The sequence below is a fragment of the Sporomusa intestinalis genome (assembly GCF_055383785.1).
The window spans coordinates 2,680,636-2,795,978 of record NZ_AP042390.1; the positions used below are offsets into that span (position 1 = coordinate 2,680,636).

Here is a 115,343-nt window from a genome sequence, read left to right on the forward strand (position 1 = left end):
GTGGGAAACGGCGCCGGCCGTCAGGCCTTCGGCGATCTCCGCGTAGGCGGCGAGATTATTTTCGCCGGTTATATACGCGCTATAGGTCAGCTTTTGCGCCAGGCTGTTCAGCACGCTTTTCACCGTCGCGTCATTGGTCAGGTCAATGCCGGAACTGTCTGTCCGCAAGGTAATGGCGGCATCTTTGGCCGCCGACTTGACGGTGACCTTGCCGCCCTGGATGGCAGTGGGAGTGGCGGCGTCATGGGTGTAATACACGGTGGCCATGCCGCTGTACTTAGCGAAGGTTAGATCGGCGGCGCTGGTAATGCTGCCTTTCAGGCCGTCGACATTCGGGCCGGTAAAGCTTTGGACCGTTGTTGCGTTATTAGCGGTATTGAGCCAGTTGGAGCGCCCCATCAGGGTAAGGCTGGCCAGGCCGCTTGCGTCGGTCGCGGCGCCCTGCCAGTTGCTTTTGGCCAACAGCTGCACATTTGCCTGGCCATCGGTAGCATTGCCCTGCCAGGCGCTTTCCGTCATCGATAAGGTCCTGTCGCTGTTAAAGTTGCCGTTCCAGTAGCCACCATCGCTTAGTCTGCTCAGGGAAACATTCACATGACCGACTGCGTTGCCGTCCCATTTGCCTTTGTCAAGATACGAGCCCACGGCGACGCTGATTTCGCTGCCGTCGCCTTCGGCCACAACATCGCCGTTGATCCTGAGGGCTTTGGCAACCGTAATCTTGCCGCCGTCTTTCGCATAGAGCGCTACCTTGCCGTTCGCGTCAAATGTGCTGTAAGCATCCACTTTATTCAGGGAGACAATACCGCCATTTTCCGCCGCTACGGCATAGCCGCCGTCTGTTTTAATATTGACGGCGCCTGCTACCGTGATTGCCCCGTTTTTGGCGGCCTTGACGCCGACAAAGTCGTTACCCGTACCGGCAATGCTCATCGCATTCGTATAATAAAAGTCGCCGATGGTAATGCTGCTTTGGCCGCCGGTCCCGCTATTGCCGGCATACAGGCCGCCACCGTAGGTGCCGTCGGCAGCACCGATAACATTCAACCCGCCATAAGAATACAGCTCAACCGCAGCGTTTTTATCATTATAAATGCCATAAACCTTGCCGCCGCCTGTAGGTGCCAGGCCTGTCAAATCAATTGTCATCACATCATTGCTGCCGCCGTTCCCATTGGCAATAAAAAACTCTTTGCCCGCGGCGGGCATAATCGCCGCATAATTTTTGCCGCTTTCTATGTTTGCCACCGTAGGCTTGAGTGTCGTATAGTCATCAAATTGGTAGGTAACGGCGCGAATCGGTTGCCAAGGGTTTGCCTGCTTCGTAATATAATCCTTGTACTCTGTGTCTTGTGCTTCGTCCCCGGTGATGGCAGTAGAAAATTGATAGAAGGAACTAAATCCATACACTGTCCCCTGACCGGTTTCCCAGTCAAAATAGAGGTCGCCCTGTTTGGTTACGAAAGAACCCTGCGTCAGGCCTTCGGCGATTTCCGCACAACCGCTCAGATTATATTCCCCGGTGGCGGCATAGCTGCTATATGTCAGTTTCTTCGCTAACGCATTCAGCACGGCCTGAACAGTTTCACCGTTAGTCAGCTGTATACCGCTGCTGTCGGTGCGCAGTCTGATAAAAGCGTTTTTGCCGGCTCCATCCTTATCCGCCGCAGCGATGGTAATGTTGCCGCCATAAATCTGAGTGGGATCGGCGGCAGCATGGGTGTAGACATACACGCCGGCATCGCCGCTATATTTATCGATGGTGATGTTGGCGGAATTTTTGTCCATGATGACAAATCCGGGACTGGTGCTGGCGCCTGCCGCAGCCGTCGCCCAAAGGCTCCGGTTGTGGAAATAAGGCAGCACTGTATCGGCCTGCTCGGGGCTGCCGCTGATAGACAATGCAAACTGTCCGGCTGTTGCCGCCTGGTCCGCAGCCAGGGAAGTACCCCAGGGGGCAACGCTGCAGCCAAGCGCGACCGCCACCATTAAGGCCAAATTACGTGTTTTGCGTGTGAGCTTTTTTTTCTTCACCTGTTTACCACCTTTCCTATTGCCCTACCGGGCAGCGCTGACCCTACCCCGCTGAATAGAGTCAGCGAATATAACTGTTAGAACAGCCAGCGCAGACCGGCATTAGCTTTCCAGTTGACATCAATGTCCCCGCCGACTGTTTTCGTGACATCGGCATACAAATAAGTATTGCTGCTCAGCATCCGGCTGCCGCCGACATTGAACTCCCACCAGGTATCGCCAAAGTCCTGAGAGACACTGCTTGTCGGTTCATTTACCGCCGCAAAGACAGTCGTCATGTTGCCGCAGAATTCGTGGGCCAGCGCTGCTTTCGCATATAGCCTGCCGTGGCTGAGCTCTCGGCCGATGCCTATGCCCAGGCGCCCTATCAGGCTGTTCATGCTGCCTTGTTCCACACGCATGTCCTTGCCGCCGCCAAAATCGCTGTGCGCATTGTACCCGGCGGAATTCAGGCGCGCATAGGTTAACTGAGCCTGCGGTTCAACATAGAAGCCGTTATTGCGGTTGATTTTGCGGCCGTATTCCACACTGAGCGAAGTGCCCCAGTTATCATAGTCGCCTTGCAGTTTATGGCCCATATCGTTATAAACGGTATAATCGTTCTTCAGCTTGCTCCCTTTCATAACCAGGTCCAGATATTGCCCGCCGCCGCCCAGCCAGGTTCCGTACAGCGCCAGGCTGTAGGCTTCGTTATCGCCGCGGCCGCCCAGTTCATACTTACTGTCACCATCCATGTAGCTGACAGCGCCGCCTACCTGCCAGCCGCTGTTGCCGGCCGGCCGGTCATAACCGATCTGCACTGTTTTGAAGTTGTTGCTGTAATGGGTATTATCCTTGCCGTATTTATTTTCGCCACCGTATACGCGGGCCCAAATCCCATCATCAGCCGCGGTTTTGCGCAAATCACCGAGGCGTTCGCCCAAATCGCTGTTTTCGGTCCGCCAGGCCAGTATGGAGGAGGTCATGGCCGTTTTCGCGCCGCGCATCATCGCTGTTTCTTTGGCGCCGTAGACGATTTCCGGATCAGTAGACTGCCCCGGCGTGACAATGGATCCCTCCTGCAGGCTGCCGCTGCTGCTGTCGGCAAAGAGGATAGTGCCGCGTTTGGCAACCCCGGCTGCAGTCAGCCCTTCGGCAATTTCCACAGAACCGTTCAGTTTTTGTTCGGTGTAATTTGTGTAGTTCAGCTTGTTTGCCAAAGCAGCCAGTACATTTTCGACTGCTGCACGATCAGTGGTATCAATGCCGCCATTATCGACCCGCAAGGTTATGCCGGCATTATTGCCGTTCGTCTTTTCGGCCGCGCCAATGGTAATTGCGCCGCCAATGATCTTAGCCGGGTCGCCGGCCTCATGGCCGTATACGGCAAGGGTATAGCCGCTGTAGCTGCCAATGGTAAGATTGTTATTATCTTTCTGGATAATGACGCCCCGGTTACCGTCGCTGTCGCCGCCAACCAGTTTGCTGATGCTGCTGCCGGTGAGACTGCTGTTGGCAGTTTGGTTGGTCCAGGTTGCGCCTTTGGCCAGCAGCAGGTTAATTATGCCGTTTTGCTGGTCAGCCGCGCCGGTCCAGGCGGAGGCTGGCCCGGACAGTCCCAGGTTAACCGTGCCGGCGCCGGTGGCAGCGGGGGCTTTGAGCAGCGCATTATTCTGCAGGGAGATATCGCCGTTGATGACAACTGTGTTGCCTGCGGTCTGCAGGTCCTCACCACTGCCGGTAACATTGATGCTGACCAAGCTGCTGCCGGCGGCGCGGATGGCGGTGCCCTGGCCGGACGCTAGCGTACCGCCGCCGATGGCAATAAAACCGGAGTCGGCGCTGATCGCTTCATTAGCAGTAATAGCAACCAGGCCGTTTACGGTGATGCTGCCGCCGTCAGCTGCTTTAATCCCCGCATATTGGTTATCTTTGGCACTGCCGGTAACGGTTAGCGCATTGGCTGCCCCGTTATCGTTATTGATGGTAATGCGGCTGCTGGCGCCGTTGGCGTACAAGCCGGCCGCGCCGCCGTCGCTGTTATGCGCGGTTACTGTGATGGCGCCGGCATTATCGACCACAATGTTGTGGCCCTGATCGGCGGCCATGCCGCTGACCGTCGTATCTGCCGCCGCATAGCTGTTGTTTATAATCAGTTTGTTTTTGCCCATTTCGACGGCAATGGCGTTGTCTTTGGCCACAATGGCCGCTTCACCGGCCGCTTCCAGGGTAATTGCGGTTTGCGGTTTGGTAAACTTGTAAATGCCGCTGGCCTGCAGGACGCCGTTGCGCTGATACTCCTTATCGGTTTGCCCATTGCCGGTAATCGCGCTGGTAAAGGTTTCTTTGGACTGCTCATCCGGATACGTATAGCCGGGCTGCAGTGAATCTTCCTTAAGGCTGCCGGTGCCGTCGGTGTCACTGAAGGCGATATCGCCGGTCTGCCTGGCCGCCGACTGCGCGGTTAGGCCTTCGGCAATCTGTACGTAGCCGGTCAGATTGCGCTCACCCTGGGTATAATTAGTATAGGTCAGCTTGCCGGCCAACGCAGTCAAAACGGCAGTGACGGCGTCTTCGTCCGCTGTATTGATACCTGTATTATCGGTGCGCAGTGTCATAACGGCATTGGCGCCGTTTTGTGTTTCCGCCGCCGTGACAGTGATGCTGCCGCCCAGGATATCGGCAGGATTATCGGCGTTATGGGCATAGAGCGCCAGGGTATTGCCGCTGTAGCTGCCAATGGTAACGTCGCCGGCCGAGCCGGCCGTCATGTCAATGCTGGCGTTGCTGCCGCCGGTACTGCCTGTCAGGCTGCTGATCGTACTTTTGCCGGTATTCCTCCACAACGCTCCGCTTTGCATATTCAGCGCGAAGTTCGTCCCTGTATTGTAGCCGGTCCAGGACGCGCCGTCCTTCATAAATACATTGACCTGGCCGCCGCTGGTCGTATAGTTCCCGGTCCAGGAGGAATCCGCCGTACCAAGGCCGATGTTAATGAGTCCCTTCGTCCCCATGCCGCCGGCCGTACTGAAGTCGCCTTCAATGACTGTCCGGTTGTTGCCGGCGCCTGTTATATTCCCGCCGCTGTCCTTCACCACGTTCACGGCCACGGTTCCCGTGTTCTGGCTCACGAACTCGCCGTAGGCGCGGATGGCCCAGGCTGCGCCGTTGACCGCGCGAATCGTACCGCCGCCGATCTGGATCGTGGAAGCCACGGCGCTCACCGCTTCATTGGCCCCCTGGCCATCACTCATGTCACCGTCCGCCAGTACATCTACCAGCCCGTCAATCGTAATTTTCGATTCTACACCGGCGGCTCCGTTCATGGATTTGACGACCGCCCCGTTGGCTTTGGTGGTCGTATCGGCCCGCAGGGTAAGTATTTTCTGATCGGCGTTGTCCCCGCCGTTATGGATGGCAATCTCCCCGCCGCCGTTGACAAAGAGCGCAGCCGCCTGGCCGCCCTTGGTGCTTTCCGCCCGGACGGTAACCGCGCCGGCATCGTGGAGCTCCACCCGGCCTTCGTTGCCGATTGCCGCAATCCCTGTTGTGGATGTATCGGTGGTGGTGCCGACTGTCAGGGCCTGGCCGTTTAGGTCCATATGAACCGGGCTGCCGGTGCCGGTACTGCCGGCGATGGCCGCACTGAGCTGCCCCAGCCACGGGCCGCCGGCGATCAGGTGCTTGCCGGTGGTAATGGCCGTGCTCTCTTTGGTGAAGACATACCGGCCGTCCTTCAGGACGCCAGCCTCAATATATTCCGTATCTGCTGCCGGCATCCCGGTAATGGCGGTAGTAAATTCTGTTTTGTTCTGCTCGTCCGGGATGTCAACAGCCGGGGTAAACGCATACCGTCCCTGACCGTCCTCGTTGTAGGTGATGGTTTCCGTCCGGCTCGCCGACTGGGCCGTGAGCCCCTCGGCAATCTCCACCTTGCCTGTCAGCTGTCCCTCTGTCAGGTGGCCGGTGTAATAAAGCTTGTTGGCCAGGGCATTCAGGGTGTCGCTGACCTTGTTCTTATCCGCCGCCGCCGTCGAAGCCGTATTCAGGCCGCCGTTATCGGTCCGCAGCGTGATCTGCGCCCCTTCCTCAGCACTGGTGATCCGGATAGCGCCACCCTTGATAGCCAGCGGATTTGCGGCCTCATGGTCGTACCAGATGCTGGTATAGCCGCTGTACTGATCAATAGTAATATCCCGGCTGTCCTGCTGATAGATATACCCCTGCCCGCCGGCAGCAGCACCGCCCGCCAGGCGGGCCAAATGGCTTCCCTGGAACGTGTTCAGCTGATCCGAGGTCCCGGACTGCACTTCATTTGTCCACACGGCGCCGTTCTGCAGATACAGATTGAAGGTTCCCGCATCGCGGGCCGTAAAACCGCCTGTGCCGTAATCACTCCGGTCAGCCACATAGGTGGCCGCACCGGTCCAGAAAGAATCCTGGTCCGTAAGGGCCACATTCAGGACGCCCTTGTTATCAAAGTCAATCAGCTGCCCGCCGCTGTATTCCACCACTTTCTGGCCGTATTCACGGGTTACATAGAGGTCACCGGTCAGCTGGGCCGTCCGCGTCCCGGCCTTGTCCCCGTCCATGTTGATGTTAACAGTACCTTTGTCGGCCCGGACCGCATAGTACTGCTTGGCATGCTCCGTATCCGCGGCCGCCGCAATGATGCCGCCGCCTATGGAAATTTCCGTATCGGCGCCAACGGTATGCAGGCCGCTGCCCTTAATGCCGGTGATGTCCACCGTATCATTGACAATCACTTTGGCGGCGTCGGCCGTCACCCTGATGCCGGCGGCATTGATGCCATTGCCGCGGCCCCGTTCGGCGGTGATATTTTTGATCGTAAGCGGCCCGTTGATGATAACCTCGCTGCCGGCGCCGCCGCCGGCGCTGCCGGCACCCTGAATATTGATCCCCGCGACGCTGTCGCCTTTGGTATATATACCGTCGATCTCAACCGGGCCGGCAATGGACAGATGGGCATTGCCGCTGACATAGATTCCGTTTGCGGCGCGGGTATCATTGTTATGGGCGGCATGGATGATCAGCTTTTTGTCGGCCTGGTCATTTTTGATGTCAATATACTGGTTTGTTCCGGTATAAAGGCTGGCCAGGATAGCCTCGTCGCCCCCGGTGGCTAATGTCAGGTTGTAGCCGTTGAGATCGACCACCATCGGATTGTTTCTCGCGGTATTGGCTTCGCTGTACAGAGCGCTGACAAGCAGGCTACTGGTCGGTCCCTGGACATTTTTTTCCGTTGCTTCGGCCAGACGGTCTTCTGTCAGCACGGTGCTCTTGGTGACAGGTCCTGCTTCCGGTGCGTCCACCGCCGGAGTAAATTCATACTGCCCCTGGCCGCCCTCCTGGTAGGTGATGGTTTCCGTCCGGCTCGCCGACTGGGCCGTGAGCCCTTCGGCAATTTCCACCTTCCCTGTCAGCTGTCCTTCTGTTTGGTGGCTGGTGTAGTAAAGCTTGTTCGCCAGGGCATTCAGGGTGTCGCTGACCTTGTTCTTATCCGCCGCTGCCGTCGAAGCGGTATTCAACCCGCCGTTATCGGTCCGCAGCGTGATCTGTGACCCTGGCGCCGCACTGGTGATCCGGATAGCGCCGCCTTTGATCGCCAGCGGGTTTGCGGCTTCATGGTCGTACCAGATGCTGGTATAGCCGCTGTACTGATCAATGGTGATATCACGGCTGTCCTGCTGATAGATATACCCCTGCCGGGAATCGCTGAAGCTGCCGCCTGTCAGGCGGTTGATGCGGCTGCCGTCAAAAACAGGCAGGTTGGCGGTTGCCTGATTGGTCCAGGTGCCGCCATTCTTAAGGTACAGATTGACCGTGCCGCTGCTGTTGTCGGCCACGCCGGTAAAGGCCGAGCCGGCGCTGCCCAGGCCCAGGTTTACCGCGCCGTTTTCCAGTACATAGATTTCGCCTGTTACGGTCACGTCTTTCCCGTTCGCATCGGTACCGTTGTCATTCATGCCCATGTTGAAGGTGCCGGCGGCAATGCTTAACGCCTTGAAGGTATCTGCGGTGCTCGCCGGTGTGATGATGCTGCCGCCGCCAAGGGTGACCCTGTTGTTCTTGCTGCCCCGCATATCTACGCCGGTGCCTTTGACGGCAATGTCCGTACTGCCGGTAACGAGCAGCTCGGCCCCGGTCGTATCATAGATGCTGATGCCCTTTGCCTGCCAGGAAGGCGTGCCATAGCCCCCCTTCTTGGCGGAGAGAATACCGTAGGCATCATCACCGGTACCGTTTCCTTTCATCGTCAGGTCGCCGTGAATCGTTAATTTGGCACCGTTGTTATACAGATAAATCCCGGTTGCCGACCCGTCACCGGTGTGGCGGGCCTGAATATGGACATTGCCGGTAATATCGGCCTGGCCGCCGTCGTGGAGGAAAATCCCGTTGGCCGTCTGGCCGGCAGAGGTACTGGCAATGCGCAGGTCTTGCGCCGTCAGGTTGAGGTTCCTGTTCGAATAGAGGCCAATCGCCTGGTTGGCGCTGTCCGTATTGGCAGCTGTGATTGCCAGCGTTCTGTCAGCCCCATTGACCGTAATGTCATTGCCGCTGCCCAGGATACCGGCGACTGCTTGGTAATAACCGATGCTGTCGGCCGTGGCGTCACCGTCATCAACAGTAATAGTGCTGTCCTTGGTGAAGGCATAGGCATTGTCCTTGAGCACGCCGCCTGCTGTATATTCACTGTCCTGGCCTGTCACGCCGGTGAGCGTTGCGGTAAATTCAGTTGTCGTCTGCTCGGCCGGCGGCTCCGGTACTGTCCCGCCGCTATAGCTGCCTTGGCCGCTCGCGCCGTCAAAGGCCACCGCGCCGGTGTATTTCGCCGCCGACTGGGCTGTCAACCCTTCGGCAATTTCCACCGTGCCTGTCAGGTTCTGCTCGCCGCCGGTATAGGCCTGGTAGTACAGTTTCTGAGCCAGGGCCTGCAGCACGTTTTTCTGCACGCCGTCCGTATTCATCCGGTCGTCATAGTCTGTGCGCAGTGTGATGGCCGAGCCGGCATCGGCCCTGCCGATCTTTACCGCGCCCCCCAGGATGGTTGCGGGCGAGTCGGCGTCATGATGGTACAGCACCGTCGCATGGCCGCTGTACTGATCAATATGGAGCGACCGGTTGTCTTGCTGATAAATAATACCGCTATGCTCCGCAGCGGTGCCGCCGGCCAGTTTAGTCACATAGCTCCCGGTAAAACCGGTCATAGCGGCGGTTTGGCCGTACTGCTCATTGGTCCATACGGCCCCATTCTGCAGCCACAGGTTCACAGTGCCGTGATCGCGGATGTCTGTTTCCCATTCATCACTGTTATCCGCATACTGATAGGCGCTCAGGCCGCGGAAAAAAGACTGGTCTGTTGTCAGCGCCAGGTCAATAACCGCTGTTTTGCTGCTGTAATCGGATGTTGCCGCGGTAGTGTACATATTGCCTTTTATCTGCACTTCACTAGCGCCGGCCTGCCCGTCCTTCACATTCACCGCAATGCGGCTGTCCCCTTCCGCCAGCAGGCTGCGGCTGTCGGCGGCCTGTTCATCAGTCGTCACATGCGCTCCGGCCAGCTGCACCTCGCCTCTGGTCGCATACACCCCATAGCTGAGGCCGCCGGTACTGGTGCTGATCTCTGTCAGGCCGGAAACGCTGAAGCGGCCCTGGTCGCCGCTCTGCCAGATCCCGTATGTTTTGTCGATAAAGCCTTTGCTGTCATTGCTGACGCGGATAATCAGCTTATCCGCCTCCACGCTGACATTGGCCTGGCTGCCATTCAGATTGATGCCATTTATCGCATTGGTGCCGTTAACTACGGCTGTCAGTGTATGTCCCTTGGCATCAACGGCAAAGTCGGCTTTGTACCCGGCCTGGATGGCGTTATTGCTGACCGTAATAACCGTATCCTTGGCAAAGGTGTAACGGCTGCCGTCTTTTACGCCCGCTTCCGCATATTCCTTATCAGTCCCGCCGGTAATGGCGGAGGTGAATTCCGTTTTCGGCCCCGGCGGCTCCGGTGCTGTGCCGCCGCTGTAGCTGCCCTGGCCGCTTGCGCCGTCAAAAGCGATCGCGCCGGTGTATTGCGCCGCCGACTGGGCCGTCAGCCCTTCGGCGATTTCCACCTTGCCGTCCAGATACCGTTCCCCGTTTTTATAATTGGTATAGGTCAATTTGCCGGCTAACGCGTTGAGGACATTGCTTACCACAGCGGTGTCGGCCGTATTGATGCCGGCATTATCTGTCCGCAGGGTCATAACCGCATTTTGCCCGTTGGTTTGCGCCGCCGCGGTAATTGTTATACCGCCGCCCTTGATTTGTACCGGATCAGACGGGTCATGCTCATAAATAGCCAGCAGGTTGCCGGTATAGTTGTCAATGGTGATGCCTTTGTCATTTTCCGGGAAGATCACGCCTCTGCTGTCACTGCTGCCGCCGCCATATAAGCTGGTAATACGGCTGGCGCCATTAGCACCAATATCCTCATTATCATCGGCATAACGGGTGTTTTGCGCCTTGTCCGTCCAGGTGGCGCCGTTTTGCAGCCACATAGTCACAGCGCCGCCGTTATCCACCAGGCCTTTTAAATAAGAGTTTGCCGTAGTCAGGCCAACATTGACGGCCCCGGTTGTAAGCGTGAAAATATCACCGTCCAGCCGTACATCTTCTGTACCTGGAAGGTTGCCGGCATCGCCTGTATTCATATTAATAGTTCCCAGATAAGCGGCCAGCGTATAATAACCGTAATTTTTACCGGCCGGCACGGCGATATGCCCGCCGTCCACCGTTATTTTACTGTCCTGGGCCACAGTGGCGATACCATTGCCGTAAACGGTAAGGTCTACCTTGCCGTTCACATCAATCTCACTGTTGTTGACAGACGTGTATAAGCCGGCCGAGTTAAAACGGGAATATACATTCTTTGCATGTAAGGGTACGCCCCAGCTGCCGTCCGTGCCGGCGATCGTCACATCGCCATTGATGATAATTTTGGACTTGGCGGTGGCTTCCGCGCTGGCTTCCCCCCAGCGGTCTTTTTTGTCAACGGCAATACCGTTGCCGCCCTGGCCGCCGGCCATGGTAATATGGACCGGGGCATTGACGGTAATCGTGCTGGCCATATCTTTGGCAGCGTCATTCCAGATGGCGTTGGTCACCATTTCGCCGTTAGCGTAAGTGGCGGTATTAATATTGAGCTGCCCCGCATTGAGCGTGACATTTTTGCCGTTGCCGGCATAAATGCCGGTAGGATTGCCGGCATGATTCTCCACATTCAGCGTTAAAGCATGGCGGCCCGCATCTACCGTGATATCCTGGCCATAACGGGCAAAGACCGCTGCCAGGATATTGGTTTTGTAATCGCCGGCGGCGCCGGGACTTAACCCGAGCATGGTATCCTGGCTAAACCTATAGTTTTGGAAATCGGTGGTAATGTCTTTTGTTAGATATTCCGTATCCGTGTATTCCAGGCCGGTACCATTATTGTATTGCTGCAGCCCCATAATCCGGGTCGTATAGTCCGGTGCGCCGCTGATCCCGTTAGTGCCATTGGCCGCGGCATCCGCCGCCGGCAACAGAATGGTTTTGGCGATTGTTGCCGCCGGTGAGGTTAAGCCCTCGCCCACTTGCAGCGTGACGGTCTTGCTGTTGCCTGCGGCCACGGTGTCAGGGGTAATAAAGGCCAAACCCCAGGAATTAAACTGATTAAGGCCTGCTTTTGTCGCAAAATCGGCAGCAGCGAACTCCAAAGGCTTGGTGCTGCCGTCCTGGTAGATTTGCAGCTTGTTGCCGGCCAGGAACCAGAGCCGCCGCGGATTGGACTCCACTTCTATGTCCCAGTTGAACCCGGGCCAATCGTTTATTTCGATCACTTTTTCCCAGGCCACAGGCTTATCTGCCAGCAGATTGGTTACGGTTGTTTTATAAACATTGCCGATAATGCCGCCATAACTCGCATCATAGTAGCCGCCAAAAACGTAGGCCGTACCATCATTAGTAATCGCCATATCCCGGTATTCGCCTTTTACGCCTGGGGGAATACTAAGCTTGCGGGACGCAGCCAGACTGCCGTTATTAATGTTCACCGCATGAATGGCTGTTTCTTCATTGGGAAAGCCCATTTGCTGATAGCCGCCGGAGGAGCAGGTAAATAACGTATCGTTAAAAGCATGAATATTAAAAGTGTTTTTACCGATGCGCTGCGCATCTACGGCAACAAGGCTGCCGTCCTTTTTGATTTCATATTGCAGCAAATAGCCATTGTCATAGTTATCATAGCCACCGTCAAGGTTTACACTGGTGATGGCATAGAGATAGTTATCTTTAATTACCAGCCCTTCGCCATGAAAAGTGGCTTTATCATCATAAGCGATGCCGGTTACTTTGGCCGCATCCTCCTTTAGACTATAATGCTCGCCTTCACTTAAGGTGGCTTTGCCTAAGCCGGCAATGGCTATATTGCCAAGGTCATAGTCCGTAGTATAGAGAAAATCACCATAAGTCGCGGCTGCATGGATATTAGGCACGCTTTTCATTTCGCCGGTACTTACATAATCGGTCCAATTCGCACTGACCGGATTGATGATATTAATTGCCTTCAAATCGGTTGTGCTGTAAGTATACTGACGCAACAGCACCTGGCTTTTGCCATTGTGATTGATGGTGAACACGGAGGGGTCCCGGTTGAGCTCATCAATTTTCATTGTGGCCGAAGCCGGATCAATATAAGCGGTGACTCTGGAACCGCTTAAGGTCCCAACCTGGCTGTTATGAAAGTCTGATGGCACTACGGCGGCCAGCTCCGCCCCCAGGGCCTGGCTGGTGCTGAGCAGGCAGCTTAATACAACTGCCGCCGCTAAATTTTTTTTGGTATAGCGTTTTTTATGACGACGTACCATTGGCTTGACACTCCTTTCAATTTATCCTTGTTATCGATTAGAATTCATAACGTACTGTGGCATAATAAGTCCTGCCCTGAATGGGAAATTCCGGATTAATAAAACCATCAACAGCAGCAAGCAGCGGACTGTAAATCTTCATTTTCGGACCTTTATTAAAAATATCATTACAGCCCAGGGTTACCTGCAGGGTTGTATTTGGTTTCCATTTAATCCCGGCAGCCACTGTAGTCAGTGAAGCCACCGGTTTGCCGGACAGATAGGAAGCTTGGCCGCCGCGCTTGTCTTTCTCATAATCGGTGAAATATTCACCAACATATTTGATTTCGCCGAATATGGCCAGCCGGCCGGTGGGATGGTAGGTCAGACGGGCTGAGCCTTCCCATTCCGGCGCATAAGGCGGCCAGACGTCACGCCAGGGACCGATTTCGCCGTAATCGGCAAATGTGCTGTTGCGCCTTTGCAACTGGACTTTGGTATAGGTAGCCTGCAGGTCGAAAGAAAGCTTTTCCCAGTTCAGGCCGGTCTGCAATTCCACACCGCGGGCTTTGCCGCGATTGTCATTAAAGTAGGACCAGTAATCCAGTCCCCGGCGCGCCAGCTGCAGCATATTATCCGAATCCCGCCAAAAATAGGTCGCTGTCAGGTTGGCATCGGCCTTGAGCATTGTGCCGGTAAACAAGGCGCTGATATCAAACTGTTTGCCCTCTTCCGGCAGGGGGAAAGCGGTTCCGCTCGCGTTGGCCCCCCGCGGCGGCGGCAGGATGCCGGCCCCGTCGCCGGCAATTTCATACAGGTTCAATAACCGGTAATAGGTGCCGCCGGTCATACGCATGGTAAAATTGTCGGCAAACTGCTTTTTCACCGCCAGTTGCCAGGTAGCCTTGCCGTCAGTTTGCTCATCCTCTTTGCCGAACCATTGATGCGCATCTTCTTTCTGCATACGGGTGCTGCGCCCTATAATCCGGGATTGATTGTAGCGGCCGCTTGCCGTCAGCCATAACGTCTCTTGTTTGTCGATGGTAAAGGTGTCCTGGATTTGGGCATTCAGCAGTTCCTGTTTGTAATAATTACGGAATCTGGCCAACAGGGCATCTACTGCCTGGCCTGTGTCATCTTGGGAGTATTCATCCATGCCGGAACCGCGAACCTTCATTTTTTCACTGGAGAAATTTATCTGAAACTCAAGCAGCTGCCGGTCTGTCAATTCATAGCTGCCGTCCACCTGCGCATTGTATTTGTCTGAATTATAGTTGCTCCATAACCGCATTGGCGTTTTCCAGTTGGGCGAGGTGTCCAAATCGTAGGCCTTTTCCGTATTGTATTTCTTATCCTGCTGCAGGTAGTCGAGCATCCAGCCCCATTCCAGCTTCTCGGCCGTATCCCGCCGCTGCACTAATAACTCCCGGGAATCAATCACCTGTCGCCGGCTTTCCGCATAGTAGACATCCTTGGCGTCTACATAACTGCCAATCTGCACCGCAGTACCGGTACCTTCGACCCACAAACTATCCGGCAGGTGCCGGTCGATTTTTTTCCAGCTGCCTTTGATCATCCAGTTGTCATCCTGCCACTTGATCAGCGCATCGGTATTTTTGAAATCATTGTACCGGCGGTGCCGTTCATCATCTTTCAACAGTTGTATTTTCTGTTTCCATTCCGCTAACTCTTTACTCTTATTAGCCATCGCAGGATTCGTATCCGGGTCGGCTTTATTTACCGCGTATTCCGCTTCAGCCCGGGCATAATCATGATAGACCGCATCTTTGGCGGCTGTATCGGCGCTTTCAAAGAATTTTTTAAAATCAGCCGGATTAGAAAACTTTTCCTGCCATTTTTCCATATCCTTGATAGCAGACCAGAGGCTTACCGCATTTTTCCCCGGCGCCACCGCATAGTTTCCCTGGTAGGACCGGCTGTAGAAATTATCCTGTCCAGCCGTATCATCCCGGACAAAGTCCAGCCATTGCCCGGTATTTTCTTTAAAGCTTTCCTTCTCGGCTTCGGTTAGGCCGACATGATACCACTGGCCTGCCTGGTCAATCATCTCAGTGTTAAAATTATTGATGTCCGTCTGCAGGCCGTCCCGCATTGTAACGGCATAGGGGAGATTGCGTTGGGCCGCATAGTTCTTATATTTAAAGTTACCGTCGCTTTGCTCCCGGTTCAACCCCACCATTAAGCTGCCGCTGCCCAAGGGCGCATCGACCTGCAGGGAATAGGCGGCGCCGCCGTAAGCGGCACGTCCCGCCTCGGCCGCCACATTGGCTTTGGCAGGCCGTTTAGTAACAATATTGATGACACCGCCCATGTAAGTACCGCCAAACCGGCTGGGAATATAGCCGCGGTATACCTCAATCCGTTCCACGTTTCTGACCGGTATTGTCGAAATATCCACAGCCGCATCGCCGCCGAGATTGGTAAGCACACCATCGATAAAAACACCGACCTGAGCCGCGGTTGACCCGCGAATACTGACTGTAGTATATTGTCCTTTGCCGTTCACCTCGCGAACGTGAACGCCAGGGACTGTTTTCAGTAAATCAGGCAGGGTTTTCTGCTCGCCTTTATAGTCATCAGGGCGGATAACCGTGACTGAACCCGGCGATAATTTGCTTTCCCAGTCAGGCCTTTTGGCTTCAACCGTAACCCCGGCCAGGGTAAACTCCGGATTATCGGCCACTAGAATTTCCTCGGCTTCTGCCGGCTGAACACTCAGCCCCAGAGATATTGCCACTGCTAAGGCCAGACTCAGCTTTTGACCAGGGTGGAAATGTTTTGTGACCAAAATCTTTTCCGTGTTTTTCATAATTATCTCTCCATTAACAAAGGTTCTTTACTTTCCGCCGCAAGGCAGCAGCCGTGGCGGCGTGGCCGGTTTCGACCGGCTAGGCTGCCGAGCGAGGAGGTTCCTTACGGCAATAAAAAAACTCCCTGTGGGAGTGGGTACGTTGCCGCTGGGTCGCTTTGGGGCTTCGCGTAATCTCCTCCCTGTCGCTCGCAGGTAAAAATGGTGATTGCTGGACAGGCAGTTCTCCTGACTCCGGTTCATTGTTCCCCACGCCTTCCCAAAACAATTGCTCAGTGGCGTCTTGTGGGTTACTCCCCGTTACAGTGGCGGGACCGTGTTGGCTTTGCACCAAACTTCCCTATTAAGCCCTTAAGGGCACCTCTCCCCTGGATTATGCTGTTGTTAACCTGCGCGGCCGCTGCTGCTTACGGCAAAGTATTGACCTGTTTGTCCCCCTTTTTGAAATTATAGTTGCCCTGCACTGATAACAATACATGAGAACTTTTGTAGAATACAGACAGACATATCGATGCAAAAAATAAATAATTTTACCTAAATAACGGTAATTTCTAGAATAAATTGTAAAGAAATGGGTGATAACGAGAACCCTACCTTAGTATAGCGCAGGCTGAAAATCCAGTAAATCCCTCATTCGAGTGATTTTTCTTACTATTTTGACTGGGAATGAGGTACCCCTCAGGCGACAAAACTGTGGTCCTGTCATCGGCTGTTGCCAGCCGTCCGCCTCTATTCGACAGCAGGTAAGCGTTAAACAAAGGCTATGCGGCAAAAAAATACCTGAGGTATTAGGAGCATAATACCTCAGGCGGATGCTGTGCTTGTATCCCGGTTAAGTTTAGTATTGGCTGCTTGCAACCTTGCGGCCTGCTTCTGTTATGGGCTCACGCTCAATGCTTGTGGCCGAAATAACCGCAACCCCACCGGAAGAAGGCAATAAAGGATCTAGACAATAAAAATGCAATCGTTAACGTATACAGTGTGGTAAACCAGTTCCAGTCTATATACCTGATGAGGTTGGTATATAATTCGAGCGGATATTCTATGGCGGTTATGCCTGCGCTGAACAATACGGCATAACCAATAATCGGCCAGAATCCCCGCTCGCGGGTGACTTGATTGTATAATATGCATAGTACCGGGAACACCCATAGTTCAAATAACAGGCTGGTATCGTAATAATGGGACAACAGTCGTATTGGATATTCCACAAGCTTTAATTCAACGACCGGGCTCCCCCAGGCGAAATCAAGCAGACATTTGAACAAAAAAATGACGATCCAGTCCGAAAAATATTGCCATTCAACAGCGAAAAGCAGCAGTAATAAAGTAACCCCTGCTGCTATTATCATAATGATTTGCTCCACACCCAAATTCATTTGCCCTACTCTCCCGCATTATATAATAGGTTCTAATAGGTTCGGTTAAGGATTTCTATTAAACCTTAAACCTAGTTATTCCCATAAGTCTATTACTTAAGCCCAGGGCGGGGTCAGGCCTTACACTTCACACAAATCGTTGCTAATTTTTTCTGCCAGGCGTTTCAGGTCATCGTTGTCAACGACTTTGTTGTACCCTCTGATAATCCCGCTCATGCTTAAGGGGAGCACCTTGGTCAACTCTGTTTTTGTCATTACTGCCATCCGAACGGCTACGTAGATGAGGATATTTCTTGCCGCTACCACGCGGCGGTCATGTCTTTCGTGCATGATCCGCTCTTTATTGATCTCACTGACTGATGCTACTGTTGTCAATAATTCAGCAAAAGTGACGGACAGGGCGGCCGGCACCACGCATGTTTCTGTTGTCTCCGTCCTTGCATATAGATGCTCAAAAGCCTCAGCTTGCTGAATCTCCGGCAGTTCTATTTCCATATACTCCAGATACTTCTCAATCGCCTTCGTTTTGTTATTAGAAAGCATGGATAATATGAATTCCGTATCCACAATACTGCTGTTTCCGGTCCGATATGCAAGATGACTGGTCCAACAGGATTCAGAGGTCCCGGCCTTTATGGGATTCTGGTGAATATACCGCAACAGGCTTATAAGATACGGATCACTATTACACAGCTTTGCCTTATAGCGCTGTTCGAAGACATGTCCCGCTCTGTCATATTTACGGTTATAATATTGGGTATAGCTCTGCTGAATCCCCTGCATGATTTTAGAAAGTGGTTCATCTGCAACTCCTCCCAACAGGTGAACATGGTTATCCATGATGGCGTAGGCGTACAGATGAAACTGGTATTTCTGTTTATACCGTTCAACGAGGGCAAGGTACTTCGATTTATCGCCTCCATCATGAAACACAACTTCTCGGTTGTTGCCGCGAGCTATAATATGATACAGAGCTCCCGCATAATGAATTCGCGGCTGTCTTGCCATCCGGATCACCATCCTGCTTTTCCCTTTTGAGGCCATACTATCATATTTTATTATTAGTGTAAACAGTGAGGCCTGACCCCGAAAGCCTTCGAAAGCCTTTCTGGCAATATCAGTTTTGTAAGAATTGAGGTTTACCTTTAAGTCTGTTTTGCCTTATATTATAATTGTGAACGGTCAAATAACTCCATCACATAATCCCAACGGCGGCTTCCCTTGTGATGATTGGTATTCACCAACGAGTGAAACAGATGATATAATAAAATTAGGAGGTGTGCAGAATGAAAGCTGATCGCGGCAAGAAAAAAAGTATTAAAGGTAAGGCTGTGCCTGGAGCTCGGGTGCCTGACAGCGGGTGTCTTATCGAGCACGCTTTAGCCACTGGTAAGGTCGCAACAAAAACCCATTCCTGCATCCGGGACAGCGTATGAAAGCCGCAAACGAATTGTTTGGTATCTGGTCTGCCAAAGATACATCGTTTTTTGATAAAAAATGAGTGCAAAAGGCGTACTTTTAGATACTAATATTTATTCTTGTTGATTGGCTAAAAGGCCAAAGAAGCTCCCGGCTAAAGTCAGACGAGCAGCGGCAAAATACCGCGGATGCAGAGAGTTTAATTAAGTGTTTAATCAGGACCGATACCATTATTTTCTTGTCCTGTCATACAATCAAAGAATTAATGCAATACCCGCAGCTTTCACCACAAGAAGAAGAACGGATACTTACCCTCCTCCCACGGTTCTGCACTATTTTGGATACATCACTGGAGACCGCCATAGTTGCCGGTAAGCTGTCGCGCCACTCCAATGAATATCGCTCTCACCATATCGAAGATTGTTATATTGCCGCAACTGCTATTGTTCATAAATTACCCCTGTATACAAGAAATATCGGGGATTTCCAATATGTTCGTCATACAGAACTGCAGATAATACCACCATCTGCATATACCTATGCTGCCGCAACATTAGAGCCACTGGATTAAAAAGACACAGCATTTTCCGCTGTGTCTTTCTCATAATCCCCAATAATCTCTCTGCTACATTTTTGCTACACTAGCTCGAAAATGGATCGCAAAAGATCAAAAAATAAAAAGGCCTGCAATCCTGCAGACCCTTAATTTATCTGGGGTTATCAATATTTTTTAACTGGTCGGAGCGACACGACTTGAACGTGCGGCCTCTACCACCCCAAGGTAGCGCTCTACCAAGCTGAGCTACGCCCCGACATTTGTCTGCCAGGATTTACATGTTGGTGTGCCTGACTGACAAAGACTATTTTACTCAATTTACCGGCAGTTGTCAATATGTTTTATTAATTATTTTATGGAAACTGCAGGGCAGCGGGATATTTATAAAAAGGATTAAATAATAACGGCACCTTGTTCGTCGATGCTCAGGACCTGATATCTTGCCGGCACTTTATGGATATTAAATGCTTTGACCATCGCCTTGCCCACCTCGTCGGCGTTATCGGTTGCAAAAGCCAGCAGACACGGGCCGGCACCGCTCAGCGCCGCGCCTAATGCCCCTGTTTGGCGGGCGGCGGCCAGTACCTGGGCCATACCGGGAATCAGCTGTTCGCGGTACGGCTGATGCAGCCTGTCTTCCAGGGCATGAATCAGCAGTTTCAGCTCGCCGGTACAGAGGGCGCCGATTAAGAGCGCAGCGCGGCTGACATTAAATACCGCATCGGCAAATGGCACTGAATCAGGCAGCACCTTGCGGGCCGCCTTGGTAGAAAGATTAAATTCGGGAATTACAGCCACCATCGAAAATGCCTTCGGGGGCAGGAGGCGCAGATATTTTGCATTGCCGCTGTCCATGATGCTGACCGTAATGCCGCCAAAGATGGCCGGCGCCACATTGTCCGGATGGCCTTCAATAGCGGTGGCCATATTGAGGATATCCTCTTTGGTAAGGGTGTTGCCGGTAAGCTCGTTGGCTGCCACCAGCCCGCCGACGATGGCGGCCGCACTGCTGCCCAATCCCCGGGCGAGGGGAATATTATTCACCATTTTTAGATGGATGCCATTCCGTTGGCAGCCGGTGCGGGCGAGGACCATTTGAATGGCCTTTACGGCAACATTAGAGCCATCGGCGGGTATTGCCCCGGCTCCTTCGCCTGTTACAGCCAGCGAGATGCCGCCTTGATCGTTTAAGGTAAGTTCCAAATCATTATATAATGTACATGCTATGCCAACAGCGTCAAATCCCGGACCGCAGTTAGCGGTTGTGCCCGGCACACGGACTTTCACTGTATTTGCCATGGTATCGCCACCTTTTGACCCTATGAAATCTCTGCTGCTTCGACTCTGATTACATTACCTATTTTGCTTACAACGGACATGCCAAGTAAGGTGTTTATTGCCAGACGGATGTTTTCATCAGTTACCCGGTAGGTGATTAAAACAAGCTCGGTGGAGCGTTCTACTTTACGTTTTTGGATAACCGAATGCAGACTGACCTGCTGGGCGCCAAAGGCCCCGGCAATCGCCGCCAGTACACCGGGTTTGTCTTCGACCAGCAGCCTGATATAATAAGGTGATTCGGTCTTACTGACAGGATAAATCGGTTTTTGCTCAAAGCAGGTGCATAATATTCTGCTGCTGACATTATGGCGGATATCACGGGCCACATCAATAATATCGGCGGTAACCGCGCTGGCTGTCGGCATCTCACCGGCCCCGCGCCCATAGAACATTGTCTCGCCGGCCGCATCGCCCTGAACAAATATGGCATTGAAAACGTCGTTGACCGCAGCCAGCGGATGGCTCATCGGCAGGAATGCCGGATGTACCCTGACGTTAATACCGCGCTCGTCCTGTTTGGCAATCGCCAGTAATTTGATGATAAAGCCAAGCTCCCGGGCGTATTCGATGTCTTCGATCGCAATATTTGTTATGCCTTCCACATGGACATCGTCAAGCGCAACCCTGGCCCCAAAGCCAATGGAGGCCAGGATGGCAAGCTTGCGGGCCGCATCAAAACCACCGACATCGGCCGTCGGATCCGACTCGGCATAACCTTTAGCCTGCGCCTCGGCCAGGACATCGGCATAATCCATTTTTTCATTGGTCATTTTTGTCAGCATATAATTGGTGGTGCCGTTAACAATACCCATAATCTCAGTGATCTGGTTCGCCGCCAGGCATTGTTTAAGAGGACGAATGATAGGAATGCCGCCCCCCACGCTGGCTTCAAACAGAAAATCCCGATGGTGAGCCTCGGCTGCTGCAAACAACTCGCGTCCATATTTGGCGACAACATCCTTATTGGCCGTTACTACATGCTTACCTGCTTTTAGCGCTGCCAGCATATAGTCTTTAGACGGTGTTTCACCACCCATGACCTCGGCCACAATCATAATATCCGGGTCGTTTACTATCTCCTCAAAATTTGTGACTAATTCAGCCTCTGTTTTTACGTTTCTCACTTTGCCGGGGTTTTTTACAAGTATTTTTTTAACGACTACCGGCGCGCCCACTTTTTGTTCAATATTATGGGCATTATTCGCCAGTATTTTAACAACCCCGGTACCGACTGTCCCCATTCCCAATAAACCAATATGAATGGCATTCATAGTTTTCCTCCTAAGCCTGCCCCAAAACTTCCAGCCTCTTTACCCCGTCTACCATTCGTAATTTGTCAAGCATCGCTTCCAAATCAATTGCCAGATCAGCGGTTTCAATGGATATGGTGGCATTGGCCACTCCCTGCAGCGGTATACCCTGATTAATTGTCAGTACACTACCGTGTTCATTGGCAATTGTGTTTAAAACACGGGAAAGCACACCTGATTTGTGCTCAAGCAATAAAGCCAGAGTGACGATTTTTTCTTTGCTGGCTTCGTAAAACGGAAAAACATAGTCCTTATATTTATAATAGGCACTACGGCTTAGTTCCATTTTTTCTACTGCTTCATTAATTGTTCTGGCTTCACCACGTTTTAATAATTCTTTTACTTTGATTGTTTTTTTAATAGCTTCGGGTAAAATTTCTTCCCGAACCAGATAAAAAACTGCTTTTTGGCCTGTAACCATGCTTCCCCTCCTCGGTACTGCAGTTGCGGATGGATATCTGTATATGGTAGACATTATAACATCAACCTCACAGGGATTACAAGCAAAAAATGCAAAAAAATTAGTCAGTCCTTTACAGACTGACCATAAATTCACTACAAAACGCACGGTTTCTTAGAAAATGATACATATTAGTCCGCCGCTGCCTTCGTTAACGATTTTCTGGAGCGTATCTTTGAGTTTGGTTTGTGCGTTCTCCGGCATACTTGACAGTTTATTCTGAATGCCTTCACGGACAAGCTCATTTAGAGATTTACCAAACAGATTGGTTCGCCAGATTTTTTCCGGTTCGCCTTCAAATTCACGCATCAGGTATTGAATCAATTCTTCGCTTTGTTTTTCCGTACCGATAATTGGTGAAATCTCGGCTTGCACATCGGTTCTGATGATATGTAATGATGGCGCGGAGGCTTTGAGTTTTACACCGAAACGGTTGCCGGTCCGGATGATCTCAGGCTCTTCCAGAACCATTTCATCCAGTTGGGGGGATACAATTCCGTAACCTGTTTGTTCAACGTCTTCCAGCGCAGCGGCGATTTTATCATAGTGCCGTTTGGCCACCGATAAATCCTTCATCAGGCGCAGGAGGTGATGCTCGCCGGCAATGGTGAAACCCGTAAGTTCTTCCAGGACACTATAAAAGAGGTCGCCCCGGGCTGTCATTTCGATAACGGCAATACCACTGCCCAGGTCCATGTCATGGAGGATAACGTCAGCGACAAAGTCATAGCCTGACAAATCATCAATTGCCCGGTCGATATCCCGCAGCCGGCGGATATATTGAACAATTTCACTAACGGCGCCTTCAAATTTTTGGCGCAGCCAGTGGGTTTTTTCCAGTTCTTCCACCCATTTCGGCAGGGTAATATTAACTTCTTTAACAGGGAATTCGTACAGCACTTCCTGTAAAATTCCGTAAATGTCGTCATGGGAAAGCTGAGCGCAGTCCACCGGAATCACCGGTACATCATATTCACCTTCCAGCCTGGCCACAAGCTCCCGCGTATCCTTGGAATTAGGTTTGGCTGTATTGAGGATTACCAGGAACGGTTTTTGCAATTCTTTCAGCTCATGGATAACCCGTTCCTCAGCCGGAAGATATTTGTCCCGGGGCAAGTCGGTTACTGTGCCGTCAGTTGTGATGACCAGGCCAATTGTCGAATGCTCGGCAATGACTTTGCGGGTGCCGACCTCGGCTGCTTCCTGGAAGGGAATTTCATTTTCGAACCAGGGTGTGAGCACCATGCGGGGACCTGATTCTTCTTCATAGCCCAGTGCGCCCTCAACCGTATACCCCACGCAGTCCACTACCCGTACCCGGACATTAACATTGTCTTTTACATTGATCTCAACCGCTTCATTGGGGATAAACTTAGGCTCGGTCGTCATAATGGTCTTGCCGCCGGCACTTTGCGGCAGCTCATCTTTGGCGCGTTCTTTGTCATAGGGGTCGGTGATGTTGGGCAATACCATGGTTTCCATAAAACGCTTGATAAATGTCGATTTACCAGTACGGACTGGGCCGACTACACCAATATAGATATCTCCACCAGTACGTTCGGCGATATCTCTAAACAGGTCGAATTTTTCCATCTGGCGTCTCCCTCCTGATTACGGTAGTTGTCATTATAATATATGACAGGCCACTCCAAATATTACAAAATAAAAAAAAGTATGGTAACTTAAAGTAACTCATACATTACTTTATTAGCCACCATACTTTTTTATGCCAAGTTTATTTTGCCGGTCAGCCGGAGACCTGCCTTTGCCGGCAGCCTAATTCACGGCTCTGCTTTGACTGTTGTAATTCAGTTATGCTCTTAGTTCCAGTGCAAGTGGTTTAGGGCGACCTCTTCGACTTCATGCGTCCGGCTGCGGGTCATAAGTTCCAGGACCGCGTCTTTGGGCGATTTATTCTGATATAAAACCTGGTGAATCTGTTCTGTTATCGGCATAGCCACCTCATGGCGGGCCGCTAACTGGTAAGCGGCTTTCGCAGCGCGGATGCCTTCCACTACCATCGATGTTTCCGCCTGGAGCTGATCGGCGCTTTTGCCGGCCGCTAGCATAATGCCGGCCCGCCGGTTGCGGCTGTGAACACTGGTGCAGGTGGCTATCAGGTCACCGATGCCGGCTAAACCGGCAAAAGTCAGGGGGTTGGCCCCCATTGCCATTCCCAGCCTGGTAATTTCGGCCAGACCGCGGGTCATAAGGGCCGATTTGGCATTATCGCCAAACCCTAACCCGTCGGCAATGCCGGCACCAAGGGCAATAATATTTTTCAGGGCGCCGGCTAATTCTACGCCGGTACTGTCAGGATTGGTATAAACCCGGAAATAGGGCAGCATAAATGTATCCTGGACGAACTCGGCCACCGTCCGGGACGGAGCGGCGATGACCGTGGCTGTAGGCTGACCCAGGCCCACCTCCTCCGCATGATTCGGACCTGACAGCACTGCCAGGCGGCCGGCCATTGACGGCAGTTCCTCGGCAATCACCTCAGTCATGCGTTTAACAGTGGTTAATTCCAGCCCCTTGGCAGCGCTGACGATAATGCTTTCCGCCCCGACCCAGGGAGCTAGCGTGGCCGCTGTTGCGCGGACGGCGTGAGACGGGGTGGCCAGTACAATTAACTTCGCACCAGCTGCCGCCTTGCTTATATCCCCTGTTACGGCAACCGACTGCGGTAACTTACAGCCAGGCAGGTACTGCGTGTTTTCACGGGTTGACTCCAGGTGGGCAGCCCGCTCAGGCGACCGCACCCACAGGCCCACCGACTGATGTTTTTGCCCTAAAACGGCGGCCAGGGCTGTGCCCCAGCTGCCGGCACCAATGACTGCTATTTTCATTAGAAATGTCACTTCTCTTTCTTGGGACTAGGCTCGGATTGGCCGCCGGCTTTAATCTTTGATTCTGTTCCCTGTAAGAGGCGTTCAATGTTAGGGCGGTGCCTCACAATGACAAACAAGGCAGCCAGGATGCCGAAATAAAAAAACTCCTGCCTGATGTGGAGCAGCCACATCGTGACTGGTACCAAGGCGGCGGCGGTAATCGACGCCAGGGAAACGTACCTGGTAAAGTAAACAATAAGTGCCCAGACAACAAAGACTATGAACGTCACTGTCGGCGCGATCATGGCAATAACCCCGAGCCCTGTGGCTACGCCGCGCCCGCCTTTAAACCTGAGGAATGCGGACCAGTTGTGACCGGCGATAGCGCCAATACCGCCGGCTAGTTCGGCCAGCGCCGTCCCGCCGATATAGTGGCCTAAGAGTACCCCGGCCACGCCTTTAAGGGCATCTGTGACAAACACCCAAAAGGCCGGTGCCGGCCCCAGCGTCCGGTAAGCATTGGTTGCCCCAATATTCTTACTGCCGAATTGCCTTAAATCAATCTTGTAAAACTTCTGGCCAATAATCAATCCATTGGGGACTGAACCGACCAAATAGCTGGTGATTATAACCAGCACATACTCCATTCTCCCACTCCCTCAGTTAGCTATTCATCTTTTTCCTTACGACCGCGAACAACCAGTTTGAGTGGAGTTCCCTCAAAACCAAAAGATTCTCTTAATCTGTTTTCTAAAAAGCGCAGATAGGAAAAATGCATGATCTCCGGATCATTGACAAAGAAAATAAAGGTAGGCGGTTTAACATCAGGCTGGGTGGTAAAATAAATTTTGAGCCGCCGGCCCCGTTCCGAAGGCGGGGGATTAATTGCCGTTGCGTCTTCAATAACCTGATTCAGCACACTTGTTGCCACCCGCATTGCGTGCTGGTCGGCCACATACTTGACCAGCTCGGTTACCCGGTTAATGCGCTGTTTGGTAAGGGCTGAGGTAAATAATACCGGCGAGTATTGCATAAAGCCCAGTTCATCCCGAATGTCCTCGGTAAACTTAAGCGAGGTTTTGCCATCCTTGTCAATCAGATCCCATTTATTAACCACAATAATGCTGGCTTTGCCAGCCTCATGGGCATAACCGGCAATTTTTTTATCCTGCTCGGTAACTCCCTCTTCAGCGTTAATAACCATGAGCACAACATCACAGCGGTCAACCGCCCGGAGGGAACGGATAACGCTATACCGTTCCACCGGCATATCCACCTTGGCTTTACGGCGCATTCCCGCCGTATCAATCAGGACGTAAGTTTGCCCGTCTTTAGTAAAATGCGTGTCGATAGCATCCCGGGTCGTACCGGGAATGTCGCTGACAATGACCCGCTCTTCGCCGATAATGGAATTGACAAGCGAGGATTTGCCCACATTCGGCCGGCCGATCACGGCTACTTTAATCTGATCATTTTCTTCCGGTTCGCTCTGTTCCGCCGGCAGCTGCTCGATCAACCGGTCCAGCATGTCGCCGATATTAAGAGCATTGGTGGCGGAAATGGCAATAGGATCACCTAACCCCAGATTATAGAATTCATAGATGTCAGCTTCGTTTTTCATGTTGTCAACTTTATTTACCACCAGCACCACCGGTTTTCTGGTAATGCGCAGGATTTTGGCCACTTCATTGTCGGCCGACGTCAGGCCGGTTTTACCATCGACAATAAACATGATCATATCGGCTTCGTCAATTGCCAGTTTGGCCTGATTACGCATGGCAGCCAGTATTTTATCATTTGACTCGAACTCAATTCCGCCGGTGTCAATCATAGTGAAATTACGCCCCAGCCATTCCGCATCCATATAGATGCGGTCCCGGGTAACACCGGGCATGTCTTCGACAATGGACAACCTGTTCCTGCCGATATAATTAAAGATAGTTGACTTGCCGACATTAGGCCGGCCGACAATTGCCACAATTGGTTTACTCATCGGATACCACCTTGTTATTTCATAAAATCTAAACGTACAAAAGCAAACTAGCAGTAGTTTTGCCTGAATTAAACCAAGGTTATTCTTTTACCGCTTTCGGCCTGCCGCATTTTTTCGCTTACCGCCACGCCGCCAGCAGTTCTTTTAAATCCTGGGCAAAATAAGCGGTACGTACCGGCACGCCCAGCTCAGCGGCAATTGCCGCTGAGCTGGTATTGTCAAGGAAGACCTGTTCTCCCTTTCTGAGGGCCACGCCGGGAACAATAATACCGGTACGGGGGCCGGGCAGCTGTTTTAGCCTGTCGGTAATGTCGCCACCTGTCAACAGGCCGGTAACGGTCACATTACAGCCGAAGAAACGGTTCTCAACCGCAACCACCCGCACATTGAGATTAGGCAAGGACAACCGGGTTAAGAGCGGCGATAGAATCCTTGCTGCCGACACACCGCAGATAACGTCAATGTATTGCGGCTCTGTGTAACCGGTGCCGGCCACAGGCTGCTCCTCCCACTCGGCGAGAAAAGTCCGGACGATGCCAACACCGTTTTCCAGCTGGGGAAATCCGTCATAATCGTCATAGGCGGGAATTTCCTGATTGGCGGCCAGATAAAACTCATCCGCTAGATAAACAAAATTTTCCTGCGTTTCCTGCCGGCATTTTTGTTGCCATTGCTGAACAAGATCAATTACCTGGCAGGCCTCCTGCCGGGTAAAGGGTGTTAACGGCTGACAGTTGTCGCGGTAACGGGTCAGCCCGACCGGGACAATGGCCAGCGACAGAACGGCCGGGAACATAGCGTATAAATCCGCAATCGTTCTGGCCAGTTCCCGGCCGTCGTTAAAGCCCGGGCACAAGACAACCTGGGTATGCAGCTCGATCCCCTGCTCTGTAAGTTCCTGCAGTTGGGCCATAATCCGGCCGGCCTGTTTCCCGCCCAGCATTTTTTCCCGCAGGCGGCCATTGGTTGTATGGACAGAGACATAGAGCGGCGATAAATGGAGTTTGGCTATACGGCTGAGGTCCCGTGGGCCGAGATTGGTCAGGGTGACAAAATTGCCGTATAAAAAAGACAGCCGGTAGTCATCGTCTTTAATATACAAACTATCACGCATTCCCGCCGGCATTTGATCGACAAAACAGAAAATGCACCTATTGGCACACTGACGCACCTTATCAAAAACAGCGCTTTCAAATTCCAGCCCCAGCTCTTCCTCGTAATCTTTCTCCAGTGCAATCAGTTCCTGCTCACCTGAGCCATGTTCAATCAGCAATTCAATCTCTTCCTCTGCCAGCGCAAAGCTGAGATCAATAATATCTTGAACAGCCTCGCCGTTGACCTCAAGCAGGCGGTCACCGGGCACAAGGCCTATTTCAGCACCGATACTGTCAGGTTTAACATATGAGATGATCCCCTTGTAAGTCAAACTATTCCCCCCTTCTGTTAATATTCCGTCAGCAGCTATATTTTCCCTGCACGCATTTTATTATCAAAGCAAAATAAATAAGAAAAAGGCAGGACATAAAAGCCTGCCGGTAAGCGTTCGTTACTTGTTATCGCCATCTTTTTCAGACTGGCTGGATTCAGGCTGGGTATTACGCCGCCTTTTAGACTTTGAACCCAGGAAATTGGTAAACTCGGTGGAAGCAAACCGTTTTAGTTTGGCGCCGGCTTCTTTAAAACTGCCGGTACTTAGGAATAAGAAGGCGGCAATACCGGCTATTAACAGGCCCAGCATCCAGCCCATGGATTTAGTCGCACCTGACGCCCCGCCGGCCGCCGAGCCAAGGCCGGTATTGCCGGCGGCTCCGGTTGTGCCGGCGGCATTAGGGCCTGTGGGGGCGTTCGATTTGCCTAAAATTGTCGGGACAACATCGGCAAACAGGGCAACCCCCTTCTCGGCTGACGCGCGGTCATTGGTGTGGGCGCCTACCTCAAGCAGCATGGAGCGGGGGTGCAAATCCTGGTTATAGTCACCGCCTTTGGCGAAAAAAATTCCTTTTACCAGGCCCGGGTGCTGCTTATCAGACGCCGCTTTTATCTGCAGGGCATAGTCTTCAATCTGTTTGCCTGTGGGACCGTATTTACCCACAACCAGCTGGATTTTGCTGACATCCTCACCATTGATGCTCGTTTTATACACTTGTGGGGGAACGGCATCGCGGTGAATATCGAAAATAGCATCAGGCTGCTCTTTTTTTACCAGGTTCAGGGCCGTCCGGCGCGAACGCTCATAAGCCATGTCATCGTGCGGATCATGCTTGGCGTCGGAATGAATGACCGTAACGCCCTTCTTTTCCAATGAGGTTGTGAAGGCATTGCCGACTTTATAGATCCCGCCTGCGCCCATGATACTTTCTTTACCGTCTGTAGGCACATAGGATTCGTCGGAGTGGGTGTGATAAACAGCGACCTTGCCGTTGCCCTCGGCCTGGGCAATGGCCGGCTGGAGAAACGTTTGCAGGCGGGCGAGGATGCCCTTCTGCTCCTGGTCATACAGCGATAGGTTGACTTCGCCGACAAATTTGGCATAAGCCGTATTGCCTTCCACCCGGATTACTTCATAGCGGCGGTTAGTCTCAGTCAGTACCTGGTCACCGGCCTGCATTTTCCAGCCGGTCATATACACGGGGGTTCCACTCTCGTCAACAACTGTCGAATACTGACCGCTGCTGCCTTCGTCGGCGTAGCAGGCGGCACCTGCGGTAAACAGCAGCAGTGTCAGCAGCAGTAGGATTTTACTTTTCACTGTTTTCACCCCCGGCATCCGAGGTTTTGTCGCCGGTTCCTGCCGGCTGGGAAGTGGGCGGCTCCTTTTTTTGCTTTTCTTTTGGGTGCAGTTCTTTACTAAACTCATATAAGCCCTCAGGCCGGTTAGGGCCCAATACCGGGCCGCCTTGCAGCTTTTCCCGGGTTTCGCCGACAAGTTCGGCAATCATTACCGCCACTACCCCGGCAATAATGGTGACATCAAAAGCACCGGCCCCGCCAATGGCGGTAGTTCCTGGAATTCCCAGCCCGGAGAGAGTGATGATATGGACAATATCACTAAGGACAATGCCCAGTACCCCGCCGATAAACGCACTCCGGCGGGACCGGCCGGCAAGATAGGCAATCAGGCCGGCAGCCAGCCCGTAGATTAATTTAGGGTCAAGATACATATTTTCCGGTTCATAAGGCAAATAACGCGAGCCAAGCGATACGGCACCGGCCACAAGTACAGCGGCAACGATGGCCCGGACTCTTTCGGCAGTTTCATCGGCTTTGTAAATCAGATACAGGCAGAGCAAAATAGGTAGTACTGCACCGCCGACATTGATGGAAATCTGCATGGGGGCATTCATAATAGGGATGTCGATAAAACTGCCGACAACAATAGCGGCAATAAATAACAGCGCCTGTTTATCAGTCATCCGCATGCGGTCTAAAATCCGGTGGGCTAAACCAAAATACACCAGCACGCTGACGACTAAAAGTAAAATCATGCCAAGGGGCATATTCATCATGTTGTTCACCTCATAGCCTTATAATGTTGACGCATTACTGCTAGTTTGTGCTGATAACACCTTATTAATACAAAAAGAACATGGCCAGTGGCCATGCTCTTGGTCATATTTTTTTTCGTGTGGCAAATCCCTGCGTATTAATACCCCTGGCAGTCAGCCATTCGCGGCTAAAGCCGGTGACAACGAGGGGCACCGACCATAAATCCCGGACCGTGTGGGCTCCTGTCAGCAGCATGTAGCGTTTTATATCGGTAATAAATTTCTCATACCAGTCGATCGCACCGTCAATGCCTTTATTTTTGATCATCTTTAAGACCGGGCCGGCAATACCGGCGGCCGCCCCGCCGATGGCTAAAGCCTTGACGACATCCAGGGGTGTTCTCACCCCGCCGGAAACCACAACATCAACCGCCGGCGCGGTTACGGAAACGGCTTCCACAGCCGCAATGGCAGTGGGAATTCCCCAGGACAGCATCTCTGCCTCCAGCTGTACCTGGCCCCGGGCAGCCTCAATCGCAAGAAAATTAGTACCGCCTGTGCCGCCAACGTCGATGGCCTTTACGCCAATGTCAACGAGGGCCCTGGCTTGCTCGCGGCCGATGCCGCACCCTACCTCTTTGACGATCACCGGCACGTTAACTTTGTTGACGATGGCTTCGATATGCGACAAGTAGGAACGAAAGTCACGGTCCCCTTCCTGCATGATAATCTCCTGCCCGGCATTGAGATGAATTTGAATGGCCTGGGCGCCAATCATCTCAACCGCATAACAGGCGGCGGCCGGGGGCGCATAAGCTCCCAGGTTGGCCAGAATTACACCGTCCGGATTAATCCGGCGGACAATTTTATACGATTCGGCCGCCGCCGGGTTTTCCACGGCGGCGTATTGCGAGCCTACGGCCAGAGCCGCGCCTGTCTGCCGGGAAAACTCGGCCAGCTGGCGGTTAACCTCGGTCACATCGGCAGCACCACCGGTAATCGCATTGATGATAACCGGCTGCGGCAGGTGTAAACCGGCCAGCTCGGTGCAAACATTAATATCCTGCCAGGCCAGGTCAGGCAGACAATTGTGGACTAAATGGAAATCGGTGAAGCCGGCAGCCGCCGGACCATCCTCCAGCAGCAGGGAATACTTTACATGTTCCAGTTTACGTGACTGCCGTATCATGCCGTTTACTAGTCCTCCCGTTTGAATAGATGCCCAAACTTATCACCCAGCGTAACCCCTGATGTTGGTGTCCGGGTTGAGAGGTAGTCGCTGAATTCGGCCCGTTCCTTTTCCTGCTCGGCCTGCACCATGCTAAGGCCGATTCGTTTATTGTCTTTATCAATGCTGAGTATTTTAACCGCTACCTGCTGACCGGCGCTTACGACCTCTTCCGGCTTTGCCACGCGGCGTTCAGCCATTTCCGAGATATGCACCAAACCCTCGATACCCTTCTTGATTTCAACAAAGGCCCCAAATTTAGCCAGTTTGGTAACCGTGCCGCTGACGATGCTGCCGGTCGTCAGGGTATCTGCCGCAGAATACCAGGGATCGCGTTCTACATCCTTTAAACTAAGTGACAGCTTCTTGGCCTCAGCGTCAAGCTTGAGGATCACAACCGTAACCTCATCGCCCACACTGACAACTTCCTGCGGTGTTTTGACGCGCTGCCAGGATAAATCGGAAATATGAATCAACCCGTCAATGCCACCGATATCGACAAACGCGCCAAAAGTGGCAAGCCGGCTGACTTTCCCGGTAATTGTCTGGCCAACAGTCAATTTCGCCAGCAATTCTTTTTCCAGCGCTTGTTTTTCCCGGGCTAATAACTGCCGGCGGGACAGAACCGCCTTCTGCTTTTCCGGGTCCACTTCAATCGGGATAGCCCGGAGCGTCTGGCCCACAAAGGACTCTAAGTTTTCCACAAATTTAAGATCAAGCTGGGAGGCAGGGATAAAACCTCTTACCCCGAATACGGCCACAGTCACACCGCCTTTTACGATCCCCGTAATTGCAGCCTCAACGGGCTCGCCGGCCGCAGAGGCCTGCCCCAGCTTATCCCAGGCCGTCAGTCTGTCAGCCTGCACCTTGGAAAGCTTAACCTGGCCGTCAGCACCGTCGTTATCCACTACCAGCACCTCAATGACCTGCCCTACACTTACCGCATCAATGGCTGTCGGCGGGACCGGATAAGCCAGCTCGGCCAGCGGAATAACCCCCTCGGCCTTATAACCGATATCAACAAACACCTCGTCATGGCGAACACCCACAATAGTTCCTTTTACGATCGTGCCGGTTTCCAGTTTAACAACATCAGTCATATTCATTGCTTCCATTTTTTCATATACCTCCTCAATAACCCAATCAGGGGTTGATGCCCCGGCTGTTATACCCACAGCCTGCAGGCCGGCAAACCATTCCGGCTTAAGCTCACTGGCTGATTCGATATGATAAGCCGGTGTACCGGCCGCCCGGCAGACGCTGGCCAGACGGGTAGTGTTGGCACTGCTTCTACCCCCAACGATAATCATACTATCAACATTCCGGGCCAGATTAACCGCTGCCTGCTGCCTAAGATCAGTTGCCGTGCAGATGGTGCGTTCAATTTTACACTCGTCACACTTTTCCTGCAAAATAGCAACAATGGCATCAAATTCTTCAGCGGCAAATGTAGTCTGGGCCACGATCCCCAGCCGGGAGTGATGGGACAGCGCTTGTGCTTCCTGCTGGGTTTCAACAACATCGGCCTCATTATTTGCCCAGCCCAGGATACTTTGCACTTCCGGATGGTGCCGTTCGCCGACAATAACAACCCGATAGCCGGCCTGTAACAAGGCCTGGGCTGCCTGCTGCGCTTTTTTCACATGCGGGCAGGTGGCATCCACTATGGTCAGCTGCTTGGCTTCGGCCTGGTAGTATATCTCAGGGCCAACACCGTGAGAGCGGATAATGACTTTACCTGCAGCTATGTCTTCCAGCCTGGCGGCGGCCCCGATTCCCATTGTTTGCAATTGCTTGACCATCTGCGGATTATGGATGATTGGCCCCAGTGTATATACCGGGCAGTCGGCAGCGGCAGCATGCACAGCCAGGTCAATAGCCCGTTTTACTCCGTAGCAAAAGCCACGGTTTTCGGCTAAATAGATTTTCATAGTGCCTCCTGCTTGGTAGTCTTTGGTATCCTTGCCTTATTTATTATAACCCCTTTGCGGCTGTGTTTCAAATACAAAACCGCCGCTATTTAGCGAAAGCTGCCATAGCGGCGGTTTTTTGGATACTATTTAACGCAGGTGGGAAATTTTAACTGGGAATATTGGGTTTGGTTGTATCAACAGGACAGGATAAAACCGATATTTCCGTATTCATGCCGACCGGTTTATCTGTTTTCAGCAACGTAAGCCATAGCCGGATGGAGTCCAATAAGGTAATCACTACCAGGACGATTAAAATGATGCTGACCGTGCCGTTGGTATTCCCCAGCGCGTCGCCCCGCTTAAAGAACATTTGCACATTCATGATGCCGGCAGCAATTACTGTGACTGACAAAAAGCAAAGCGGGGCAAAGGTTACCCAGGCATAGGATTTTTTCGGAGCAATTTTTAAGATAATGGTCGTGCCGATCGCCAACGCGATAACCGCTAAAAGCTGGTTCGCCACGCCAAACAGCGGCCAGATGCTGGCAACATCCCCGCTGTACAGCAGGTAGCCCCAGCAATAAGTAACCAGGAAGCTGGTAAAGAGAATCCCCGGCCACCAGTTGGTTTGTTTAAGCGGGCTGTACATATAGGTTCCCAGAATATCCTGCAGGATATAACGGGCAACCCGGGTGCCGGCGTCAATTGTGGTCAGGATGAATAACGCCTCAAACATAATGGCAAATTGGTACCAATAACTCATAAGGTGTTGCATGCCGCCAATACTGGAAAAGATGTGAGCCATACCGACCGCCAGCGAGACAGCCCCGCCGGGACGATGAGCAACATCCATTTGCACCAGCCGTGATAATTCGTTTATTTCCACTGTCGGTATTCCCAGCTTGGCAAATACAGCCGCCGGGCTGTTGATGGCGAAATAATCACCAGGCATGAGCACTACCGCCGAGATCAGAGCCATTACGGCCACAAAGCCTTCGGTGAGCATGCCGCCATAAGCGATAATGCGGGCTTGGGATTCAAGCTCAATCATTTTAGGTGTCGTACCTGATGAGATAAGCGAGTGGAAACCGGAGATCGCACCGCAGGCAATCGTGATAAATACGTACGGCCACCACGGTCCGGGGATAATCGGGCCGCCGCCGGCCGTAAACTGGGTGGTCATCGGCATGTTGATAGCAGGCTGCACGATGAGAATTCCCAGGGCCAGAGCCAGCACCGTACCTATTTTCATATAAGAACTGAGATAGTCACGCGGGGCTAACAGCAGCCATACCGGCAAAACCGCGGCGAAGAAGCCGTATACCGGCAGCGCCACCGACAGTTGCTGCTTGGTCAGGTCAAAGATGCCGGCCAAGCCGGCCCAGGGCTGCCCCGGGCTGAGCCAGTGCCCGGTAAAGACTGCCGCCATTACCAGAATAAAACCGGCGATTGAGCCGGAACGGATTGAGCCGGGAACAATTTTGAACATATATAAACCAACAACAATTGCAATCGGGATCGTCATAAAGAGCGTATATACGCCCCAGGGATTTTTAAACAAAGCATTGACAACAACGATGGCCAGGCCGGCCAGGGCGACAATAATAATGAAAAAAACAGACAGTGAGGTGGTTATCCCGGTTAAGGGACCAACCTCCCGCCGGGCAATTACCGCCAGTGACTGGCCATTGTGACGGACAGAGGCAAACAGAATAATAAAATCATGCACTGCGCCGGCAAAAACTGAGCCCAGTAAAATCCACATGAAGCCGGGGCCCCAGCCATACTGGGCTGCGAGCACCGGGCCTACAAGCGGGCCGGCACCGGCAATAGCAGCAAAATGGTGACCGAATAATACCCATTTATTGGTGGGAACAAATTCGCGTCCGTCATTACAGCGGTAGGCCGGTGTTATATTGGCGTCGTTTAAAGCCAGGACTTTGGCGGCGATGAAAGCGGAATAATAACGGTAGGCTAAAATGTACACGCAAATAGAGATGACCAACAAACTAACTGAATTCATTTAGCAGTCCCCCTTTCAAAAATAAATGAACTGAACATCTAACCTCCTTTCCCTGGATTGCTACCTAAATAATACAATATACATAAAATCCTGAGCAATATGTAGCCTGTGAAATGACAAAAAACCAGGATGAAATACACTGGCATCCTGGTCAATAGCATCGGCGTTTGTACAATGTTACACAACATTATAAGCCAAATATTTTTTTCAATTTGGGAACCTGCTGGCGGCTGACCGGCACATCGCGGCTAAACCCTTCTAAAATCAGATTGTAGGTGCCATTAAACCAGGGAATCATTTCCCGGATTTTTTCAATATTAACAAGATAAGCGCGATGGGTACGGAAGAATAACCGGTCATCAAGCCGGGACTGAAGATCCTGCAGCGACATATTCGAATAGTAGCATTTATCGGCCAGTTGTATGGATAACTGACCGTCTGCACAGTATACGGCAATGATATCCCTGGTATCAATCACATAGGCTTTGCCGTTGTGCTCAATGGCAAGCTTCTGCAGGCAGTGTAACTGTCCCTCACCGGCTTCGCGTTTTTTTAGCGCGGCTGTCTTTGTTTCCGCCAGCAGGCTGCGGACTTTGTTGATACATTTGGCTATCCTTTTTGCCGAAAACGGTTTTAATAAATAATCTACGGCATTAAGCTCAAAGGCTTTTACGGCAAACTCTTCATGGGCCGTGGCGAAAACCACCAGCGGCGCGGCCTGGCCGGCAGCAACCTTTTCCGCGGTTTGGATACCATTTAACCCCGGCATTTCAATATCTACAAAGATTACCTGAGGATTAAGCGTCGCTACGGCCCGGCCGGCTTCTTCACCACTGGCAAACTCGCCGATAATCTCAATATCACCGAATTGTTCCAGCAAATAGCGCAACTCGCTCCGGGACGGCTCTTCATCGTCAATTACCATTACTCTTATTGGACATACGTGGTCAACCATTGCCCATAACCTCCACATCGACCGGAATATGAAGTATGACCGTTGTCCCCTGCCCTTCGGCACTGTTAATAATCAGACAGTGCTTAGAACCGTAAATCGCTTTCAGCCGTTCACTGACATTAGTCAGACCAACCCCGGCCCCTTTGCCGTAGCCATATTCCATTATTTGCTCTTGAATGGCCGGCGGTATGCCAAGCCCGGTGTCGCTTATGGAAATAACAAGCTGCCGCCCGTTTTTGTGGGCACAAAGCTCTACTGTTCCCCCGTCCGGTTTGGCTAACAGCCCGTGCTTAACCGCATTTTCAACCAGCGGCTGGAGGATAAAGGAAGGAATTAAGATAGCCAATGTATCTGGCGCAATATGCTGTCTAATGATCAATCTGTGGCCAAAGCGCGCCTGCTCCAGGGCCAGATAGGATTCGACATGCTCCAATTCTTCTCTGAGGGTGACAAAGTCGCGGGCCGACTTAAGGCTGCGGCGGAAGAACTCACTCAGTTCAATCAACAGATTACGGGCGTTTTCCGGGTTGGTCCGGCAGAACGAAACAATCGTATTTAAGGCATTAAACAGGAAATGCGGATTAATCTGCGCCTGGAGGGCTTTCAGTTCCGCCTTGGCCGTTAATTCAGCCTTATGCTGCAAAGCTGCCAGCTCAAGCTGCGTGCTGAATACCTGGCCTAACCCCTGGGCAAATTCGATATCCAGTGCGGTTAGCGCTTCTTCCCGGGCATAATAAATTTTTAACGTGCCGACCAGATCGTCGCGGCAGTACAGCGGAACCACTATCGCTGATTTAAGCGGACAGGCCGGCACATTGCAGCCAATTTCGGCCTGAGTCTGAGCCACGGTGACCTGGCCGTGCTGCAAGCAGGCTTGAGTAAGCTTGGTAAATACCTGCTTGCCTTTAATATGGTGATCGCTCCCCAGGCCAATATGGGTTAAAGCCTGTTTAAGATCGGTAATGGCGACGGCAGCGGCTGAAGTCATAGTCAGTATATTTATGGCTACCTTTTCTGCCGATTCCGGATTCAACCCTTGGCGGAAATGCGGTAAAGTCGCATTGGCAATATTTAAGGCCTTGTGTGTTTGCAAGGCGGCGATCTTAGTCTGATGCTCTCTGGCATTGTGCAAAATCAGCATAAAAATGGCAATCCCTATGGCATTGGCCAGCGACATGGGCACAATGATGCGGGCAACAAGCAGCCGGGCGGCGTCATAAGGCTTGGAAAACAGCAGAATAAGCCCCATACTGAGCAGTATGACCCCGACACCGGTAATAATTCCCGTGATCCATTCGGGGTCTTTAGGTTTTGTTTTTATATGGATATATCCGGCCAGCATACCGCCGATTATGGTTGTGACACCACAGGGAACAGCAGTAAATCCCCCGAGATAAATGCGGTGCAGGCCACTGAGCAGACCGGTGACAGTACCTACCAGCGGACCGGCGAGCAGACCGGCGACAATCGTTCCGGTATCACGGACATTGGCCAGGGCACCTTCGATTGGTATGCCAAAATACGTACCGGCAATGGAAAGCAGGGAAAAAATCAATATCAGGATCAGCTTCTCCCGGTAGGTCGTGCTTTCCTTAAATATCAGGCGAAATGCCTGGGTATGTGATAGTACATAGGCAAAAACGGCAATGATGGCAATACGCTGTACCAATATAACCGATAAATTGTCGTCCAGCAGTTTAATTGTACTGTTATCCAACCCAATCCACCCGCTTACTTCACAGTGCCGCTTTCGCTTTTCAGCAAGCGGTCAATCTCGCTCATTACCTTACCACTCAAACTATCCAGACTGTCCTTACCGCTGCTACTGTCCCTGGACAGATAAAGCGGTTTACCAAATATTACCTTGAATTGCGGGAATAAATGACCGTCCCGCAGGACTTTGTTAGTACCGATGAGTGCGGCCGGTACTACGGGCACGCCGGCTTTTACGGCCAGCATGGCCAGACCTGGCTCCGGTGCGCCCAATATCCCGGTTTTGCTGCGTGTCCCCTCCGGGAACAAGCCCAGGACCGAGCCGTCTTCCAGCAGCGACAGGGCCGTGCGAATTGCCGTCCTGTCGGCGATGCCGCGCCTGACAGGGAATGCGCCCAGGCGGGAAATAAGCCGGCTAAAAACCGGGTTGGTAAAAAGCTCTTCCTTCGCCATAAAATGAATCGGCCGGGATATGGCGGTGCCAAGAACCGGCGGGTCCCAGAGACTTACATGGTTGGCGGCAATAATGACACCGCCTGTGGCCGGAATGTTTTCAGCGCCAATCACCTGCCGGCGAAAAAAAAGGGCAAAGATGGCACTTAATAGCAGGTGCAACAGTTTATACACATTCCTGTCTCTCCTTACAAAGTTCCAGTATTTTTTCTACCGTAGCCTGAATAGATAACTCGGTAGTATCGATGAAAACGGCATCGGCCGCCGCCGCCAAGGGGGCAAACTCGCGCTCGCAATCGGCTTGATCACGGACTTTAATCTCATTTTCCAGTTCAGCCAGCTCAATGGTATAACCTTTGGCCGTCAGCTCCTGCCAGCGCCGCTTGGCCCGTTCGGAGATAGAGGCTGTTAAAAATATCTTTATGTCGGCATTCGGCAAAACATGTGTGCCAATATCCCGGCCATCCATAACGACCCCGCCGGCCGCTGCCAGATCGCGCTGCAGGGTGAGCATAATGTCCCGCAGCGCCTGGACCTGTGCCACCCTGGAAACCAGGCGGCTGACCTCGGGGGTCCGGATGGCTTCGGTAATGTCCCGGCCATTAACGGCTACTGCTGTTTTGCCGTTTACGTAGGTCAGTTTCAAATCAAGGCTGGCCGCCAGCGCGGCCACGGTTTCATTATCAGGGGCAAGGCCTGCCTGTAATACCTGCCAGGCAACAGCCCGGTACATCGCTCCGGTGTCAATATAGGTGTAACCGAGCTGCTGCGCAGCCAGTTTGGCTACGGTGCTTTTGCCTGCCCCTGCGGGTCCGTCAATTGCAATAATTAAGCGCTTCATAGTGGCCTCCTATTATTCCTGCCTTAGCCCTGTAGCAACAGCAAAAAAATCAGGATACGAAATAGTAACACAATCTGCTGCTGCAATCTCAGCCCCCTGCCCCGCCAGACCGGCCACTGCCAGGGCCATGGCCATCCGGTGATCGTGATGGGAATAGCAAGGGGAAAAGTTCAGCTGCTGCGGGCCGTCAATAATCAGCCCGTCCGGGGTTTCCGTAATTTTTGCCCCCAGTTTGCTTAATTCCAGCGAAACTGCCTTAAGCCGGTCGGTTTCCTTGACCCTCAGTTCTTCCGCCCCCTGCACGACGGTCCGTCCCTCGGCAAATAAGGCGGCTACAGCCAGGGCCGGAATCTCATCAATCAGCCGGGGAATAATCTCCGGGTCAATCGTAGTGCCTTGTAAGCGGGCTGATTTCACAATAATATCGGCTACCGGCTCACGCCCGCTCCACCGCTCGTTAACAACCGCAATATCCGCCCCCATTGCTTGCAGAATATCAAGAATACCGGTCCGGGTCGGGTTAATGCCAACATTAACCAGGGTAAGGCGGCTGTTGGGAATGATGGAAGCGGCCACCAGCCAAAAAGCAGCCGAGCTGATGTCGCCAGGTATATTGATTAATGACGGAGCGGTAAGTTTTTGTACCGGGTTCAGGGTAATGGTATTACCGGTGCGCAGGACCGGGATACCAAAGGTTTCAAACATTCGCTCCGTATGGTCGCGCGACGGCAGGGGCTCTGTGATTACCGTGGTGCTGCCGGCATATAGCGCCGCCAGCAGAACGGCCGATTTCACCTGAGCACTGGCAACAGGCATAGCGTATTCAATGCCTGTAATCTCTTTTGCCGGCATAATGGCCAGTGGTGCATAACGGGACTGTTCACGGCCCAGTATCTGCAAACCCATTTTTGCCAGCGGCGTTATTACCCGGCCCATAGGGCGTTTGCGCAGGGAGGCGTCACCGGTTATGACGCTGAAAAAAGACTGCGCGCCAAGCAGTCCGGTCAGCAGCCTGATGGTAGTGCCGGAGTTGCCTGCATCAAGTACCGTTTCCGGTTCCCGTAAACCGTAAAAACCATTGCCGGTAATGGTTAACTGTCCTGCCTCATCCTGCTCCACCATAACCCCCAGCGCCTGCATGCACGCAATGGTTGACCGGCAGTCGGCAGCCTGGAGGAAGTTGGTTACTTTTACCGGCGTATCAGCAAGCCCGGCCAGCATTACACTGCGGTGCGATATGGACTTGTCACCGGGAATATGTATTGTTCCCGTTAACCGTGCAGCCGGGGCTACTTTTATGACTTCTCCCATAATTATCCCTCTTCCCGATATTTTTTAATGAACTATAATGAACGGCCAAGCGCGGCAGTTAACGGTTCCAGTTCAGCCATAAGCTGGGAAAAGTTTGTCGGCGTCAACGATTGCGGGCCATCAGACAATGCCTCTTCCGGGCAGGGATGCACTTCGATTAAAAGCCCGTCCGCTCCGGCAGCTACCGCGGCTTTGGCCATGGGGCTTACCCAGCGCCAGTTGCCTGTACCATGGCTGGGATCGGCAAGAACGGGTAAATGGCTTAAGTGCTTGAGGACCGGGACAGCGGTCAGGTCCAGCGTATTGCGGGTATAAGTCTCAAAGGTGCGGATACCCCGCTCGCACAATACGACCTGATTATTGCCGCCTGCCATAATATACTCGGCGGCCATGAGCCATTCCTCAATGGTCGCCGCCAGGCCGCGTTTAAGCAATATCGGTTTTTTCGCCAGGGCTACTTCTTTCAATAATACGAAATTTTGCATATTCCGGGTGCCTACCTGCAGCATATCAACATGGTCGGCGATCAACCCCACTTTGCGGGGGTCAGTCACCTCGGAAACGATTGGCAGTCCGAGCTCGCGGCCCACCGTTTTTATGATTTGCAGGCCTTCCTTCTCCAGGCCCTGGAAGGTGTAGGGAGATGAGCGCGGCTTATAGGCCCCGCCCCTCAGCATAGCTGCCCCTGCCGCCTTTACACTGCGGCCGGCCTGATAAAGCTGGTCATAACTTTCTATGGCGCAGGGGCCGGCAATAATGGGAATCCTGTCTCCGCCGAAACAAGCCTTGCCGATAGTGACAAGCGTATTTTTTTTCTGAAACTCCCGGCTGGCCAGCTTATAGGGCGTTTCAACAATAACAACCCGGTCGACACCGGGCATTCTCTCGTATAGTTCTGGCTGGCAGGCTGATAAGTTGCCGCTGGCGGTAATAATTGTTTTATCCGAACTGGTTATTGAATGACCGTCCAGACCAAGTTGGCGTAGTTTGTCCAGTACCCGGTTAATTTGATCAGTAGTGGGCGCGTTCATCATTATAATCATAGCAGGCCTCCACGAATATCCCAAAATGTATTATTTTATATTCCCTGCCCAAAGAATATTTCCTCTAAAGTTAGTGCTTTAATGCCAAATTTCTGTTAATATTTCCTGCTTCTCGCCCGACGGCGGTTAATGTTTGAAAACAACCTTGCCCACCACAATGATATTATTCTTGCTTTCCAGCATAATGCCGTCGACCGGGTTTACTATATTCCCCTGATGGGTATCAATGATAAATTGAACAGGCATTTTTAATTTCGCAGCATCAATCTCGATATAGTCGCCGTCATAGACAGTCAATTCGACCTGACCTTTGCCAAACCGGCCGCCTGTCTCTCCGTTTACCGTAACAATTACATCATTGCTGGCCGGCGGGTTGATCATGCGGATCGTTATATTCTGACTTGGCCGCAGGGTGCGGATTGACCGGGTGACAACCTTATTCACGACATTCATTTCCTTCGCCGGATTAGGCCAGGGAATATCGGCGGCATACATGATTGCCGGCGATGTTATCTGATCGCCTTCCAGCTTATCCACCAGCGAGAGATATTTACGGGCATCACTATGTAAGAGGAGCGTCTGCACAGTTAAAAGCAAAACAACGGCAACGGTTGCCAGCCGTATTAACCAGCGGTCAACAGTAAGAAACTGCTGGCGGCGGAACTTGTGATTCCGGTTCTCCATGACCCACACCCCCACATTTGTGTTGTTATCGATTCTCCTGCCTAGTAGCGCGCCAACCCTAATCCTGTGGATACTGACGGGAGATTTTCCGCAAGCCGGCGTTGTCGTCAATCGGCATACGTCCGGTATGCCTCCTTCCTCCGCCTTGTCTTACGCAAAATCTCCTCGCCATTATCCTACAGTTTTAAGGTTGTCACGCTACTAGCCGCATATTTGCCAGCCACATAACCGGTGGAAAAAGCGGCCTGCAGATTAAAACCACCGGTATAGCCGTCAATATCAATCACCTCGCCGGCAAAAAACAGGCCTGGCAGCAGTTTGGACTCCATCGTGCGCGCATTAAGCTCTTTTGTGCTGACCCCGCCGGCTGTTACGATGGCTTCAGCCACAGGCCGTGTCCGGGATATGGTAAAGGACAGGTGCTGCAATACATGCAGCAAACGCAGGCGTTCTTCCTTTGTAATCTGATGGACAAACTTATCGGGATCAATAAAAGACAAATCAATGATTACCGGTACTAGTTTGGCCGGCAATAAATCATGCAGGGAATTTTTCAGTTGCTTGCGGGCAAATTTTGTAAAATCCCGCTGCAGGCGCTTGTCCAGCGTTTCGGCAGACAGTGCGGGCTTGAGATTAATCTCAATGGCTACTTCCTGAGCTGGTACTGCCGCCAATAGTTCGGAAACCTTTTTGCTCAGCGACAAAATAATCGGGCCTGATAAACCATAATGGGTAAACAGCATCTCGCCAAAATCTTCGGCTGCTTTTTTGCCATTGCCCAAAACCGTTGCCGCTACGTTTTTCAAAGACAGGCCCTGCAATTCCCTGATCCAGTCTTCTTCAACCTCAAGCGGCACCAGCGACGGCTTAATTGGTATAAGCGTGTGCCCTGCCGCCTGCGCCAGGCGATAACCGTCCCCGGAAGATCCTGTGCCAGGATAGGAAGCCCCGCCTGTCGCCACGATGACGGCATCGGCCGGAAATTCTCTGTCGGTTGTGGCTGCACCGGCAAGAGAACCGTTGGCGAAAAGCAGTTTTTTCACAGTTTGTCCCGTTTCTACAGCAACATGTAGCCTTGCCAGCTCTTGCGCGAATATTTTAATTACATCTTTGGCCTGATCGCTGACCGGAAAAACACGTCCTCCCCGTTCCACCTTCGTTGGTAAGCCGGCCTGTTCAAGCAAGTCGATAATATCCTGATTGGTGAAGGCATGAAACGCGCTATATAAAAAGGCGCCGTTGCCCGGCATATTTTTTATCAGTTCGTTCAGTTCGCAGTGATTGGTTATGTTACAGCGGCCTTTGCCGGTTATAAGCAGTTTCCGGCCGATATCGTTCATTTTCTCCAGTACCGTCACCTGCGCACCGTGCCGGGCCGCGCTGATGGCGGCCAATAACCCGGCTGCACCACCACCGATAATGAGAACCTTCTGCATATGGTCACACTCGCTTTCCCGAAACTATGTATAGTTAGAAAAACTTGGCTTGTGCCAAGCCCTGCAGGACGCCAGCACCAAGCCAAAGGTTTAAATCATTGTCCTGAACTTGTTGATGGGGTAAAAAAACCCTTATTATGAATAAGGGTAAAAAACTTAACCGTTTTTTTTCTTGCCAAGCAATTTAAGTTCTTCTACCTCCTGCGGCAGCAGCTGACGGTACTGCCCCCGGCGAAGCCCTTCCAGCGTTAAGAAGGCATATTGAATCCGTTTTAAATTTTTTACTGGGTGGCCGATCGCCTCGCACATCCGGCGGATCTGCCTGTTTTTTCCCTCATAAATAATGATTTCCAATGTGGTTAACTTTTTTTCCCGGTCGATGTCCACAATGTTAATTTTAGCCGGGGCGGTAACTCCGTCTTCCAGCTTAATACCGACCCGCAGCTTATCGAGTTTTTCTTCCGGAGGAAAGCCTTCGACCTTAGCCAGGTATGTTTTGGCGATCTCATGGCTGGGATGAGTCAAAGCATGCGTAATATCGCCGTCATTAGTCATAATTAATAATCCCTCAGTGTTGTAATCCAGCCGGCCGACAGGATAAATGCGCTCGGGAATTTTGGCCACAATATCGGCCACTGTTTTCCGGCCCCGGGGATCTTCCAGTGTTGTTACCACCCCTTTGGGCTTGTTTAATAAAATATAAACAAATTTTTCAGCTCTTACTACTTTACCGTCCACTGCAACCCGGTCCCGCCGGGGATCAATCTTCGTACCCAGCTCAGTCGCAACTTTCCCGTTGACTGTAACCCGGCCGGCGGTGATGATTTCCTCGGCATCCCGCCGTGAAGCAATTCCGGCGTGGGCAATTACTTTCTGCAAACGTTCCAGCATAGAATTTGATTCCTACTTTCCTGTATGATTATTCCTGGATAAACTGGCTAAAATCTGTCTGTACTTTACAGGTGCGGACCCGGCTATTGTTTCTGGTTAGCCGTTCACAACTGCCGCAGATGCCTTCGCCACAGCACATAGTGGTATTATTGGTGGCGGCCATGGGCAGATTTGCTCCGGCCGCCTGCATGGCCGCAATAATGCCGTAATGCTGGCTGTCGGGACCGGCACTCACGATTAGCTCCGGGCATTCCGTCCGGTCTGCCAGGATGTCAGCCACAGCATGCATGCCAAACTGCCGCATGGACGCTACTTCCTGCACCTGGACACCGAGGGCTGCCAGTTCAGCGGCAATAAACACAGTGCCGATCTTACCCGGTGCTAAGATGGCCCTGACAGTGTTACCGTTTTTCAGCAGCTTTCGGGCTATCGGCACGGCCGGCGGCTGTCCCATCCCCCCAGCTATTAATAATATTTTACCATTATCTACATTGTCAATCCAGGGCTGACCAAAAATACCGTTAAAATAAGGACCGCGCACCAGTACCTGCTTGTTGCCGTCAGTAAACAACCGTGATGATTTGGGGCCGATGCATTCAATAACTACCTGGATAGTATTCCCTTCCACCTTCATGACGCCAACGGGAAAATGATAAAATTGCTGGTCCGACGGCCGGCGCATGAATATAAAAGAACCGCATTTGTCAAGCGCCTGGGCCAGCGCAGGCAGTACCTCAATCTCTATTAAGTATGTATGTTCAGCAATCTGCTGTTTAATGACAAATTCTGTATCCGATTCCAGCCGGACCGGGCTGTCTGCGTCATTGGTCCAGCTATGTTTTTTTTGCTGCCACTGCTTTTCATATAGTATGCACACTCCGCTCCAGTTGCAGTCACATACAGGCTCGCCTTTTAAATGGCTGCAGAATGTGCAATGGTTAGTCTGCGAAAGCAGGCACGGGCAATAGGGCGAGTTAATATCTATACAGCTCATTAAAAGTTTGTTTAACATATTCAAACACCTCCTAGACCAGACAGGTACTATAGATATCTGTCAAATTGGCTTTGGTTACGCGGTCATTAATTTCTGCCCGCTGCGCAGAATACAGTCCCAGGTTTTTCATATGCTCAAAATAAACAGAGCCGGAAAACGTATATCTGAGCCGAAGCCCCTCTTCCGTAGTCATTTGGTCATGAATAAACGTAATAAAATTACCCACGGCCAGTTCGGCCGGCAATTCCAGGTACTGCATATCGAGGCAGCAGCGTACCGCATTATGCCCTGCCAGTAAGCCGGTGACAACCGCTTCCGTATGGCCGACCATAATGCCTGCCTTTTCGCCGGCGCAGAATAAGTTGTCTATCCCGTCTACTTTCAAAGAGTGGCTGCAGGGAGCCATTCCCAAATAGCGGACGGAGTTTCCCACACCGCCGGAATAGGGGTCCTCATAGCGGGCGCATTCCAAGCCGGGGATTGTTCTTAACGCATCCAGGGGGAAGAACGGTGTCATTAGTTTGGCATGGCCGGTATCAATAAGCACGATATTTTCAGCATAATCGGCAATTGCATACTGAGAGCAGGCCTTTTTGCCAAGCATGCCGGTTTTTTTCAGATTTTCCGGCAGGGGGATAACGACCATACCCTCTTTTTCCAGCTGGTCCTTAAGCTCCGGCCGCAGAGTATCCTTGTTTATTTTGCAGGAACCGCTCATTGCCCCATAAGTGCCGTCAGCCTTTTTGCCAATAATTTCTTTAATATCGGCCTTCGCTGTAATGCTTACCCGCGGACCAAAAGTCGGACAGCGGAGAATGCACATTGCGCAGCCGTTGCCGTATTTCAGGCAGTTGCCCATTGGCCCGGAGGTGCCGGTTGTATCGACAAAAGCATCGCCTTGAATTATTTCCTCATTATCATTGACAAGGTATTGGATTTTTTTACGATATTTAACCACATTTGCTACCCTTGTTCTGGTTCTGACATCTATACCATAGTTCTGCAGTATCTTTTTTACCAAAGGCTCCATTGTAGTTACATCATAAAAGGAAGCATGACTGTGTCCAGGAAAATGTATGCCCCGGTGCCTGCTATTGGCGTCCATAGCTACGAATAAATCTCCTCCACCCATAGCAATGGCTTCTTCCGCCGCCGTAAATCGCCCGTTATTGCGAAATATGCCGCCAACCAGGCCGGTTCCCAGCAATAAGTCAGTGCGCTCAAGCAACACCACCTGCGCTCCGGCTTTAGCCGCTGCCAAGGCTGCTGCACAACCAGCCCAGCCACCGCCAACTACTACCACATTAATCATGGACTACCCCTCCAATTCCCTGCTTTACATCACATTACAGTGTATTCGGGTACTTACTATCTGCCACTGGTCACGGCATAGAAAAAACTGGTAACAATTTGTTACCAGTCAATGGAGGAACAAAAGCTGACAAATATAGACAGAAGCCAGAAAACTGGCAATATCGCCGGACAGGCCAACCAATACGGCATACCGTGGATTGCTGAGACCGATGGCCCCAAAATAAACGGTGAGCACATAAAAGGTGGTGTCGGTACTGGCCAGTACCGTGGAAGCAATGCGGCCGATCAGCGAATCCGGGCCGTATGTATTCAGCAATTCGGTAGCCAACCCCAGCGAACCGCTGCCGGACAAGGGCCGCATAATGGCCAGGGGAACCAGGTCCGGCGGTACACCCAGAACGGTTAGCAGCGGCTTTAGCCAGGCCACACAGGCATCCATCGCGCCTGAGGCCCGAAAGATACTGATGGCAATCAGCATGGCCACAAGGCAGGGCAGGATGCGGATGGCGGTATGGAATCCCTCGCCGGCGCCTTCGATAAAGGCCTCATAGACTTTCACCCTCCGTACATAGCCAATAACCGGAACGATAAGCAAGATGGCGGGAATAGCCCAGACTGACAGCTGTTCGCATAATTCAAGCAGCACTAAGATGCCCCCCTTGTTACCGTTTCCATACTGCCCGGCAGAGTCTGTCGACAACAAGCACAAAAATGGTGGCGAGCAGGCTTACAACAAGGGTCGGGCCGACGATTTCAGTGGGATTAACTGAACCGGCTGCTGACCTTACAGCGATAATTGTTGCCGGAACAAGGGTAAACCCGGTTGTACATAAAGCCAGCAACGTGCACATAGCCGGCGTTGCCGTATCTTTTTTCGGGTTGAGGGTTTGCAGTTCCTGCATGGCTTTAATACCCAGCGGTGTTACGGCATTGCCAAGACCCAGCATGTTGGCGCTGACTGTCATGATAATTGCGCCCATGGCCGGGTGATTCCGGGGCACACTGGGGAATAAAAAACCTATGATTGGCGTCAAGAGGTAAGAGATGCCCTTGATAAGCCCGGATAACTCGGCAATTTTCATAATTCCCAGCCACAAACACATGACACCAATTAGATTAATCGTTAATTCTACCGCGCTTTTAGCAGCACTGATGGCACTTAACGTGACAACTTCAATCCTCCCGTTCAGGCCCGCATAAATGATGCCGCTGGCCATTAGCAGCAACCAAATTACGTTAATCATCATCCATCACCCATTATGATGGTATGAAAAATTTTACTAACCTAGAACGCTAAATGTCCTTAGGCCGAATTACGGAATACCAGGGTCAGGAACCCTAGCACAGAGCTCCAGAGCAGTCCGAAAAAAGATTTCTTTTCTACCGACCGGTCAGCTACCAGATCACTGCTGGCAACTTCTATATTGTTATACATGACTCTTACCGTTCCTAACTTTTGCCCTGAGGCAACAGGAGCATTTAATTTATTCGGGGCATCAATTACTGTGGAAAATTTGTCATGTTCATTATCTGACATAGGTATAGTGATATCATTGGTTGCCAGCAGTTTGACAGCGCCTGTTTTACCTTCCTTTATCCGGACAGTCTTTAAAATATCGCCCTGATTAATTACAGGCACCTGCTTTAGCTGCGAAAACCCATAATCCAGCAGCTTCATGGAATCTTCCCACATATGATCGCTGTCCAATACTACGACAACTAATTGAATTCCATTCCGTTTCGCTGCTGAAACCAAACAACGCCCGGCCGCATCCGTGTAACCTGTCTTTACCCCGTTGGCGCCGTCATACAGCCATAGCATTTTGTTTTCATTGTATAGATCCCGGTCATGGTCTTTGCCGGGCCACGGAACAACCTTGTGCTGGGTTGCAACAATCTGGGAAAACAGCGGGTTTTTATACCCATAGGCGGTAATTTTAGCCAGGTCGTATGCCGTTGAATAGTGGTTTTCGTTTGGCAAACCGCTGCTATTGGTAAAGTTGCTGTTTACTGCGCCAATCGCATGAGCTTTTTCTGTCATTAATTTAGCAAACTTTTCTACAGAACCTGAAATATGTTCAGCTACTGCCACTGTGGCATCATTGCCGGAAACCAGCATTATGCCGTAGAACATGTCTTGCATTGTAAGCTGCTCACCCTGGGTAAGCCATAGTGATGATCCTTCGGTACTGGCTGCATTCTCGCTGGCAGTAACCACATCGTCCAGTTTGCCATACTCAAGCGCTGTAATCAGAGTCATAATTTTGGTAGTACTGGCGGGATAGCGCCGTTCTGTTGCTTCTTTTCCATAGAGCACTTTCCCTGTGGATACTTCCATTACAATGGCCGACTTTGCCGTTACTGCCGGCAGGGATTCGGATGCGAGGCCGGTTGCGGGTAAAAGTAGCAGACACATCAATAACAATCGCCCAAGAGTAGCTAGTTGTCCCATTAATCCAATCCTTTCTGTTAGAATAAACCAAAGATATTATATAATTAAATTCTCCTGAGGTCAAAAATAATATATTATCCATATTTATCCAGGGAGTTTTCTTATCTGTGCGAGGAAAATAATATCCTGGCATTATTTTATCTGTAGCCGGGGATAATACTATCAAAATTAAGGAGGTGGACATGATTATGGAAACACTTGATATCAAAACAGCTTTACGGACGACTCTTACCCAAAAGCAGGAGCTGGTACGTGATTATCAGACATTTGCCGATCGCGTTAATGACAAAGAGGTATCAAAGATGTTTAAGCATTTTGCCGAGGCGGAAGCATTGCACTCCACACAGATTAAAAATAAACTGGATGACCTGGCTCATCAATAGATTACATCATTACATTTATATGCAAAAACCCACACCGGCATGTGTGGGTTTTTGATATTCGTTATTTCTACAGGTGGGGCGAGGCCTGATGTGTTGGCTGAGTCTCGGCAGTCTCGGCCAGCTGCTCAAGCTCATCGTCTCGGTCGCCGCCAAACATGGTTTCGATCTTATTCATAACCTGCGGCACCAAATCGATAAGGCGGTCATAAACAAGGTTACTCTCGACTGACATAAACCGTACCCCGTTCGTTGGCGAACAAACTAAAAACCCAACCGGTTTCACGCTAATACCGGCGCCGCTGGCACCGCCAAACGGATGGTTTTGGGCTGTTGCTGTTTCTTCTGCCTCATAATCACCGCCGCCAGCCGCAAAACCGAACGTTACCCGTGAAATAGGAACAATTACCGTTCCATCCGGAGTCTCGACAGCATCGCCGACAATAGTGTTCACATCGACCATACCCTTAATACTCTCCATCGCGGTTTTCATCAAGCCCTGTATTGGATGCTCAGCCACTGCGAGTCGCCTCCTTATACAATGAATTTGTTAAAGTTGCCATCGTTGCACTAATAACTTTGCCAAGTCTTATTCTTAATATACACTTGAAATCAAGTTGAAACTGCTGCTTGCCATATACCGGTATGACTTTAATAACCGGTTTGGCATCCAATATAAGACGAGTGTTAAGGGAGGTGAGCAAAAAACCCTGGGCTGCGCCAAGCACCCCCATCATTAAGCCGGTAAAGGCGGCATCCTCAAACCCGTACACAACCCGGACATCGATTTTTTGACAGTGGATAGAAGCTACCAGATTGTTAATATAATAGCGGTAGGCACGGAGATAGCGTTGCACACCCCGCATCAGCTTGCGGAATTTCCGGGGTTTTTTGATAAAAATTTCGGCCATTTTTTTGACAAATCGCTGCTCGCGGGCAACATAAGTCTCTGTGCCCCCTGTGGGGGCCGTAATTTTCGAAGTAATCCAGGGTAACGCATTGTACTGGACAATTTCAATCACCGGAATCTTGATTGTATACACAAACAATGGTTTTAAGGCATGAAGGGTAATTGCCAAATGATCATCATCGCTGTGGCGGCAAATATAAATTTCAATATAAACATTGATCCGTGAAAGCATGAATAATAAAATAATGCCTGCTGCCATCATGATTAGCCAGTTAGCCATGCTTTTCCCCCTTGGTTTTGATCTTAATAATTTATGCATTTTTTTAGTCAATATACGTACGGCAAAAATAAGAAAGACCCCTGGCATGGTCTTTTGCCCTGCGCATATCAGATAATCTTGAAATACAAGGAATGGTTTTACTTTTGGCATCGCCCCAAAAGTAACAAAAGGTCTAGGCCCGAAGCCTCCAAAAGCTGAAAAGCCGGACAGTATTCCTAAAATCTGTAAACTCGCTCCGCTCAAACAGTACAGATTTCTTAACGGAATACTGCCCGGCTTTTCTCCTGCGGAACGCTTTTTCCGGCAATGGCCGGGGGTTACCGGGGTCCCGGGGTTGCCGTCTCCTAGCCAGTGACCTTGGCCCCCTTGTTTTATAAGGACTTTCAGACTTGTAAAACTTATAAATCCTGATACCGATAACAAAAACAAAAGACAGTCCTAAGACTATCTTTATTCCGGGGCATGGCTTTCCGGCAGCAGGTCAGCGATAGCCGGCAGGTCATCGAGGCTTTTTAAGCCAAAACACTGTAAAAACTCGGCTGTCGTCCCATATAAAATCGGCCGGCCAATGGCCTCTTTGCGCCCCACTTCCTTAATCAGCAGCCGGTCTGAGAGTGTGGTTAACACCCGGTCGGAGCTTACGCCGCGGATACTTTCAATTTCCTGTTTGGTTACCGGTTGTTTAAAAGCCACAATAGCCAGGGTTTCCAAAGCAGCCGCCGATAACCGGGCTTCCTGCATGGCTGCTAATTTATTTACAATATCGAAAAAGACTGGTTTAGTGCATAACTGGTAGCCGCCGGCTACTTCAACAATAGCCAGCCCCCGCCCGGCGGCAGCCAGCTGCTGGGTCATATCAGCAATCAAGGTGTGAACCTGTTCGGTTGATAGCTGTAATATCCCGCCGATTTTATCTGCCGGCAGCGGCTGCCCGCTTGCGAACAGCAAAGCTTCTATCGCCCCCTGTAACTGCAGACCAGACATAGGCGCTTCACTCCTCTAATTTCAGATGGATAGGTGCAAACGGCTGTTTTTGACAGACACTGACCTGTTTTAATCTGATAAGCTCCAATAGAGCTAAAAATGCAGCAATGGCTTCGGTGCGGGAACCTGTCCTGAAAATGGTTTTGTTAAACTCCAGCTGTCCTTTATTGCTTCTCAGCAAAGTCATAATATCATACATTTTATCTTTTACGCTGATTTCTTCGGGTGCAATTACCGCAAAATCAGGAACCGCACTTTCCCACAGCGCGGCAAATGCCTTTAACAAATCATGCAATGAAAGTCCTGCCGGCAAGGAAAACTGTTGGGTAAATTCCTGCGGCAGCCTGGTAAAATACTTATCCCGTTCTTCGCTAAGCTGACTTAAAACCGCAGACAGTTGCTTAAACTTACGATATTCAACAAGGCGTTCAACTAACTCCAGCCGGGGATCAACCTCATCAGCGGCAGCTTCACCCGTAACCGGCCGCGGCAATAACAGCCGCGATTTTATCTGCAGCAGGGTCGCAGCCATTACCAGAAATTCACTGGCAATTTCAATATTGAATTCTTCCATTGCCGCAAGATAATCGAGGTATTGCCCGGTGACCTCCGCTATCGGAATATCATAAATGTCAAGCTGATGTTTTTCAATCAGATGCATTAGCAAGGCTAACGGCCCTTCGAAGGTTTCCAGCCTGATCGTATAGTCGGCCATAGGCTGTCAGTCCAGGTTCATGACGGCCCGGACTTCCTCCATGGTGGCTGCTGCCAGTTTGCGCGCCCGCTCGGCACCGTAAGCCAGTATTTCCTTGATTTTAGCCGGATTGCCTGCCAGTTCTTTGCGGCGGCCATGAACATCAGCCAGGGTAGTGGTCATTTTTGCGGCCAGGCGCTTCTTGCATTCCACACAGCCGATGCTGGCATTGCGGCAATGCCCGGCAATTTCTTCGTAGTCAGGGCTGAAAATTTTATGGAACGTGTACACTGTACAGATTTCCGGGTTGCCGGCATCGGTCTTTTTGACACGTTGCGGGTCGGTAATCATTTGTCTTACTTTGGCCTGCAGCTCGTCCGGTTCTGCGGCATAGGGAATTTCATTGCCATAGGACTTGCTCATTTTCCGGCCGTCAATTCCCGGCAGCAACGGGCTTAAAATCGGCTGCGGTTCGGGGAATACCGGTTTGTATAAACTGGCAAAACGACGGACAATCTCCCGCGCCAGTTCCAGGTGCGGCAGCTGATCCTCCGCCACCGGCACCGCATTGGCTTTATATAATATAATATCGGCGGTCTGCAATTCAGGATAGCCTAAAAATCCGTAAGTGTTGATTTCTTTACCCATATCACCTAATTGCTGCAGTTTGTCTTTATAGGTAGGCACCCGTTCCAGCCAGGACAACGGCGTCATCATCGATAGCAGCAGATGCAGTTCGGCATGTTCTTTCACATGAGACTGAACAAAGATGATGTTTTTTTCCGGGTCCAGACCGGCGCTCAGCCAGTCGAGGGCCATACATTCGATACGCTCCGGCAGCAGGCTGGTGTCTTCATAGGATGAGGTAAGTGCGTGCCAGTCGACGATGGAATAAATACAGTCATATTCATTTTGGAGCTTGATCCAGTTATTAAGCACCTGAAAGTTACCCATATGAAACTTTCCTGACGGCTGCATACCGCTGAAAATACGTTTTTTAGTCAATTTATATTTCCTCCTGTTACAAAATTGTCATAACAATTGCATCGATAATATAGGATAAAACTCGCGCAAAGGGGTCAATAATCACGCCAATCACACCGATATACACCAGCGCCATCAGGATAAACGGGCCATACTGCTCCAACTGGTCAAATATATGGCCCTGACGGCCTGGCAGCAGGCTTGACAATACTTTTGACCCGTCCAGCGGCGGAATCGGCACTAAGTTAAAAATAGCCAGGATGATATTATAATTATAGGTCAGCCATAAAATCTTAACCCAGTCGCCGCTTAATAACTGCAGTTTGGCCAAAATACCGATCATAAATGCCGTAATAAGAGCCAGAATCATATTGGAAACCGGCCCGGCCAGCGAAACCATTACCATCCCCTGCCGATAATTCTTAAAGTAGCTGGGGTTAATGGGCACCGGTTTGGCCCAGCCAAACTTGAACAGCCACAACATCAGCAGGCCGATAGGGTCAAGATGAGCAACCGGATTCAGCGTCAGCCGCCCCATGAACCGTGGTGTCGGGTCACCCAGGGCAACGGCGGTCCGGGCATGGGCGTATTCGTGCACAGTCAAAGCAATTAACAATGCCGGTATTCTGAATATCATATCGGCGTCAAAACCAAACAAATGGAGTCCCCCTTATAAATTCAGTCAGCGTACTACTAAATTATACTAAAAAAGCCTGGAAAAGCAAAATGAAATACTTGATTTTTTCCATACTAAAAACATGGCAATCTGTTCAGAATAATCATAGAGTGTTGTTCATCCTGAAAGGAGGATTATTCCGGGTGTTATCTAAAATATATGCGGCCATTGCTGTAGTGCTCCTTTTGCTTGGCTTGAGCGGCTGCGGACTAACCGCACCGGCTCCCAAACCGGAAATTGGTCCGGCCGGCAAACCGGTGGAGTCGAAGCCCAATCCCCCGTTTTTAGAAAGGTTTTATGCCGCGCCCACCGAGCTTTATGATTTAGAGTCAACCGCAGGCGTTGTCTTTGAAGGGATTACCAAGGCCGACTGGGCCCAGGCCCAGGCCGGCATTAATAATCTGCAGACCGTATGGCAGCAGGCTAAACCGGCGGTGGGTGACAAAAAAGGGGTTAAAGAGGCCGATGAGGCCATTGATAAACTGGCGGCTGCAATCAATGGGCAGAAAGCAACCGCTGCCTATGAAAACCTGATCAAATTTATGGGCAGCGTGAGTGATATCGGCAAATCATATAAGCTATCGCCTATTGCCGATATTATTGCTGTCAGCAACTCCATCCGCAATGTTAGTTTTTACGTCGAGGACAATGACTGGAAAAAAGCGACTGCCAAAGTGAAAGAACTGCAGGGGACCTGGGAACAACTGAAGCCCAGTATGGAGCAGCTGGGAATTTTAGGCGAAATCACTAAAGTTCACTCTACCGTAACGCAGATGAAGGATGCCGTTGAGGCTGAGAATAAGGGATCGTTTATGGAACATCAGGCGAATATAAATGAAAGCATGGGGCGGGTCCGGGATTTTTTCCGCGGTAAGTAAATAAAAGCAGCCGTTCTTGGTTTCCGCTGAACCAAGACGGCTGCTGCTTATTTTTCCGGTTCTTTTTTTCCCTCCTTGCCCGGCTTGCTGTCCTCAACGCCGCCACCGTTCAACCTGTCATTATCCTGTGGTCTTAAAACGTCCGGACGCATTACTTTGCTGGGAATCGGCAACCTGAACAATACATCCTTCATAGCCTTGAAGTTAAAAGGCAGAGCCGGCCATAAATAAGGCACCCCGAAGGACCGGGAGGTTAATAATAATAAAAATACGGCCGTGACGCCAAAGGCAAAGCCCGGTAATTTAAACAGCATGACCAGGACGATCAGAACAGCCCGGAACAAGCGCATAGCCATGGCAAACTCTACACTTGGCGTTGCAAAAGCGCCTACGGCGGCAACGGCGGTATAGAATATGATTTCGTTACCGAACAGGCCTACTTTGGTGGCGAACTCACCTAACATGAACGCCCCGATAAATCCCAACGAGGTTGACTGGGCCGTAGGCACATGGACGGTAGCCATTCGTACCAGCTCGATACCAAACTCAGCTAAAATAAACTGGAGGCCAAGGGGAATAATGCCCGGGTCCCGGGGACCTAAAAAAGCGAGGGATTCGGGTAAAAGCTGCCGGTTAAGCACCAGCGCCAGCCACAACGGCGGCAGAATGAGCGAAAGCAGTACCCCTGCCAGCCTCACCAGCCGCAAATAAGAACCGACGACAACATTTTGATGAAACTCCTCCACATGTTGTACGTGATGCCAGAACGTTGTGGGCAAAATCATAATATTGGGTGAGGTGTCAACAATTAAGCAAACATGTCCCTCCAACAGATGAACGGCGGCGACATCAGGCCGTTCTGTATACCTGACCATGGGCAGCGGGTTCCATTTGCTGCCGCCGACAATGTATTCCTCTATGGCTTTTTCGGCCATGGGGATGCCGTCAATATTAATATTATTGATGCGTTTTTTTACTGTCTCAACAAGATCCGGGTTGGTAATATCCTTAATGTAAGAAACCGCAATATCACATTGCGAGCGTGTGCCCACCTTAACGATTTCAAAACGCAGATTCGGATCGCGCAGCCGGCGCCTGATCAGGGCGGTGTTGAATACGATGGTCTCTACAAAAGAATCCCTTGATCCCCGCGTTACCTTCTCAATGTTTGATTCCGCCGGTGCCCGGACCGGATACGAACGGGCATCAAGAACCAGGACCTGATTCTCGCCATCCACGAAAAACAGGAGTTCGCCGGATAACAAACTGGTTATGGCGTCGTTCATATTCTCGATCAACTTGGTTTGCGAATGAGTGGCGCGGTGATAAAACAGCTTTTCCATGGTGTTGATTGACAGATCTTCCTGCTTGTATACTGTCAGGTCTTCAAAAACATTGGACAGGACAACATCATTGGTCATGCCGTTAATAGAAAACGAGGCCGCCCGCTTCCGGCCTACCCGGAATTCGCGAAAAACGATATCAAAGCTTTCGCCTACCCCTAAATAGTCTTTTATATAATTAATGTTATCATCGATTTCTTTTGCAATCTTTCGTTCATCAGCCATAACTAATGCCACTCCGTTTCAGTATCTCTTCGATTGCCCTGCGGGTAATGGGCGCGCCCCGGCTCAAATCGTCGTGCTTGTCCATTTTGCCGATATCACCGACGCCGATGATAACAGGAACTTCCACATCATTGAGGACATCAACCGTATCGCCGGTAATGACCGGCTTACAGTCGCACTCTTTTAATTTTTTGACCTCCCCTTTTTTGTCGACAGAGACATCAATCACATGACCCTGACAATCAACACAGGCATCGGCCTGAACCCCGTCGATGCCGGTTGTATTAGAAGCTACAGCCACGGCCCCCAATACCTCAATATCCGGGTGATTGGCAACATATTCAAGTGCTCGCTCGCCCTCGGCCTTCTCCTTGTGGCCTTTATCATCAAACATCACCAGTACGGGGTCAAACGGCACTGTTTTTAGCATTTCGACGATGGTTTTGCCACTAATTGGCGTTGGGTTGCCGGCAGAAGCTGAAATACAGCGCAAGCCTAGTGACGCGCCGATATTCTCCACCGCATGCTGGGCAACCCGGTCACCGTCGGTAACGAGTATTACCCGGATTTTCTTATTGCTCTCTTCAGGCTTGGTCATTATTACACCTCATTACTGTTGGCTATTTTCTTCCCCTAATAAATTACTGATTTTATTGGCAATCTGCTCACTTTCACTGATTACCTGCTTGAGTTTTTTCAGACTAGCCTCCAGCTCATTGGAAAGCTCATACTGGGCCTGGGCGAGGACCTGGGCCGCTGTCTGGACGGTTATACTATTAGCATTACCCGTGCTGTTTTGCTCAGTTTGCTGGTTTTGGCTGGTATCCGGGGGCTGCGCCTGCTTTTGGTTCTGCTGTTGGGACAGCCCGGTGGTTTCTCCGCTGCCGCCGCTATTGTTTTTCTGATTTTCGTTTTGCAAAAGTATACTAAATAAGTTTTTTAATTCCTGCGATACAGCCGCCTCGGTGTTGGCACCTGACTCCTGCTGCTGGCTTGGTTGCGACGGCTGCCCTCCTCCCTGCTCTCCCTGCCCTTCCTGCTGCCCGGACGGCTGAGACAGGCCGCCCGGCTGACCTGCGGCCTGTAAAGAGGTCTGCAAATTCTCCAGTTGCTGATTGATTTTGCTTAATAAATTCATTACCTCATCGGTATTATTTTGTTGAGAATCCTGGGATATTTTGGCTTGGGCCTGCAGAAACCCTTTGGCCAGGTCGGAGATTACCTTATCCTCCTCCAGTTGTGACCGCTCCTGACTTTGTGACTGACTGGGCTTGATGTAACTGGCGATTTTGCTGGAAACTCGTTTTGGCATATTTATCACCCCATGCTTTACTTGAACAAACTAATGATACTCAAAACCAGGGAAATGACGGCAAATCTGAGGTTGGTGACAGCAAGCGGCTGTTTTAGCACAGCGGACGGGTTGACTAACTGCGCGTTGCTGACAAATTCAATGCCGCCGGCGGCTTTACTGACAAGGAAATTTGCCAAAGGACCGCTGACCGCAAACAGCAGGCTGGGGAGTCCGCTCAGATTGGTAACCGCAGCGGAGCTGAACGCTCCGGCCGTAACGATCTTTTCAATATTGGCCGCAAGCAAAACGGCCATAACTATTTGACCGGTGGTGTTTATCAGTGCGGCCGCCAAGGCATAGTGGGGATACCGGATCCCTACGATAATAATTGATATAACCAGGCCTACCATGTCTATTGCCAGCATGTGTCTATATCCCTGCCTTTTAGCCTTTGGGGTTGAAAACAATAGCCACCAGGAGGCCGAAAAACACGGCAGCGGTTATGCCGCTGGCTGTGGCCTTTACTGCCCCGCTGAAAACTCCCCAAAACCCGATTTTATTTATTTCCTCGATGGTTCCCGCAACCAGGGCATGCCCAAAGCCCGGCAAGGGAACGGTTGCCCCGGCGCCGCCCATATCCACTAACGGCTGGTAGAGGCCGAAACCGCTTAATATACCGCCTAAAACGACAAACAGCACCAAAATATGAGCTGGTGTCAGCGGCGTGAGATCCATAAGCAATTGGCCAATTACGCAAATCAGCCCGCCGATGACAAAAGCCATTATGTATGCCTGCAAAGGGGTTACCTCCTTTATATTTCCACGGCTACGGCGTGGGCAATACAGGGAATCGATTCTTTTTGTTGATACGATGTTGTACTATGTAAACTTCCCGTGCCGACAAGCAGTATTTTGCGTAATTTTTGACGTTTTAACAGCCGGTAAATGTAACCGGCAAAGACCACGGCCGAACTGGCGCACCCGCTGGCGCCGGCATGGGCATCCTGCTCTTCCCGGTAGATCATACAGCCGCAGTCTTCGTATACGGCTGCCAGATCAACGCCTTTTTCCTTAAATAATTCAACCACAAGAGCCTTGCCGACACTTCCCAGATCGCCGGTATAGATCATGTCGTAATAGCCGGGCTCCCGGCCGGTATCCTCAAAATGGCGCCAGAGCGTATCGGCTGCTGCCGGTGCCATCGCCGGGCCCATCGCATTGGGATCTTTAATGCCTATATCAACAATTTTTCCCACCGTGGCCGCCGTAATGCGGGGGCCGTCGCCGGTGCCTGAGATTACAAGCGCCCCCGAGCCTGTTACTGTCCACTGCGAAACCAACGGCCGCTGGACGCCAAGCTCGGTGGGAAAGCGGTATTGCCGCTCGGCCGCATCATGATGGCTGGAGACGGCGACAGCAACCTTATTGGCGAAGCCGCCATCAATGAGCATGGAACCGACCATCATGCTTTGGGCTAAGGTGGAGCAGGCGCCATACATTCCCAGAAAGGGACGCCCGACATTCCTTATTGCAAAATGGGTACTCATTAATTGATTAAGTAAATCACCGGCCAGGACATAGTCAATATCATCCACACTGCTTTGATCCTTGGTTATCGCTGTTGTTAAGGCCCATTCCATCATGCTTGATTCACATTTTTCCCAGCTGTCATTATTATCAAGCGTATCTTTCAGTATCCGGTCATAAAACTCGGTTAAAACACCATCGCCTTCCATTGGTCCCACAATATTGGCCGCACTGGTAATGACCGGCGGGGTTGTAAAAACGACACTTTGCTGGCCACGTTTCTTGTTCATACTGACCCCTCGTTCCTCTATAGTTTTAACCAGTAAATAAAACCGATAATTACGGCTGTTGAAATACTATACACCAAAACCGGCCCGGCAATGATAAACATTTTAGCGCCTATGCCAAAAACATAGCCCTCCCGCTTAAACTCCATGGCCGGGGCCACAATGGAATTGGCAAAGCCGGTTATCGGCACAATGGAACCGGCACCTGCCCGGCGTCCCAGCTCATCATACCAGCCTAGGCCGGTGAATAAGGCACTCAAAAATATCAGGACAATACTGACCGGGCCGGCGGCATCTTTTTTGCTTAACCCGGTACTGACAAAATAATTTAAAAAGAATTGTCCCAGGACACAGATCAAGCCACCGACAATAAATGCCCAGATTAGATTTTTGATTAGCGGCGGTTTTGGTTTTAGCTGTTCGAATTTCTTCTGGAATTTTTGCTGCTCTGCCTGGCTGGCTTTGCTGTCAAACATAGTGCACCTCCGTCATGGGGATTCCATTCCTTTATATTTTGACCATAGCCAAACTGATTAATTCATATAATGACAAAGAGTGCCAGCGGCACTCTTTGCAATACACCCATATTTAATGTTAGTGCTGAACCTGAAAAGCTACCTTTACATCGGCCTTGTATTCAGCTATGTGGCCGTTATCGACGTTGGCAGTAAAATTTGTTACTTCCACACCCAAAATCGCGTCAACCGTTTTTGCGGCCTCGAGAACGGCATTGTCGACAGCGTCAGTCCAGTTGTGGCGGGATGTTCCCACAAGCTCGATTACTTTTACAACCATAATTACTACCCCCTAATACTGATTATGTTAGATGAACAGTATTAGTTTGTGCAGGATTTAAATTGTTATGCCAAAGAAAAACCTGCTTCGCCTTAATCGGTGTTTTTTTGGGCAGATCAGCTTCAAAATACAGCCAGGCCGCTGTGCTGCCGGCCATCAGTAAAAAGAACAGAAACAAGTAAATAATACCTTTGATTTTCAGCTTGCTAATAACACTATTGCTCATCAATTATCACCTCTGCCTATATTATGCCCAGATCAGCGCGCTTTTTATTAGAAAAACTTGTCTTGCACAATGCCGTAAGGTGAGCGTTGGCTGAGAAATTGGAAAAGCGCCCCTGTCAGGGCGCTAATATAAAAAGAATTGCTGTTAAGAGGTCTGTAACAATTCGCGGATAATTTTTAATGCCTGTTTTTCAATTCGCGATACCTGTACCTGAGATAAGCCGATAATTTCAGCAATTTCAGCCTGGGTCTTGTCACTAAAAAAGCGTAGATAGATTACCGTTCGTTCTTTCACCGGCAACCGGCCCAGCACCTCTTTTAAGGCCAGTTTATCAAAATAGGCGCTATCCTGGCCGTCGGAATGGATCAACTGGTCAAGCAGATGGATCGTATCACTGCCGTCACTTCCCTGAAAGGCCTGCTCGTAGATTGATACCTGGGGCTGAACGGCTTCCAGGGCCGATACAATCTCCTGCGGCGCCAGTGACAACTCTCTGGCTATCTCGCCGATTGTCGGTTCCCTGCCTAAATCGCCCTGCAGCTTTTCCTGCGTTTTATGAACACGATAAGCTAATTCTTTTAACGGGCGGCTGACTTTAATCGGGTTATCATCCCGGATAAAGCGGCGGATCTCGCCAATAATCATCGGCACGGCATAGGTGGAAAACTTAACGCTAAAATTGAGGTCAAAGCGCTCAATGGCTTTTAACAATCCGATACAGCCGATCTGAAACAAATCATCCCATTCGTAACCGCGATTGGTAAACCGGTGGACAATGCTGCGGACTAAATTTAAATTATTTTCAAGAATCCGTTCGGTAGCTATCTCTTTAACAGCAGGCTCTGCCGACTGAGCTTTGAGTAATAGCTCTTTAAACTCCTCCTCATTGAGCATATGTTTCACCTAATGCTCGGTGACTGGCACAAGCATTTTGGCCATTCTCACCGTTGTACCCTGATTTAATTCGGATTTAACCTCAAGCTCATCCATAAACGATTCCATAAAGACAAACCCCAGTCCCATTCGTTCCGGATCGCTGGAATAGGAAGGCTGGCGGGCTTCTTCAATATTGGCAATTCCCCGGCCGTAATCAATCACCGTAAATTCAAGCTTATCCGCATACAGGATCATGGTTAATTCAACATACCTGGGTTCCTGCGTATCGGCGCCATAGCCATGAATGACTGCATTAGACACTGCCTCGGAAACAGCGACTTTAATCTCATCGATTTCTGTAAGTGTCAATTCGAGCTGGGCCGCAAAAGCTGCTGCTGCTGCTCTGGCGAAACCAACATTCTCATTGCTGCTTAGCAGAGAGAGTTTTATTTGATTCTTTATTTTCGCATCCATTCCCTATGGCCCCCTTATAGCAGCTCAAAAGCTTGCTCTTCTGATTTACAAATGGTTAGAATTTTCATTAAGCCGGCTAATTCAAAAATTCGCCGGACATTTGGTTCCAGATGGACAGCAAGCATTTTCCCGCCAAGCTGGGCGATTCGTTTGTAACGGCCGAGAATAACTCCCAAACCTGAGCTATCGATAAAATCAACACCTTGTAAATTGATTAAAATATGCTTAGCCCCCGTCTCATCTAATTCTTTGTCCACTATTTCCCGAAATTCATTGGCCCCGCAAATGTCAAACTCCCCTTCCGGCCTGATCACTAAAACACCTTGCTTCATAACTGTAACGACTTTCAACAACATAACCTCCTACTTTTACTTTATAATCTAAGCAATTCGCTAAAAGGAAATATTTTCCTGCAAAATCCACAAAAAAACTGTGGAAATATTTACCACAGTTTTTGCTCTGGCGGTTTGAAATTATCTTGATAAATTAAACATATTGGTAATCATATCCTGGAAAATTTTTATTAACCCGGCTTTTTCAATTGATTTTTCCGCAAGCAAATCAACTTTTCCTACTTCTTTACCGTCTTGCAGGACAATTAGCTCCCCGTATTTCTGGCCTTCTGCCACCGGGGCATTCACAGTTGAGTCTGCTACAATCTTTTTTTGCAGATTTTTATTTTGCCCTTTACCGACAATTAAATTTAAATCCTGGGCGGCAATAAGCTGAATTTCCTTATCCACCCCTTTGTTGACCTTGAGCCGTTCCACAACGGTGCCTTGCGTGACAATCGGCACGGCTGAGAAATTAGCAAAGCCCCAGTCAAGGAGTTTCATGCTTTCCCGCAAATGCGACCGTGGCTCAGGGGTGGCAAATACCGCTGCAATAAGCCGCAGGCCGTCGCGTTTGGCACTACCGACAAAACAGTACTTAGCTTCTTCTGTCCAGCCGGTTTTTAAACCGTCGCCGCCTTTATACCACCATAACAGTTTATTAGTATTGACCAACCAGTTTTTTCCGTCTCTGAGCCAGGTTTCTTTAATACCGCACATATCCATGTAAAGTGGATGTTTGACAGCTTCCCTGCCAATCAAGGCGGCGTCATAGGCGCTCATATAATGCTCGGTTGTTGGCAGGCCATTGACATTATTAAAATGGGTATTGGCAAGTCCCAGGGCTTCAGCCCGCTGATTCATAGCCTCAACCGCGGCCTGCTCACTGCCATAAATATGCTCCATTAAGGCGACTGCGGCATCATTGGCACTAACGACCGCCACCGCTGACAGCAGGTCTTTCACTGTCATTATTTCACCAGGCTCCAGCCAAATCTGGGACCCGCCCTGCCGCCAGGCGTTTTCACTGGCATTAACTTCATCGGCAAGATTTATCCGGCCCTGTTCAACCGCTTCAACCGCCAGCAATAAGGTCATAATTTTGGTTACACTGGCAGGCGGAAGCCGCTTATGGGGGTCTTTCTGAAAAAGTACAGTACCGTTCTCATCCATAAGTACAGCCGATACGGCACTAGTATTTAACTGGGTGCCAGGCTGTGGCTGTTTGGCTGTTGGTGCCGGCGCACTGAAGGCAGTGGCAACACTCAAGACAAAGAACAGTAACGTTACCAGCGCGATTTTTCGAATCACTGCAAACACTCCTTTCTTTTAAAATTATCATCTCCCATATTAAAAGCGCTTAAACAGGGAATTTAAAACAAAAAAAACCTGACAATGATGTCAGGCTGGCTGGAGGCCCTGGGAAGTGACGATCCCCATGATTACCGGCCCGCTTTCTGCCGGCTGCGTGTCAACACTAACCGCTTTTTTTACAATGGCTGCTGCTTGCTGCAGCTTCGACTCAGTATTGCTATAGAGGGTGGCCAGTGGCTGGTCCGGCCTTACGGGCTGGCCCAGCCGGCAGGTTAAAGCTACTCCGGCCGCCAGGTCGATGCTTTGTCCCTTATGTTCGCGCCCTGCCCCCAGCAGCATGGCGGCATAACCAATTTGCGCAGCATCGATCTTGTTAACAAAACCCTGGTGATTGCTGGTGACTGCAAGCTGATAACGGGCTTGCGGCAGCTTGTGAGCATCGTGCAGGACAGCTGCATCACCACCTTGCGCCGTGATCAATTCACCTAATTTGGCGAGGGCCTGTTTGCTGTCCAGCAAAGCGGTCAGCTGCTGACGGGCTGCTGCTGGCGTAGGGGCTTTGCCACCCATAACCAGCATATGCGAGCCAAGGGCCAGGCAGACTTCGCGCAGTGCCGGCTCTCCCTGTCCTGACAATACCTCAATGGCCTCTCTGACCTCCAGGCTGTTGCCGACGGCGGTTCCCAGCGGCTGTTCCATACTTGTTAGCAGCGCAATGGTTTCTCTGCCGACCAGTTGGCCAATACGGACCATTGTTTCTGCTAAGGTTATAGCCGCGGTTTTGTTTTTCATAAAGGCACCGCTGCCAACTTTAACATCAAGAATAATCTTATCCGCGCCGGCGGCAATCTTTTTGCTCATAATTGAGGAGGCGATCAGGGGAATGCTCTCCACCGTCGCCGTTACATCCCGGAGTGAGTACAGTTTGCCGTCAGCCGGGGCGATCGCGGCCGACTGGCCGGTAATGGCAATATTGTATTTTTGCAGATTGGCAATAAACTCGGCGAGCGCCAGCGTGGTTCTGAAGCCCGGAATCGCTTCCAGTTTATCGATGGTGCCGCCGGTAAACCCCAGCCCCCGGCCGGACATTTTTGCCACAGGCACCCCGGCCGCTGCCACCAGGGGGGCCAGTATCAGCGTAGTCGTATCGGCTACCCCGCCGGTACTATGTTTGTCCACTTTGATACCGGTGACCTGGCTTAAGTCGACCGTCTCGCCGGATGTTGCCATGGCCATCGTCAAGGTAGCTGTTTCCCGGTCTGTCATCCCCTGGAAATAGACTGCCATCAGCCAGGCTGCCATTTGATAATCAGGCACTGCATCGGCCGTATAGGCTTTAATCAGGTGGATAATCTCGCTGTCTGCGAGCTCCAGCCCATCCCGTTTTTTGGTAATCATGTCGGTAACACGCACTGGTACTTCATCTCCCATTCTATCGTTTTGAGAAAGCTGAAGTACAACTTCACCTCAAAAGGTCATCTAAAAAGCTTTGGCCAAACGCCAGCGGCGGCAGGTTAAAGTTAGCAGCTACCGTGGCTCCCACGTCGGCAAAGGTTGATCTTATTCCCAGATTAATGGCTGCTGCGCTTGGGGATAAACCGTGGTGATAAGCTAAAACCGGCACATATTCCCGGGTATGGTCAGTTCCCGGCCGCGTGGGATCACAGCCGTGGTCGGCAGTGATGATGAGCAAATCGCCGGCAGTCAGCTCAGACATAAAAACACCTAACGCCTTGTCAAAATCCTCAAGCGCCCGGGCATAACCGGCCACATCATTGCGATGGCCGAAGACGCTGTCAAAATCAACCAGGTTGGCCATGATTAATCCGTCCGGCTGCTTCCGGGCGGCCAGATGAGTAAGAATCTCCATACCGTGCTGATTAGATTTTGTCGGGTAAGATTGCGTCAACCCCCTGTTGGCATAAATATCAGCTATTTTGCCAATGCCTGTGACAGCAAAACCGGCCAGCTTCAATGCATCAAGCACTGTTGCCGCCGGTGGTTCCAGACTATAGTCATGGCGATTGGCAGTCCGGAGAAAGCTGCCTGGTTTACCGATAAACGGCCTGGCAATAATGCGTCCTACCGCATGTTGGTTGATAAAGACTTTCTCTCTGGCAATCCGGCACAACTCATATAACCGTTCAAGGGGGATCACTTCTTCATGGGCGGCAATCTGGCAAACACTGTCGGCCGATGTATACACAATCGGCTGCCCTGACAGCATATGCTGCTCTCCCAGTTCGGCAATGATTTCAGTTCCTGATGCGGCTTTATTACCTAAGATACTAAGCCCGGTATAGAATGTGAATTTTTCAATAAGTTCCGGCGGAAAACCGGCCGGGTAGACGGGAAAAGAGGAAAACAACGGGCAGCCGGCTAATTCCCAGTGTCCACTGGTGGTATCTTTGCCTTTTGATAGCTCAGCCATTTTGCCAAAAGCGGCTGCTGGGCGGGCGGCTGGCTGGATACCGGCAATGGGTTCAATGTTCCCCAGCCCCATTGCCGCCAGGGCCGGCAAACAAAGACCACCTGTGGCAGCAGCAATATGTACCAGTGTATTGGCGCCGGCATCGCCGTATTCAGCTGCGTCAGGCATTGCTCCGATACCTACACTGTCAAGTACAATAACAAATATTCGTTTGAACAAATCCTATAGCCCCTCTTTTAACAATTTAACTTACTTATATTATGCGCGGGGATGGGTTTTATCATAAACTTCTTTCAGGCGATTTTTAGTTACATGGGTATAAATCTGGGTCGTCGATATGTCCGCATGGCCCAGCATCTCTTGGACTGAACGTAAATCCGCCCCGTTTTCCAGGAGATGGGTAGCAAATGAATGGCGTAAGGTGTGAGGGGTTATCTCTTTGGTAATGCGTGCTTCCATCGCATATTTTTTAATAATTTTCCAGAAACCCTGACGGGTCAGCCTGTTGCCATGATGATTTACAAACAAGGATGATTCTTCATAGGTACGCACCAGTTTGGTCCGGCCTTTGCCGATATATTCCTGTACGCACTTGGCTGCAATGGAGCCCAAAGGCACAATGCGTTCCTTAGCCCCTTTGCCATAGCACTTAATATAGCCCATGTCAAGATTTACATCAGAAATGTTCAGGGATATTAATTCCGATACCCTGATGCCGGTTGCGTACAGCAGTTCAAGCATGGCTTTGTCCCTAAGTCCGGTAGGCTGAAAGGTATTAGGCTGTTTTAACAATTCTTCCACTTCGCTGATAGACAGAATCCGGGGCAGCTTTTTTTCCAGCTTGGGCGATTCCAGGTTTACGGCAGGATCTTTTTCAAGATGGCGTTCGCGGACAAGATATTGATAAAAAGATTTTATTGCCGCAAGATTACGCGATATCGTTGAAACAGCCCGCCCCTTTACCTGGAGGCTGTTTAGGTAACTTAGGATGGTGTCGCGGTTAGAATTTCGTAAAAAATCTAATTGACTATTTTGCAAATATGTTTGGAATTGACGTAAGTCCCGCCCGTAGGATTCTAGCGTATTTTGAGCTAATCCCCGCTCGACTGCAAGATAGTTAATAAATTCATTAACATACGATTCCATTTTATTTTACCACCCTTTTTTCTTCCCAATTTCGAGCCGACATTCAGTTTCCGATCTAGCTACTTTATTCAACAAGAAGTTTACTTTTCCTTTATTTGTCTATAATCTTTCGTAAAGTTTTACAGTTTTTTTGTTACTGTCTGCCAACAGGTGTCATACTGTAAGTTTGCCAAGCCGCCGGAAATCATGACCCGCAGTGGTTTTTCCAACAGATGCTGGTCACGCATTTTCAAGCCAGGGTTATTTAATTCCCAGAACATGGTCATTAATTTCGGTAGAATATAGAAAATAATAAGCGTTAATAGGACGATTTTTACATATAACTTGGACTTTTTTATGATATTGCGCAGAGAAAACGTCACTACCATGCGCTCTACTTCCCTCCTCCCGCCCATTAATACCTTGACCGAATTAAAATTTGGCTATTTGGGGGAGCTTTTCACTCCATCACCTACCGGCTCACTAAAACTAACGAATCAGTTAGCTTCCGCCGCCGCGCGCTGGACAGAAAAATATCCCCGCAACCTGACCTTAATTTTGAACCCGGCCAAGGTACCAGCTTGCATTCCGGCTTAACTTAATATCATACATATTCGTTAAATAGCAGGTTTATGCGTGATTTGGATTTGATTAAGGTAAATAAAGAAAAGACTGCCTGTTATGCAGTCTTTCTTTGCTTACCTCAAAATAAGCTGGGCCACTGTTTTCATAAAAACCGGTGAAACATAAACTTCTATCAGCGCGGCACCGATCATAACAACAAGCATGGCTAAACAAAAAACAGAATAGACAAGGGAATTATAAAGCAAATTCGCTTTACTTTTATTGCGCTTTACCAGCATCAAGGAGAAGGAAGTTGCCGCTACACCTGTTGCCAATAGGGCGGGAACAGCAAAAAAATTATGGGGCAGTACCGACACCAGGGCAAATAACAGCCCTTTCATGATGTATTCATTGACCAAGAACCCCACAGTAAAGCCAATGACAAATCCCCGCAGGCAAACCATAAACAAAACAAACGGGATACCGACAATGGTAAAGCCTAACAGCCACATGATAACGATTACCTTGATGTTGCTGACTAATACCCCGGTCAACAGGGCCTGGGTATCGCCGGCAGCGTTCTGCGGATCAGCCAAGCCCTGGAAAAAAACCCGTAAGTAACCGACAAGCTCGGCTTTTTGGTCATCAGGCAGTGTCTTTACAGCCATAGCACCAATGACTATCCCGATAACAAAAATAAGGATCATAAAAAAATAGGCAACAATATTTGCACGGATATAATCGGCAGTATTCTTGCGAAGCAGTTTTAGCATGCATGTACCTCCCTGCCAGTACCTGCTACAATATATGTCCTGCTAAAACTGTTTAGACCTATTTGTCCATTAGTTTTTAACCAGACGGCCGTAAATTCCCCCGCCCCCGGCAGCGATCGCCGCTGTTCCTGCCCGGGCCCGCATAATAAAATCCGTTACTTTTGCACCGGCAATATGTTGTAACTCAACCTGCCCGGCCCTATGGACAATCGCCATTTCTGTCTCAAATTCAGCCAGGAGCCGGTCTTTGATTTTTTTTCCCAGCCCGGGAATAAACTCCAGCGGCACCTGGTAGAAATAGTCCGGCCGGTGCAATGGATGGTGCGGTTCCCTGTAATCGGCAATCCGGCTGATACGGTCATAGACGCCGGTAATCAGACTGGTGCCGCCGCATTCCGGACAGCAGGCCCCGGCGACGCCGCTTTTATCTGTAAAACCGCAGGCCGGGCAAAAAGTGCGGTGGTATTTTCCCAACTGCGGATTAAGGCCATAGTTGGCAATGACCTGCCGGCCGGCTGTACGGGCTAAGGCCTGAGCCACCTCCTGGAACGATAATGCCGCCAGCGACAGGATATTATATTCGCGGGCGATCTTATCCAAGGAGTGAGCATCGGAATTGGTGACAAAGGTGTAACCGGCCAGTTCGCTGATCCGGTCGGCCAAATCGCTGTCAGCACTCAGCCCCAGCTCAACTGCGGCCAGACGGCTAAGTTCCCGGTCCGATAAAATCGCCGACAGGCGCGTACAGCAGGTGCCATATACGCTTTTATGCGGGGTAAAGACATGGGCGGGTACAATAAGCGCATCGAAACTGCCGGCGATCGCGACCAGTTTCTGCAGGGGCATGTGGGCATTTTGCGAGCTGAGACTGATATTGCGGATAAATTGGCTCATATACGCCGAAAATGCTGCCATTGTCTGCAGATCCGGCATAAAGGCCAGCGTATGGGCCAGGCCCCCGCCGGCCTCCCTTGTTTCGATTTCCGCGCCAAGGAGGAGCAGTGTTTTTTCTTTATAAAGATACCCGCCGTTAGGTACCGGCACCAGCAAGCCTTCTTCGGTCAGTCTTTTTATATCTGCCAGTACCAGGGGGGACAGGGCATCCACAATGCCGATGATGTTCATCCCTTTGCGGTCCGTTGCTTCCGCCAGAATTCCGCGGACCGTTAACTTGCGGGAGGTGGGGATTTTAACCCACTTACCGCTTTCGCTCATGCCGACATGAATATGCAAGTCGGCAAAATACTGTTTAAACATGTACCGGTATCCCGGCCAGATATAAGGCGACTAAACTCTTGGCATCGCAGATTTCCCCCCTGGCAACCATGCCGGCAATCTGAACGGGGGTATATTGTTCGCTGTTAATAAACTCGTCTTCATCAGGCTCCTGGGCTGATTTGACCAAATCCTCCGCGAGAAATATATGGATGATTTCATCAGAAAAGCCAGGTGTCGTATACATTGAGGTTAATTTGCGCAGTGTATTGGCGGTAAAGCCGGTTTCCTCAGCCAGTTCCCTGAGGGCACAGGCTGCCGGTGCTTCGCCGGGATCAAGCTTGCCGGCGGGAACCTCCAGCATTACCTGCTGCACAGGATGCCTGTACTGCCGAACCAGGATGACTTTGCCATCGGCAGTCAGCGCGATCACAGCCACTGCTCCCGGATGCTCAACAACCTCTCTGGTCCCGCCCTTGCCGTTTGGCAGCAGGACCTCATCGCGGCGCAGGTTTATCACCTTTCCCTCGAATAAACGGGTTGAATGTAGTAGTTGTTCATGAAACTCTGTTTCCGTATGTGGCATATCAATGCCCCCCTTAATTCAGTCTGGCATATTTTTCAAATAACCGGCATATATTACCTCCAGAAGGAGGGATGTCCCAGTGACAACGATTTCCCACAAGGGCTTTTATTTCAGCGGTAAAATAAAAGACTTGCTGAAAGAATTGCACAACCTGAGCAAAGAGTATCACACTTTGCAGGAGGTTGTTATAAAAGGCCGGCAATAATTAATCCATCCAGGGATAATGCGTATACGGCGTCAGGATAAACAGGGGCCTGCTGCTTTGCACAGAGCCTGCCAGCCAGGCCGGGACAACCAGCCATTTGACAGGCAGGTTCAGGGCGGCGGCGGCCTGCTCAACAATAGCCAGGCCGGCTGTTACCTGCTCGGCCGTCGTTTCCGCACCAAGATTGGTATTGCTGACCAAACCGCTGATTTTGAGGCGGGAAACCTGTTCAATCCGCTGCAGTGTGTCCCTGATGCCCGCGGCGCTGGCGGTAAAAGGCCGGCGGGTATTAACAACCAGCAGGGCCTGATAGCTGGTCTGATCAAAATATCGTTTCAACTGGCCTAACGCAATGGCTGATTCGCCGCCGCCGGCATCCATAACCACCCGGCCAGTGGTTTGCGAAAATAGTTCATTTAAGTTTTGCGGCAGGATGGGCAGATCGGCATGGGACAAGCGCGGATCAGGCGCAATGACAGTAACACCGTTTTTTTCCAGCAGCTCGCGATTTTCCCTGGTCCGGAAATAAGGCTTAACCAGATCCATATCGACGATGGCCGTTGCCTGGCCGGCCTGCTGTAATTGCAATGCATAATTAACAGCGAGCTCGGTTTTGCCACTGCCGAATTCACCCACAAATATCGTTATCCGATAATCTTCCATGCAGTTATCCTTCTATTCATAGATTTTGGCCTCTTCTTCCCCGCACAATATCCGGAGCGCGCCTGCCGCCAGCGCGGCACATTCATCCTCCCCGGGGTAGACGAGCACCTGGCTGATAAACGCCACCCGCTCACTGATCATGTTAGTCAGCAGCCGGGAGTGGGCCAGGCCGCCGGTTAGGACAATGGCGTCAAGCCGGCCTTTGACTACTGTGGCCATAGCCCCGATCTCCTTGGCTATCTGATAGGCCATCGCTTCATAAATAAGCGCGGCCTGAGCGTCGCCGCCCGCAATGCGCTCCTCAATCTTCCGGCCGTCATTCGTGCCGAGATGGGCGACCAGACCCGCTTGCCCTACCAGCTTCTTTTTTATATCCGCCAATGCATACTCGCCCGCAAAGCACATGTTAACTAAGGCATGGGAAGGCAAAGCACCGGCGCGTTCAGGCGAAAACGGGCCGGCATCATTAGGATTTGTTACATCAATCATCCGCCCGTGCTGTTGTATTCCCACCGATATGCCGCCCCCCAGGTGAACCAGGACTAAAGTCAGTGAATGATAATCCTTGCCTACATCTCCGGCCACACGATGGGCAACCGCCTTTAGATTAAGGGCATGGAACAAACTGCGGCGGGAGATTTCCGGCAACCCGGTAATTCTCGCTATTGGTTCCAGTTCATCAACACTGACCGGATCGACAATAAACGCGGGAATCCCCGCTTGCCCGGCGAGGCCTCTGGCCAATAATCCTCCCAGATTGGAGGCATGTTCAGTCTGTACACCGACCTTTAAGTCCCGGGCCATCGCTTCATTTACCCCGTATGTGCCACTCGCCATTGGTTTCAGGGGGCCGCCGCGCCCAACCACAGCAGCTAAATCACTAATCCGGATATGATGAGCGGCCAGCGCAGCTTCCACCAGTTGGCGCCGGTAATCATACTGATCATAGATCCGCTCGAACTGACCCAGCTCTTCACTGCTATGACGGATAACCTGCTCAAACTCTTGCCGCTTATTACTATAGACGGCTATTTTTGTTGAAGTTGAACCGGGATTGATTGCCAATATTTTATACTGCTCCAGCATGGTTAGCCCCCAATATCTAATTTTACATGACAACGATATTATTTTATTCAGTACGGCAAGAAAAAAATCCTGCAATGCCAAACAACAAACCTTGCCGCATCGCGCCGGCAAGGTTTGTTGTGGGAACGGGTTAATGTTTTTAGCTAACTGGCCCGCATTTCCATGCGCAGTTTATCGGCAATCATTGCCATAAATTCTGAATTGGTGGGTTTGCCTTTATCCAGTTTGATTGTGTAGCCAAACAGCTTATTGATCATTTCAATATTGCCCCGGTTCCAGGCTACCTCAATAGCATGGCGGATGGCCCGTTCGACCCGGCTGGGGGTGGTTGAATATTTTTCTGCAATCATGGGATAGAGCACCTTCGTTACGGCTCCTAATAATTCTACCTCGGCAATAATCATCATAATCGCATCGCGGAGATATTGGTAACCCTTGATATGGGCCGGAATGCCAATCTCCCGGATAATATTTGTCACTTCCACATCCATCGGCCGGGTTTTAACGACCTGGGCGGTAGCGGCGGCTACCGGACGGGTGGTAATCAAAGTACCCGCTAGTTGTCTGATGCGATTGATAAGTACGTCCATGTTAAATGGCTTTAACACGTAATAATCGGCACCCAGTTCGACTACCCGCTGCGTAATATTCTCCTGGCCAAACGCAGTCAGCATAATAATTTTCGGACGCTTATGCGCTGAAACATTAATACGCTCCAAGACACCGATTCCGTCTAAATGCGGCATAATTATATCTAAAACTATGACATCCGGAGATTGTTCTTCAATAATAGATAACATCTGCTCTCCGTTAAAGGCCACCCCAACCAACTCAATATCAGGCTCCCGGTTAAGACATTCCTGCAAAATCTCCGAAAATTCCTTGTTGTCGTCAGCGATAGCCACCTTAATTGTTTCTCTTGCCATTACCATTGGAATCCTCTCCCTGCTAAATCGTATAAATTACTATATTCTATGTATTCGACAAACTTGCACCATTTCCTTCCTGGTTTGGAAAAAGAATCCATTTTATTTTTTCTGTAAAATCTAAATCTTATCTTAATTATATAGATAGCCTGAGAATGTGACAAGTATTTTTAAAATTATCGGCACTAAAAACTGCCAGACCGGTTAGATCCGGGTTAAGCCAAAATAAAGAAAATACGGCTTGCGCCGAGCCTTAGCGAAAATGGAAGCCGGTGTTGCCCTTATCCAGGGAAAGTTAACCTTTCTATCAGGACAAAAAAACTGCCAGAAAACGTAAAGAGTTTTCTGGCTGAATGGCGTTCTTTTTTAGGGATTATACCACTTTCCATGAGCATCCAGTCGATGAAGCAGCCATAACCGCTTGTCGGGTCATGGACAAAAACATGGGTAACGGCACCAACTATTTTACCGTTTTGAATAATAGGGCTGCCACTCATGCCCTGGACAATCCCGCCGGTTTTTTCGATCAATTTTGGATCAGTTACTTTAATAACCAGGCCTTTGCTTTCCGGCAATTCCTGTAGATTTATTTTCTGGATTTCAATACTGAACTGTTCGATTGTCTGCCCGTCCACTACGGTCAGCATTTCTGCCGGCCCGACCTGTACCTGGCTCATAGAGGCGATAGGAATGGCCTGAGGGTATTTGTCATTCGGCAGTGTCGCCGTTAATTCACCATAGATGCCAAAGGGGGTGTTTTTATTAATATGCCCCAATAATTGATCTTCTTCAATAAATACGCCGATTTTTTCGCCCGGATGGCCGCGGGTGCCATGCTGAATGCCGGAGACTGTGGCCAGTACAATTTTGCCCTGTTCGCAGTCAATCGGCTGGTTCGTGTCACTGTCGGTAATAATATGGCCGAGAGCGCCGTAGATTTTTGATTCCGGCTCATAAAATGACAGTGTGCCGACGCCTGCGGCACTGTCACGCACAAACAAACCGATTCGATACCGTTTGGTATCATGGCATAACGCCGGTGACACATGAATATGTTGCTGCCCGTCGGCCCGCTTGATCAGGACATCAATGGCCCGGTTGTTTTTCCCGTTTTCGTCAATAATCTCGGCTACCTGGGTATCGCTTTGCACCGGAATGCCATTAATGCTGATAATGACATCCCCTACGGTAATACCGGCATCTTTGGCCGGCGTTACATACTGGCCCTGCATGTTAAGGACCGGTGAATTGCCGACAACAATGACACCTTGTGACCGCAGCATGACACCAATGGAATGACCGCCTGGAATCAGCTTAACCGGTGGCAGCACGTCCACCTGTACCGTTCGGAACGGTATGATGCCGAATAGTTTAAACTCGACAGTGGACTGTCCAAGCTTCACAGGTTCAAGCGATACGGGACGCGATAAGGCAATAATTGGCATAGTTTCATGGGTTTGCACACGAATACTGCCACCATCATGCCTGACGTTAACGGTCAGCGGGAAATTAACGTCAAACAGGGCCGACTCACCTTCGATAATCCGGATATGCACGGGAAGACCGTAAATGCTGCGGAATTGGGGAGAAAGACAAAATGCAAAGATTGCGCTGATAATTAATACTGCCCAAATCAGCCTGCTGCTCAATAGCTGGTTAAATCTTGTCATATTTTCTTCCATCACTCCCTATTACATTCTTCCCAAAATTGCCACTCAGCCTTTCATTTGTTTTCTTTTTTTGTGTCAACCGGTTGCAAACTTAAAGTTTCCCGAATTTAGAGGGGATTATTCCGGAATTATTAGCATTTATTGACTTGGAAGCTCATTTTTGGCCTTTTAGGCAAAAAAAATAGCGCAAGCTCAAGCTTACGCTTTATATTTCCAATTTGCTTTTTTTTTCATTGACATTTCTAACATTTGAGCCGCATTCTCCAGGGAAAGCCGGGTTATATCGCCTGAGGCCATACGCGCCAATTCCCGTAATTGACGATCATGAGTCAGCCTGGTTACCCGGGTTACTGTTCTCTCCTCTGCCAGCACTTTTTCGATATAAATATGGCTGTCAGCCATCGAAGCAATTTGCGGCAGGTGGGTGATACATAAAACCTGTTTGTTGAAAGCAGCGATTCTGGCAATTTTTTCCGCCACCTTTTGGGCGGTTTGGCCGCCAATGCCGGCATCAACCTCATCAAATACCATGGTGGCCGTTTCCTCCCGTTCAGCGCAAACTGTTTTTATGGCCAGGGCGAGACGTGATAATTCACCGCCTGATGCCACCTTTTGCAATAATCTGGGCTCCTCCCCCGGGTTGGCGGAAAACAGAAAAACCACATCATTGGCACCGGCTGCCCCATAGTGGTCAGTGCGTCTGACCTCCACGCTGAATTGGGCTTTAGGCATCCCCAGATCCGCCAGATGACTTGCTATTTGCCGGCCCATTTCCGCTCCGGCCAGCCGTCTTAGCTTGTCAAGCTCAGCGGCGGCCTCCTGCATTTGCCGCTGGAGTTCCGCTTCTTGCTGTACAAGACTGCTTATGCGCTCATCATGATGGGTAATGGCCGCCAATTCTTCGGCCGCCTGTTCATAATACGCCAATATCTCCCGGACTGTTGAACCGTATTTTTTTTTCAGCCTGTGAATCACATCAAGCCGGTCTTCTAGTTTAGCTAATGTAGCCGGGTTAAAATCCATATTTTCATGATAATCCCTGAGCTCACCCATCGTTTCTTCCAGCTGGTACAGTGATTCGGTTACAACCGCCAGCTGTTGATTAATACTTTCATCAAAGCGGGCGGCCGATTCCAGATCCCTTTTTATATCAGCCAGGCAGGCTATGATGCCATTAAAGCCTTTACTCCCCTGGCTCAGCAGCATGTAGGAACGGGATACGGCATGAGAAATTTTTTCCGCATTGGCCAGAACCTTAACCTGGCTCTCCAGTCGGTCTTCCTCGTCCGGCCTTAAGGCGGCGGCGGCAATCTCCTGTGTTTGCCAGGCAAGCATCTCTTCGCGCTGCAGGCGTTCCCGGGAATCCTGACTGCTTTTGGCCAATTCGTTTTTTACTCTCTGCCATTCCCGGTACACACTGCGGTATTGCATAAGTTTGGTTCTTAGGCCGGGGGCAAAGGCATCGGTAAGCTCCAGATGCGTTTCCGGCTTTAACAGGGCCTGATTTTCGTGCTGGCCATGCATATCCACAAGCTTTTCACAAAAATTTCGCAACATGCCCAGTGTTACCTGGCAGCCGTTGATATGGATGGAGTTCTTGCCATGTTTGCTTAAGCGGCGGGCAATAATCACCGTGTTGTCGTCATCAACAGCAATCCCCTGCTCAGCCAGAATGGAGTGCAGGCAATCAACACCTGTTATGTCAAAAACTGCCTCGATGCGGAAATGATCAGTGCCTGAGCGGATAGAGTCAGCGGAGGCTCTGCCGCCGATAATGGCTGACAGGGCATCGATCACAATAGATTTACCGGCTCCTGTTTCTCCAGTCAGGATATTAAGACCAGGTACAAACTCAATATGCGCCTTGTCAATCAGAGCAAAATTGACGACAGTAAGTGACTTTAACATGATTACCTCTCCTCAAACTATGCCGGTTCCGCTGCCCATTAGGGACCGGAATTTAGCAATAACCTGCGGTACGGCCTCCATCGGTTTTACCAGGACAAAAATAGTATCATCACCGGCTACTGTACCAATAATCTCAGGCCATTTCACATAGTCAATGGTATAAGCCACGGCCTGGGCGGTTCCGGGCAGGGTGCGAAGGACGACAATATTCTGACTGGAATCGATGGCGACAATAGAATCCTGAAACGTCCGCTCCAGCCGGGCCTGGGACATAATAATATTTTGTTCGGGCGGAAATGCATACCGGTACCGGCCATCGCCTGTCGGCACCTTAATCAGCATAAGCTCCTTGATATCACGGGAAACAGTAGCCTGGGTAACATCAATACCATGCTTGCTTAGAGCCTCAGCCAGGTCCTCCTGGGTTTCGATTATATACCGGTCAATAATTTCTTTAGTCTTTGAGTGACGCAAAGCCTTCAAGCTATCCACTCCCTTATCTTCTCTCAATTAGATACAGAATTGGCGGCAAGTTCGATTGGTTTACCATTGACCAGCAGGCAACAGAGAACTTTTTTTGATCAATGGCAGCCAGATAGCGGTGCAATTCCCGGAGTTCCAGCCGGCCCTGCTCAAAACCGGGATAGGCGGCGATCGTAATCAGTCCTTCCGTATTGAGCAGCGCCAGGGTTTGCTCAATCGCCCGGATGGTTGTTGCCGGGAGCGTGCTCAGCGTGTGGTCGCCGCCCGGCAGGTAGCCCAGGTTGAACATCGCCGCATCTACCGGCTGGTTTATATAGCGGGTTATATGAGCGTGACAGTCTAAGGTAAGGCGCACCTTAGCAGCCAGCTTATGTTTGGCAAGCAGGTCCCTGGTTGAGGCGAGAGCCTGGGACTGAATGTCAAAAGCCCAGACAACAGCGGCGGCGGGCGTATTAGCTGCCAGGAACAAGGTATCTTTACCATTGCCGGCAGTGGCATCAACAACCAGACTGGCGGTGGCCAGCCTGGTTGTCAGCAGCCGCTGCGCCATCATAACGGCATTAACTATTTCCATTCTGGTCGCCCCGCCGTAATTTAGTACGCAGTTTTTCATAATAGCTCTTGCCGGTAAACCGGATGAAGCGGGCCCGAAAAGGTGAGCGCCGGACCACTACCGTATCATCGGGCAGCAGATTATACACCGTTTGCCCATCCACAGTAAGGACGATATCCTCATGGGGCGCCTGCATCCGAATTTTTATTTCCTCGTTTTCGGAAATGACCAAAGGCCGTGAATGCAGTGTATGGGGGCAAATGGGCGTAATGACAATTACCTTCAGCTCAGGGTTGATAATAGGTCCGCCTGAGGAGAGGGAATAACCTGTTGAACCGGTTGAAGTGGCAATGATCAGCCCATCGGCAGGATAGTCGGCTGTCAGCTCTTCCCCGATAAACAATTTTAATTTTATCATACGCGAGAAACCGCCTTTGGCGACAACAACATCATTTAATGCCGGCGAGATGTAAATCGGGTTGCCGTTGCGGATGACAACAGCATCCAGCATCAGGCGTTCTTCAATATAATAATCACCGCCCAGCAGCCTGTCCAAGGCAGTATTCAGATCAGGCACCTCAATTTCCGTTAAAAATCCCAGCGTGCCCATGTTTACACCACAGACAGGAATACCGAACGGAGCAATTTCCCTGGCGGTATGCAGCAGTGTGCCGTCGCCACCCAGGGTAATGCCGAAGGTAATATCATTCTTTACGCATTCCATTCTTCCTGCCAAATAAGTACATTTAAGTTCCAGAGCAGCCTCTTCCGGCACCACCACGTTAACATTATGTTCTTTAAAATACTGCACAATCCAGCCCAACACGGTATTAATACTCTGTTTTTTCGTGTTGGGAAACAACCCTACAGTCAACACCCCGTATTCCCCCGTCATCCCGCTAAATTGGCATGGGCCTCAGCAACTACGCCGGCAATACTTGTCTCATCTACGGCAGCAGCGGCCGGATAATTAGCTAAATATAAAAGGTATTCAATATTGCCTTCTGGTCCCTTAACAGGTGAAAAAGTCAGTCCCAGCGGTACCAGTGCGAGCGAGCCAGCCATATTCACGACATTGTTAATCACTTCACGATGAACTGCAGGATCCCGGACAACCCCTTTTTTGCCGACTTTTTCCCGGCCTGCTTCAAACTGTGGTTTAATGAGTGCCACCACTTCTCCCCGAGGAGCAAGCAGGGTTTTCACCACCGGCAACACTTTGGCGAGGGAGATAAAGGCCACATCAATCGAGATAAAATCTAATAGTACGCCCAAATCGGCCGGCGTTACATTGCGGATATTGGTGCGTTCCATATTGATTACCCGGGGGTCGGTCCTCAGGGACCAGGCTAATTGCCCATACCCGACATCAATGGCATATACCTTCACCGCGCCATTCTTAAGGGCGCAGTCGGTAAAGCCGCCGGTTGAGGCGCCGACATCAGCCATTGTTTTCCCCGCCAGGTCCAGGTTAAACCGCGCCAGTGCCTTAGCCAGTTTAAGCCCGCCGCGGCTGACAAAGCCAATATTGTCGCCGTGCACAATGATTCTGGCGGTGGCCGGCACAACCGTGCCCGCTTTATCTAATTTTTGGCCGTCCACAGTGACCAGTCCGGCCATAATATAAGCCTTGGCCCGTTCCCGGCTGCCGGCCAGCCCTTTTTCGACCAGCAATATATCAAGACGTTCTTTGGTGCGTGTCTCTGTCATTTCCGTACTCCAAACTGACGGATAAAAGCCTCGGCACTGGCGGCAATGCCCTGATGATCCAGGCCGTGCCGGGCCAGTAAATGGTTCCGGGGGCCATGCTCGATATATTTGTCAGGCAATCCCAGCCGTAATACCTTTACCCAGTTCAGATGCTGGGCATTAATATATTCAAGCACGGCGGAGCCAAACCCTCCTGCCAGCACATTATCCTCGACTGTGATGATTATGCCTTTATCCCTGGCCAGCTGACGGATCAGCTGCCCGTCCAGGGGTTTGACAAAGCGGGCGTTGACCACGCCGGCAGCAATGCCTTTATCTGCCAGCAGGGCCGCTGCCTGGCAACAAGCGGCAGCCATTGTCCCAATTGCCAGAAATACCACATCTTTTCCGGACAAAAGCTCCTCTGATTTTCCCAGCTCAAGCTGAGTAAAATCAGCTTTGCCCTCGGCCCCTACGCCACTGCCGCGGGGATAGCGAATCGCCACCGGGGCATTAAGCTGTGTCGCCGTATAGAGCATGTGCCGGAGCTCCTCTTCATCTTTAGGGGCCATCATGATGATATTCGGTATATGGCGCAGGAAAGAATAGTCAAACACACCGTGGTGAGTGGCTCCATCTTCGCCAACAATCCCGGCCCGGTCCAGCATAAAGATAACCGGCAGATTCTGCAGGCACACATCATGCAGGATCTGGTCATAGCCCCGCTGCAAAAAAGTAGAATATATGGCAACCACCGGCCGTTTGCCCTGGGTCGCCATCCCGGCCGCCAAAGTAACGGCATGCTGCTCGGCAATACCCACATCAAAAAAACGCTCAGGAAACCTGGCCGAGAATTTCTTTAAACCGGTCCCCTCCGGCATAGCTGCCGTTATGGCGACAATATCAGGGTTCTGCTCGGCCAGTTTTACCAACGTATCGCCAAAGACCTGGGTATACGAAGGGGCCCCCCCGTTTTTAATTATTTCACCTGTTTCGATACAGAATGGTCCGACCCCGTGAAACTTATCGGCATTGCATTCTGCCGGTGCATACCCTTTGCCTTTTTGCGTAAGCAAGTGAATAAGCACCGGACCCTTAATGCCTTTGGTTTTGGCCAGCACATCCAGAATCAGCGGGATATTATGCCCGTCAATGGGGCCAAAATAGGTGAAGCCCAGTTCTTCAAACAACATTCCCGGTACCAGAAAATATTTCAGACTGTCTTTTACCCGCTCCGCTGTCTTGGCAACACTTTCACCGATGGCCGGAATCCGGCGCAATAGGTATTCAATATCATGCTTCACCTTGGAATAGGTGGGCGCAGTCCGCATTTTTGCCAGATATTCCGACATGGCCCCCACATTTTTGGCAATAGACATTTCATTGTCGTTTAAGATCACTGTCAGATTGATATTCAGGTGGCCGGCATGATTGAGCGCTTCATACGCCTGGCCGCCGGTAAGCGAGCCATCGCCGATGATACCGATAACATTATACTTGTCGCCTGACATATCACGGGCCAGCGCTACGCCTAAGGCTGACGATATGGAGGTACTGGAATGGCCCACCCCGAATACATCATGCGGGCTTTCGCATCTTTTGGGAAAGCCGCTGATACCCCCGGTCTGCCTGAGGGTGGAAAACTGGCGGTGCCGGCCGGTTAATATTTTATGGACGTACGCCTGATGCCCCACATCCCAGATGAATTTATCATTGGGGCTGTTGAAGGTTCTGTGCAGCGCCAGTGTCAGCTCCACAACCCCCAAGTTAGGCGCCAAATGTCCGCCGTTAGCGGATACTGTATGTATAAGAAGCTCGCGGATTTCACCGGCGAGCTTTTCCAATTGCCCTAAAGAAAGACTTTTAAGGTCTTGTGGCCCGTTAATGCCATCAAGCAATATCCCCAAACCAACTTCCCCGCTTTCCTTGACAGAAGTCATATCCATTATTTAAAATGAATGTATTTTCAAAACATATTATAGCACAGTTCAGGACTAACATTCATCTACAAAATACATAAAACGCATAGGCTATAAGGGTGCCGTGCACCGCACCGCCCAACACTTCCAGCGGTGTGTGCCCTAATAATTCTTTCAGTCTTGTGTCCCTGACTTTGTGTTCGACCCGCATTTCCCGTACTAATTTATTAATCACTTTCGCCTGCTTGCCTGCTGCCCGGCGTACGCCGGCAGCATCGTACATGACAATGCCGGCCAGGACAACGGCTAGCGCAAACAAACTGGAATCCAGACCTTCTTTAAGGGCTGTGCCAACAGCCAGGCTGACCACCAGCGCCGTATGCGAACTGGGCATGCCGCCGGCGCCGACAAGCCGTTCGGCGTTGAAGGCCCCATGGCGCCAGTAAGAGGTTATTGCCTTTAATACCTGGGCGGTAAACCATGCAGTAATGGCAGTCATTAATATAATATTTTTCCCAATTCCCGCCATAAATTCGAACATTATTTACACCTCAGGCTTCACGATTGATTAAATATTCCACTAAGTCTCGTAAAATTGCCGCTTCGGAACCAAAACCCTGTAAGCTTAGCAGGGCATTGTCCACGGCCTGCCGGGCCAGGCGCTGAGCGCCCTCCAGGGAATGGAAGGTTACATAAGTCGCTTTTTGATTCCGCAGGTCACTGCCCACCGGTTTACCAATCTTGTCCTGACTCCCAATTACATCAAGAATATCATCGGTAATCTGAAAAGCCAGACCGAAATGTTCAGCATAATCAGTCAGGGCCTCAACCTGATTGGCACTGGCATTGGCCAGCAGCGCCCCGGCCCGCAGGGCGGCCTTAAATAAGGCGCCGGTTTTGGCCTGATGGATAAACTGCAGAGTGCCGGCATCAATGCTTTGCCCTTCAGAGGCCAGATCGACCGCCTGGCCGCCCACCATGCCGGCCGCGCCGGCAGCAACCGCCATCTCCCGCACTACATTAATCAATACGGCGCCATTAACATTGGGCTGGGAGAGCATGGTGGCGAACGCGGCAGTTAATAAACCGTCACCAGCTAAAATTGCCATGCCATCACCATAAATTTTATGATTGGTGAGTTTGCCGCGCCGGTAATCATCATTATCCATAGCCGGCAAATCATCATGGATCAGCGAATAGGTGTGAATCATCTCCAAACCACAGGCCACAGGCAGATAATCAGTGCCGCAGCCGCCGGCAGCATCGGCGGCTGCCATCAGCATAATCGGCCGCAGCCTTTTGCCGCCGGCAAACAGGCTATAGCGCATAGCCTCGTAGATAATGGGCGGATTGGCAGCGGCAGGAATATAGCGGGCCAGGGCCTCTTCAAGCAAACTTACTTTTTGCCGGCAATAATGACTCAGGGAAAGTTGTTTTGTCATAGCAGTCAATCAGCCTCCGCCAGATTAAGTGGTTTTTCAACAAGACGGCCTTGTTCCTGCTGGAGAATTTTATTTACCTGGGCCTCAGCAGCATTTAGGCGTTCAAAACACAGTTTGGCATAGGCAATACCTTCCCCAAACCGGTCTAAGGCCTCCTCCAGTGGAAGCTCACCTGTTTCCAGCTGTTTTACAATTACTTCTAATTTGCCAAGAGCGTCTTCAAAACATACATTACTTTGTTTATTACCTGCTTTATTAGCCATTGTTCTCCTCCTTTACCCCAACCACATCGACATCGAGCCGTCCCTGCCGCAAAATAATCTCCAGCCGCTGCCCCGGTGTTACCTGGCCGCTGCCGGTCACCACCTCTCCCGCCGGTGTGCGGGTCAGGCTGTAGCCCCTGGCCAGCACGGCCAGCGGATTAAGTACGGCAAGTTTTTCCGTATGTATTTTCAGTGCATGCTGTTTGGCGACAATAATTTTTTGCATTGCCTGGCCCAGCCGTTCCAGGTATAAATCGGTAAGCTGCTTTTTGTCAGCCAGCAGCTTGTCCGGCTGCTGGAATACTTTGTTATCGCGGAGCTGCTGGAGCACTTGCCGCCGCCCTTTTACATAAGTCCGTATATTATTCTCCAGCATAGTTTGCAGCGTATGGATATAGCGTTTCAACTCATTCACATCGGGGACGACAAGCTCAGCCGCCTGGGAAGGCGTTGCGGCCCGGCGGTCGGCGGCAAAATCGGCCAGTGTGTAGTCTGTCTGGTGCCCTACCGCCGAGACAACAGGGATGCCCGAGGCAGCGATAGCCCGCACTACCTTTTCATCATTAAAGGCCCATAGCTCTTCGATTGAACCGCCCCCGCGGCCGGCAATAATAACCTCAACATTAGCGAGGCGGTTAAAGGCCTGGATAGCCTGTACAATCTGTCCTGGAGCCTCCAGCCCCTGAACCTGAACCGGATACAGAATCAGGCGCAGGCCAGGATGACGCCGGTTGGCAACCGTGATAATATCTCTGAGCGCAGCTCCAGACGGTGAGGTTACAATCCCTACCGCTTTGGGCAACAGCGGCAGGGGCCGTTTCCGGCTTTCATCAAACAGGCCGGCCGCTGCCAGCTTTTCTTTCAGCTGATTAAAGGCAATACTGAGTTCCCCCAGACCGTCAGGTATTAACTGATCGGCGTAAAGCTGATATTGTCCGTCGCGCTCGAATACGGTCACCTGGCCAAATGCAACTACCTTGAGGCCATCACGGGGTTCAAATTTTAAAAATTGCGCCCGGCTTTTAAACATAACCCCTTTTATCTGCGAACCGGCATCTTTCAGGGTAAAATAGCAATGGCCTGAATAGTGGCATTTAAAATTAGACAACTCGCCCCGGAGAGCAACGGAAACCAGTTTCGGGTCTTTATCAAACAGACTTTTAAGATATTTGGTAAAATCGCTGACCGTATATATGTTGCTCATATTCATTTCACCTGATTATCTTCCATCTTATTTTAGTTAGGAACCGGACAAACATAATCATAACCTATAAATACAAAAAAAACCAGACATAAGTCTGGGTAAAGATTTTTAGTCTTTAAAAACGGGAACCGAAATAGCGCTGTGTAAAATAGCCGCTTATTCCCCCCACCACGAACCAGAAAAAATATCCGGGCGGAATAAGATACCCAACAACCGAGCCTATGACTGCACCTGCCAGAATATAGGGAACCATGGTGTCACCTCCCGGCATATGATTTTGTGTATCATATGCCGGCGCGGCCGTATTGGTGCATCGGCGCAATCAGGCGTTCAGGGCGACATAAGCGGCGCCGGCCGCATTGTCCGGGCTATACCTGCTTTCAGGCCAATACAGCCTGGCCACGCCGGGAAGTTCCAGCTGTTCCTGCAGATAGCGCCTGATAAAACGATTGGCCGTTACCCCGCCGACCAGCAGTACCTCTGTCAGTCCGGTGCCGGCGATTGCCTGTTTAAGCATTTTTGCTACGGCGGCGGCGATACCAAGCTCCACCCCGGCCGCAATGGCGCTGCTGTCGGCACCCTGGGCGATTAATTTGCGTATGTGGGTTTCGGGACCGGCAAAGCTGACGGTGGTGCCGCGCACGCATACCGGTATTTTGGCGGGGTGGCTGTGGCCTGACGCGGCCAAAGCCTCCAGCTGAGGACCGGCAGGAAACGGCAGTCCTAACAAAACGCCCACCCGGTCTACCAATTGGCCGGCGTGAATATCCTGACTGCAGCCAAGGAGCTCAATGTGTAATCTTTTGTCCTGCCTGTGGCTGGCAGCGGCGGCTACCCTCATAACTTCGGTCGTGCCGCCGGATAAATGAACAGCCAGAAATTGTGCCGATTCCGGCCCCCCTGCCGACCAAATGCCGGCAAAAATATGGTTTTCCTGATGACTGATGCGCTGGAGAGGAACATTATGGCTCAGCGCCAACACCTTAGCATAGCCGTCCCCCACCAGAAAGGCAGGCATATAGGAATCCGGCAAGGGCCGGGGCCAGGCCGAAACCGCTATGCCTTTGAAAGCCACAGGCCCGGCAAGCCCCCGGCAGGCCTCCGCAAATAATTCAGGCAGATTACGGGTATGCTGAAATACCATTTCCGATTGCTGCAGCCCCCGGCTGCCGGCCTTAACTTTAAGAAGCCGCCGGCAATCGGCAACCAGCTGCCCAGCCTCATCCAAGAGTGCGACTGAGCTTGTATAGCAACTGGTATCTATCCCCAGCGAATAGCTCATGTCAAGCCTTTGTTTTTTACAATTGATCCTAAAATACCATTAATAAACCGGCTCGACTCCTCCGTGCCAAAGGTTTTTGCCAGTTCCACGGCTTCATTGATGGCGACGCCTGGCTGTAGCCGCTCCTTACTGTATTTCATTTCATAGATAGCCATCCGGGCTATATTCCGGTCAACACCGGCCATACGGTCAATTTTCCATTCCTGTGATAACTCTGATATGTAATCATCAATAGCGGCTAAATTGCTATAGGTGCCCTCAACCAATGACTTGGCATACAGCTTAGTACTCTCGTTGACGTCTGGCTGTTCACTGAATACCGAGTTAAGTGCTTCATCATTACTGATACCTAGGTTAAAATCCAATTGAAATAATGCTTGCACAGCCATTTCACGGGCCTTTCTGCGGCTCATAATTTCCCTCTTTCCAAGCGCTTACCGGTTGTAACCAGGAGGTAGCAGCTTATCCAAAATTTCCATAATATCTTCTTTTTGGTCAATGCGTTTACCCACTACATAACCGGCAATAACGCATAAAACTACAAATAGTGTACGAAAAAAACCAAAAGTTATAACAAGGATGCCAAATGTAAAGCCAAATAGCACCCCCAGAATTTTGCCGCTATGGTGCTGCCAGATTTCCTCCAGTAGTTTGGAATTCAAAACTGTCACCTCTATTCAACACGCTGTTTTGCCTTAAAATCATTGCTGATATTATCCACAGTAACCTGAACATCAGCCAGCTCGATCCCTACGGTATTTTTTATATGTTCATGCACACGCTTTTGAATTTCATCGGCAACCGTCGGCACATGGCTTTCCGGGCTGACCACCGCTTTGATTCGCACGGTAATACCCTGGGGAGCCAACGCCACCTTTACCTTAAGGCCCCTTACACCACGCAGGTGGCGGACCGTTTTTTCCACCAAATTTTCGACCGCCGTCAGGGTAATGTGAACATCGCCAATTTCATTATGATGGACAATGGTATCTTTGGTTTTACGGGAGCGAAGGCCGGCCAAAAGCAGTCTGATACTAACGAGAAAAAAGACCGCTCCCACCAGCGAAGCTTCCCATTGACCATATATATAGCCAAGGCTTGTCCACGCCAATTCCATCGGAATAAGGCGTAAAGACAGGAGAATGGCGGCAAATGATAAAAAAGCCAGTAAAAATGTGTAAATAGACAGGATAATGCGGTCAATAATCCCCATAGCTTCGTTCTCCTTTCTTTTGGCCTTTTCCTGTTATCTTACCCTAATGTCTTCTTCTTTACCTTCCAGGGCAAAGCCTACACCCTGGACATGAATATTAACCTCAACCACATCAAGACCGGTCATAGATTCAATCCCCCGTTTCACGTTTTCCTGGACTCTCAGCGCAACATCGGGGATACGTACGCCATATTCGACGATAATATATAGATCTACTGCCGCTTCCCGTTCGCCAACCTCCACCTTAACTCCTTTGGAGAGGTTCTTTTTACCCAGCATTTCGGCAATCCCACCGACTAAGCCGGCACTCATGCCAGCCACGCCGGCAACTTCAGTAGCCGCAAGCCCGGCAATTATGCCAACAACCTCATCGGCAATCCTAATAGAACCAACATCATTATGTTCCGTTTTTTCCATCCGCTCTCTCTTTTCCATTCCAACCCTCCCCAACCTTTTAGCTATTACAATGTATTACCAGACCGGATATCTTATAACTATATTATTATACCAAGCTTTTTCCATTTTTACAAATAGGGAAAACAAGCGGAGAGAGTCTCTCCGCTTACGGTTTAGCGCTTACAGTAACATCCTCGGGCTTAACCCCGGCAATCCGGCAAATGACTTCTGCCACCTGGATCACTTCCTCCCGGGACAATGCGGTCGTTTTGACAACAGCGCTGACTGAGTTTTCCTGAATAAACACCAGGGCATCGCCAAAGCCTTTGGCTTTTATTAAGTTTTCCATTTCCGCTTCCCGCTGCTTTTCCAGGGTCATTTTTAAAATCGTTTCCTGAGCCTGATGTTTAGTATCTTCGGTTTCCGCATCTTTTATAATCTCCCGCAGGAGATCGGACCGTTCACTTCTGATCTTATCCCTTTCCAGCCGGTATTCAGTAAAAAAGTCGGGAGCCATTACCGGCACCACCTGCTCGCTGACCGCTTTTGTGACCTGCATGGCATTGGATCTGTCGGCCCGGGCTTGACGCATATCCTGGGCGTAGTTCCAGGCACCGCTGATAAGCAGGGAAAGAATGCCTGCGGCCACGATAAAGGCAGCAAATTTTCCTATTTTATTTATCGATAATACCGAAAATATTCTCATGCCCTTACCCTCACTTTCTTTGCGGCAGTACAGTAATTTTATAAGAGGGGATGCCTAAACCTGATTCCACAGCTCTGGTCAGATTAGCCTTAACTGTTGAATCAACAGCCCCTTCGGCCACGACCAGCACCCCTTTGATGACCGGCTTGTATTCCCGGACCATCACCGGCCGGTCGGCCCCGCTTTCTTTGCTTAATAATACCTGTTCAGACTCTTTCGTTTCAGTTGTTGTGCGGATTCCGCCCGCATTGTCCTTTTCCTGCACCGTTTTGGTTTCTTTGGTAATATTTTTGGCAGGTTCCTGCAGGCCGCCGGTTTCTAAGGTTACATTCACCGATACGGCCCCGGCCCCCTTGATCTGGGCCAGCAAATTCGAGAGCTTGCCCTCCAGCACCTCTTCATAGCTGCGGGCAGCCGGCGTGCCTTTGGTAATATCCGCCGCGACCGAAGGCTGCGTGTTTGCCGGCACCGGTTCATATATCCCCCCGATTAACAGCAGCACAATCCCCAGTAGCCCGAGCCAGATGAGCCTGGCATTAATAACACCGTCTTTCAATAGTTGACTGGGAACCGCTTTTTTGGCACCAGACAGCCATCCTTTCAGCGAAGCTCCTATCGCTCCCATACCTCTCTTACCTCCTATTGTATCTGTTTAACCTCAACCTGACTGGACTTAAGCTGATATAACTCAGTCACCATCCTTTTCACTTTGTCGATTACTACCGGCGACAGCTTATTCGGCACCTTGGGTGCTTCAGCAGATTTTTCGCCGATAGTCACTTTGGCAATTTTGCGCTCATCAGCGGCAAAGCCTGGTTCAATATACACAACTACATTGTTGATTTTGCCCAGCGCTTTACTATCCGGCTGGGTATCGGCAATGGCTACTGTTACCTTAGCATTGGCTACACCGTCGATTGCCATGACCATCGCCCTTATTTGCTTGGCCAGATCCCTGGCATATATCTCTCTGGCCAGCTGATTGCGCCTGTCGGCAACATGGGAGCCGGCACTTACAATCTCCGCATCAGACAACGAGCTGCCGACCTGGGCCAAAGCCGGAACTTGGTCGGCCGACAGCCTGTTTTCCAAAACACTGATGACCGGATTTAAGATCGCCAGCAGAATAAACAAGCCCATAATCACCCTGATAAAGCGCTGCATGCTGCTATTAGGCAGCAACAGCTCCAGAAACGAGGCAAATAACACCACATAGATAATACTTTTTACCCAGACAGTAACAGCATCCATCATCTTATCACCCACCGCCGCTTTCTAACGCAGCATCATCGCCACACTGCCGGAACCAATGATCATGGTAACCACTAAAAAAAACATTAAGGCAACTGTTAATAAGGCGCCAAACACTAAGAGCAGATTATTGCCCATGGCATCCAGGCATTTGGCCATTTTTTCATCCCCCATCGGCTGGATCAGCGCCCCGGCAATTTTTATCACGACAACCAATGAAATCAGTTTAATGAGCGGTATTGCACAGATCAGGGCAATGGCCAATACGCCGAAAATGCCAACGGCATTTTTTAACAGCAGCGAGGCCCCCATAACCAGTTCGACAGTGTCGGCGAACATTTTGCCCACTACCGGTATAAAAGTGGCTGTTGCGTATTTTGCCGTTCTCAGTGTCAAGCCGTCGGCCACACTGCCGGCAACACCCTGAATGCTGATAATACCGATAAAAACCACCAGCACTAAACCCAGGGTCATCATCCCGGCCTGCTTCAGCACCCCTGTCAAATTACTGAGCTTGTAGCTGCCGGACAAATAGTTCACGCATTCTAAGACCGCAGTCAGGAACAAAAGCGGCAGAACGATATCCTTAACAGCCACACTGGTGACACTTACCACCAGGAGCATCAGCGGGGTTAGCAGCGCCGCCGAGGTTAGAGCGCCGACCCCGGCTAAGAGGGAGAGCAATAAGGGCAGCAGCGCTTGCATAAACCCAACCATATTGCTTACGGTTTCCCGGGCGAGCGCTAGTCCCTGGTAAAAGGCGCTTAAGGCAATCACTGACAAAAAGATAAAACATACACTGTAGGCCAGCAGCGAGATTGCTGATTGCTCAAATGAATTTTGCAAATTTTGCAGTAAGGCGCACAATACGGCTAAAAATAACAGCTTGCCAAGGAGATGAATATTTGTTGCTACCTCTTTAAAGAAGTAGGAGAGCAGTTTATTGGCAATGGTTTCCCAGTTGAAAGTCAGGCCTTTGGCGGCAATATCTTTGATTGTTTCCGTACTCAATAAAGGGATTTCCTCAGTCAGCTCTTTGTTGATCACCTGAATAAACTCATTGATATGATTTACCGAGGTGCTTTCCAGCAAATCAACAGGTAAATCCGGCCCGGCCTCAGGCGCTGCCCAGGCCATATTGCCCCAGAGTATACAGAATATCAATATAATTATTATTCTTTTCACACATACTCCACCTTAAGGAATGAGTCTTACAATTGTCTCCAGGACCAAGGCAATGATGGGTATAGCCATAACCATAATGAGTATTTTACCGGCAAATTCAATCTTACCGGCCACTGCACCCTCACCGGCATCCCGGCACACCTGGGCGCCAAACTCGGTAATGTAGGCAATGCCAATAATTTTGAGGATCGTATTTAAGTACATCTGACTAATATTGGCTTTTTCTGATAAATCGCGGAATAAGTCCAGCACCACATTAATCTTGCCAAGGACCATTAAAAAAATGATGGTTGACAAGGTTAGAGCCAGCTGAACGGCGAGTTCAGGCCGCTGTTGTTTAATGATTAAAATCAGCAAGGTAACGACAAACCCTAGCCCGATGATTTGTATGATTTCCATGGCGCGTACACCCCTTAGAACAGCTTAAATACATCCTGAACGGTATTAAACAGTCGGCCTAATAGTTGTACTACCCATAACAACACCATGGCAAAACCGGCAAGGGTACATAAATGAGCCATATCTTCTTTACCGGCCTGCTTTAATGCGGTATGAAAAACAGAGATTAAAATGCCCACGCCGGCAATTTTAAACAACACATCTATTCCCATTTGCTTTCTCTCCCCCCATTAACTCCCTATACTAAACTAAAACAATAACCACGGCCAAGCCCCCGCAAACCCCTAAGTAACGATACATTCTGGCATTTTGTTCACAAATTTTTTCCGCTTCATATTGGATTCTGGACAGCTGTTCATGGACTAAATCCAGGGATTTATGCTGTTCTTCCCGGTTCATGCTCCCTAAGTTGGCGCTGAATACGGCAATAATTTCCTTTTCCGGCTTACTGAGAACAAGCCGGTCCGTTTCGGCCAGCGCCTGCAGCATGGCCGCCTGGGGCGTAAGCCAGCCTTTGCTCGCCAATAATTCCGCCATCGTCTGAAACAGGTCGGCTACCGGGCCGGTAATGCCGCCGGTACAGCGGGACAAAGCTTCAGGCAAGGGTACGGCCACGTAATTAATGTGAGATTTAAGGGCTGACAGGCAACTGATGAGCTGTCTGATCTGCCGCGGCCGTTCCACAAACCGGCCTGCTAAACTAAAGCCGATGCTGGCTCCTGCTGTAACAACCAGCAAACTGCCGAGAATTTTCAACCACATACGTTCACCTCATTTAAACAGGTAAATAGTAGTTTCTTGCGCCGGGAATCAAGGACTTCCTCAATCGTGCCTGGCCCCGACCGGCTGCTCAAAATAATGTACCGTTCAAAAACCTGTTCCTTTATTAACTCACCCACATAGGGGCGCTGCTGAAATTCATCAATTGTCCGGCTGTGAGCGGTGGCAATGACTTTAACGCCGGCACAAACCGCTTCCCGCACAGCCAGCGCGTCTTCCCGGCGGCCTAATTCATCAGTGGCGACGATGCGCGGGGCCATCGACCTGATTAGCATCAACAGCCCGCTGGCTTTGGGACAGGCATCAAGCACATCAACGCGCGGTCCTAAATCCACAGTCGGTATTCCCTGTTGACAGGCCGCTATTTCAGACCGCTCATCCACCACGCCTATTTGTAGACCGGCTATGCCCAGCGTCGGATTGCCTGCACTCAATTGCCTGATTAAATCCCGCAAGATGGTTGTTTTACCACAGCGGGGCGGCGAAATAATTAAGGTACTGAATACTTCCTGGTGTTCCTTGTCTGCCACCAGCGGCAGCAGCCGGTCGGCACAGCCTGGTATCTCTCTTGCCAAGCGGATATTGAGCGAACTAATACTCTTAATTGTCCTGACTGCCCCCTCCAGGGTTATTGCCTGTCCAGTCAGGCCAACCCGGTGACCGCCGGCGATTGTCAAATAACCCTGCCGGACTTCCTCCTCAAAAGCATAAACCGAGTTTTTGCATATCAGCTGAAATGTTCTGTGCACATCCTCGCTGGTGCATTGATACACCCGGGTTTTATGCTCTGTTTGCACAGTAATATCCTCGCTGCCCAATACCAGCTGCAGGGGCTGATTAGCCCTGAGGCGAATCTCTGTGGTTCTGCCCAGCTGACTGCCGGGTAATGCTGCAATCAGTTGGGCAATATGAGGCGGTAAAACAGGATAGATATGTTCGTTCAACGTGGTTTGAATATTTTTCATACAGCTTTCATCCTTATCGTTGATAGGCGACTTGTCTAAAGGTTTATGCTCCCTTTCTTTACATAGATATGTGATAAGAAATTGGTTTATGACAAAAAGAAAAGACTTAGCTTATGCTAAGTCTGTGGCGATCAAGTAAGTTTCACACGCCGGGATGCATGATATGACCGGTAGCCCGCTGGTTATACTGGTTATCGACAGTGATATCCAGCTCATTATCATACACTACCCCGCCGCAGTACGGGCAGGTAACCTCAATATCCTCTTCATCATCTAATATGCTTGATTCGAAAGTTACCATTTCATGGCAGGCCGGGCAAGCCATTTCGACCATATCATCATCTGCTTCACCGTATAGATCATCGTCATCATACCCATCGTCGTCTGCATCTTCTTCATATATTTGGTCTTCGAGGTCAGTTAAATCTTCATCAATTGACTCTACATACTCCTCAAGCTCCAACTGTGCCAGATTAACATTTTGCACTTCATCGGCAAACGATTCCAGTACGTCAATAATATTAAGCAACACCTTGCCCTCTGAGGAATGCTCGTTAACATTAAGACCTTGGGTCAAGCCATGTAAATAAGCAACTTTCTCTTTAAGGTTTCTCATAAAATACCCCCCCTTTAGCTATGCTCTAAGTATTAGACACTATTTCTAGTATGTCCAATGCTTATCAAAACATAACTTAAGGCGGGGGTTTTCCGATTTTAATAATTATCAGGCCCGTTCAATATAGTCGCCGGTGCGGGTGTCGATCCGTAACACTTCACCGGTATTGATAAAGAGCGGCACCCGGACGACATGACCTGTTTCCAGCTTGGCCGGTTTAGTCCCGCCGGTTGCGGTATCACCCCTGATGCCGGGATCGGTTTCGACAACAGTCAATTCTACGGACAGCGGCAGATCAATACCGATCACGTTGCCCTGGAAAAATAATACGGCTATATTCATATTTTCTTTTAAAAACTTACGGGCATCACCCATTTGCTCGCCCGACAATGCGATTTGCTCAAAATTTTCATTATCCATGAGGTTGTACAGGCCGTCGCTTTCATACAGGTATTGCATTTCACGCCGTTCAACATGGGCCTTGGGTAATTTTTCGCCGGCATTAAAGGTGCGTTCAACCACCGCGCCGGTCCGGCCGTTTTTAAGTTTGGCCCGGACAAAAGCGGCCCCTTTTCCTGGTTTTACATGCTGGAAGTCAACTACCTGCCAGACATCGCCGTCAATTTCAACCGTTACCCCTGTTCGAAAATCATTGCTTGAAATCATTAATGATAAGCCTCCCCGTTGTTCTATCAATTAGCATAATTCGATTAAGTCCTTGCTGCTGGCAGTAAGGACTCTGCAGCCATCAGCAGCAACAACCACTAAATCCTCAATCCGTACGCCACCCCAGCCTGGCAGGTAAATTCCCGGCTCAACCGAAACTACCATGCCGGCAGCCAGTTTACTGTCACTGGCTGGTGACAACCGGGGTTCCTCATGAATAAAAAGACCAACCCCGTGCCCTAAGCCGTGCCCAAAGTGCTCACTATAGCCGGCCTCGGCAATGACTTCCCGGGCCGCCAGGTCGACCTCCCGGCCGGTTTTGCCGGCCTGCACGGCGTTAATACCAGCCAGCTGGGCCGCCAGCACGAGCCTATAGATCTCGCGTTGTCTGGCATCGGCGGTGCCGGCCGCAACCGTCCGCGTCATATCGGAATGATAGCCTGCATATACCGCTCCGAAATCCATCGTAATGAAATCGCCGGTTGCAATTATTTTGTCTGACGCCCGGCCATGAGGCAGGGCGCCTCTTGCGCCGGAAGCCACAATAGTGTCAAAGGCCGGTTTTTCCGCACCAAGCTTGCGCATCCGGTATTCAAGCTCAAGCGCAATATCCAGCTCCGTTATTCCCGGCTTAATTACCGGCAGTGTTTGTTTAAACGCTGCATCGGCAATCTCCACCGCCCGGGTGAGCAAAGCCAACTCTGTCTGGTCTTTGATCATTCTCAGCCTATCAAGTTTTACAGGCGATAGTTTTTGCCCACTCAGGCAGCTTTTTAATTTCTGATATGCCTCCCAGGTTACAAAATCGCTTTCAAAACCGAGGCGGACCAGTCCCAGCTTCTTCACCGACTCGGCCAGCGAATCATAGACCGTTGCCCCGTGGCGGATAATCTGATATACAGGAGCCTGCTGTTTAGCTTGTTCAATATATCTGAAATCAGTCAATAATAGCGGAACTTGTGTCCTGCTGATAACCAGCATCCCGGCCGAACCGGCAAAACCACTAAAATACAGCCGGTTTTCCGGTTTGGTGACAATTATGCCGTCAAGGCGGTGCCGTATCATGAGTTTATAAAGTGTATCCAGCCGCTGCTGTATCATCGCTTACGCACCCCTTATCAAAGCGTATGCCGCCTCCAGGGCCAGCAAATACCCTGTTGCGCCGAAGCCGGCTATCTGGCCTACTGCCACCGGCGAGATCACGGAATGCTGGCGGAATTCTTCCCGCCGGTAAATATTGGATAGATGCACTTCCACAGCGGGGACCGTAATGGCGGCCAGCGCATCCCGCACCGCAATGCTATAGTGGGTAAACGCCGCAGGATTAATAATAATACAGGCAAAATTACCCTGAGCCTGCTGAATCGTGTCAACCATTATACCTTCATGGTTAGTTTGGACAATCGTTAGCTCAATACCCAACTCCCCAGCCCGCCGGCTTAACAAGTGATTAATATCGTCAAGTGTAGTTTTGCCGTATACTTCAGGCTCACGCTTCCCCAGTAGATTCAGGTTAGGTCCGTGCAGAACCAGTACTCGCGCGGTAGACGCCGTCATTCTATCATCTCCAGCTCTTTAGCCTAAGCCAGCTACTGCCAAAAAATACATCTGCTCACTAGCTTTTACATTTTAGCATATATTTGCCCGTTTGACTACTAAAAAACTTCGGCCTGGGCCTTTAAGCCGGATTGCCTCACTCTTTGACGATGGCAGTGGCTATTTCCCGGAAAATCGGTGCGGCAACGTTACTGCCGGACATTCCCTCTTCCACAAACACGACAATTACATATTCCGGTTTTTTTAGCGGGGTAAAACCGGCAAACCAGGCATGATTAATCCCCTGGCCGGTTTTATTTGTCCGCCCTGTTTCAGCTGAACCGGTTTTGCCGGCCGAACCAAAGCCGTCCACATAGGCGGCCTGGCCTGTACCATATTGGGTAACGGCTCCCATCATTCCCCGCACTCTCTCCGCGGTCTGGCGGGACATAACCCGTACCTTCGGCCTGGAGTCATGAAAGTTTTTAACAGTTAAACCTTCCTGGCTGGTAAGTTCGCTGACAATATAGGGTTCGACCTTAATGCCGTCATTGACGATCGTGGCCACCGTTTGCGCCAACTGTACCGGTGTCGCTTCGCAATACCCCTGACCAATGGCCAGATTGGCCAAATCCCCGGGATAAAGCTGGTCCGCTTCCGGCAAATTCCCCTCACTCTCGCCAAAAAAATCAAGCTTAGTCCGTGATCCAAAACCAAGCTTTTGGGCCATAGTGATCAATTTTTCCGCGCCTAACTGCAAAGCGATCTGAATAAACACGGGGTTGCTGGAATGGGCCATGGCCTCAGTTATTGTCAGGTGGCCTTTGGGTCCCTGCTCATAATCCCAGCCCTGAAACCTGATATTATTAACGTCAATATAGCCGGGATCAAAAAAGACATCATTCATTTTTACCGTTTTGTTCTCCAAGGCAGCCGCGGCCACGACCAATTTAAAGACCGAACCAGGCTGAAACGAGGAAACTGCCCGGTTAAGCAGGGGGGAACTGCTCTGCTCCAGGTATTGGCTGAGATGGTTGGCATCAAAAGCCGGCCGTGAGGCCATGGCCAGTATCTCGCCGCTTTCGGGGCTCATGACCACCACTGCGCCTTTCAGAACAGTGCGGTTCATAATATCTTCCACTTTTTGTTGAATCTGCTTGTCAATTGTCAGGACCACATTGGTTTCCCTGGTGCCTGTCGCCAGTTTCATCCGTTTATAGCCCAAGCCGGGTATCAGCTGCTGACCGGCATCCACTATAGCGGCTACATATTCAGGCTGACTGCCCCGGAGCAAAGCGTCATACATGCTTTCGATCCCGCTCACCCCCCGGTTATCGGCAGCATTGATATAGCCCACCACATGCGCCGCCAGCGCACCGTGCCCATAGCGAATCTTTTCTGCGACGGCCACAATACCAGGCAGCTTCCTTTCGTTAATTTGATTGGCCGTACTGCTCTCCACGGCAGCTAGGCGAAAAGGATATTCGTTGGTGTTTAACCGCCGCAACCCCGCCGCCAGCACCGCTGGCGGCAGCTGGACAATATTGTCGATCTGGCTAAAGGCGGCTGCCGTTTTATCCTCAATCTGCCCCGGGAAAACAACAATACTGTATTGCTGGGAGGTGTTAGTCAGCGGTACATGATTACGGTCCAGGATTTCGCCTCTGGCAACATCCACAGGCAGTTCCTGCACGCGAATGCTGAGCCCCTCCAAGGCCAGCTGCGGCCCGTGGATAACCTGAAGATAAAACAGCCGCAAGAGCAGCAGGCCGGAGAATACCAAAAAAAATAAAACCAACTGATAAATACGCCGGCTGGAATAAGCCATACTATCACCTGCTAAGTCATTAGTAGGTATAGTATGGCTTATAGTGGCAACAGGTTATTCAGCGTTCAACATATTGGACGCTCACCGGGAGATGGGCCAGTATCTTATGCACTTCCCCGGCTGTATCAGGTGTGGCCCGTATAACAAGAATGCCGGCAAAACGGTCCAGTGTACTCACTACCCCCAGATATTCGTAGCCTTCCATGACCCGGTTGATAAAATTAACATCCTTGGGTTCCACTTGAATATATATCAGGTTATCCATGGCTGTGCTCCCGTTTCTCCGGCCGGCGGAGCATGGAATAGGGCACCACCGGGCTGTTTACCGGCATCGTTACAAGCTGCTGGGGATGAGGGGCCACGTCAATGGGAATACCGTCAGCGTTAACCATCTGACTAATCCTCTGCCGGAAATTTTCCTGTCCGGGCTGCATAATCTCAATTTCTTCCCCGACCTTCATATTATTGCGCTGTTCAATCAGCGCCAGGCCCGATACCGGGTCATATTCTTTGACTAGACCCACAAAATCATGGGTTTGGGTATAACTGGAGGAGGTGTAAATCTGGTCTTGGGCCGAGGTTTTATTGAAGTAAAACCCGGTTGTGTATTCCCGGTGCGAGACTTTCTGCAATTCATCAAGCCAGCCTGCTTTGATCTGGAAATCCTGGGGTGAGCTGGCGTAACAATCGATAGCTTCGCGGTATACTTTAACAACCGTAGCCACATAATGCACGCTTTTCATCCGGCCTTCAATCTTAAAGCTGTTTAAGCCACTGGCCGCCAGCTCCGGCAGGTGACTAAGCAGGCATAAATCTTTCGAATTAAAGATATAGGTGCCACGGTTATCTTCCAGTACCGGCAAGTAGACTCCCGGGCGGCTTGCTTCCATTATATGATATTTCCAGCGGCAGGGCTGCGCGCACTCCCCCCGGTTGGCATCACGCCCTGTCAGGTAGTTGCTGATGAGGCACCGCCCGGAATAAGACATACACATCGCACCATGCACAAAAGCCTCAAGTTCAATATCAACTTTCTGCCTGATCACGCCAATCTCCCGCAGAGAAAGCTCTCTGGCCAGAACTATGCGCGCAGCGCCCAGCTCCTGCCAGAACTGGGCAGTGGCCCAGTTGGTACAATTGGCCTGCGTGCTGATATGGATAGGCAGGCCCGGGGCTACCTGCCGGGCAATACGGTACACCCCCAGGTCAGATACAATAATGGCATCTGCCGCCATAGCGGCCACATCCCTGATATAATCGGGCAGCGCTGTCAGGTCGTCATTATGGGGAAAAATGTTAATCGTAATATAAGCCTTCTTACCGAGACTGTGAGCAAAGGCAATTCCCTGCCGCAGATCATCCTGCGCGAAATTATCGCTGAAGGCCCGCAAGCCAAACGCTTTGCCGCCCATATACACAGCATCGGCCCCGTAAATAAGGGCCATTTTAAGTTTTTCCAAATTGCCCGCAGGCGCTAGAAGTTCAGGTTTTCTCACGTTTTTGTCTCTCCCTGGTAATAGGATACAGCCATGCCGTCACCACGAGGATGGATTGTCGTCTTAAAGCGTTGGTCGGTAGTAACAAAATTCAGATAGGCCTTAAGGCGTTTAATAATCGTGCGAAAGCGCCTGGGGGCAGCTTGCTCATCAAGTACCCAGCCTCTAAATAATACATTGTCGGCAATAACAACAGCTTCTGGAGAAAGTTTATCCATCACTTTATGTAAATAGTCAAGATACTGCCCCTTGGCAGCATCAATGAATACTAAATCAAAGGGACCGGCAAGGCGGGGTATTATTTCGCCGGCATCGCCCGCGATCAAGTGTATCGGAGTTGACAGCGCGGCATCAGCCAAAAAACGTTTGGCCACAGCAAGCCGGTCTTCGTCTTTTTCCAGTGTAATGATCCGGCCATTTGGCCCCATAGCAGCCGCCAACAGCAAGGTTGAATAACCAATGGCCGTTCCGATCTCTAGTATCGCTGCCGGCTTAGCGGCTGCGGTCACTGCCTGCAGCAGCAGCCTGCCTTCCCGGCTGATGATCGGCACATGCTGGGTATCCGCATAAGCCTCCATCAAGGTTAATACCTGCATGGTACTGTCCATTAAATTTGCACCTGTTCAATGGCTGCTAAATGTTCCTCATAGGTTTTGCTAAAATGATGCTTCCCCTGCTTATCGGCAACAAAATACAAATAATCGGTTTTGTCCGCAAACAATACGGCCTGGATTGCTGCACTGCCGGGATTAGAAATGGGGCCCGGCGGTAAGCCCATAATCTGATAGGTGTTGTAAGGGGAGGTGATCTGGGTGTCCTGAATCGTAAGCTCCGGCTTCGGATAACCAAGGATATATTGTATTGTGGCGCAGGATTGCAAAGGCATCGCCAGTTTTACCCTGTTGGCAAACACCCCGGCAATTACGGGCCTGTCCTCGCTCAGCTGGGCTTCTTTTTCGACCAGTGATGCTAAGATGACCACCTCCCGCAGGGAGAATCCCAGTTCAGAAGCCCGCAGGCGCAGATCTGGCGTCAGTTTGGCGTCAAACTGCTGAACCATCATCATAAGCAGCTCTTCTTCCGTTACTCCCTTTGCCACCCGGTACGTATCCGGAAATATAAAGCCTTCCACCTGGTACTTGCTGTCAGGATTAGCCGTCATGTAGGAAAATGGCGCAAAGTTTTTGGCAAGTGCCTTAAACTTCTCCGGATCAGCCAGGTTTTTCTCTGCTAAAAGCAGGGCAATTTGATCAACCGTATAGCCTTCCGGAATAGTAAATTGCTGATAGGCGGTCTGACCCTGGGAAATGATGGCCAGCATTTGCTGTACCGGCATGTTGGCACTAATCGCGTACTCGCCGGCCTGCAGCATGTTTTCCACCCCTTCCAGCCTGGCCGCTACCCGGAAAACCAGAGTATTTTTAATCAATCCCTGGCTGGCTAATTCCTCGGCAATTACCTTGGTCGGTGTGCCTGGCTTAATTGTAATAAGATGCAGTTCATCAGAGCTGCCGGCCGGCTGCGTCATGGTCCACCCGACAGCGGCACCGACCATGACTAAGGCAGCGGCAATAACGCCGGTAATGGCTCTTTTTATAATTGAATGATTAAGCATGATCATCCACTATCCCTCTTTCATCTTAACATAGCTATTATATTATAATATATAATCCCTATGGAGACAAATAGCGTTAAAAAAGAAGCCTTACGGCTTCTTTTTATCCCTATCAGAATTCATAAATTAGACTTTGCGGCGGGGATAGAAAATCTTGTTCTTGTTACTCTTCCTCGTCTTCAAAAACCATTTCCTCGTACGCCTTACGAACCTGTTCAAACTCTTCATCTGTTGGATCCAGGTAAATTTCTTCACCATTTTCGTCAACGTCAATCCGGGCGATAAATACATCCGTTTCATCGCCGCAGCCGCAGCCGCAGCTGTCATCACTGCATTCGCAGCCTTCTTCATCAACATCGATTGGGACCAGTATAGCAAAGCGCTTATCACCGACAGGAACAATCATATCTTCGCGATAATAGTATTCGTTGCCTTCTTCATCAGTCATGACTACTACCGGCTCGTCAAGCTCCATCATATCGTCTTGGTCGTTATCAGCCATTTTTTTCACCTCTTTTTACTCATACGCACTCTTATTCTATCCTAGAAAGGATATCCTGTCAAGGAAACCGCTGGCAGGGGTGACCGTTCAGGACAAACTGTCAAGATAGCCTTGCAGAATGAAAACTGCCGCCATTTTGTCGATTACCTGCCGGCGCTTGGCGCGGCTGACATCGGCTGCAATCAGGGCTTTTTGCGCGGCTACGGTGGACAACCGTTCATCCCAGAATTTGATCTCAACCTGAGGTACGGCCTTGCCCAGAGCCGTACCGAATTCTTTTACCCGTTCACCCTGCGGACCAAGCGTTCCATTCATGTTTTTCGGCAGACCTATCACAAGCAGCCCAATCTCATACTGAGCTATAAGCTCTTTCAGTCTGGAAAAATCCTTGTCAACAGAGGTGCGTTTAATTACCTCAACGCCCTGTGCGGTTAGTCTTAATTCGTCGCAGACTGCCACCCCAATGGTTTTATCCCCGACATCAAGTGCTAGTATACGCATAATTCCTCCTGCTTATTTACATATTTTACCCATTTAGATTATTTTTAAACAGAATTCCGGGCAATAAGCGCCGCAATAACCGCATAATACACATTGCTCCTGGGCTACCCTGGCTTTATTCTGGATCACGGTTATAGCCTGCGTCGGACAATGCTGCGTGCATTGCCCGCAGCCAACACACCAGTCCTCAATCAGCAGCCGGCGGGGAGTCTTGGCGACTTTGGCCCATAAGTTGCTGTCCGGGGCCTGGCCGGAAAATACCTGGGCATTAAGAATGGCTTCCTCGATTGTTTGCATGCCGACAGCAATGGAGGTAATGCCAGGCTGAGCCAGCACCCAGGCAAAAGCCTGCTCGGCCATATGGTTCAAATGACCGCCGCCTAAGGCTTTCATCGCGTATATGCCTTTGCCGCAGTCGGCAGCGAAGCGGATGGCCGCCAGCATATCTGCGGCTGTACCGTCGGCAATGCCAATACCTTTACTATTAATAAGCGGGTGAATCACGTCGACTTCTTCTAGCAGCGCCGCCGCCCGCACCACATCCACCGTATGGGTTGATACCCCGGCGGCTCTGATCAGTCCCTGCCGTTTGGCATCACTCAAATAGGCCAGTGCTTCCGCATGGCCTTTTAAGGTCATGCGCGAGGTCTGTTCATGGAGCATAAAGATATCGATATAATCCCGCTTTAGCTCCCGGCAGGCCGCTTCAACACTGGCCCGCATGGCTTCATAGGTGTAGGCATAGGATTTGGAAGCGACGATAATGTCCTGGCCGGCCCTGCGTAACGCTTCCCGTATATAAGGATATGTACCATACAGCTCGGCCGTATCAATAAAATTGACCCCTGCGTCAAATGCCGCCTGAATAACGGCAATTCCGTCGGCCAAGGGCCGGTTTGACTGCAAGGGGCCAATAGTAAGTCCGCCAAAACATAGTCTGGAAACACTAAGACCTGTCTGACCAAGCACACGATATTCCATTACTTATCTTTAAGGTAGGCCCGCACTAACTCTTCAATAATTTCGTCTCTTTCCAGCTTCCGGATCAGACTGCGGGCATTATTATGGCTGGTTATATATGTCGGATCACCGGATAAAAGGTACCCGACCAACTGATTAATGGGGTTGTAGCCTTTTTCCCTTAGGGATTGATAAACAGTCGTCAGGATTACTTCCGCGGCATTGGTATCGTCATTATTGACTTTAAACATCATCGTTTCCTGCGATATATTGGTCATGAAGCCCCCTCCTTCCTTATATTATCTACAAGGTATTACCATATATATTCTACCTGGACCAGCGTTTTCCTGTAGATCAGTTTATTTTTTTACAGGCAGGCATTACGCCTGCCTGTAAAAAGAATAATTTACTTAATTTGCGCGGCAATGATCTGCTCGGCCGCTTGTAAAGCCTCGCCGATCTTGGCCGGTTGTTTGCCGCCGGCTTGCGCCATATCCGGCCGGCCGCCGCCGCCGCCGCCGGCAACTTTGGCGGTTTCTTTAATAATCTGCCCGGCATGGGCACCCTTGGCAACACAATCGGGAGTGGCCATCGCAATAAAATTAACTTTGTCCCCATTAACAGCGCCAAGTACCACAACCCCGGACTGCAGGCGCTCGCGCACCAGGTCTCCCGTTGACCGCAGGTTTTCCATATCTGCTGCCGCTACCTGGCCAATTACAACCTTGACATCATTAAGCACTTTAACCTTGGCTAAAAGTTCCTGTACTTCGTTTTTGGCCAGCTTGGTGTTAAGTATTGCCAGCTCTTTTTCCAGGTCACGGACACGGGCGTTGAGCCCCTCAATCCGGACAGTGATTTCCTCCGGCCTGGTTTTGAGAGCGGCTGCGGCTTCTTTAATCAGCTCAGACTGCGATTGTAAGTAAGCGTGAGCCCCCTGGCCCGTAACAGCCTCAATCCGGCGCAGGCCGGACCCGATGCCGGCCTCACTGACAATCTTAAACAACCCTATTTCTGCCGTCGCGCCAACATGGGTGCCGCCACACAGTTCTTTACTAAAATTATCTACGACGACGACCCGTACCTTGTCGCCATATTTTTCGCCAAAGAGCGCCATAGCCCCCATGCCTCTGGCAATTTCCTGGGTTGTCTCAATAATGCCCACGCAGGTATTGTCCAGAATCACTTGATTGACGATATTCTCGACCTCAGCCAGTTCCTGCTCGGTGACAGGCGCAAAATGGGTAAAATCAAACCGCAGTCTGCTGCTGTCAACCGCAGAGCCGGCCTGATTGACATGCCCGCCTAATACCTGCTTTAAAGCGGCATGGAGCAAATGGGTTGCCGTATGGTTTCTGGCAATATGACGGCGTCTTGCATAGTCGACTGCCAAATTCAAAACCTCGCCTGTTTTCAACAAGCCTTCGCTGATCTGGCCAACATGATAAATCGTCCCGTCAGGGAGCTTGCGGGTGGTGGTGACTTCCAGCCTTCCCAGCGAGCCTGTAAGCACACCCGTATCGCCGGCTTGGCCGCCGCCTTCGGCATAAAACGGCGTAGCATCAAGAATAACAGCGACCTCATCCCCGTCAAAGGCTTCTTCCACAACAGTACCTTCTCGTAACAGTAAAACCAGTTTAGCCTCTTCGGCTTCCGGGTTGTAGCTGAGAGATTCTGTTACCAAACCGGATAAATCGGGGATGAGAATTTTTTCACCGTTGTCCTGGCGGGCAGAACGAGCCCGTTCACGCTGCTCGGCCATAGCCTGATCAAAACTCTGTTTATCAAGCATCATATTATGTTCACTCAGAATTTCTTCGGTAAGCTCCCAGGGGAAGCCATAGGTATCATACAGCTTAAAAGCGGTTGCTCCGTCCAGCAGCGTCTCCCCGGCCCGGGCCAGCTCCTGAATTTGTCTGTTTAACAGTTCAATCCCCTGGGCCAGGGTATTATGAAACCGTTCTTCTTCCAATTGGATAACTTTTTTAATATATTCCTGTTTATCATGAATGTCAGGATAGGCCTGCGCAAACAGCCCGGCAACAACATCGACAATATCGGTCAGGAACGGTTTTTCAATTCCCAGCAGGCGGCCGTGGCGCACCGCCCGGCGCAGAATGCGCCGCAATACATAACCGCGTCCTTCATTCGAGGGTAATACGCCGTCGCCAATCATCACTGTCATACTCCGGCCATGATCGGCAATTACCTTAAGCGATACATCCTGTTTTGCCGACTGGCCGTAGGCAACACCGGCAATACCGGCAGCATATTCAATAATTGGATAGAGTAAATCGGTTTCAAAATTAGACCGCTTATTTTGCAAAACAGAGGCAATCCGCTCCAAACCGGCCCCGGTGTCGATATTCTTCTTGGCCAGTGGGGTATAATTGCCGGCTTCATCCCGGTCGAACTGAGTGAACACCAGATTCCAGATCTCCAAATACCGGTCACAGTTGCAGCCCACTGCACAGTCCGGCCGGCCGCAGCCGCGGTCCTCACCTAAATCTATATGGATCTCCGAACAGGGCCCGCAGGGCCCGGGGCCGATCTCCCAGAAGTTTTCTTCCATTCTGATTATGCGGTCAGCCGGTATTTTGATATCATTATGCCAGATGGCAAAAGCCTCGTCATCACCGGTATGGATAGTAATCCAAAGCTTATCCTTGGGCATTTCCAGGTATTCAGTCAGGAATTCCCAGGCCCAGGCAATCGCTTCTTGTTTGAAATAGTCCCCAAAAGAAAAATTACCCAGCATTTCAAAAAAAGTATGATGCCGTGCAGTCCGCCCCACATTTTCGATATCACCGGTACGGACGCATTTTTGACTTGTGGCAATCCGCGGATGGGGTGGTTTCATTTTACCGGTAAAAAAGGGCTTAAAAGGAGCCATGCCGGCGCCAATCAAGAGCAGGGACGGGTCATTTTCCGGAATAAGTGAGGCGCTGGCCTGAACCAGGTGGTCTTTACCAGCAAAAAAATCCAGAAACAGTTTTCGCAATTCGTTTCCGGTTAGTTGTTTCAACTTCAATCAGCTCCATATGCTATATTTACTCCATTATTCTGGAATTATACTACAATTTAAGATTTAGTGTCAATATTTGGTGTGGGTTTAGACCAACATCCTGATACCGTGCTTAATGAGTACTTTGCCTACCGCTGCCACCGGCACGCCCAGCAGCATGCCGATAACTCCGAATAACTCGCCGCCGGCAAAAAGAAAAAAAATAACCGTAATTGGATGCAACCCTACACTTTCACCGAGGATTTTAGGACTAATGATACTGCTTTCCAGCTGATGGATGGCAAAAAATAATAAGGCCACTTTTACTGCCAGCACCGGTGATTCTAGAAGCGCCAGCGTTATTGCCGGCGTAGCCCCGATAAAGGCGCCGAAATAAGGGATTACATCCAGCAAACCGGCAGCAATGCCAATAAGTAAGGCAAACGGAAGGTTAAACAGATAGAGCCCTGAACTCACTAAAACACCGACAATGACAGCCACCGTCAACTGGCCTCTGATTACTCCGCTCAATACTTTATCGACATCTTTTAACGCTAACGTATATTCGTGGCGCCAGCGGCAGGGAATCAGCCGGATAAAGCCTGCTTTAATCTGCCGCCAGTCATGCAGAAAATAAAATGCCAGGATCGGGGTGATTGCCAGGCCGATAAAATGGGCAATCAGACCCATGATGCCGTCGGTCAGATCCCGGACGAAACCCTGCCCGGCCTGTTGCAGCGACAATATCGCATCATCAATGGCAATCCGCATGGAATGAGGTAAAACAGAATTGTGATAATGATTCTGCAGCAGATAAAATAGCTCTTCCACTTTACTTAAGATCTGGGGCAGCTCTTTGGCGAAACTTTCCAGGTCCCTGACAAAAATTGGAATAAGACGCGTCCCTCCCAGGATCACAATCGCAAATAAAACGACATATACCACGGTAATGGCCAAGCCCCTTGACAGTCCCTTTGTTTCCAGGTAACAAACCGGCGGATTAAGCAGGTAGGCCAGCAGCAGCGCAATAATAAACGGATACAGGCCGCTGCGGACAAGCCACAGAAAATACACAGTTCCCAGCAAAAATAAGATGACAATTGCCAGCCGGACATGCTTTTTCGTCAAATGCATACCATCCTCCTGTATAATAAGAAAAAAGGAGACCTTCTGGCCTCCCTATTACCGGATATCAATCCAGCTTTTTCATCAACCGCTTACGGGCCCGGCGCGCACCCCGCATCAAATCGCGGGTAGTATCGGCAACCGTGTCAGTACTGTATTCAAACAGCGGCTTTTTCTGTGGTTTAGCCATGGGACCTATGATGGCGCCGAGTGCTGTTCCTACAAGTCCACCCCAGAGCAACCCTTGCCAAAACTTACTGCGCATCATATCACCCCTTTTGTACCTCTAAATTAACAGTACCCTGCAGCAGATCATCATATTGTGTCAACGTGCCGTCAGACTCGACATTGAAAATTTTGACGGCCTGATTCCGCACCGTAAACTCTACACAACAATCCCAGCAGTAGTACTGGTCGGCACCTACCTTGCCGATTCCCCGCTGCCCGCACACAGGACAAGTTGTCATATACCCCCACACCTCACACCTCTTTAGATTCAGGTATAAGAAGATCGGTCATCGTGTCTGGAACGATTAATTTATCCTGACCAACAACTTGTGCTTGCGGCAACGGCATAATTCTGCGACCATAGAGCAAATCGGTGAGAAGGCCGTCGGAAATCTCATAAGCCTTTATTTCACCGGTAGTACTGTCATAAAGAGCGTCAACCAATATACCCAAACTTAATCCGGCATCAGTGTAAATTTGCTTGTCCAGCAAATCCCGCACATATTTTACGGTTCCCGGCATCATGGCCGGTGTTAGCTCCTGGACGGCATAATTGGCCCGAACCATAATAGCGCTTCTGCCTATGCTGGATAAATCCTCAAACACAATCCCTTGGTCGTTACTGAACCAATTGGCGCCGGCCAGGACGATTCCCCGCATGGCAGCCTGTTCCAAGTCAATAATAACTTCTTGTACCTCGCCAATCTGTACACCAGTACCGGTAATCAGCACAGGCAGGCCAAATAATTCGCGTATTTTTTGCATAGCGGCCTCCACAACAGATTGTAGTATTAGTATAACCAGAATCGAAGTCTTTATATCATTGGTATGTCTGAGAAAATTTTATCCAAAAAGTTACCTGATAATAATGCCGCCGCCAATAACAATATCATCATGATAAAAAACTACCGACTGCCCCGGGGTAATCGCCCGCTGGGGCGCAGTAAACCGCACCTGGACCTGGCCGTTGCCAAGCGGGCTGACGGTTGCCGGCGCCGCCGGCGCACTGTAGCGTATTTTTGCCTCTACAGCCAGCGGCTCCTCCAGCTTATCAATCGCGATAAAATTAAGATCACCGGCAATAAGCTCGGCCGCAAAAACATCCTCATCGGAACCAACAACTACCCGGTTGAGTTCCGCATCAAGCGCGACCACATACAAAGGCTTGCCGACTGCCAGCCCCAGGCCTTTGCGCTGCCCAATGGTGTATAACTGCACGCCCTGATGTTTGCCCAGTATGTTGCCGGCCGTATCGACAATAGGGCCCGGGGTTAAAGCAGCAGGGATTTTTTCTTTCAGAAAGGCTTTATAATCATCATTGGGCACAAAACAGATCTCTTGGCTGTCAGGCTTATCGGCAACCGACAGCCCCAGCTCTCTGGCCATTTTTCTGGTGTCGGTTTTGGCAAAGCGGCCTAAGGGCATTAAAAAATGCCGCAGCGTCTCCTGATTAAGGTGATATAACGCATAGGACTGATCCTTGGCAGGGTCCAGCCCTTTGCGGAGGATATAACGCCGCCGTTCGTCGTCATACATAATCTGAGCGTAGTGACCGGTCGCAACATATTGCGCGCCAAGTGCCAGCGCTTTAGCAAGAAAGCCTTCGAACTTTAAATAACGATTGCAGGCAATGCAGGGATTCGGGGTCCGGCCAGCCGTATATTCGGCCATAAAATAATCAATGACCGTTTCCTGAAACATATCCCGGAAATTAAGAACATAATAGGGAATGCCCAATTTGTTCGCAACCCGCCGCGCATCGTCGACAGCCGTTATGGAACAACAGCCTCTGCTGTCCGGATTATCATTAACCTGTTCTTTTTCCCATATTTGCATTGTTGCGCCGATAACATCATAGCCTTGATGAACAAGAAGGGCGGCAGTTAAAGAACTGTCCACCCCTCCACTCATGGCTACAACCACTCTGGGTTTGACCGCCATTAATTTATCACTTTCCTTTTTTGGCAATGTAGTCTTTTATTGCTTCGTGCAGCGCGTCTGCTGCCAGATTCGAACAGTGCATCTTGGCAGGCGGCAATCCGCCCAGGGCTTCCGCAACGGCCTGATTGGAAATTTCCAGGGCTTCGTCCAGGTTTTTCCCCTTTACCATTTCTGTTACCATACTGCTGGTGGCAATGGCGGCCCCGCAACCGAACGTTTTAAATTTTACATCGGTAATGATATCATTCTCTACCTGCAAATAAATCCGCATGATATCGCCGCATTTTGCATTGCCCACTTCCCCCACACCGGCGGCGTCTTTTATTTCACCTACATTACGGGGATTAGTAAAATGATCCATAACTTTATCGGTATACATGATATTTTCTCCTCTCGCTATTTAGTGGTGATGACAACTGGAGCAGGGATTAGACGGTTTAAAGTCAGCGGCACTGCCATACAGCGGGGACATGCTGCGCAGACGTTCCACAATTTCCGGCACTACCTCCAGAAAATAATCAACCTCTTCCTCGGTATTGCCCCGTCCCAGGGAAACACGCAGTGAGCCATGGGCCACCTCATGGGTCAGTCCCATAGACAATAATACATGGGACGGGTCAAGTGAGCCGGAAGTGCAGGCGGAACCGCTGGAGGCGGCAATGCCTTTCAAGTCCAAGTTTAACAGGAGAGATTCGCCTTCTATATATAAAAAGCTAAAATTAACATTACCCGGCATTCTCTGCTCGGGATGGCCGTTAAGCCGGATATGAGGAATGTTTTCGGTGATGCCGGCAATAATCTTGTCCCGCAGACCTTTAATATAGGGAACCTTTTTATCCATATCCCGCCGGGCGATCTCCGCCGCCTTACCCAAACCAACAATTCCCGGTACATTTTCCGTGCCGGCCCGCAGGTTTCGCTCATGCCCGCCACCATGCTGAATCTCTTCGACTTTTACGCCGCGGCGGATATAGAGGGCGCCAACCCCTTTGCTGGCGTGAAATTTATGGCCCGACATAGTAAGCAGGTCAATGTTGAGTTCTTTAACATCGATCGGACAGTTGCCAACCGCCTGCACCGCATCGGTATGAAAGTAAATCCCTTTTTCTTTGGCGAGCTGGCCAATTTCTTTCACTGGCTGGATCGTTCCCACTTCATTGTTGGCAAACATAATGCTAATGAGTATCGTCTTATCGGTAATCGCATTTTTTAAGTCGTCCAGGTTGATCATGGCATGCTCATCAACAGGCAGATAGGTAACAGTAAAGCCCTGTTTTTCCAGATATTCGCAGGTATGTAGCACAGCATGGTGCTCAATGGCGGTAGTAATGATATGATTGCCTTTTTTGCGGTTGCCATAAGCCACGCCTTTAATTGCCAGATTGTCGCCCTCAGTGCCGCCGCTGGTAAAAATGATTTCGTTAGGAGCGGCATTGATCAGAGCAGCCACCTTTTCCCGGGCTTCTTCAATTGCTTTCCGGGTTTCCCGGCCAAAAGAATGGACGCTGGAAGGATTGCCGTATTTCTCGGTCATATATTCCAGCATTGATTCGGCAACTTCCCGGTCAACCGGGGTAGTAGCCGAGTGATCAAAATAAATACGTTTCATACTACTCATCTCCTTGTCCCTTTTCTTCATTGCATAAATCAGCAAGAGTGATAGAATCCAGCACAGAAGTGATGCTGTCTCTTACCTTAGCCCAAACACCGCGGGTTACACATATATTAACCCGTGAACAGAAAGTTCTGCTGCCGTCATCGGCGAGCAGACAATCAACCGGGGCAATCGGACCTTCCATAATGCGGATAATATCGCCAACAGATATTTGTGCCGGTTCCTTCGTTAACGAATAGCCGCCCTGGGCTCCCCGCACGCTTTTTACAAAGCCGGCCTTTCTTAATGTACCCATTAACTGTTCCAGATAGTGTTCTGATATTCCCTGGCGCTGAGCTACGCTTTTGAGTGAAATCGCGCCTTGACCATAATGCAAAGCCAAATCATACATGGCGGCAACACCATAGCGTCCTTTCGTTGACAGTTTCACTACAACCTCTCCCACTCTGATCTTTTCCGAGTATTACGATAGGTTTTCTTTTTTTAATATACCAAAATTACAACAAGTTGTCAAAGGTGATTTAATATTTATTATTTGCGGTAATGGCAGCCCTATTCTTCCCTTTAAGCAGGAACACAATATATAAAAAAAGACAAGGCATTGTGAAAGCCAAAGCCCCGCCAACGCGGGGACTTAGCTTTATTTTTTACTGGCATTCCCCGGCCTCAGCCGTTCTAATCTGTCGGCAAACCCGGCTTCCCGGCCGTTGCGGGTAGGCTGATAATAGCGGCGGTGTCTAAGCTTAGCCGGCATATACTCCTGCGTAACAAAACCGTGCTCATAGTCGTGCGGATACAGGTAACCCTCGCCCTTTCCGAAATTACGCGCCCCCCGGTAGCTGGCATCGCAGAGATGGGGCGGCACTGTGACAAAATCAAGCCGGCGAACATCTTCCAGCGCGGCATCAATCGCCTTGTAGGCGGCATTGCTCTTAGGCGCGCAGGCCAGATACACAACGGCCTGGGCCAGCGGAATCCGGCCTTCCGGCAGGCCGATAAACTGCACAGCCTGCGCTGCAGTCATGGCCACAACCAAAGCCTGGGGGTCGGCATTGCCGATATCTTCGGCGGCACAAATAACCAGCCGGCGGGCAATAAACTTCACATCCTCCCCGGCTTCCAGCATCCGAGCAAGGTAGTGCAGGGCTGCATCCGGGTCGGAGCCCCGCATGCTTTTGATAAAGGCCGAAACAACATCATAATGGTTATCCCCTTTTTTATCATAAGCCTGCAGCTTCTCGCCGGCCACTGCTTCAATCACCTCCGGACTGAGTATGCCTGGTTCTCCGGGGTCCAGCATGGCTGCCGCCTGTTCGATAATATTGAGCGCAGTCCGGGCATCGCCCCCGGCCAGGGCTGCAACCTTAAGCAGCGTAGCTTCGCTATAGACCAGGTCCCGTTGTCCCAGCCCCCGTTCACGGTCTGTCAGCGCCTGTTCCAGAATGCGGATAAGCCCCTGTTCGTCAAGGCGTTTGAGACGAACTACGCGCATGCGCGAGAGCAAGGGCGAATTTACTTCAAAATAAGGGTTCTCCGTGGTGGCGCCAATCAAAATCACAGTACCATTTTCTACATAAGGCAGCAGTACATCCTGCTGTCCTTTGTTGAATCTATGAATTTCATCGACAAATAAGATGGTCCGCCGCTGTTGGCTCCGCAACCGCTCTTTCGCACTTTCCACCACTTTTCTGATATCGGCTGTACCGGCAGCTACGGCATTTAATGTTTCAAAATGACTGCCGGTGGTTTGCGCAATAATATGGGCAAGCGTTGTTTTGCCTGTACCCGGCGGGCCATAGAGAATAACGGACGGCATATTGTCGTTTTCAATCATGCGCCGCAGGAATTTACCGGGGCCGATGATTTCCTCCTGGCCAATATAGTCTGCCAGCCTTTGGGGCCGCATTCTTACGGCCAGCGGTCTGTTATCCGCAGGGCGGGGTTCAAATAAATTGGAAGCAAACAAATCCATATTATCGATCATCCTTTACTGCTCCTGACAATAGGTTTTAGATTTCACAGCACTTGTAACATGCGACAAATGCCGCCACCCCTGTCACGACTGGCTGCTCTTAGTAGAAGTAATGTAAGTATTCTCAATGTCCAGGCAAAAATCCTGGTTGACAATGCAAGAATTAATTAAGCAACACAGCCTGGCAATTTTAATAAAAGCGGGACCACCCGCAGCCGGCAGGATGATATTTCTAAAAAAACACGACCATAGTATCCCAAAAACTGAGATACGACAGTCGTGTTTGCATTCATTCTAAGCTGGAAATATAAATTTAAGTGATATTCCTAATTATCCCCGCCTCAGGATACCAAGCGGTTTACCGATCGGCAGGACAACCCGGCCGGCAAACTTATTCAGGAATATAGCGCCACTTGCGTAAAAACCAAGGATGCTGATGCCAAGCTCGGACCAGGCGGCAATGGCGTGAGCCCAGTGGAAGCCCCAGGAATCAAGGGCCAGGCAAATGAGCAATACATCAATCAAAACCATAATCCCGATAAAAACCTTGTTCGTATCCAGGGATGCTACGGTCGCAAATACCGAAAAAATGAAGTAACCAAAAAACGCGAATCCCAGTTGACTCACATCAGCCTGGGCAGCAAGAGCGGCTCCGAATACCCCGCCTTTAATCATCCAGGCCATTGCCACACTATACCAGAAAAGACCAAAAGCACCTAAAACAGTGGCACCAAAAAGATTGTTGTGTTTAAAGTCCCAGTAGGAGGCAAATAATTGCGCCGTGGCTCCTAAGAAAAAAGCCCAAGGAATAAGGAATGCCGTGCCTGATGTCCAGCCTAATTTCTGTGATGCGGCAACAAGTGTTACCATGGCCAGACCAAAGACGCCTAATGGAGTGGGATCAGCGATGACTTCCGAAATTTTTTGTACTTCACCTGGTGTGTTGCTCATGATATCCCCCTATATAAAATTTACTCAATAAAGATATCATAAATTGTGAAAAACGTCAATTCTTGTCGAACAAAGTCTTGAAAAAAATTTGTAATTTTAAGAATAAGCAGATTAGAGGGCATAAAAAACACGCCCATTCCCCGTCGCGCCGTATTGCCTCTGTTTTGAACCTGCCCTCGGCAGGTGGGTGCTCGCCTGATTACTTTTTGTGTCCCCCTAAAACAGGGCATACAGGCCATAACCAGAGACTGGCTCCCAAAGTTGATGTGTTGGCTCAAAACATAGACATTACACGCACACAACAGGGGATGAGCGTGATTTTTTATTCGACTTAATATTATCAAATAAATCACGCAATTGCAAGAGTTTAGCGCTCGGTATATTCTTCCAGGAACAAATGTTATTTTCTGGCAGGCACTTCGGACTTGATAAACAATTCCTTCAGCTGCCGCGCACCAACCTCCGACGGTGACTGCATCATCAGCTCCGCCGCGCTTTGGGTTTTAGGAAAAGCAATAACATCACGGATAGAAGCCCTTTTAGCCATCAGCATAACCAGGCGGTCCAGACCAAAGGCAATGCCGCCATGAGGCGGAGTACCATATTCGAAAGCCTCCAGCAAATGGCCGAACTTTTCTGCCGCCTCTGCCGGCGCTAAGCCGATTGCCGCGAATACCTTTTCCTGGAGGGTGCGGTTATAAATCCTGATACTGCCTCCTCCCAGCTCGATACCGTTGAGCACCATATCATAAGCCTTAGCCTTAATCTTGCCGGGCTCACTCCCCAGATACCGAATGTCTTCGTCACAGGGCGAAGTAAAGGGATGGTGCATCGCTACCCAGCGTTTATCCTCTTCATCATATTCAAACATGGGGAAATCAACGACCCAGAGGAATGACAGCTTGTCCGGATCAATCAGGTTAAGCCTGCGTCCCATTTCCAGCCGGAGCTGGCCTAAGGCAGCGGCCACAACCTTAGGTTTATCGGCGACAAAGAGTAAAAGGTCACCGGTTTCCGCCTGGGCGGCAGCCGTCATTTTATTAATTGTAGCTTCATTGAAAAATTTCGTAATCGGCGACTTGAGGCCTTCCTCGGTATAAGCTATCCAGGCTAAGCCCTTGGCACCATAGGTGGCAACATAGTCTACCAGGCCGTCAAGCTCGCGGCGGGGTGCATTGGCATAGCCCTTAACGTTGATCGCCTTAACCTGTCCGCCCTGAGCCAGCACCGCATCAAATACTTTAAAGCCCGAATCTTTAAATACACCTGATAAATCAATAAGTTCCAGCCCGAACCGGAGGTCAGGCTTATCGGAACCATAGCGGGCTATCGCCTCTTCATAAGTCAGCCGCACAAAAGGCGCGGCAATCTCGGTGCCAACCCCTTCTTTAAAGATGCAGGCAACCATCTGCTCCATCAGGGACAGGATTTCTTCCCTGTCAATAAACGACATCTCAATATCCAGCTGGGTAAATTCCGGCTGCCGGTCGGCTCGTAAATCTTCGTCCCGGAAGCAGCGGGCAATTTGAAAATACCTTTCCAGGCCGGCCACCATTAATAACTGTTTGTAAATTTGCGGTGACTGGGGCAGAGCATAAAACTTGCCCGGATTTACCCGGCTGGGTACTAAATAATCCCTGGCGCCTTCCGGTGTGCTTTTGGTAAGAATAGGAGT

At 50.5% G+C, this 115,343-nt stretch carries 115 protein-coding genes, 1 tRNA gene, 1 other RNA gene and 1 riboswitch (2 of these 118 only partly in view); of the genes, 5 read left to right on the plus strand and 112 right to left on the minus strand.

The window, feature by feature from the left end; translation table 11 throughout:
- The 5 genes from ACZ481_RS12560 to ACZ481_RS12580 form a co-directional block, all read right to left on the minus strand.
- Positions 1-2,034, minus strand: the 5' end (the start) of a protein-coding gene (locus ACZ481_RS12560) for an autotransporter outer membrane beta-barrel domain-containing protein (protein WP_464770474.1). The gene continues 3,948 nt to the left of window position 1, outside the view; the window shows 2,034 of its 5,982 coding nt (coding positions 1-2,034); its start codon is at positions 2,032-2,034; its stop codon lies off the left edge, out of view.
- Between the two features lie 77 nt (positions 2,035-2,111).
- Entirely contained in the window at positions 2,112-12,917 is a 10,806-nt protein-coding gene (locus ACZ481_RS12565) for a hypothetical protein (RefSeq protein WP_464770475.1), read from the minus strand.
- 37 nt (positions 12,918-12,954) lie between these two features.
- The gene (locus ACZ481_RS12570) at positions 12,955-15,726 is read right to left on the minus strand and encodes a TonB-dependent receptor (protein WP_464770476.1); all 2,772 of its coding nucleotides are present in this window, start codon (positions 15,724-15,726) and stop codon (positions 12,955-12,957) included.
- Between the two features lie 201 nt (positions 15,727-15,927).
- Positions 15,928-16,106, minus strand: a riboswitch (cobalamin riboswitch).
- Between the two features lie 510 nt (positions 16,107-16,616).
- Positions 16,617-17,105, minus strand: a complete 489-nt coding sequence (locus tag ACZ481_RS12575) for a CBO0543 family protein (RefSeq protein ID WP_464770477.1) — start codon at positions 17,103-17,105, stop codon at positions 16,617-16,619.
- A 120-nt stretch (positions 17,106-17,225) separates the two neighbouring features.
- Positions 17,226-18,113, minus strand: a complete 888-nt coding sequence (locus ACZ481_RS12580; protein ID WP_464770478.1) for a transposase — start codon at positions 18,111-18,113, stop codon at positions 17,226-17,228.
- 278 nt (positions 18,114-18,391) lie between these two features.
- Here ACZ481_RS12580 and ACZ481_RS12585 point away from each other — a divergent pair, with 278 nt between their 5' ends.
- Together ACZ481_RS12585 and ACZ481_RS12590 are read left to right on the plus strand one after the other, a co-directional pair.
- Entirely contained in the window at positions 18,392-18,541 is a 150-nt protein-coding gene (locus ACZ481_RS12585) for a hypothetical protein (protein ID WP_464770479.1), read from the plus strand.
- Between the two features lie 248 nt (positions 18,542-18,789).
- The gene (locus ACZ481_RS12590; RefSeq protein WP_464770480.1) at positions 18,790-19,095 is read left to right on the plus strand and encodes a PIN domain-containing protein; all 306 of its coding nucleotides are present in this window, start codon (positions 18,790-18,792) and stop codon (positions 19,093-19,095) included.
- Between the two features lie 164 nt (positions 19,096-19,259).
- On the opposite strand, the gene ACZ481_RS12595 is transcribed toward ACZ481_RS12590, so the two are convergent.
- The 28 genes from ACZ481_RS12595 to ACZ481_RS12730 all read right to left on the minus strand — a co-directional run bounded on the left by ACZ481_RS12595 (position 19,260) and on the right by ACZ481_RS12730 (position 49,751).
- Positions 19,260-19,336: transfer RNA gene (locus tag ACZ481_RS12595), tRNA-Pro, on the minus strand.
- 137 nt (positions 19,337-19,473) lie between these two features.
- Positions 19,474-20,379: a homoserine kinase gene (gene thrB, locus ACZ481_RS12600; RefSeq protein ID WP_464770481.1), complete on the minus strand. Its 906-nt coding sequence runs from the start codon at positions 20,377-20,379 to the stop codon at positions 19,474-19,476.
- A gap of 20 nt (positions 20,380-20,399) precedes the next feature.
- Positions 20,400-21,692: a homoserine dehydrogenase gene (locus tag ACZ481_RS12605; protein WP_464770482.1), complete on the minus strand. Its 1,293-nt coding sequence runs from the start codon at positions 21,690-21,692 to the stop codon at positions 20,400-20,402.
- 10 nt (positions 21,693-21,702) lie between these two features.
- Entirely contained in the window at positions 21,703-22,152 is a 450-nt protein-coding gene (locus ACZ481_RS12610) for an ACT domain-containing protein (protein ID WP_325537348.1), read from the minus strand.
- Positions 22,153-22,305: 153 nt separating this feature from the next.
- Positions 22,306-23,784 (minus strand): stage IV sporulation protein A, encoded by a 1,479-nt coding sequence (gene spoIVA, locus ACZ481_RS12615; RefSeq protein ID WP_464770483.1) that lies wholly within the window; start codon positions 23,782-23,784, stop codon positions 22,306-22,308.
- A 227-nt stretch (positions 23,785-24,011) separates the two neighbouring features.
- Positions 24,012-25,040: an NAD(P)H-dependent glycerol-3-phosphate dehydrogenase gene (locus ACZ481_RS12620; protein ID WP_464770484.1), complete on the minus strand. Its 1,029-nt coding sequence runs from the start codon at positions 25,038-25,040 to the stop codon at positions 24,012-24,014.
- 8 nt (positions 25,041-25,048) lie between these two features.
- Positions 25,049-25,669 (minus strand): glycerol-3-phosphate 1-O-acyltransferase PlsY, encoded by a 621-nt coding sequence (gene plsY, locus ACZ481_RS12625; RefSeq protein ID WP_464770485.1) that lies wholly within the window; start codon positions 25,667-25,669, stop codon positions 25,049-25,051.
- A gap of 20 nt (positions 25,670-25,689) precedes the next feature.
- Entirely contained in the window at positions 25,690-27,015 is a 1,326-nt protein-coding gene (gene der / locus ACZ481_RS12630) for a ribosome biogenesis GTPase Der (protein ID WP_464770486.1), read from the minus strand.
- A 118-nt stretch (positions 27,016-27,133) separates the two neighbouring features.
- The gene (locus ACZ481_RS12635) at positions 27,134-28,441 is read right to left on the minus strand and encodes a DUF512 domain-containing protein (RefSeq protein ID WP_464770487.1); all 1,308 of its coding nucleotides are present in this window, start codon (positions 28,439-28,441) and stop codon (positions 27,134-27,136) included.
- 120 nt (positions 28,442-28,561) lie between these two features.
- Complete coding sequence (gene spoIIP / locus ACZ481_RS12640; protein ID WP_464770488.1) at positions 28,562-29,764, minus strand: stage II sporulation protein P; 1,203 nt, start codon at positions 29,762-29,764, stop codon at positions 28,562-28,564.
- A complete protein-coding gene (locus tag ACZ481_RS12645) occupies positions 29,754-30,521 on the minus strand; it encodes a DUF1614 domain-containing protein (RefSeq protein ID WP_464770489.1) in 768 nt (255 codons plus the stop codon). Before ACZ481_RS12645 ends, spoIIP begins: the two co-directional genes overlap by 11 nt.
- 103 nt (positions 30,522-30,624) lie before the next feature.
- Entirely contained in the window at positions 30,625-31,689 is a 1,065-nt protein-coding gene (gene fni / locus ACZ481_RS12650; protein ID WP_464770490.1) for a type 2 isopentenyl-diphosphate Delta-isomerase, read from the minus strand.
- Between the two features lie 8 nt (positions 31,690-31,697).
- Positions 31,698-33,659 carry a bifunctional 4-hydroxy-3-methylbut-2-enyl diphosphate reductase/30S ribosomal protein S1 gene (locus ACZ481_RS12655; protein ID WP_464770491.1) on the minus strand — a complete coding sequence of 654 codons (1,962 nt, stop codon included), beginning with the start codon at positions 33,657-33,659 and terminating at the stop codon, positions 31,698-31,700.
- Positions 33,660-33,807: 148 nt separating this feature from the next.
- Positions 33,808-35,664, minus strand: a complete 1,857-nt coding sequence (locus ACZ481_RS12660; protein WP_464770492.1) for a carbon starvation CstA family protein — start codon at positions 35,662-35,664, stop codon at positions 33,808-33,810.
- 187 nt (positions 35,665-35,851) lie between these two features.
- Positions 35,852-36,619, minus strand: a complete 768-nt coding sequence (locus ACZ481_RS12665) for a LytR/AlgR family response regulator transcription factor (protein ID WP_464770493.1) — start codon at positions 36,617-36,619, stop codon at positions 35,852-35,854.
- Positions 36,612-38,336 (minus strand): LytS/YhcK type 5TM receptor domain-containing protein, encoded by a 1,725-nt coding sequence (locus ACZ481_RS12670; protein WP_464770494.1) that lies wholly within the window; start codon positions 38,334-38,336, stop codon positions 36,612-36,614. The genes ACZ481_RS12665 and ACZ481_RS12670 overlap by 8 nt, the downstream gene beginning before the upstream one ends.
- Positions 38,337-38,350: 14 nt before the next feature.
- On the minus strand, positions 38,351-38,959 hold the full coding sequence (locus tag ACZ481_RS12675; protein ID WP_464770495.1) for a lysophospholipid acyltransferase family protein: 609 nt from the start codon (positions 38,957-38,959) through the stop codon (positions 38,351-38,353).
- Positions 38,952-39,626, minus strand: a complete 675-nt coding sequence (gene cmk / locus ACZ481_RS12680) for a (d)CMP kinase (protein ID WP_464770496.1) — start codon at positions 39,624-39,626, stop codon at positions 38,952-38,954. The genes ACZ481_RS12675 and cmk overlap by 8 nt, the downstream gene beginning before the upstream one ends.
- A 12-nt stretch (positions 39,627-39,638) precedes the next feature.
- Complete coding sequence (gene aroA / locus ACZ481_RS12685; protein WP_464770497.1) at positions 39,639-40,937, minus strand: 3-phosphoshikimate 1-carboxyvinyltransferase; 1,299 nt, start codon at positions 40,935-40,937, stop codon at positions 39,639-39,641.
- A 32-nt stretch (positions 40,938-40,969) separates the two neighbouring features.
- Positions 40,970-41,980: a 3-deoxy-7-phosphoheptulonate synthase gene (gene aroF / locus ACZ481_RS12690; protein WP_464770498.1), complete on the minus strand. Its 1,011-nt coding sequence runs from the start codon at positions 41,978-41,980 to the stop codon at positions 40,970-40,972.
- 126 nt (positions 41,981-42,106) lie between these two features.
- Positions 42,107-42,664: a DUF5359 family protein gene (locus ACZ481_RS12695; RefSeq protein WP_464770499.1), complete on the minus strand. Its 558-nt coding sequence runs from the start codon at positions 42,662-42,664 to the stop codon at positions 42,107-42,109.
- A gap of 176 nt (positions 42,665-42,840) precedes the next feature.
- Complete coding sequence (locus tag ACZ481_RS12700; protein ID WP_464770500.1) at positions 42,841-44,100, minus strand: BaiN/RdsA family NAD(P)/FAD-dependent oxidoreductase; 1,260 nt, start codon at positions 44,098-44,100, stop codon at positions 42,841-42,843.
- A 156-nt stretch (positions 44,101-44,256) separates the two neighbouring features.
- Complete coding sequence (locus tag ACZ481_RS12705; protein WP_464770501.1) at positions 44,257-44,991, minus strand: pseudouridine synthase; 735 nt, start codon at positions 44,989-44,991, stop codon at positions 44,257-44,259.
- A 28-nt stretch (positions 44,992-45,019) separates the two neighbouring features.
- Positions 45,020-46,003 carry a hypothetical protein gene (locus ACZ481_RS12710; RefSeq protein ID WP_464770502.1) on the minus strand — a complete coding sequence of 328 codons (984 nt, stop codon included), beginning with the start codon at positions 46,001-46,003 and terminating at the stop codon, positions 45,020-45,022.
- A 13-nt stretch (positions 46,004-46,016) separates the two neighbouring features.
- Positions 46,017-47,297: an FAD-dependent oxidoreductase gene (locus tag ACZ481_RS12715; protein WP_464770503.1), complete on the minus strand. Its 1,281-nt coding sequence runs from the start codon at positions 47,295-47,297 to the stop codon at positions 46,017-46,019.
- 108 nt (positions 47,298-47,405) lie between these two features.
- A complete protein-coding gene (locus ACZ481_RS12720) occupies positions 47,406-47,945 on the minus strand; it encodes a spore maturation protein (protein ID WP_464770504.1) in 540 nt (179 codons plus the stop codon).
- A 16-nt stretch (positions 47,946-47,961) separates the two neighbouring features.
- Positions 47,962-48,546: a nucleoside recognition domain-containing protein gene (locus tag ACZ481_RS12725; protein WP_464770505.1), complete on the minus strand. Its 585-nt coding sequence runs from the start codon at positions 48,544-48,546 to the stop codon at positions 47,962-47,964.
- 56 nt (positions 48,547-48,602) lie between these two features.
- Positions 48,603-49,751, minus strand: coding sequence for a D-alanyl-D-alanine carboxypeptidase family protein (locus ACZ481_RS12730; protein WP_464770506.1), 1,149 nt, complete (start codon positions 49,749-49,751; stop codon positions 48,603-48,605).
- 182 nt (positions 49,752-49,933) lie between these two features.
- Here ACZ481_RS12730 and ACZ481_RS12735 point away from each other — a divergent pair, with 182 nt between their 5' ends.
- On the plus strand, positions 49,934-50,134 hold the full coding sequence (locus tag ACZ481_RS12735; RefSeq protein WP_464770507.1) for a rubrerythrin family protein: 201 nt from the start codon (positions 49,934-49,936) through the stop codon (positions 50,132-50,134).
- 67 nt (positions 50,135-50,201) lie between these two features.
- Here ACZ481_RS12735 and ytfJ read toward each other — a convergent pair whose 3' ends face one another.
- The 6 genes from ytfJ to ACZ481_RS12765 form a co-directional block, all read right to left on the minus strand.
- Positions 50,202-50,651 (minus strand): GerW family sporulation protein, encoded by a 450-nt coding sequence (ytfJ, locus tag ACZ481_RS12740; RefSeq protein ID WP_464770508.1) that lies wholly within the window; start codon positions 50,649-50,651, stop codon positions 50,202-50,204.
- Positions 50,644-51,321, minus strand: coding sequence for a DUF2953 domain-containing protein (locus ACZ481_RS12745; RefSeq protein ID WP_464770509.1), 678 nt, complete (start codon positions 51,319-51,321; stop codon positions 50,644-50,646). The genes ytfJ and ACZ481_RS12745 overlap by 8 nt, the downstream gene beginning before the upstream one ends.
- Positions 51,322-51,771: 450 nt before the next feature.
- On the minus strand, positions 51,772-52,305 hold the full coding sequence (scpB, locus tag ACZ481_RS12750; RefSeq protein WP_464770510.1) for an SMC-Scp complex subunit ScpB: 534 nt from the start codon (positions 52,303-52,305) through the stop codon (positions 51,772-51,774).
- A gap of 7 nt (positions 52,306-52,312) precedes the next feature.
- Positions 52,313-53,020 carry a segregation and condensation protein A gene (locus ACZ481_RS12755; protein ID WP_464770511.1) on the minus strand — a complete coding sequence of 236 codons (708 nt, stop codon included), beginning with the start codon at positions 53,018-53,020 and terminating at the stop codon, positions 52,313-52,315.
- A gap of 6 nt (positions 53,021-53,026) precedes the next feature.
- On the minus strand, positions 53,027-54,004 hold the full coding sequence (trpS, locus tag ACZ481_RS12760; protein ID WP_464770512.1) for a tryptophan--tRNA ligase: 978 nt from the start codon (positions 54,002-54,004) through the stop codon (positions 53,027-53,029).
- 16 nt (positions 54,005-54,020) lie between these two features.
- Positions 54,021-54,641 carry a site-2 protease family protein gene (locus ACZ481_RS12765; protein ID WP_464770513.1) on the minus strand — a complete coding sequence of 207 codons (621 nt, stop codon included), beginning with the start codon at positions 54,639-54,641 and terminating at the stop codon, positions 54,021-54,023.
- 161 nt (positions 54,642-54,802) lie between these two features.
- Between ACZ481_RS12765 and ACZ481_RS12770 the strand changes: the two genes are divergently transcribed.
- Positions 54,803-55,537 carry a hypothetical protein gene (locus ACZ481_RS12770; protein WP_464770514.1) on the plus strand — a complete coding sequence of 245 codons (735 nt, stop codon included), beginning with the start codon at positions 54,803-54,805 and terminating at the stop codon, positions 55,535-55,537.
- A gap of 47 nt (positions 55,538-55,584) precedes the next feature.
- On the opposite strand, the gene ACZ481_RS12775 is transcribed toward ACZ481_RS12770, so the two are convergent.
- The 19 genes from ACZ481_RS12775 to ACZ481_RS12865 form a co-directional block, all read right to left on the minus strand.
- Positions 55,585-57,105 (minus strand): spore germination protein, encoded by a 1,521-nt coding sequence (locus tag ACZ481_RS12775; RefSeq protein ID WP_464770515.1) that lies wholly within the window; start codon positions 57,103-57,105, stop codon positions 55,585-55,587.
- Positions 57,098-57,703, minus strand: coding sequence for a stage V sporulation protein SpoVABEA (gene spoVAEA, locus ACZ481_RS12780; RefSeq protein WP_464770516.1), 606 nt, complete (start codon positions 57,701-57,703; stop codon positions 57,098-57,100). Before spoVAEA ends, ACZ481_RS12775 begins: the two co-directional genes overlap by 8 nt.
- A gap of 12 nt (positions 57,704-57,715) precedes the next feature.
- Positions 57,716-58,417: a hypothetical protein gene (locus ACZ481_RS12785; RefSeq protein ID WP_464770517.1), complete on the minus strand. Its 702-nt coding sequence runs from the start codon at positions 58,415-58,417 to the stop codon at positions 57,716-57,718.
- Positions 58,418-58,434: 17 nt separating this feature from the next.
- Entirely contained in the window at positions 58,435-58,824 is a 390-nt protein-coding gene (locus ACZ481_RS12790) for a hypothetical protein (protein ID WP_464770518.1), read from the minus strand.
- Positions 58,825-58,843: 19 nt separating this feature from the next.
- Positions 58,844-59,197 (minus strand): stage V sporulation protein AE, encoded by a 354-nt coding sequence (spoVAE, locus tag ACZ481_RS12795; protein WP_464770519.1) that lies wholly within the window; start codon positions 59,195-59,197, stop codon positions 58,844-58,846.
- A 14-nt stretch (positions 59,198-59,211) separates the two neighbouring features.
- Positions 59,212-60,216 carry a stage V sporulation protein AD gene (gene spoVAD, locus ACZ481_RS12800; protein ID WP_464770520.1) on the minus strand — a complete coding sequence of 335 codons (1,005 nt, stop codon included), beginning with the start codon at positions 60,214-60,216 and terminating at the stop codon, positions 59,212-59,214.
- Between the two features lie 17 nt (positions 60,217-60,233).
- On the minus strand, positions 60,234-60,689 hold the full coding sequence (gene spoVAC / locus ACZ481_RS12805) for a stage V sporulation protein AC (protein ID WP_464770521.1): 456 nt from the start codon (positions 60,687-60,689) through the stop codon (positions 60,234-60,236).
- Between the two features lie 118 nt (positions 60,690-60,807).
- Positions 60,808-61,008, minus strand: coding sequence for a dodecin family protein (locus ACZ481_RS12810; protein WP_144350347.1), 201 nt, complete (start codon positions 61,006-61,008; stop codon positions 60,808-60,810).
- 370 nt (positions 61,009-61,378) lie between these two features.
- Positions 61,379-62,128: a SigB/SigF/SigG family RNA polymerase sigma factor gene (locus tag ACZ481_RS12815; protein WP_464770522.1), complete on the minus strand. Its 750-nt coding sequence runs from the start codon at positions 62,126-62,128 to the stop codon at positions 61,379-61,381.
- A gap of 9 nt (positions 62,129-62,137) precedes the next feature.
- Positions 62,138-62,584, minus strand: a complete 447-nt coding sequence (gene spoIIAB / locus ACZ481_RS12820; protein WP_464770523.1) for an anti-sigma F factor — start codon at positions 62,582-62,584, stop codon at positions 62,138-62,140.
- A 14-nt stretch (positions 62,585-62,598) separates the two neighbouring features.
- Positions 62,599-62,934, minus strand: a complete 336-nt coding sequence (locus tag ACZ481_RS12825) for an STAS domain-containing protein (RefSeq protein ID WP_464770524.1) — start codon at positions 62,932-62,934, stop codon at positions 62,599-62,601.
- Positions 62,935-63,057: 123 nt separating this feature from the next.
- Positions 63,058-64,227: a D-alanyl-D-alanine carboxypeptidase family protein gene (locus tag ACZ481_RS12830; RefSeq protein ID WP_464770525.1), complete on the minus strand. Its 1,170-nt coding sequence runs from the start codon at positions 64,225-64,227 to the stop codon at positions 63,058-63,060.
- Positions 64,228-64,317: 90 nt separating this feature from the next.
- The gene (locus tag ACZ481_RS12835; RefSeq protein ID WP_464770624.1) at positions 64,318-65,643 is read right to left on the minus strand and encodes a pyrimidine-nucleoside phosphorylase; all 1,326 of its coding nucleotides are present in this window, start codon (positions 65,641-65,643) and stop codon (positions 64,318-64,320) included.
- Between the two features lie 49 nt (positions 65,644-65,692).
- On the minus strand, positions 65,693-66,880 hold the full coding sequence (locus ACZ481_RS12840) for a phosphopentomutase (protein ID WP_464770526.1): 1,188 nt from the start codon (positions 66,878-66,880) through the stop codon (positions 65,693-65,695).
- Between the two features lie 39 nt (positions 66,881-66,919).
- A complete protein-coding gene (gene xerD / locus ACZ481_RS12845; RefSeq protein ID WP_144350354.1) occupies positions 66,920-67,807 on the minus strand; it encodes a site-specific tyrosine recombinase XerD in 888 nt (295 codons plus the stop codon).
- 119 nt (positions 67,808-67,926) lie between these two features.
- Positions 67,927-68,175 (minus strand): hypothetical protein, encoded by a 249-nt coding sequence (locus ACZ481_RS12850; protein WP_464770527.1) that lies wholly within the window; start codon positions 68,173-68,175, stop codon positions 67,927-67,929.
- Positions 68,176-68,484: 309 nt separating this feature from the next.
- Positions 68,485-69,123, minus strand: coding sequence for a stage II sporulation protein M (gene spoIIM, locus ACZ481_RS12855; protein WP_464770528.1), 639 nt, complete (start codon positions 69,121-69,123; stop codon positions 68,485-68,487).
- A 69-nt stretch (positions 69,124-69,192) separates the two neighbouring features.
- Positions 69,193-70,380 (minus strand): endonuclease Q family protein, encoded by a 1,188-nt coding sequence (locus ACZ481_RS12860; RefSeq protein WP_464770529.1) that lies wholly within the window; start codon positions 70,378-70,380, stop codon positions 69,193-69,195.
- Positions 70,373-70,924 carry an NUDIX hydrolase gene (locus ACZ481_RS12865; protein ID WP_464770530.1) on the minus strand — a complete coding sequence of 184 codons (552 nt, stop codon included), beginning with the start codon at positions 70,922-70,924 and terminating at the stop codon, positions 70,373-70,375. The genes ACZ481_RS12860 and ACZ481_RS12865 overlap by 8 nt, the downstream gene beginning before the upstream one ends.
- Before the next feature lie 79 nt (positions 70,925-71,003).
- Here ACZ481_RS12865 and ACZ481_RS12870 point away from each other — a divergent pair, with 79 nt between their 5' ends.
- Positions 71,004-71,129 carry a hypothetical protein gene (locus ACZ481_RS12870; RefSeq protein WP_464770531.1) on the plus strand — a complete coding sequence of 42 codons (126 nt, stop codon included), beginning with the start codon at positions 71,004-71,006 and terminating at the stop codon, positions 71,127-71,129.
- Here the strand turns inward: ACZ481_RS12870 and ACZ481_RS12875 are convergent, their stop codons facing one another.
- The 54 genes from ACZ481_RS12875 to aspS form a co-directional block, all read right to left on the minus strand.
- The gene (locus tag ACZ481_RS12875; RefSeq protein ID WP_464770532.1) at positions 71,130-71,792 is read right to left on the minus strand and encodes a hypothetical protein; all 663 of its coding nucleotides are present in this window, start codon (positions 71,790-71,792) and stop codon (positions 71,130-71,132) included.
- Between the two features lie 12 nt (positions 71,793-71,804).
- On the minus strand, positions 71,805-72,878 hold the full coding sequence (gene buk / locus ACZ481_RS12880) for a butyrate kinase (protein ID WP_464770533.1): 1,074 nt from the start codon (positions 72,876-72,878) through the stop codon (positions 71,805-71,807).
- 143 nt (positions 72,879-73,021) lie between these two features.
- Positions 73,022-73,810 carry a sporulation transcription factor Spo0A gene (spo0A, locus tag ACZ481_RS12885; protein WP_464770534.1) on the minus strand — a complete coding sequence of 263 codons (789 nt, stop codon included), beginning with the start codon at positions 73,808-73,810 and terminating at the stop codon, positions 73,022-73,024.
- A 275-nt stretch (positions 73,811-74,085) separates the two neighbouring features.
- On the minus strand, positions 74,086-75,474 hold the full coding sequence (spoIVB, locus tag ACZ481_RS12890) for a SpoIVB peptidase (protein WP_464770535.1): 1,389 nt from the start codon (positions 75,472-75,474) through the stop codon (positions 74,086-74,088).
- 198 nt (positions 75,475-75,672) lie between these two features.
- The gene (gene recN / locus ACZ481_RS12895; RefSeq protein WP_464770536.1) at positions 75,673-77,382 is read right to left on the minus strand and encodes a DNA repair protein RecN; all 1,710 of its coding nucleotides are present in this window, start codon (positions 77,380-77,382) and stop codon (positions 75,673-75,675) included.
- A gap of 12 nt (positions 77,383-77,394) precedes the next feature.
- Complete coding sequence (gene argR, locus ACZ481_RS12900; RefSeq protein ID WP_464770537.1) at positions 77,395-77,865, minus strand: arginine repressor; 471 nt, start codon at positions 77,863-77,865, stop codon at positions 77,395-77,397.
- A gap of 13 nt (positions 77,866-77,878) precedes the next feature.
- Positions 77,879-78,439, minus strand: coding sequence for a tRNA 5-(aminomethyl)-2-thiouridylate-methyltransferase MnmM (gene mnmM, locus ACZ481_RS12905; RefSeq protein WP_464770538.1), 561 nt, complete (start codon positions 78,437-78,439; stop codon positions 77,879-77,881).
- Positions 78,426-79,295 (minus strand): NAD(+)/NADH kinase, encoded by an 870-nt coding sequence (locus ACZ481_RS12910; RefSeq protein WP_464770539.1) that lies wholly within the window; start codon positions 79,293-79,295, stop codon positions 78,426-78,428. The genes mnmM and ACZ481_RS12910 overlap by 14 nt, the downstream gene beginning before the upstream one ends.
- 14 nt (positions 79,296-79,309) lie before the next feature.
- Entirely contained in the window at positions 79,310-80,128 is an 819-nt protein-coding gene (locus tag ACZ481_RS12915; protein WP_464770540.1) for a TlyA family RNA methyltransferase, read from the minus strand.
- Positions 80,125-82,053 (minus strand): 1-deoxy-D-xylulose-5-phosphate synthase, encoded by a 1,929-nt coding sequence (gene dxs / locus ACZ481_RS12920; protein WP_464770541.1) that lies wholly within the window; start codon positions 82,051-82,053, stop codon positions 80,125-80,127. The genes ACZ481_RS12915 and dxs overlap by 4 nt, the downstream gene beginning before the upstream one ends.
- Before the next feature lie 55 nt (positions 82,054-82,108).
- Positions 82,109-82,555: a divergent PAP2 family protein gene (locus tag ACZ481_RS12925; RefSeq protein WP_464770542.1), complete on the minus strand. Its 447-nt coding sequence runs from the start codon at positions 82,553-82,555 to the stop codon at positions 82,109-82,111.
- A 22-nt stretch (positions 82,556-82,577) separates the two neighbouring features.
- On the minus strand, positions 82,578-83,468 hold the full coding sequence (locus ACZ481_RS12930; protein WP_464770543.1) for a polyprenyl synthetase family protein: 891 nt from the start codon (positions 83,466-83,468) through the stop codon (positions 82,578-82,580).
- A gap of 5 nt (positions 83,469-83,473) precedes the next feature.
- Complete coding sequence (gene xseB / locus ACZ481_RS12935; protein ID WP_464770544.1) at positions 83,474-83,731, minus strand: exodeoxyribonuclease VII small subunit; 258 nt, start codon at positions 83,729-83,731, stop codon at positions 83,474-83,476.
- Entirely contained in the window at positions 83,724-84,935 is a 1,212-nt protein-coding gene (xseA, locus tag ACZ481_RS12940; RefSeq protein WP_464770545.1) for an exodeoxyribonuclease VII large subunit, read from the minus strand. Before xseA ends, xseB begins: the two co-directional genes overlap by 8 nt.
- A gap of 115 nt (positions 84,936-85,050) precedes the next feature.
- On the minus strand, positions 85,051-85,188 hold the full coding sequence (locus ACZ481_RS12945; protein ID WP_464770546.1) for a hypothetical protein: 138 nt from the start codon (positions 85,186-85,188) through the stop codon (positions 85,051-85,053).
- Positions 85,189-85,257: 69 nt separating this feature from the next.
- Entirely contained in the window at positions 85,258-86,163 is a 906-nt protein-coding gene (locus tag ACZ481_RS12950; protein WP_464770547.1) for a Kae1-like domain-containing protein, read from the minus strand.
- 50 nt (positions 86,164-86,213) lie between these two features.
- Positions 86,214-86,630, minus strand: coding sequence for a transcription antitermination factor NusB (nusB, locus tag ACZ481_RS12955; RefSeq protein WP_464770548.1), 417 nt, complete (start codon positions 86,628-86,630; stop codon positions 86,214-86,216).
- Positions 86,631-86,651: 21 nt separating this feature from the next.
- Entirely contained in the window at positions 86,652-86,888 is a 237-nt protein-coding gene (locus ACZ481_RS12960; RefSeq protein ID WP_464770549.1) for a DUF2273 domain-containing protein, read from the minus strand.
- Positions 86,889-86,890: 2 nt separating this feature from the next.
- A complete protein-coding gene (gene amaP, locus ACZ481_RS12965; protein WP_464770550.1) occupies positions 86,891-87,430 on the minus strand; it encodes an alkaline shock response membrane anchor protein AmaP in 540 nt (179 codons plus the stop codon).
- 33 nt (positions 87,431-87,463) lie between these two features.
- The gene (locus tag ACZ481_RS12970; protein WP_464765809.1) at positions 87,464-87,865 is read right to left on the minus strand and encodes an Asp23/Gls24 family envelope stress response protein; all 402 of its coding nucleotides are present in this window, start codon (positions 87,863-87,865) and stop codon (positions 87,464-87,466) included.
- Positions 87,866-87,992: 127 nt separating this feature from the next.
- Positions 87,993-88,532 carry a SpoIIIAH-like family protein gene (locus tag ACZ481_RS12975; protein ID WP_464765810.1) on the minus strand — a complete coding sequence of 180 codons (540 nt, stop codon included), beginning with the start codon at positions 88,530-88,532 and terminating at the stop codon, positions 87,993-87,995.
- Between the two features lie 10 nt (positions 88,533-88,542).
- Complete coding sequence (locus ACZ481_RS12980; protein WP_464765811.1) at positions 88,543-89,157, minus strand: hypothetical protein; 615 nt, start codon at positions 89,155-89,157, stop codon at positions 88,543-88,545.
- Between the two features lie 14 nt (positions 89,158-89,171).
- A complete protein-coding gene (gene spoIIIAF, locus ACZ481_RS12985; RefSeq protein ID WP_464765812.1) occupies positions 89,172-89,786 on the minus strand; it encodes a stage III sporulation protein AF in 615 nt (204 codons plus the stop codon).
- Between the two features lie 21 nt (positions 89,787-89,807).
- Positions 89,808-90,968 carry a stage III sporulation protein AE gene (gene spoIIIAE, locus ACZ481_RS12990; RefSeq protein ID WP_464765813.1) on the minus strand — a complete coding sequence of 387 codons (1,161 nt, stop codon included), beginning with the start codon at positions 90,966-90,968 and terminating at the stop codon, positions 89,808-89,810.
- A 12-nt stretch (positions 90,969-90,980) separates the two neighbouring features.
- On the minus strand, positions 90,981-91,367 hold the full coding sequence (gene spoIIIAD, locus ACZ481_RS12995) for a stage III sporulation protein AD (protein WP_144350378.1): 387 nt from the start codon (positions 91,365-91,367) through the stop codon (positions 90,981-90,983).
- A 14-nt stretch (positions 91,368-91,381) separates the two neighbouring features.
- Positions 91,382-91,579 carry a stage III sporulation protein AC gene (spoIIIAC, locus tag ACZ481_RS13000; protein ID WP_325527279.1) on the minus strand — a complete coding sequence of 66 codons (198 nt, stop codon included), beginning with the start codon at positions 91,577-91,579 and terminating at the stop codon, positions 91,382-91,384.
- 31 nt (positions 91,580-91,610) lie between these two features.
- Positions 91,611-92,129, minus strand: a complete 519-nt coding sequence (gene spoIIIAB, locus ACZ481_RS13005) for a stage III sporulation protein SpoIIIAB (RefSeq protein ID WP_464765814.1) — start codon at positions 92,127-92,129, stop codon at positions 91,611-91,613.
- Positions 92,120-93,112, minus strand: a complete 993-nt coding sequence (gene spoIIIAA, locus ACZ481_RS13010; protein WP_464765815.1) for a stage III sporulation protein AA — start codon at positions 93,110-93,112, stop codon at positions 92,120-92,122. Before spoIIIAA ends, spoIIIAB begins: the two co-directional genes overlap by 10 nt.
- Before the next feature lie 142 nt (positions 93,113-93,254).
- Entirely contained in the window at positions 93,255-93,728 is a 474-nt protein-coding gene (locus ACZ481_RS13015) for a CD1247 N-terminal domain-containing protein (protein WP_464765816.1), read from the minus strand.
- Positions 93,729-93,836: 108 nt separating this feature from the next.
- Positions 93,837-94,394, minus strand: a complete 558-nt coding sequence (gene efp, locus ACZ481_RS13020; RefSeq protein ID WP_464765817.1) for an elongation factor P — start codon at positions 94,392-94,394, stop codon at positions 93,837-93,839.
- Between the two features lie 30 nt (positions 94,395-94,424).
- A complete protein-coding gene (locus tag ACZ481_RS13025) occupies positions 94,425-95,495 on the minus strand; it encodes a M24 family metallopeptidase (protein ID WP_464765818.1) in 1,071 nt (356 codons plus the stop codon).
- A 3-nt stretch (positions 95,496-95,498) separates the two neighbouring features.
- Positions 95,499-95,951 carry a type II 3-dehydroquinate dehydratase gene (gene aroQ / locus ACZ481_RS13030; protein ID WP_464765819.1) on the minus strand — a complete coding sequence of 151 codons (453 nt, stop codon included), beginning with the start codon at positions 95,949-95,951 and terminating at the stop codon, positions 95,499-95,501.
- Positions 95,952-96,087: 136 nt separating this feature from the next.
- Positions 96,088-97,758: a peptidoglycan D,D-transpeptidase FtsI family protein gene (locus ACZ481_RS13035; protein WP_464765820.1), complete on the minus strand. Its 1,671-nt coding sequence runs from the start codon at positions 97,756-97,758 to the stop codon at positions 96,088-96,090.
- A gap of 58 nt (positions 97,759-97,816) precedes the next feature.
- Entirely contained in the window at positions 97,817-98,023 is a 207-nt protein-coding gene (locus ACZ481_RS13040) for a DUF4911 domain-containing protein (RefSeq protein WP_464765821.1), read from the minus strand.
- Positions 98,016-99,254, minus strand: a complete 1,239-nt coding sequence (locus tag ACZ481_RS13045; RefSeq protein WP_464765822.1) for a peptidase U32 family protein — start codon at positions 99,252-99,254, stop codon at positions 98,016-98,018. Before ACZ481_RS13045 ends, ACZ481_RS13040 begins: the two co-directional genes overlap by 8 nt.
- Positions 99,251-99,862: an O-methyltransferase gene (locus tag ACZ481_RS13050; RefSeq protein WP_464765823.1), complete on the minus strand. Its 612-nt coding sequence runs from the start codon at positions 99,860-99,862 to the stop codon at positions 99,251-99,253. The genes ACZ481_RS13045 and ACZ481_RS13050 overlap by 4 nt, the downstream gene beginning before the upstream one ends.
- The gene (gene mltG / locus ACZ481_RS13055; protein WP_464765824.1) at positions 99,862-100,875 is read right to left on the minus strand and encodes an endolytic transglycosylase MltG; all 1,014 of its coding nucleotides are present in this window, start codon (positions 100,873-100,875) and stop codon (positions 99,862-99,864) included. Before mltG ends, ACZ481_RS13050 begins: the two co-directional genes overlap by 1 nt.
- A 157-nt stretch (positions 100,876-101,032) precedes the next feature.
- On the minus strand, positions 101,033-101,371 hold the full coding sequence (locus ACZ481_RS13060) for a DUF1292 domain-containing protein (RefSeq protein ID WP_464765825.1): 339 nt from the start codon (positions 101,369-101,371) through the stop codon (positions 101,033-101,035).
- Positions 101,372-101,458: 87 nt separating this feature from the next.
- Positions 101,459-101,872 carry a Holliday junction resolvase RuvX gene (ruvX, locus tag ACZ481_RS13065; RefSeq protein WP_464765826.1) on the minus strand — a complete coding sequence of 138 codons (414 nt, stop codon included), beginning with the start codon at positions 101,870-101,872 and terminating at the stop codon, positions 101,459-101,461.
- Positions 101,873-101,905: 33 nt separating this feature from the next.
- Entirely contained in the window at positions 101,906-102,853 is a 948-nt protein-coding gene (locus ACZ481_RS13070) for an aldo/keto reductase (RefSeq protein WP_464765827.1), read from the minus strand.
- Positions 102,853-103,110, minus strand: a complete 258-nt coding sequence (locus ACZ481_RS13075) for an IreB family regulatory phosphoprotein (protein WP_464765828.1) — start codon at positions 103,108-103,110, stop codon at positions 102,853-102,855. The genes ACZ481_RS13070 and ACZ481_RS13075 overlap by 1 nt, the downstream gene beginning before the upstream one ends.
- A 128-nt stretch (positions 103,111-103,238) precedes the next feature.
- A complete protein-coding gene (gene alaS, locus ACZ481_RS13080; RefSeq protein ID WP_464765829.1) occupies positions 103,239-105,857 on the minus strand; it encodes an alanine--tRNA ligase in 2,619 nt (872 codons plus the stop codon).
- Between the two features lie 87 nt (positions 105,858-105,944).
- Positions 105,945-106,970, minus strand: coding sequence for an AI-2E family transporter (locus ACZ481_RS13085; protein WP_464765830.1), 1,026 nt, complete (start codon positions 106,968-106,970; stop codon positions 105,945-105,947).
- A 58-nt stretch (positions 106,971-107,028) separates the two neighbouring features.
- Positions 107,029-107,151: a hypothetical protein gene (locus ACZ481_RS13090; RefSeq protein ID WP_464765831.1), complete on the minus strand. Its 123-nt coding sequence runs from the start codon at positions 107,149-107,151 to the stop codon at positions 107,029-107,031.
- A 79-nt stretch (positions 107,152-107,230) separates the two neighbouring features.
- Positions 107,231-107,428 carry a hypothetical protein gene (locus ACZ481_RS13095; protein WP_464765832.1) on the minus strand — a complete coding sequence of 66 codons (198 nt, stop codon included), beginning with the start codon at positions 107,426-107,428 and terminating at the stop codon, positions 107,231-107,233.
- Positions 107,429-107,441: 13 nt separating this feature from the next.
- Entirely contained in the window at positions 107,442-107,954 is a 513-nt protein-coding gene (locus ACZ481_RS13100; protein ID WP_464765833.1) for a PRC-barrel domain-containing protein, read from the minus strand.
- 90 nt (positions 107,955-108,044) lie between these two features.
- A complete protein-coding gene (gene mnmA / locus ACZ481_RS13105) occupies positions 108,045-109,130 on the minus strand; it encodes a tRNA 2-thiouridine(34) synthase MnmA (RefSeq protein ID WP_464770625.1) in 1,086 nt (361 codons plus the stop codon).
- 7 nt (positions 109,131-109,137) lie between these two features.
- A complete protein-coding gene (gene nifU / locus ACZ481_RS13110) occupies positions 109,138-109,509 on the minus strand; it encodes a Fe-S cluster assembly scaffold protein NifU (RefSeq protein WP_464765834.1) in 372 nt (123 codons plus the stop codon).
- Positions 109,510-109,530: 21 nt separating this feature from the next.
- Complete coding sequence (nifS, locus tag ACZ481_RS13115; RefSeq protein WP_464765835.1) at positions 109,531-110,739, minus strand: cysteine desulfurase NifS; 1,209 nt, start codon at positions 110,737-110,739, stop codon at positions 109,531-109,533.
- Position 110,740: 1 nt separating this feature from the next.
- A complete protein-coding gene (locus ACZ481_RS13120) occupies positions 110,741-111,175 on the minus strand; it encodes an RrF2 family transcriptional regulator (RefSeq protein WP_144350397.1) in 435 nt (144 codons plus the stop codon).
- Positions 111,176-111,385: 210 nt separating this feature from the next.
- Entirely contained in the window at positions 111,386-112,717 is a 1,332-nt protein-coding gene (locus tag ACZ481_RS13125; protein WP_464770626.1) for a replication-associated recombination protein A, read from the minus strand.
- Between the two features lie 330 nt (positions 112,718-113,047).
- Complete coding sequence (locus ACZ481_RS13130; RefSeq protein ID WP_464765836.1) at positions 113,048-113,668, minus strand: acetate uptake transporter; 621 nt, start codon at positions 113,666-113,668, stop codon at positions 113,048-113,050.
- 133 nt (positions 113,669-113,801) lie between these two features.
- A non-coding RNA gene (gene ssrS, locus ACZ481_RS13135) (6S RNA) lies at positions 113,802-113,979 on the minus strand.
- A gap of 89 nt (positions 113,980-114,068) precedes the next feature.
- On the minus strand, positions 114,069-115,343 hold the 3' portion of the coding sequence (gene aspS, locus ACZ481_RS13140) for an aspartate--tRNA ligase (RefSeq protein ID WP_464770627.1). 513 nt of this gene lie beyond the right edge of the window; 1,275 of the gene's 1,788 nt are visible here — the last part of the coding sequence; its start codon lies beyond the right edge, outside the window; it ends in the stop codon at positions 114,069-114,071.

What these genes read in the sequence shown, in the direction of transcription:
- ACZ481_RS12565 (WP_464770475.1), bottom strand. Translation starts at nt 12,917, where the DNA reads ATGGTACGTCGTCATAAAAAACGCTATACCAAAAAAAATTTAGCGGCG.
- ACZ481_RS12570 (WP_464770476.1), bottom strand. Translation starts at nt 15,726, where the DNA reads ATGAAAAACACGGAAAAGATTTTGGTCACAAAACATTTCCACCCTGGT.
- ACZ481_RS12575 (WP_464770477.1), bottom strand. Translation starts at nt 17,105, where the DNA reads ATGAATTTGGGTGTGGAGCAAATCATTATGATAATAGCAGCAGGGGTT.
- ACZ481_RS12580 (WP_464770478.1), bottom strand. Translation starts at nt 18,113, where the DNA reads ATGGCAAGACAGCCGCGAATTCATTATGCGGGAGCTCTGTATCATATT.
- ACZ481_RS12585 (WP_464770479.1), top strand. Translation starts at nt 18,392, where the DNA reads ATGAAAGCTGATCGCGGCAAGAAAAAAAGTATTAAAGGTAAGGCTGTG.
- ACZ481_RS12590 (WP_464770480.1), top strand. Translation starts at nt 18,790, where the DNA reads ATGCAATACCCGCAGCTTTCACCACAAGAAGAAGAACGGATACTTACC.
- thrB (WP_464770481.1), bottom strand. Translation starts at nt 20,379, where the DNA reads ATGGCAAATACAGTGAAAGTCCGTGTGCCGGGCACAACCGCTAACTGC.
- ACZ481_RS12605 (WP_464770482.1), bottom strand. Translation starts at nt 21,692, where the DNA reads ATGAATGCCATTCATATTGGTTTATTGGGAATGGGGACAGTCGGTACC.
- ACZ481_RS12610 (WP_325537348.1), bottom strand. Translation starts at nt 22,152, where the DNA reads ATGGTTACAGGCCAAAAAGCAGTTTTTTATCTGGTTCGGGAAGAAATT.
- spoIVA (WP_464770483.1), bottom strand. Translation starts at nt 23,784, where the DNA reads ATGGAAAAATTCGACCTGTTTAGAGATATCGCCGAACGTACTGGTGGA.
- ACZ481_RS12620 (WP_464770484.1), bottom strand. Translation starts at nt 25,040, where the DNA reads ATGAAAATAGCAGTCATTGGTGCCGGCAGCTGGGGCACAGCCCTGGCC.
- plsY (WP_464770485.1), bottom strand. Translation starts at nt 25,669, where the DNA reads ATGGAGTATGTGCTGGTTATAATCACCAGCTATTTGGTCGGTTCAGTC.
- der (WP_464770486.1), bottom strand. Translation starts at nt 27,015, where the DNA reads ATGAGTAAACCAATTGTGGCAATTGTCGGCCGGCCTAATGTCGGCAAG.
- ACZ481_RS12645 (WP_464770489.1), bottom strand. Translation starts at nt 30,521, where the DNA reads ATGATGAATATGCCCCTTGGCATGATTTTACTTTTAGTCGTCAGCGTG.
- fni (WP_464770490.1), bottom strand. Translation starts at nt 31,689, where the DNA reads ATGATACGGCAGTCACGTAAACTGGAACATGTAAAGTATTCCCTGCTG.
- ACZ481_RS12655 (WP_464770491.1), bottom strand. Translation starts at nt 33,659, where the DNA reads ATGAAAATCTATTTAGCCGAAAACCGTGGCTTTTGCTACGGAGTAAAA.
- ACZ481_RS12660 (WP_464770492.1), bottom strand. Translation starts at nt 35,664, where the DNA reads ATGAATTCAGTTAGTTTGTTGGTCATCTCTATTTGCGTGTACATTTTA.
- ACZ481_RS12665 (WP_464770493.1), bottom strand. Translation starts at nt 36,619, where the DNA reads ATGGTTGACCACGTATGTCCAATAAGAGTAATGGTAATTGACGATGAA.
- cmk (WP_464770496.1), bottom strand. Translation starts at nt 39,626, where the DNA reads ATGAAGCGCTTAATTATTGCAATTGACGGACCCGCAGGGGCAGGCAAA.
- aroA (WP_464770497.1), bottom strand. Translation starts at nt 40,937, where the DNA reads ATGGGAGAAGTCATAAAAGTAGCCCCGGCTGCACGGTTAACGGGAACA.
- aroF (WP_464770498.1), bottom strand. Translation starts at nt 41,980, where the DNA reads ATGATTATAATGATGAACGCGCCCACTACTGATCAAATTAACCGGGTA.
- ACZ481_RS12695 (WP_464770499.1), bottom strand. Translation starts at nt 42,664, where the DNA reads ATGGAGAACCGGAATCACAAGTTCCGCCGCCAGCAGTTTCTTACTGTT.
- ACZ481_RS12700 (WP_464770500.1), bottom strand. Translation starts at nt 44,100, where the DNA reads ATGCAGAAGGTTCTCATTATCGGTGGTGGTGCAGCCGGGTTATTGGCC.
- ACZ481_RS12705 (WP_464770501.1), bottom strand. Translation starts at nt 44,991, where the DNA reads ATGCTGGAACGTTTGCAGAAAGTAATTGCCCACGCCGGAATTGCTTCA.
- ACZ481_RS12710 (WP_464770502.1), bottom strand. Translation starts at nt 46,003, where the DNA reads ATGTTAAACAAACTTTTAATGAGCTGTATAGATATTAACTCGCCCTAT.
- ACZ481_RS12715 (WP_464770503.1), bottom strand. Translation starts at nt 47,297, where the DNA reads ATGATTAATGTGGTAGTAGTTGGCGGTGGCTGGGCTGGTTGTGCAGCA.
- ACZ481_RS12725 (WP_464770505.1), bottom strand. Translation starts at nt 48,546, where the DNA reads ATGATGATTAACGTAATTTGGTTGCTGCTAATGGCCAGCGGCATCATT.
- ACZ481_RS12730 (WP_464770506.1), bottom strand. Translation starts at nt 49,751, where the DNA reads ATGGGACAACTAGCTACTCTTGGGCGATTGTTATTGATGTGTCTGCTA.
- ACZ481_RS12735 (WP_464770507.1), top strand. Translation starts at nt 49,934, where the DNA reads ATGATTATGGAAACACTTGATATCAAAACAGCTTTACGGACGACTCTT.
- ACZ481_RS12745 (WP_464770509.1), bottom strand. Translation starts at nt 51,321, where the DNA reads ATGGCTAACTGGCTAATCATGATGGCAGCAGGCATTATTTTATTATTC.
- scpB (WP_464770510.1), bottom strand. Translation starts at nt 52,305, where the DNA reads ATGTCTGGTCTGCAGTTACAGGGGGCGATAGAAGCTTTGCTGTTCGCA.
- ACZ481_RS12755 (WP_464770511.1), bottom strand. Translation starts at nt 53,020, where the DNA reads ATGGCCGACTATACGATCAGGCTGGAAACCTTCGAAGGGCCGTTAGCC.
- ACZ481_RS12775 (WP_464770515.1), bottom strand. Translation starts at nt 57,105, where the DNA reads ATGGCTGATGAACGAAAGATTGCAAAAGAAATCGATGATAACATTAAT.
- spoVAEA (WP_464770516.1), bottom strand. Translation starts at nt 57,703, where the DNA reads ATGACCAAGCCTGAAGAGAGCAATAAGAAAATCCGGGTAATACTCGTT.
- ACZ481_RS12785 (WP_464770517.1), bottom strand. Translation starts at nt 58,417, where the DNA reads ATGCCAAAACGAGTTTCCAGCAAAATCGCCAGTTACATCAAGCCCAGT.
- ACZ481_RS12790 (WP_464770518.1), bottom strand. Translation starts at nt 58,824, where the DNA reads ATGCTGGCAATAGACATGGTAGGCCTGGTTATATCAATTATTATCGTA.
- spoVAD (WP_464770520.1), bottom strand. Translation starts at nt 60,216, where the DNA reads ATGAACAAGAAACGTGGCCAGCAAAGTGTCGTTTTTACAACCCCGCCG.
- spoVAC (WP_464770521.1), bottom strand. Translation starts at nt 60,689, where the DNA reads ATGTTTGACAGCAAAGCCAGCCAGGCAGAGCAGCAAAAATTCCAGAAG.
- ACZ481_RS12810 (WP_144350347.1), bottom strand. Translation starts at nt 61,008, where the DNA reads ATGGTTGTAAAAGTAATCGAGCTTGTGGGAACATCCCGCCACAACTGG.
- ACZ481_RS12815 (WP_464770522.1), bottom strand. Translation starts at nt 62,128, where the DNA reads ATGCTCAATGAGGAGGAGTTTAAAGAGCTATTACTCAAAGCTCAGTCG.
- spoIIAB (WP_464770523.1), bottom strand. Translation starts at nt 62,584, where the DNA reads ATGGATGCGAAAATAAAGAATCAAATAAAACTCTCTCTGCTAAGCAGC.
- xerD (WP_144350354.1), bottom strand. Translation starts at nt 67,807, where the DNA reads ATGGAATCGTATGTTAATGAATTTATTAACTATCTTGCAGTCGAGCGG.
- ACZ481_RS12850 (WP_464770527.1), bottom strand. Translation starts at nt 68,175, where the DNA reads ATGGTAGTGACGTTTTCTCTGCGCAATATCATAAAAAAGTCCAAGTTA.
- spoIIM (WP_464770528.1), bottom strand. Translation starts at nt 69,123, where the DNA reads ATGCTAAAACTGCTTCGCAAGAATACTGCCGATTATATCCGTGCAAAT.
- ACZ481_RS12860 (WP_464770529.1), bottom strand. Translation starts at nt 70,380, where the DNA reads ATGTTTAAACAGTATTTTGCCGACTTGCATATTCATGTCGGCATGAGC.
- ACZ481_RS12865 (WP_464770530.1), bottom strand. Translation starts at nt 70,924, where the DNA reads ATGCCACATACGGAAACAGAGTTTCATGAACAACTACTACATTCAACC.
- ACZ481_RS12875 (WP_464770532.1), bottom strand. Translation starts at nt 71,792, where the DNA reads ATGGAAGATTATCGGATAACGATATTTGTGGGTGAATTCGGCAGTGGC.
- buk (WP_464770533.1), bottom strand. Translation starts at nt 72,878, where the DNA reads ATGCTGGAGCAGTATAAAATATTGGCAATCAATCCCGGTTCAACTTCA.
- spo0A (WP_464770534.1), bottom strand. Translation starts at nt 73,810, where the DNA reads ATGGTAATGGCAAGAGAAACAATTAAGGTGGCTATCGCTGACGACAAC.
- spoIVB (WP_464770535.1), bottom strand. Translation starts at nt 75,474, where the DNA reads ATGACAAGATTTAACCAGCTATTGAGCAGCAGGCTGATTTGGGCAGTA.
- recN (WP_464770536.1), bottom strand. Translation starts at nt 77,382, where the DNA reads ATGTTAAAGTCACTTACTGTCGTCAATTTTGCTCTGATTGACAAGGCG.
- mnmM (WP_464770538.1), bottom strand. Translation starts at nt 78,439, where the DNA reads ATGGAAATAGTTAATGCCGTTATGATGGCGCAGCGGCTGCTGACAACC.
- ACZ481_RS12915 (WP_464770540.1), bottom strand. Translation starts at nt 80,128, where the DNA reads ATGACAGAGACACGCACCAAAGAACGTCTTGATATATTGCTGGTCGAA.
- dxs (WP_464770541.1), bottom strand. Translation starts at nt 82,053, where the DNA reads ATGGATATGACTTCTGTCAAGGAAAGCGGGGAAGTTGGTTTGGGGATA.
- ACZ481_RS12925 (WP_464770542.1), bottom strand. Translation starts at nt 82,555, where the DNA reads ATGGCGGGAATTGGGAAAAATATTATATTAATGACTGCCATTACTGCA.
- ACZ481_RS12930 (WP_464770543.1), bottom strand. Translation starts at nt 83,468, where the DNA reads ATGACAAAACAACTTTCCCTGAGTCATTATTGCCGGCAAAAAGTAAGT.
- xseB (WP_464770544.1), bottom strand. Translation starts at nt 83,731, where the DNA reads ATGGCTAATAAAGCAGGTAATAAACAAAGTAATGTATGTTTTGAAGAC.
- xseA (WP_464770545.1), bottom strand. Translation starts at nt 84,935, where the DNA reads ATGAGCAACATATATACGGTCAGCGATTTTACCAAATATCTTAAAAGT.
- ACZ481_RS12945 (WP_464770546.1), bottom strand. Translation starts at nt 85,188, where the DNA reads ATGGTTCCCTATATTCTGGCAGGTGCAGTCATAGGCTCGGTTGTTGGG.
- nusB (WP_464770548.1), bottom strand. Translation starts at nt 86,630, where the DNA reads ATGAGCCGCAGAAAGGCCCGTGAAATGGCTGTGCAAGCATTATTTCAA.
- amaP (WP_464770550.1), bottom strand. Translation starts at nt 87,430, where the DNA reads ATGGGGATTATTGACCGCATTATCCTGTCTATTTACACATTTTTACTG.
- ACZ481_RS12970 (WP_464765809.1), bottom strand. Translation starts at nt 87,865, where the DNA reads ATGGAAAAGAGAGAGCGGATGGAAAAAACGGAACATAATGATGTTGGT.
- ACZ481_RS12975 (WP_464765810.1), bottom strand. Translation starts at nt 88,532, where the DNA reads ATGAGAATATTTTCGGTATTATCGATAAATAAAATAGGAAAATTTGCT.
- ACZ481_RS12980 (WP_464765811.1), bottom strand. Translation starts at nt 89,157, where the DNA reads ATGGGAGCGATAGGAGCTTCGCTGAAAGGATGGCTGTCTGGTGCCAAA.
- spoIIIAF (WP_464765812.1), bottom strand. Translation starts at nt 89,786, where the DNA reads ATGATGGATGCTGTTACTGTCTGGGTAAAAAGTATTATCTATGTGGTG.
- spoIIIAD (WP_144350378.1), bottom strand. Translation starts at nt 91,367, where the DNA reads ATGGAAATCATACAAATCATCGGGCTAGGGTTTGTCGTTACCTTGCTG.
- spoIIIAC (WP_325527279.1), bottom strand. Translation starts at nt 91,579, where the DNA reads ATGGGAATAGATGTGTTGTTTAAAATTGCCGGCGTGGGCATTTTAATC.
- spoIIIAB (WP_464765814.1), bottom strand. Translation starts at nt 92,129, where the DNA reads ATGTGGTTGAAAATTCTCGGCAGTTTGCTGGTTGTTACAGCAGGAGCC.
- spoIIIAA (WP_464765815.1), bottom strand. Translation starts at nt 93,112, where the DNA reads ATGAAAAATATTCAAACCACGTTGAACGAACATATCTATCCTGTTTTA.
- ACZ481_RS13015 (WP_464765816.1), bottom strand. Translation starts at nt 93,728, where the DNA reads ATGAGAAACCTTAAAGAGAAAGTTGCTTATTTACATGGCTTGACCCAA.
- efp (WP_464765817.1), bottom strand. Translation starts at nt 94,394, where the DNA reads ATGATTTCAAGCAATGATTTTCGAACAGGGGTAACGGTTGAAATTGAC.
- ACZ481_RS13025 (WP_464765818.1), bottom strand. Translation starts at nt 95,495, where the DNA reads ATGATACAGCAGCGGCTGGATACACTTTATAAACTCATGATACGGCAC.
- aroQ (WP_464765819.1), bottom strand. Translation starts at nt 95,951, where the DNA reads ATGACGGCGTCTACCGCGCGAGTACTGGTTCTGCACGGACCTAACCTG.
- ACZ481_RS13035 (WP_464765820.1), bottom strand. Translation starts at nt 97,758, where the DNA reads ATGGCTTATTCCAGCCGGCGTATTTATCAGTTGGTTTTATTTTTTTTG.
- ACZ481_RS13040 (WP_464765821.1), bottom strand. Translation starts at nt 98,023, where the DNA reads ATGGATAACCTGATATATATTCAAGTGGAACCCAAGGATGTTAATTTT.
- ACZ481_RS13050 (WP_464765823.1), bottom strand. Translation starts at nt 99,862, where the DNA reads ATGGACAGTACCATGCAGGTATTAACCTTGATGGAGGCTTATGCGGAT.
- mltG (WP_464765824.1), bottom strand. Translation starts at nt 100,875, where the DNA reads ATGATCATGCTTAATCATTCAATTATAAAAAGAGCCATTACCGGCGTT.
- ACZ481_RS13060 (WP_464765825.1), bottom strand. Translation starts at nt 101,371, where the DNA reads ATGGCTGATAACGACCAAGACGATATGATGGAGCTTGACGAGCCGGTA.
- ruvX (WP_464765826.1), bottom strand. Translation starts at nt 101,872, where the DNA reads ATGCGTATACTAGCACTTGATGTCGGGGATAAAACCATTGGGGTGGCA.
- ACZ481_RS13070 (WP_464765827.1), bottom strand. Translation starts at nt 102,853, where the DNA reads ATGGAATATCGTGTGCTTGGTCAGACAGGTCTTAGTGTTTCCAGACTA.
- ACZ481_RS13075 (WP_464765828.1), bottom strand. Translation starts at nt 103,110, where the DNA reads ATGACCAATATATCGCAGGAAACGATGATGTTTAAAGTCAATAATGAC.
- ACZ481_RS13085 (WP_464765830.1), bottom strand. Translation starts at nt 106,970, where the DNA reads ATGCATTTGACGAAAAAGCATGTCCGGCTGGCAATTGTCATCTTATTT.
- ACZ481_RS13090 (WP_464765831.1), bottom strand. Translation starts at nt 107,151, where the DNA reads ATGGCTAAACCACAGAAAAAGCCGCTGTTTGAATACAGTACTGACACG.
- ACZ481_RS13095 (WP_464765832.1), bottom strand. Translation starts at nt 107,428, where the DNA reads ATGACAACTTGTCCTGTGTGCGGGCAGCGGGGAATCGGCAAGGTAGGT.
- ACZ481_RS13100 (WP_464765833.1), bottom strand. Translation starts at nt 107,954, where the DNA reads ATGCAAAAAATACGCGAATTATTTGGCCTGCCTGTGCTGATTACCGGT.
- mnmA (WP_464770625.1), bottom strand. Translation starts at nt 109,130, where the DNA reads ATGGCGGTCAAACCCAGAGTGGTTGTAGCCATGAGTGGAGGGGTGGAC.
- nifU (WP_464765834.1), bottom strand. Translation starts at nt 109,509, where the DNA reads ATGTATACCGATAAAGTTATGGATCATTTTACTAATCCCCGTAATGTA.
- nifS (WP_464765835.1), bottom strand. Translation starts at nt 110,739, where the DNA reads ATGAAACGTATTTATTTTGATCACTCGGCTACTACCCCGGTTGACCGG.
- ACZ481_RS13125 (WP_464770626.1), bottom strand. Translation starts at nt 112,717, where the DNA reads ATGGATTTGTTTGCTTCCAATTTATTTGAACCCCGCCCTGCGGATAAC.
- ACZ481_RS13130 (WP_464765836.1), bottom strand. Translation starts at nt 113,668, where the DNA reads ATGAGCAACACACCAGGTGAAGTACAAAAAATTTCGGAAGTCATCGCT.